Origin of the sequence: Pantoea sp. AN62, from assembly GCF_050432985.1 — a bacterium.
GTDB lineage: Bacteria > Pseudomonadota > Gammaproteobacteria > Enterobacterales > Enterobacteriaceae > Pantoea > Pantoea brenneri.
This window is the reverse complement of the sequence record NZ_JBNPYB010000011.1, coordinates 56,351-170,303: the sequence shown is the minus strand read 5'-3', so window position 1 is coordinate 170,303 and position 113,953 is coordinate 56,351. Positions and strand designations below refer to the sequence as shown.

The 113,953-nt window shown below is 57.1% G+C and carries 111 protein-coding genes and 1 tRNA gene (1 of these 112 only partly in view); 69 read left to right on the top strand and 43 right to left on the bottom strand.

The genetic code is table 11. The features are described from left to right. Positions 1-646, bottom strand: the start of a protein-coding gene (gene fadE / locus FHW04_RS14630) for an acyl-CoA dehydrogenase FadE (protein WP_089562367.1). Its footprint begins 1,808 nt before the window's first position; only the first 646 of its 2,454 coding nucleotides appear in the window; the start codon lies at positions 644-646; the stop codon falls past the left edge of the window. Positions 647-898: 252 nt separating this feature from the next. On the opposite strand from fadE, the gene lpcA reads away from it, so the two are divergent. Both lpcA and FHW04_RS14620 read left to right on the top strand, forming a co-directional pair. Next, on the top strand, positions 899-1,477 hold the full coding sequence (gene lpcA / locus FHW04_RS14625) for a D-sedoheptulose 7-phosphate isomerase (protein WP_031374980.1): 579 nt from the start codon (positions 899-901) through the stop codon (positions 1,475-1,477). Positions 1,478-1,527: 50 nt separating this feature from the next. Then, the gene (locus FHW04_RS14620) at positions 1,528-2,295 is read left to right on the top strand and encodes a class II glutamine amidotransferase (protein WP_031374981.1); all 768 of its coding nucleotides are present in this window, start codon (positions 1,528-1,530) and stop codon (positions 2,293-2,295) included. Here the strand turns inward: FHW04_RS14620 and dpaA are convergent. Continuing rightward, positions 2,266-3,006 (bottom strand): peptidoglycan meso-diaminopimelic acid protein amidase, encoded by a 741-nt coding sequence (gene dpaA / locus FHW04_RS14615; RefSeq protein WP_089562366.1) that lies wholly within the window; start codon positions 3,004-3,006, stop codon positions 2,266-2,268. The two genes, FHW04_RS14620 and dpaA, sit on opposite strands and share 30 nt — an antisense overlap. 245 nt (positions 3,007-3,251) lie before the next feature. Here dpaA and dinB point away from each other — a divergent pair, with 245 nt between their 5' ends. Beyond that, entirely contained in the window at positions 3,252-4,307 is a 1,056-nt protein-coding gene (gene dinB, locus FHW04_RS14610) for a DNA polymerase IV (RefSeq protein WP_089562365.1), read from the top strand. A 61-nt stretch (positions 4,308-4,368) separates the two neighbouring features. On the opposite strand, the gene FHW04_RS14605 is transcribed toward dinB, so the two are convergent. The 4 genes from FHW04_RS14605 to pepD all read right to left on the bottom strand — a co-directional run bounded on the left by FHW04_RS14605 (position 4,369) and on the right by pepD (position 9,688). Continuing rightward, on the bottom strand, positions 4,369-5,436 hold the full coding sequence (locus FHW04_RS14605) for a sugar ABC transporter substrate-binding protein (protein ID WP_089562364.1): 1,068 nt from the start codon (positions 5,434-5,436) through the stop codon (positions 4,369-4,371). A 25-nt stretch (positions 5,437-5,461) separates the two neighbouring features. After that, positions 5,462-6,463, bottom strand: coding sequence for an ABC transporter permease (locus FHW04_RS14600; protein ID WP_031374984.1), 1,002 nt, complete (start codon positions 6,461-6,463; stop codon positions 5,462-5,464). After that, on the bottom strand, positions 6,460-7,971 hold the full coding sequence (locus FHW04_RS14595) for a sugar ABC transporter ATP-binding protein (protein ID WP_089562379.1): 1,512 nt from the start codon (positions 7,969-7,971) through the stop codon (positions 6,460-6,462). The genes FHW04_RS14600 and FHW04_RS14595 overlap by 4 nt, the downstream gene beginning before the upstream one ends. A gap of 259 nt (positions 7,972-8,230) precedes the next feature. Then, a complete protein-coding gene (pepD, locus tag FHW04_RS14590; RefSeq protein ID WP_031374986.1) occupies positions 8,231-9,688 on the bottom strand; it encodes a beta-Ala-His dipeptidase in 1,458 nt (485 codons plus the stop codon). 253 nt (positions 9,689-9,941) lie between these two features. Between pepD and gpt the strand changes: the two genes are divergently transcribed. The 3 genes from gpt to crl all read left to right on the top strand — a co-directional run bounded on the left by gpt (position 9,942) and on the right by crl (position 12,334). Then, on the top strand, positions 9,942-10,400 hold the full coding sequence (gene gpt / locus FHW04_RS14585) for a xanthine phosphoribosyltransferase (protein ID WP_031374987.1): 459 nt from the start codon (positions 9,942-9,944) through the stop codon (positions 10,398-10,400). A gap of 117 nt (positions 10,401-10,517) precedes the next feature. Further along, a complete protein-coding gene (gene frsA, locus FHW04_RS14580) occupies positions 10,518-11,765 on the top strand; it encodes an esterase FrsA (protein WP_046288500.1) in 1,248 nt (415 codons plus the stop codon). Positions 11,766-11,932: 167 nt separating this feature from the next. Then, positions 11,933-12,334, top strand: a complete 402-nt coding sequence (crl, locus tag FHW04_RS14575; protein ID WP_031374988.1) for a sigma factor-binding protein Crl — start codon at positions 11,933-11,935, stop codon at positions 12,332-12,334. A gap of 139 nt (positions 12,335-12,473) precedes the next feature. Here crl and ompC read toward each other — a convergent pair whose 3' ends face one another. Continuing rightward, on the bottom strand, positions 12,474-13,586 hold the full coding sequence (gene ompC / locus FHW04_RS14570) for a porin OmpC (protein ID WP_069727906.1): 1,113 nt from the start codon (positions 13,584-13,586) through the stop codon (positions 12,474-12,476). A gap of 238 nt (positions 13,587-13,824) precedes the next feature. On the opposite strand from ompC, the gene proB reads away from it, so the two are divergent. From proB to FHW04_RS14515, 11 genes are all read left to right on the top strand, one after another. Beyond that, entirely contained in the window at positions 13,825-14,928 is a 1,104-nt protein-coding gene (gene proB, locus FHW04_RS14565) for a glutamate 5-kinase (protein ID WP_089562363.1), read from the top strand. 10 nt (positions 14,929-14,938) lie between these two features. Further along, entirely contained in the window at positions 14,939-16,192 is a 1,254-nt protein-coding gene (gene proA, locus FHW04_RS14560; protein WP_031374990.1) for a glutamate-5-semialdehyde dehydrogenase, read from the top strand. Positions 16,193-16,554: 362 nt separating this feature from the next. Continuing rightward, positions 16,555-17,286 (top strand): S24 family peptidase, encoded by a 732-nt coding sequence (locus FHW04_RS14555; protein ID WP_031374991.1) that lies wholly within the window; start codon positions 16,555-16,557, stop codon positions 17,284-17,286. A 422-nt stretch (positions 17,287-17,708) separates the two neighbouring features. Further along, a complete protein-coding gene (locus FHW04_RS14550; protein WP_031374992.1) occupies positions 17,709-17,987 on the top strand; it encodes a hypothetical protein in 279 nt (92 codons plus the stop codon). Between the two features lie 205 nt (positions 17,988-18,192). Then, on the top strand, positions 18,193-18,660 hold the full coding sequence (locus FHW04_RS14545; RefSeq protein ID WP_031374993.1) for a glycoside hydrolase family protein: 468 nt from the start codon (positions 18,193-18,195) through the stop codon (positions 18,658-18,660). Continuing rightward, a complete protein-coding gene (locus tag FHW04_RS14540) occupies positions 18,657-19,004 on the top strand; it encodes a hypothetical protein (protein WP_031374994.1) in 348 nt (115 codons plus the stop codon). The genes FHW04_RS14545 and FHW04_RS14540 overlap by 4 nt, the downstream gene beginning before the upstream one ends. Then, entirely contained in the window at positions 19,001-19,294 is a 294-nt protein-coding gene (locus FHW04_RS14535) for a hypothetical protein (RefSeq protein WP_031374995.1), read from the top strand. The genes FHW04_RS14540 and FHW04_RS14535 overlap by 4 nt, the downstream gene beginning before the upstream one ends. 204 nt (positions 19,295-19,498) lie before the next feature. After that, a complete protein-coding gene (locus FHW04_RS14530; RefSeq protein WP_069727908.1) occupies positions 19,499-21,244 on the top strand; it encodes a glycosyl hydrolase family 28-related protein in 1,746 nt (581 codons plus the stop codon). Positions 21,245-21,415: 171 nt separating this feature from the next. Continuing rightward, a tRNA-Thr gene (locus FHW04_RS14525) sits at positions 21,416-21,491 on the top strand. A 400-nt stretch (positions 21,492-21,891) separates the two neighbouring features. Further along, entirely contained in the window at positions 21,892-22,104 is a 213-nt protein-coding gene (cspE, locus tag FHW04_RS14520; RefSeq protein ID WP_009091867.1) for a transcription antiterminator/RNA stability regulator CspE, read from the top strand. A gap of 3 nt (positions 22,105-22,107) precedes the next feature. Beyond that, a complete protein-coding gene (locus FHW04_RS14515; protein ID WP_122983606.1) occupies positions 22,108-22,278 on the top strand; it encodes a cold-shock protein in 171 nt (56 codons plus the stop codon). A gap of 362 nt (positions 22,279-22,640) precedes the next feature. On the opposite strand, the gene FHW04_RS14510 is transcribed toward FHW04_RS14515, so the two are convergent. Beyond that, on the bottom strand, positions 22,641-24,221 hold the full coding sequence (locus FHW04_RS14510) for a methyl-accepting chemotaxis protein (RefSeq protein ID WP_089562361.1): 1,581 nt from the start codon (positions 24,219-24,221) through the stop codon (positions 22,641-22,643). 528 nt (positions 24,222-24,749) lie between these two features. Further along, positions 24,750-25,712 (bottom strand): chemotaxis protein, encoded by a 963-nt coding sequence (locus FHW04_RS14505; RefSeq protein WP_031374998.1) that lies wholly within the window; start codon positions 25,710-25,712, stop codon positions 24,750-24,752. A 167-nt stretch (positions 25,713-25,879) separates the two neighbouring features. Between FHW04_RS14505 and FHW04_RS14500 the strand changes: the two genes are divergently transcribed. Beyond that, complete coding sequence (locus FHW04_RS14500; RefSeq protein ID WP_031374999.1) at positions 25,880-26,272, top strand: YgiW/YdeI family stress tolerance OB fold protein; 393 nt, start codon at positions 25,880-25,882, stop codon at positions 26,270-26,272. Positions 26,273-26,311: 39 nt separating this feature from the next. On the opposite strand, the gene dbpA is transcribed toward FHW04_RS14500, so the two are convergent. Then, positions 26,312-27,694: an ATP-dependent RNA helicase DbpA gene (gene dbpA / locus FHW04_RS14495; protein ID WP_031375000.1), complete on the bottom strand. Its 1,383-nt coding sequence runs from the start codon at positions 27,692-27,694 to the stop codon at positions 26,312-26,314. Positions 27,695-28,107: 413 nt separating this feature from the next. On the opposite strand from dbpA, the gene FHW04_RS14490 reads away from it, so the two are divergent. Continuing rightward, positions 28,108-28,326 carry a hypothetical protein gene (locus tag FHW04_RS14490; RefSeq protein WP_031375001.1) on the top strand — a complete coding sequence of 73 codons (219 nt, stop codon included), beginning with the start codon at positions 28,108-28,110 and terminating at the stop codon, positions 28,324-28,326. Positions 28,327-28,380: 54 nt separating this feature from the next. On the opposite strand, the gene FHW04_RS14485 is transcribed toward FHW04_RS14490, so the two are convergent. Beyond that, on the bottom strand, positions 28,381-29,763 hold the full coding sequence (locus tag FHW04_RS14485; protein WP_089562360.1) for an amidohydrolase family protein: 1,383 nt from the start codon (positions 29,761-29,763) through the stop codon (positions 28,381-28,383). A 90-nt stretch (positions 29,764-29,853) separates the two neighbouring features. Then, a complete protein-coding gene (locus FHW04_RS14480) occupies positions 29,854-30,714 on the bottom strand; it encodes a LysR family transcriptional regulator (protein WP_089562359.1) in 861 nt (286 codons plus the stop codon). Between the two features lie 87 nt (positions 30,715-30,801). Between FHW04_RS14480 and FHW04_RS14475 the strand changes: the two genes are divergently transcribed. From FHW04_RS14475 to yniD, 6 genes are all read left to right on the top strand, one after another. Next, the gene (locus tag FHW04_RS14475) at positions 30,802-31,977 is read left to right on the top strand and encodes a cyanate transporter (RefSeq protein ID WP_089562358.1); all 1,176 of its coding nucleotides are present in this window, start codon (positions 30,802-30,804) and stop codon (positions 31,975-31,977) included. 217 nt (positions 31,978-32,194) lie between these two features. After that, positions 32,195-33,862 carry an L-lactate permease gene (gene lldP / locus FHW04_RS14470; protein WP_089562357.1) on the top strand — a complete coding sequence of 556 codons (1,668 nt, stop codon included), beginning with the start codon at positions 32,195-32,197 and terminating at the stop codon, positions 33,860-33,862. After that, positions 33,859-34,632 carry a transcriptional regulator LldR gene (gene lldR, locus FHW04_RS14465; protein ID WP_031377844.1) on the top strand — a complete coding sequence of 258 codons (774 nt, stop codon included), beginning with the start codon at positions 33,859-33,861 and terminating at the stop codon, positions 34,630-34,632. The genes lldP and lldR overlap by 4 nt, the downstream gene beginning before the upstream one ends. After that, positions 34,632-35,819, top strand: a complete 1,188-nt coding sequence (gene lldD / locus FHW04_RS14460; RefSeq protein WP_089562356.1) for an FMN-dependent L-lactate dehydrogenase LldD — start codon at positions 34,632-34,634, stop codon at positions 35,817-35,819. Before lldR ends, lldD begins: the two co-directional genes overlap by 1 nt. A gap of 57 nt (positions 35,820-35,876) precedes the next feature. Then, positions 35,877-36,305 carry an OsmC family protein gene (locus tag FHW04_RS14455; RefSeq protein ID WP_031377843.1) on the top strand — a complete coding sequence of 143 codons (429 nt, stop codon included), beginning with the start codon at positions 35,877-35,879 and terminating at the stop codon, positions 36,303-36,305. 122 nt (positions 36,306-36,427) lie between these two features. Then, entirely contained in the window at positions 36,428-36,535 is a 108-nt protein-coding gene (gene yniD / locus FHW04_RS14450) for a small membrane protein YniD (protein WP_236566394.1), read from the top strand. A gap of 156 nt (positions 36,536-36,691) precedes the next feature. Here the strand turns inward: yniD and FHW04_RS14445 are convergent, their stop codons facing one another. From FHW04_RS14445 to FHW04_RS14435, 3 genes are all read right to left on the bottom strand, one after another. Then, a complete protein-coding gene (locus FHW04_RS14445) occupies positions 36,692-36,922 on the bottom strand; it encodes a hypothetical protein (protein WP_031377842.1) in 231 nt (76 codons plus the stop codon). Positions 36,923-37,020: 98 nt separating this feature from the next. Further along, positions 37,021-37,191: a hypothetical protein gene (locus FHW04_RS14440; RefSeq protein ID WP_089562355.1), complete on the bottom strand. Its 171-nt coding sequence runs from the start codon at positions 37,189-37,191 to the stop codon at positions 37,021-37,023. Between the two features lie 173 nt (positions 37,192-37,364). After that, entirely contained in the window at positions 37,365-38,015 is a 651-nt protein-coding gene (locus tag FHW04_RS14435; protein ID WP_031377841.1) for a CPBP family intramembrane glutamic endopeptidase, read from the bottom strand. A 218-nt stretch (positions 38,016-38,233) separates the two neighbouring features. On the opposite strand from FHW04_RS14435, the gene FHW04_RS14430 reads away from it, so the two are divergent. From FHW04_RS14430 to FHW04_RS14420, 3 genes are all read left to right on the top strand, one after another. Further along, positions 38,234-40,837 carry a bifunctional diguanylate cyclase/phosphodiesterase gene (locus tag FHW04_RS14430; protein ID WP_089562354.1) on the top strand — a complete coding sequence of 868 codons (2,604 nt, stop codon included), beginning with the start codon at positions 38,234-38,236 and terminating at the stop codon, positions 40,835-40,837. 278 nt (positions 40,838-41,115) lie between these two features. Beyond that, the gene (locus FHW04_RS14425; protein ID WP_031377839.1) at positions 41,116-41,412 is read left to right on the top strand and encodes an I78 family peptidase inhibitor; all 297 of its coding nucleotides are present in this window, start codon (positions 41,116-41,118) and stop codon (positions 41,410-41,412) included. A gap of 162 nt (positions 41,413-41,574) precedes the next feature. After that, positions 41,575-41,895 carry a hypothetical protein gene (locus tag FHW04_RS14420; RefSeq protein ID WP_031377838.1) on the top strand — a complete coding sequence of 107 codons (321 nt, stop codon included), beginning with the start codon at positions 41,575-41,577 and terminating at the stop codon, positions 41,893-41,895. Positions 41,896-41,899: 4 nt separating this feature from the next. On the opposite strand, the gene FHW04_RS14415 is transcribed toward FHW04_RS14420, so the two are convergent. After that, positions 41,900-42,151 carry a biofilm development regulator YmgB/AriR family protein gene (locus FHW04_RS14415; protein WP_031377837.1) on the bottom strand — a complete coding sequence of 84 codons (252 nt, stop codon included), beginning with the start codon at positions 42,149-42,151 and terminating at the stop codon, positions 41,900-41,902. A gap of 422 nt (positions 42,152-42,573) precedes the next feature. On the opposite strand from FHW04_RS14415, the gene FHW04_RS14410 reads away from it, so the two are divergent. After that, the gene (locus FHW04_RS14410) at positions 42,574-43,848 is read left to right on the top strand and encodes a multidrug efflux MFS transporter (protein ID WP_072050998.1); all 1,275 of its coding nucleotides are present in this window, start codon (positions 42,574-42,576) and stop codon (positions 43,846-43,848) included. On the opposite strand, the gene FHW04_RS14405 is transcribed toward FHW04_RS14410, so the two are convergent. Then, entirely contained in the window at positions 43,730-46,861 is a 3,132-nt protein-coding gene (locus FHW04_RS14405; protein ID WP_179420091.1) for a beta-galactosidase, read from the bottom strand. The genes FHW04_RS14410 and FHW04_RS14405 overlap by 119 nt on opposite strands. 263 nt (positions 46,862-47,124) lie before the next feature. Between FHW04_RS14405 and FHW04_RS14400 the strand changes: the two genes are divergently transcribed. From FHW04_RS14400 to FHW04_RS14385, 4 genes are all read left to right on the top strand, one after another. Then, positions 47,125-47,277 (top strand): hypothetical protein, encoded by a 153-nt coding sequence (locus FHW04_RS14400; RefSeq protein WP_162836820.1) that lies wholly within the window; start codon positions 47,125-47,127, stop codon positions 47,275-47,277. Between the two features lie 206 nt (positions 47,278-47,483). Continuing rightward, positions 47,484-47,735, top strand: a complete 252-nt coding sequence (iraP, locus tag FHW04_RS14395) for an anti-adapter protein IraP (RefSeq protein ID WP_069727918.1) — start codon at positions 47,484-47,486, stop codon at positions 47,733-47,735. A 115-nt stretch (positions 47,736-47,850) separates the two neighbouring features. Continuing rightward, positions 47,851-48,153: a PsiF family protein gene (locus FHW04_RS14390; protein WP_031377832.1), complete on the top strand. Its 303-nt coding sequence runs from the start codon at positions 47,851-47,853 to the stop codon at positions 48,151-48,153. A 204-nt stretch (positions 48,154-48,357) separates the two neighbouring features. Next, entirely contained in the window at positions 48,358-49,884 is a 1,527-nt protein-coding gene (locus FHW04_RS14385; protein ID WP_089562033.1) for an FAD-dependent oxidoreductase, read from the top strand. Positions 49,885-49,963: 79 nt separating this feature from the next. On the opposite strand, the gene proC is transcribed toward FHW04_RS14385, so the two are convergent. Then, positions 49,964-50,776 carry a pyrroline-5-carboxylate reductase gene (gene proC, locus FHW04_RS14380; protein WP_031377592.1) on the bottom strand — a complete coding sequence of 271 codons (813 nt, stop codon included), beginning with the start codon at positions 50,774-50,776 and terminating at the stop codon, positions 49,964-49,966. Positions 50,777-50,944: 168 nt separating this feature from the next. Between proC and FHW04_RS14375 the strand changes: the two genes are divergently transcribed. Further along, the gene (locus tag FHW04_RS14375) at positions 50,945-51,394 is read left to right on the top strand and encodes a YaiI/YqxD family protein (protein ID WP_031377593.1); all 450 of its coding nucleotides are present in this window, start codon (positions 50,945-50,947) and stop codon (positions 51,392-51,394) included. Positions 51,395-51,396: 2 nt separating this feature from the next. On the opposite strand, the gene FHW04_RS14370 is transcribed toward FHW04_RS14375, so the two are convergent. Next, a complete protein-coding gene (locus FHW04_RS14370; protein ID WP_089562034.1) occupies positions 51,397-52,062 on the bottom strand; it encodes a DUF2076 domain-containing protein in 666 nt (221 codons plus the stop codon). 282 nt (positions 52,063-52,344) lie between these two features. On the opposite strand from FHW04_RS14370, the gene aroL reads away from it, so the two are divergent. The 7 genes from aroL (at position 52,345) to ppnP (ending at position 58,044) form a co-directional block, all read left to right on the top strand. Further along, positions 52,345-52,869 (top strand): shikimate kinase AroL, encoded by a 525-nt coding sequence (aroL, locus tag FHW04_RS14365; protein WP_089562035.1) that lies wholly within the window; start codon positions 52,345-52,347, stop codon positions 52,867-52,869. Between the two features lie 111 nt (positions 52,870-52,980). Then, positions 52,981-53,172, top strand: a complete 192-nt coding sequence (locus tag FHW04_RS14360) for a YaiA family protein (RefSeq protein WP_031377596.1) — start codon at positions 52,981-52,983, stop codon at positions 53,170-53,172. Between the two features lie 273 nt (positions 53,173-53,445). Then, positions 53,446-54,198, top strand: coding sequence for an IclR family transcriptional regulator (locus FHW04_RS14355; RefSeq protein WP_031377597.1), 753 nt, complete (start codon positions 53,446-53,448; stop codon positions 54,196-54,198). 276 nt (positions 54,199-54,474) lie between these two features. After that, a complete protein-coding gene (locus tag FHW04_RS14350; protein ID WP_069727922.1) occupies positions 54,475-56,034 on the top strand; it encodes an OPT/YSL family transporter in 1,560 nt (519 codons plus the stop codon). 13 nt (positions 56,035-56,047) lie between these two features. Further along, complete coding sequence (locus FHW04_RS14345; RefSeq protein ID WP_069727923.1) at positions 56,048-56,980, top strand: DUF1177 domain-containing protein; 933 nt, start codon at positions 56,048-56,050, stop codon at positions 56,978-56,980. Position 56,981: 1 nt separating this feature from the next. After that, entirely contained in the window at positions 56,982-57,659 is a 678-nt protein-coding gene (locus FHW04_RS14340; RefSeq protein ID WP_089562036.1) for an AroM family protein, read from the top strand. A gap of 94 nt (positions 57,660-57,753) precedes the next feature. After that, complete coding sequence (gene ppnP / locus FHW04_RS14335; protein WP_031377601.1) at positions 57,754-58,044, top strand: pyrimidine/purine nucleoside phosphorylase; 291 nt, start codon at positions 57,754-57,756, stop codon at positions 58,042-58,044. Positions 58,045-58,089: 45 nt separating this feature from the next. Here the strand turns inward: ppnP and rdgC are convergent, their stop codons facing one another. Next, a complete protein-coding gene (gene rdgC, locus FHW04_RS14330) occupies positions 58,090-59,001 on the bottom strand; it encodes a recombination-associated protein RdgC (protein WP_031377602.1) in 912 nt (303 codons plus the stop codon). Between the two features lie 146 nt (positions 59,002-59,147). On the opposite strand from rdgC, the gene mak reads away from it, so the two are divergent. Further along, complete coding sequence (gene mak / locus FHW04_RS14325) at positions 59,148-60,059, top strand: fructokinase (protein ID WP_089562037.1); 912 nt, start codon at positions 59,148-59,150, stop codon at positions 60,057-60,059. Positions 60,060-60,087: 28 nt separating this feature from the next. On the opposite strand, the gene eat is transcribed toward mak, so the two are convergent. Beyond that, positions 60,088-61,452 (bottom strand): ethanolamine permease, encoded by a 1,365-nt coding sequence (gene eat / locus FHW04_RS14320; RefSeq protein WP_031377604.1) that lies wholly within the window; start codon positions 61,450-61,452, stop codon positions 60,088-60,090. Between the two features lie 258 nt (positions 61,453-61,710). Between eat and FHW04_RS14315 the strand changes: the two genes are divergently transcribed. Then, positions 61,711-62,715 carry a phosphotransferase enzyme family protein gene (locus FHW04_RS14315; RefSeq protein WP_031377605.1) on the top strand — a complete coding sequence of 335 codons (1,005 nt, stop codon included), beginning with the start codon at positions 61,711-61,713 and terminating at the stop codon, positions 62,713-62,715. 149 nt (positions 62,716-62,864) lie between these two features. Then, the gene (qhpR, locus tag FHW04_RS14310; RefSeq protein ID WP_089562039.1) at positions 62,865-63,935 is read left to right on the top strand and encodes an AraC-like transcriptional regulator QhpR; all 1,071 of its coding nucleotides are present in this window, start codon (positions 62,865-62,867) and stop codon (positions 63,933-63,935) included. Here the strand turns inward: qhpR and FHW04_RS14305 are convergent. Further along, the gene (locus FHW04_RS14305; protein ID WP_089562040.1) at positions 63,895-64,323 is read right to left on the bottom strand and encodes a cell envelope integrity TolA C-terminal domain-containing protein; all 429 of its coding nucleotides are present in this window, start codon (positions 64,321-64,323) and stop codon (positions 63,895-63,897) included. The genes qhpR and FHW04_RS14305 overlap by 41 nt on opposite strands. 152 nt (positions 64,324-64,475) lie before the next feature. On the opposite strand from FHW04_RS14305, the gene FHW04_RS14300 reads away from it, so the two are divergent. The 3 genes from FHW04_RS14300 to FHW04_RS14290 are packed head-to-tail and all read left to right on the top strand — an operon-like array spanning position 64,476 to position 66,177. Beyond that, positions 64,476-65,153, top strand: coding sequence for a CsgG/HfaB family protein (locus tag FHW04_RS14300; RefSeq protein ID WP_046288493.1), 678 nt, complete (start codon positions 64,476-64,478; stop codon positions 65,151-65,153). Between the two features lie 11 nt (positions 65,154-65,164). Continuing rightward, positions 65,165-65,524: a DUF4810 domain-containing protein gene (locus FHW04_RS14295; RefSeq protein ID WP_031377608.1), complete on the top strand. Its 360-nt coding sequence runs from the start codon at positions 65,165-65,167 to the stop codon at positions 65,522-65,524. Next, positions 65,521-66,177: a DUF799 domain-containing protein gene (locus tag FHW04_RS14290; RefSeq protein ID WP_089562041.1), complete on the top strand. Its 657-nt coding sequence runs from the start codon at positions 65,521-65,523 to the stop codon at positions 66,175-66,177. The genes FHW04_RS14295 and FHW04_RS14290 overlap by 4 nt, the downstream gene beginning before the upstream one ends. Before the next feature lie 30 nt (positions 66,178-66,207). Here the strand turns inward: FHW04_RS14290 and FHW04_RS14285 are convergent, their stop codons facing one another. Beyond that, positions 66,208-69,882 (bottom strand): AAA family ATPase, encoded by a 3,675-nt coding sequence (locus tag FHW04_RS14285; protein WP_089562042.1) that lies wholly within the window; start codon positions 69,880-69,882, stop codon positions 66,208-66,210. Next, complete coding sequence (gene sbcD, locus FHW04_RS14280; RefSeq protein WP_031374704.1) at positions 69,879-71,078, bottom strand: exonuclease subunit SbcD; 1,200 nt, start codon at positions 71,076-71,078, stop codon at positions 69,879-69,881. The genes FHW04_RS14285 and sbcD overlap by 4 nt, the downstream gene beginning before the upstream one ends. A gap of 195 nt (positions 71,079-71,273) precedes the next feature. Here sbcD and phoB point away from each other — a divergent pair, with 195 nt between their 5' ends. From phoB to proY, 6 genes are all read left to right on the top strand, one after another. Beyond that, positions 71,274-71,963 carry a phosphate response regulator transcription factor PhoB gene (gene phoB / locus FHW04_RS14275; RefSeq protein ID WP_003852491.1) on the top strand — a complete coding sequence of 230 codons (690 nt, stop codon included), beginning with the start codon at positions 71,274-71,276 and terminating at the stop codon, positions 71,961-71,963. 14 nt (positions 71,964-71,977) lie between these two features. After that, entirely contained in the window at positions 71,978-73,291 is a 1,314-nt protein-coding gene (gene phoR, locus FHW04_RS14270; RefSeq protein WP_031374703.1) for a phosphate regulon sensor histidine kinase PhoR, read from the top strand. Positions 73,292-73,310: 19 nt separating this feature from the next. Further along, positions 73,311-74,231 carry a PstS family phosphate ABC transporter substrate-binding protein gene (locus FHW04_RS14265; protein ID WP_031374702.1) on the top strand — a complete coding sequence of 307 codons (921 nt, stop codon included), beginning with the start codon at positions 73,311-73,313 and terminating at the stop codon, positions 74,229-74,231. Positions 74,232-74,604: 373 nt separating this feature from the next. Then, on the top strand, positions 74,605-75,708 hold the full coding sequence (locus tag FHW04_RS14260; RefSeq protein WP_031374701.1) for a cobalamin-independent methionine synthase II family protein: 1,104 nt from the start codon (positions 74,605-74,607) through the stop codon (positions 75,706-75,708). Positions 75,709-76,099: 391 nt separating this feature from the next. Beyond that, positions 76,100-77,419, top strand: coding sequence for a branched-chain amino acid transporter carrier protein BrnQ (gene brnQ, locus FHW04_RS14255; RefSeq protein WP_089562043.1), 1,320 nt, complete (start codon positions 76,100-76,102; stop codon positions 77,417-77,419). A 70-nt stretch (positions 77,420-77,489) separates the two neighbouring features. Further along, positions 77,490-78,842, top strand: a complete 1,353-nt coding sequence (proY, locus tag FHW04_RS14250) for a proline-specific permease ProY (protein WP_089562044.1) — start codon at positions 77,490-77,492, stop codon at positions 78,840-78,842. 489 nt (positions 78,843-79,331) lie between these two features. Here the strand turns inward: proY and FHW04_RS14245 are convergent, their stop codons facing one another. The 3 genes from FHW04_RS14245 to FHW04_RS14235 form a co-directional block, all read right to left on the bottom strand. Then, entirely contained in the window at positions 79,332-80,597 is a 1,266-nt protein-coding gene (locus tag FHW04_RS14245) for a histidine-type phosphatase (protein WP_046288490.1), read from the bottom strand. Then, positions 80,598-81,410 carry an inositol monophosphatase family protein gene (locus FHW04_RS14240; protein ID WP_031374699.1) on the bottom strand — a complete coding sequence of 271 codons (813 nt, stop codon included), beginning with the start codon at positions 81,408-81,410 and terminating at the stop codon, positions 80,598-80,600. Between the two features lie 205 nt (positions 81,411-81,615). Beyond that, positions 81,616-82,197 (bottom strand): ACP phosphodiesterase, encoded by a 582-nt coding sequence (locus tag FHW04_RS14235; RefSeq protein WP_031374698.1) that lies wholly within the window; start codon positions 82,195-82,197, stop codon positions 81,616-81,618. Positions 82,198-82,300: 103 nt separating this feature from the next. Here FHW04_RS14235 and queA point away from each other — a divergent pair, with 103 nt between their 5' ends. The 5 genes from queA (at position 82,301) to secF (ending at position 87,779) form a co-directional block, all read left to right on the top strand. Beyond that, the gene (gene queA / locus FHW04_RS14230) at positions 82,301-83,371 is read left to right on the top strand and encodes a tRNA preQ1(34) S-adenosylmethionine ribosyltransferase-isomerase QueA (RefSeq protein ID WP_031374697.1); all 1,071 of its coding nucleotides are present in this window, start codon (positions 82,301-82,303) and stop codon (positions 83,369-83,371) included. Between the two features lie 75 nt (positions 83,372-83,446). Continuing rightward, on the top strand, positions 83,447-84,595 hold the full coding sequence (tgt, locus tag FHW04_RS14225) for a tRNA guanosine(34) transglycosylase Tgt (RefSeq protein WP_031374696.1): 1,149 nt from the start codon (positions 83,447-83,449) through the stop codon (positions 84,593-84,595). Beyond that, complete coding sequence (yajC, locus tag FHW04_RS14220) at positions 84,595-84,927, top strand: preprotein translocase subunit YajC (RefSeq protein WP_031374695.1); 333 nt, start codon at positions 84,595-84,597, stop codon at positions 84,925-84,927. The genes tgt and yajC overlap by 1 nt, the downstream gene beginning before the upstream one ends. Before the next feature lie 25 nt (positions 84,928-84,952). Continuing rightward, complete coding sequence (gene secD, locus FHW04_RS14215; protein ID WP_072050997.1) at positions 84,953-86,800, top strand: protein translocase subunit SecD; 1,848 nt, start codon at positions 84,953-84,955, stop codon at positions 86,798-86,800. A gap of 10 nt (positions 86,801-86,810) precedes the next feature. Continuing rightward, on the top strand, positions 86,811-87,779 hold the full coding sequence (gene secF / locus FHW04_RS14210; protein ID WP_069727932.1) for a protein translocase subunit SecF: 969 nt from the start codon (positions 86,811-86,813) through the stop codon (positions 87,777-87,779). Between the two features lie 59 nt (positions 87,780-87,838). Here secF and FHW04_RS14205 read toward each other — a convergent pair whose 3' ends face one another. Continuing rightward, positions 87,839-88,408 carry a DUF3251 domain-containing protein gene (locus tag FHW04_RS14205; protein ID WP_069727933.1) on the bottom strand — a complete coding sequence of 190 codons (570 nt, stop codon included), beginning with the start codon at positions 88,406-88,408 and terminating at the stop codon, positions 87,839-87,841. Between the two features lie 17 nt (positions 88,409-88,425). Then, a complete protein-coding gene (lysM, locus tag FHW04_RS14200) occupies positions 88,426-88,863 on the bottom strand; it encodes a peptidoglycan-binding protein LysM (protein ID WP_089562045.1) in 438 nt (145 codons plus the stop codon). Between the two features lie 187 nt (positions 88,864-89,050). Between lysM and nrdR the strand changes: the two genes are divergently transcribed. The 6 genes from nrdR to pgpA all read left to right on the top strand — a co-directional run bounded on the left by nrdR (position 89,051) and on the right by pgpA (position 93,125). Next, positions 89,051-89,500, top strand: coding sequence for a transcriptional regulator NrdR (nrdR, locus tag FHW04_RS14195; RefSeq protein ID WP_009091750.1), 450 nt, complete (start codon positions 89,051-89,053; stop codon positions 89,498-89,500). A gap of 3 nt (positions 89,501-89,503) precedes the next feature. Continuing rightward, on the top strand, positions 89,504-90,607 hold the full coding sequence (ribD, locus tag FHW04_RS14190; RefSeq protein ID WP_069727935.1) for a bifunctional diaminohydroxyphosphoribosylaminopyrimidine deaminase/5-amino-6-(5-phosphoribosylamino)uracil reductase RibD: 1,104 nt from the start codon (positions 89,504-89,506) through the stop codon (positions 90,605-90,607). A 91-nt stretch (positions 90,608-90,698) separates the two neighbouring features. Further along, on the top strand, positions 90,699-91,169 hold the full coding sequence (gene ribH, locus FHW04_RS14185; protein WP_031374691.1) for a 6,7-dimethyl-8-ribityllumazine synthase: 471 nt from the start codon (positions 90,699-90,701) through the stop codon (positions 91,167-91,169). Between the two features lie 19 nt (positions 91,170-91,188). After that, positions 91,189-91,608 (top strand): transcription antitermination factor NusB, encoded by a 420-nt coding sequence (gene nusB / locus FHW04_RS14180; protein WP_031374690.1) that lies wholly within the window; start codon positions 91,189-91,191, stop codon positions 91,606-91,608. A gap of 55 nt (positions 91,609-91,663) precedes the next feature. Beyond that, a complete protein-coding gene (gene thiL, locus FHW04_RS14175) occupies positions 91,664-92,641 on the top strand; it encodes a thiamine-phosphate kinase (protein ID WP_031374689.1) in 978 nt (325 codons plus the stop codon). Next, entirely contained in the window at positions 92,631-93,125 is a 495-nt protein-coding gene (pgpA, locus tag FHW04_RS14170; RefSeq protein ID WP_084227773.1) for a phosphatidylglycerophosphatase A, read from the top strand. The genes thiL and pgpA overlap by 11 nt, the downstream gene beginning before the upstream one ends. An 87-nt stretch (positions 93,126-93,212) precedes the next feature. On the opposite strand, the gene FHW04_RS14165 is transcribed toward pgpA, so the two are convergent. The 4 genes from FHW04_RS14165 to xseB all read right to left on the bottom strand — a co-directional run bounded on the left by FHW04_RS14165 (position 93,213) and on the right by xseB (position 97,304). Then, on the bottom strand, positions 93,213-94,187 hold the full coding sequence (locus tag FHW04_RS14165; protein ID WP_089562046.1) for an aldo/keto reductase: 975 nt from the start codon (positions 94,185-94,187) through the stop codon (positions 93,213-93,215). A gap of 90 nt (positions 94,188-94,277) precedes the next feature. Continuing rightward, on the bottom strand, positions 94,278-96,143 hold the full coding sequence (dxs, locus tag FHW04_RS14160) for a 1-deoxy-D-xylulose-5-phosphate synthase (RefSeq protein ID WP_046288486.1): 1,866 nt from the start codon (positions 96,141-96,143) through the stop codon (positions 94,278-94,280). Positions 96,144-96,162: 19 nt separating this feature from the next. Continuing rightward, positions 96,163-97,062 (bottom strand): (2E,6E)-farnesyl diphosphate synthase, encoded by a 900-nt coding sequence (gene ispA, locus FHW04_RS14155; protein ID WP_069727938.1) that lies wholly within the window; start codon positions 97,060-97,062, stop codon positions 96,163-96,165. Continuing rightward, positions 97,062-97,304 (bottom strand): exodeoxyribonuclease VII small subunit, encoded by a 243-nt coding sequence (gene xseB, locus FHW04_RS14150; protein ID WP_031374685.1) that lies wholly within the window; start codon positions 97,302-97,304, stop codon positions 97,062-97,064. The genes ispA and xseB overlap by 1 nt, the downstream gene beginning before the upstream one ends. A 232-nt stretch (positions 97,305-97,536) precedes the next feature. Here xseB and thiI point away from each other — a divergent pair, with 232 nt between their 5' ends. After that, positions 97,537-98,985 carry a tRNA uracil 4-sulfurtransferase ThiI gene (gene thiI, locus FHW04_RS14145; protein ID WP_089562047.1) on the top strand — a complete coding sequence of 483 codons (1,449 nt, stop codon included), beginning with the start codon at positions 97,537-97,539 and terminating at the stop codon, positions 98,983-98,985. A gap of 66 nt (positions 98,986-99,051) precedes the next feature. On the opposite strand, the gene yajL is transcribed toward thiI, so the two are convergent. Further along, entirely contained in the window at positions 99,052-99,648 is a 597-nt protein-coding gene (yajL, locus tag FHW04_RS14140) for a protein deglycase YajL (protein ID WP_089562048.1), read from the bottom strand. Beyond that, the gene (panE, locus tag FHW04_RS14135) at positions 99,602-100,522 is read right to left on the bottom strand and encodes a 2-dehydropantoate 2-reductase (RefSeq protein ID WP_069727939.1); all 921 of its coding nucleotides are present in this window, start codon (positions 100,520-100,522) and stop codon (positions 99,602-99,604) included. The genes yajL and panE overlap by 47 nt, the downstream gene beginning before the upstream one ends. Positions 100,523-100,657: 135 nt before the next feature. Here panE and FHW04_RS14130 point away from each other — a divergent pair, with 135 nt between their 5' ends. Next, positions 100,658-101,149: a YajQ family cyclic di-GMP-binding protein gene (locus FHW04_RS14130; RefSeq protein WP_003852530.1), complete on the top strand. Its 492-nt coding sequence runs from the start codon at positions 100,658-100,660 to the stop codon at positions 101,147-101,149. Between the two features lie 690 nt (positions 101,150-101,839). Here FHW04_RS14130 and FHW04_RS14125 read toward each other — a convergent pair. From FHW04_RS14125 to FHW04_RS14090, 8 genes are all read right to left on the bottom strand, one after another. Next, positions 101,840-103,204 (bottom strand): MFS transporter, encoded by a 1,365-nt coding sequence (locus FHW04_RS14125; RefSeq protein ID WP_089562049.1) that lies wholly within the window; start codon positions 103,202-103,204, stop codon positions 101,840-101,842. A 132-nt stretch (positions 103,205-103,336) separates the two neighbouring features. After that, positions 103,337-104,224 (bottom strand): heme o synthase, encoded by an 888-nt coding sequence (gene cyoE, locus FHW04_RS14120; protein ID WP_089562050.1) that lies wholly within the window; start codon positions 104,222-104,224, stop codon positions 103,337-103,339. Positions 104,225-104,237: 13 nt separating this feature from the next. Continuing rightward, complete coding sequence (locus tag FHW04_RS14115; RefSeq protein ID WP_008924889.1) at positions 104,238-104,567, bottom strand: cytochrome o ubiquinol oxidase subunit IV; 330 nt, start codon at positions 104,565-104,567, stop codon at positions 104,238-104,240. Continuing rightward, positions 104,567-105,184, bottom strand: a complete 618-nt coding sequence (locus FHW04_RS14110) for a cytochrome o ubiquinol oxidase subunit III (RefSeq protein WP_013356987.1) — start codon at positions 105,182-105,184, stop codon at positions 104,567-104,569. Before FHW04_RS14110 ends, FHW04_RS14115 begins: the two co-directional genes overlap by 1 nt. Continuing rightward, entirely contained in the window at positions 105,184-107,166 is a 1,983-nt protein-coding gene (gene cyoB / locus FHW04_RS14105) for a cytochrome o ubiquinol oxidase subunit I (RefSeq protein ID WP_089562051.1), read from the bottom strand. The genes FHW04_RS14110 and cyoB overlap by 1 nt, the downstream gene beginning before the upstream one ends. A 4-nt stretch (positions 107,167-107,170) precedes the next feature. Then, entirely contained in the window at positions 107,171-108,097 is a 927-nt protein-coding gene (gene cyoA / locus FHW04_RS14100; RefSeq protein WP_031374679.1) for a cytochrome o ubiquinol oxidase subunit II, read from the bottom strand. Positions 108,098-108,540: 443 nt separating this feature from the next. Further along, a complete protein-coding gene (gene ampG, locus FHW04_RS14095; RefSeq protein ID WP_069727941.1) occupies positions 108,541-110,031 on the bottom strand; it encodes a muropeptide MFS transporter AmpG in 1,491 nt (496 codons plus the stop codon). 57 nt (positions 110,032-110,088) lie between these two features. Beyond that, the gene (locus FHW04_RS14090) at positions 110,089-110,667 is read right to left on the bottom strand and encodes a lipoprotein (RefSeq protein WP_031374677.1); all 579 of its coding nucleotides are present in this window, start codon (positions 110,665-110,667) and stop codon (positions 110,089-110,091) included. 286 nt (positions 110,668-110,953) lie between these two features. On the opposite strand from FHW04_RS14090, the gene bolA reads away from it, so the two are divergent. The 3 genes from bolA to clpP all read left to right on the top strand — a co-directional run bounded on the left by bolA (position 110,954) and on the right by clpP (position 113,826). Continuing rightward, positions 110,954-111,268, top strand: a complete 315-nt coding sequence (gene bolA / locus FHW04_RS14085; RefSeq protein ID WP_031374676.1) for a transcriptional regulator BolA — start codon at positions 110,954-110,956, stop codon at positions 111,266-111,268. 295 nt (positions 111,269-111,563) lie between these two features. Further along, on the top strand, positions 111,564-112,868 hold the full coding sequence (tig, locus tag FHW04_RS14080) for a trigger factor (RefSeq protein ID WP_046288484.1): 1,305 nt from the start codon (positions 111,564-111,566) through the stop codon (positions 112,866-112,868). A 334-nt stretch (positions 112,869-113,202) separates the two neighbouring features. Beyond that, positions 113,203-113,826, top strand: a complete 624-nt coding sequence (gene clpP / locus FHW04_RS14075; RefSeq protein WP_031374675.1) for an ATP-dependent Clp endopeptidase proteolytic subunit ClpP — start codon at positions 113,203-113,205, stop codon at positions 113,824-113,826. Positions 113,827-113,953 lie beyond the last annotated feature (127 nt).

Genomic DNA, 113,953 nt, shown 5'->3' with positions numbered 1-113,953 from the left:
AGTGCTGCAGCAGTTCGCCCGGACCGAGCGAGTTCGGTACACCGACGGTAATCGCCAGGATGCCCGATACGCCAGCCAGTTTCTGCAACACGCGAGCCTGGGCATAAGCGGAAAACTCCAGCCCGCCATACTCTTTTTTGATGATCATCGCGAAGAAGCGATGCTGTTTCAGATAAGCCCACAGTTCCGGCGGCAGATCGGCCATTTCATGAGTAATCTGGAAATCATTCGCCAGCCGGCACGCTTCTTCAACCGGACCCTCCAGGAAGGCCTGCTCATCCGGTGTCAGGTGCGGCTGAGGATAGTTATGCAGCTTCTGCCAGTCCGGTTTGCCCTGAAACAGATCGCCTTCCCACCAGGTGGTTCCGGCATCGATCGCTTCTTTCTCGGTGCGTGACATTGGCGGCATCACCTGCTGAAAACGCTGCAGCATCGGTTTTGAAAACAGATTACGGCGCAGCGACGGCAGGTTAAACGGCAACAGAATAATAGCCAGTGGCAGCAGCAGCCACGGCGTCCAGAGGTGTGCGGCCGCCATCGCCGCGGTCCACAGCAGCAGAATCAGGCTGCTCAGCCGCAACGACAGGCGGTGGTAGAACAGGGCGCCAATCAGCACCACCGTGGCAAGTATCGAAACAACCATCATAATGAACCGCTCCGTAAGTAGTAAGAGGTCTGACCTGTTGAGTAGAGGTTTAGAGCAGTTGGCTCTTTTTATCAATTCGTTTACATCGCAATTACAACCTGACTCACAAAATCATTTTTCCGACCCGTTTCGCTGGCGGCTGTGCAGAGATAATGCCAGCGGCGATCGGGCCGGAATGGCGTGATGCTTTGCGCCGCCCAGGCATTCCGTTAAACTTGCTGCGATTAACCTCTGCTAAAAAAGGACCTCCCTATGTACCAGGACATCATCCGCTCTGAGCTCAACGAAGCCGCCGATACGCTGAATAAATTCCTCAGCGATGACGCGAATATCCATGCGATCCAGCGTGCTGCGGTGCTGCTGGCTGACAGTTTCAAGGCGGGCGGCAAGGTGCTCTCCTGCGGCAACGGTGGGTCGCACTGCGACGCGATGCATTTCGCCGAAGAGCTGACCGGTCGCTATCGTGAAAATCGTCCTGGCTATCCGGCGATTGCGATTTCAGACGTCAGCCATCTCTCCTGCGTCAGTAACGACTTTGGCTACGATTACGTCTTTTCGCGTTATGTTGAAGCGGTAGGCCGTCCGGGCGATGTGCTGCTGGGGCTCTCCACCTCCGGCAACTCGGCCAACATCATTAAGGCGATTGAGGCGGCGCGGGCGCAGGGGATGAAAGTGATCACCCTGACCGGCAAAGATGGCGGTAAGATGGCGGGCAGTGCTGACATTGAAATCCGGGTGCCGCACTTTGGTTATGCCGATCGCATTCAGGAGATCCACATTAAAGTGATCCATATTCTGATGCTGCTGATCGAAAAAGAGATGGTGAAGTAACACTCTGGCCTCTCGCCTGGCGGGAGGCGTCTTACTCTAAGGTGGTGGCTATGTGCGAATTGCTCGGGATGAGCGCCAATGTTCCCACGGATATCTGTTTCAGCTTTACCGGCCTGGTGCAGCGTGGTGGCGGAACCGGCCCACATAAAGATGGCTGGGGCATTACCTTTTACGAAGATAAAGGCTGTCGTACCTTTAAGGATCCTCTGCCGAGCTTCAATTCGCCGATAGCGCGGCTGGTGCAGGAGTACCCGATCAAATCGCATTCGGTGGTGGCGCACATCCGCCAGGCGAATCGCGGTCAGGTCTCGCTGGAAAACACCCATCCGTTTACCCGCGAACTGTGGGGCCGTAACTGGACCTACGCCCATAACGGGCAGCTAAAGGGCTACCGTCAGCTGGAGACCGGGACCTTTCGTCCGGTCGGGGAGACCGACAGCGAAAAGGCGTTCTGCTGGATTTTACATCAGCTGGCGACGCGTTATCCCCGCACGCCGGGTAACTGGCCAGCGGTGTTTCGCTTCATCGGTGAACTGGCGGGCAGCCTGCGGCAGAAAGGGGTGTTTAACATGCTGCTGTCGGACGGGCGTTATCTGATGGCCTTCTGCTCCACCAACCTGTTCTGGATCACCCGACGCGCGCCGTTTGGCCGCGCACAGCTGCTCGATCAGGATGTAGAGGTTGATTTTCAGCAGCACACCACGCCGCATGACGTGGTGACGGTGATTGCGACGCAGCCGCTGACGGCCAATGAAACCTGGCAGCGGATTGTGCCAGGTGAGTGGGCGTTATTCTGCCTTGGAGAGCGCCAGGAATGAGCGTGAAGCAGCTTCGGGATTGGTCACTACCGGGCTGCTGTTCATCACATACTTACCGCTGGCGACGTTAACCGTTGGTGGCTGGTGATACTTCGCAAAATAAGCGTAACCCGGCTGCAACTGCTGCCAGAAACTGGCGTAGGTAGAGTAACGGTGACGCTGCATATTGCTGTCGGTCATGCGGAATGGATAGATACTGATGCTGATATCCTGCTGGCCGTTACGCAGCGCCGCATTGACATAAGTAAAGATCTCATCCATATAGGCGTTCGTCATGGCATAGCAGCCAATCGACTTACAGTCGCCATGAATCATCAGGTAGTTACCGCTGTAGCCCTGATTGCGATCGTACTGGTTCGGAAAGCCGATATTGATCGCGCGATAAAACTGGCTATCCGGTTTCAGCTGGTTCAGCCTGACGTTATAAAATCCTTCCGGGCTTTTGAAATCGCCTTCACGACGTTTCGGGCCGAGACCACCAGAAAAATTACAGATGCGATAGGTATCCAGCAGGCGGTATTCGTTACCAATTTTGCCGTACAGTTCGAGGGTACGCTCTTCCTTGAAAATCTGAATATAAACCGGCGTGCCGAGTAACTGTTTCTTTAATTCTTTACTGACCGGTGCCGCTTGCTGAGCGGGTTCTGGGGTCATTGCCATGCTGAGGGCTGGCAGTAAAATCATCGCAAACAGGAGTGCGATTTTGCCCATGCTGTGTGTACCTTGAGGTGAAGAGAACAATGACGCGAATCGTGCGTCTCTGCTTGCATTATCGGAACTATCCGCTACCGCAGCGCAACATTAAACATTGTCTGTTTTTTTAGCAAGACAGCGCGCCAGAAATTCGCGATTTCCTGAACAGAATACGGCCAGAAATTTGTAAACTTTAATGCCGGCCGCGACAAATATTGCAGTTACCTTCGCCAACTGTATACTTATCCAGTGCTGGAGGGGGTATGCGTAAAATCATTCATGTCGATATGGACTGCTTCTATGCTGCGGTGGAGATGCGCGATAATCCCCTGTTGCGTGACATCCCGATTGCCATCGGCGGCAGCCGCGAACGTCGCGGTGTCATCAGTACCGCTAACTACCCGGCGCGCAAATATGGCGTGCGCAGCGCCATGCCGACCGGGATGGCGCTCAAGTTATGTCCCCATCTGCGGCTGCTGCCAGGCCGCTTTGATGCCTACAAAGAAGCCTCGGCGCAGATTCGCGAGATCTTCACCCGCTACACACCGCTGATTGAACCGCTGTCGCTGGATGAAGCCTATCTGGATGTGACAGACAGCCCGCACTGCCACGGCTCTGCCACCCTGATCGCCCAGGATATCCGCGCGACTATCCTGCGTGAAACTCAGCTGACCGCCTCGGCCGGCATCGCACCGATTAAATTTCTGGCGAAAATCGCCTCCGACATGAATAAGCCGGACGGACAGTTTGTCATCACGCCGGCGGAGATGTCCGGTTTTTTACTGACGCTGCCGCTGGCGAAGATCCAGGGCGTGGGCAAGGTGTCGGCAAAAAAGCTGGAGGAGATGGGCCTGGTGACCTGCGGAGATGTGCAGAAGGCGGATTTAGCCCAGTTGCTGAAGCGCTTTGGTAAGTTTGGCCGGGTGCTGTGGGAGCGCAGCAACGGCATTGACGAGCGTGGCGTGGTGGTTGAGCGGGAACGTAAATCACTCGGGGTTGAGCGTACGCTGGCCGAAGACATTAACGACTGGGACGCCTGCCTGGAGATCATCGATTTTCTCTATGCCGAGCTGGATCGCCGGCTGAGCCAGATTCGGCCCGATAAGCAGGTGGCGCGGCAGGGCGTGAAACTGAAGTTCAGCGACTTTCAGCAGACCACCCAGGAACACATCTGGCCGGTGCTGAATAAAGAGGACATGATCGCGATTGCCAAAAAAACCTGGGATGAGCGTCGGGTCGGGCGGGGCGTCAGGCTGGTGGGGTTGCACGTCACCCTGCTCGATCCCCAGCTGGAACGACAGCTGTTACTGGGGTTGTAGCGCGGTCTGGCGATAAGTGCGCGTCAGCCTGGCGTGCCTGCCAGTACTGACGCGCCGTCACTTACTTGTGATTTTTCGCTGCCAGAGTGGCGAACCACGGCGCGACGAAATCGTCATTACCACCCCAGCCTGGGACGATTTTATTCAGCGAGGCAACGTTTACCGCGCCGGGCTGGCTGTTGAGCTGCTGCTGAGAGATCGACGCAGCCTTAAACTGATAGGTGGCTGGCGTCGCTTCACCGGCAATCTTTTTCGCTACCAGACGCATGTTTACCGCGCCAATGGTTTTCGGGTCCACCGCCACGGTCTGAACCCACGGGCTGTTCTTCTCACGCATCAGCTGCAAATCCTGGTTCGAGACATCGATGCTGTAGAGCTTGATCTCGGTACGCCCGTTCTCCTGCAGCGCTTTATAGGCGCCCTGGCTGAAGGCGTCCCACGCGCCCCAGATGGCGTCAATCTTGCCTTTCGGGTATTTCGCCAGAATGGCCCCAATCTTGTTTGCGGTATCACCCTGTACATCGGTAGAGACGGCGCCAATCGACTCCAGCTGATGAATGCCAGGATTCTCCTTCAGCAGTTTCTCGTACACCACCTGACGGCGTTCCATTGGCGGGAAGCCCGCCACCCACAATTTGACGATGTTGGCTTTGCCGTTGAAATCGCTGATTAACTGACCCAGCGACAGCTGCGCCAGCGATGCGTCATCCTGCGCCGTCACGGTCACGCCCTCAATCGGGTTATCAACCGGGGTATCAAACACCGACAGCTTAATACCGGCGTCGGCGATGCGTTTGACCAGACCGCTGGCGTAGGGCGCTTTACCGTGCGACAGCACGATGCCGTCATACTTCTGGCTGATCGCCTGGTTAACGAAATCCTGGAAACGCGCGTCGTCGCCGTTACTGAGGAAAGTGCTGACCTTAAAGCCGAGCTGACGGCCCTGCTGAATCGCACCTGCGACAAACTGGGTGGTGTTATCGTCAGAACCGAGGTTACGGATCACCGCGATGCGGATCGGGCCGTCGTGACTGGCGATAGCCGCGGGCACCGGGGTAACGGTCTCCGCGAAAGCGGCGCTGGCGTTCAGCAGGCTCAGGGCCAGCAGCGAGAGCGTTATTTTTTGCATTATTATCAACTCCGGTCAGTGCGCCTCAGCGGCGCTGGATATAGGTGATTGCCAGTGCCAAAGCCAGCACCAGCCCTTTAATAATGTCCATGGCGTAATAGGGGACGGAGAGCATCACCAGGCCGTTCTGCAATACCCCGAGGATCACCGCGCCGACCAGCGTGCCGAGCGCATTCGGTTTGCCCGATCCCGCCAGCGAGAAGCCAATCCACGCCGCCGCCACCGCATCCATCAGGTAGCCGCCACCGGCGTTAACCTGTGATGAACCAATACGTGAGGCCAGCAGAATGCCGCCCAGTCCGGCCAGCAGCGAGGCGATCACATAGGCCAGCACGCGATAGCGGGTAGTGCGGATACCGGAGAGTCGCGCCGCTTCGGGATTGCCGCCGAGGGCATACATCCGGCGGCCATGTTTGGTCAGCGACAGCGCCAGCTGGGCCACGACCGTTACCACCAGCATAATGATCACGATGGCTGGCACCTGACCCAGCAGGCCAAACGCCGCCGGGATAGTGCCTTCCGCCATATCGCCGCTCGGCAACACCATGTTTTCCGTGATCGAGCCGCCAAAGCTGTAGGTCATCGCCACACCCTGAATCACAAACAGCGTCGCCAGCGTGGCCAGCATGTCGGGGATCCGCAGGATGACAATCAGAAAGGCGTTAAACAGCCCGACCAGGCTGCAGAGCGCCAGGGTAATCAGGATCGCTTCGGTGGTGTCGAGGCCGTGCCAGACAAACAGCGAAATCACCAGCGCGTTGGCCAGCGAAGCGGTCGAGCCGACCGAAAGATCGAAGCCGCCGACAGTCAGTGAGATCGATACGCCGACCGCGATGACCGTAACAATCGCAATCGATCGCAAAATATTGATGATGTTGTTGGGTTCGAGAAAACTGTCTGAGGCCAGGCCAAAGGCGGCGATCAGGATCACTACCGTCAGTAACATGCCCCATTTATAAAGGAAGTCGAACAGTTGATGACGCCATGAAGATGATGGCAGATTCAGGCTGGTTTCTTTGCTGCTCACGCAGGGGTTCCTCCGGTGGAATAAAGCAAAAGCGTCTCTTCAGTGACATCGCGCGCGGCCAGTTCAGCCACAATGCGTCCATCCCAGAGCACACAAATCCGGTCGCATAAGCCGACCAGTTCAGAAAATTCACCTGACGCGTAGATAATGCCTTTGCCTTCGCGCGCCAGACCGTCGATCAGAGTGAACAGTTCGGTTTTGGCTTTGATATCGACGCCTTTGGTCGGCTCATCGAAAATCAGCACGTCGGCGTTGTTACGCAGCCATTTGCCAATCGCCACTTTTTGCTGATTCCCCCCGGAGAGGCGGCGCAGTGGTTGGGCCGGACCGGTAGTCCGCACCTGAAGTCGCTGAATGATGGCCTCTGCCCAGCGCCACGCCTGGCGATGGCCGAACAGGCTCCAGCGCGAGAAACTGTCGTCCGCGCTGACGCTCAGATTCATCGCCACCGATTCATCAATAAAGATGCCCTCTTTACGCCGCTCTTCCGGCACCAGCGCCATGCGCCGGCTGACCGAATCGTGCGGGGAGCGCGGCTGCCACGGCTGGCCGTGCAGCTCTCCCCGACTGATGCGGCTTTTACTGGCACCAAACAGCGCTTTGCACAGTTCGGTCTTTCCGGCACCGGCCAGTCCGGCGATGCCGAGAATTTCGCCCTGATGCAGCCGCAGCGAGATATCCTGCAGCAGGTGTTCATCATGCAGTCCGTCGACCGCCAGCAGCAGCGGCTGCGGCTGCGGCTGTGGTTCACGCCGGGCGGGATAGATGTCGGTGAGCTGATGCCCAAGCATTTTTTCCACAATCTGCTCACCGCTTAGCGCAGCCATCGGGCCGCTCTCAATCAGCCGGCCATCGCGCAGCACCGTCAGGCGATCGCAAATCGCTTTCAGTTCGTGAATCCGGTGAGAGATAAATATCACGCCGATACCGCTGGCCTGCAGGCGACGCACCACGGTGAATAGCCGCTCGCTCTCATGCTGGTCGAGCGGGGCGGTGGGTTCATCCAGAATCAGAAAGCGGCAATGATGCGACAGCGCACGCGCCAGCAGGATCTGTTGCTTTTCAGCGAGGGTGCAGCGTTCGACCAGCCGATTGACGTCCAGCGTCACCTCGAGCTGCGCCAGTAAGGCTTGCGCCTGACGACGTATCTCACCCCAGCGGTAGCGGTGGCCTGGTTCCGCCAGCCGATCCAGCAGTATGTTTTCCGCCACGCTGAGCTGTGGCACCAGCGCCACATCAACTTCCTGCTGAACCAGATGAATCCCCAACTGCTTTGCGTCGCGCGGGCTGCGGAGGGTGACCGGAACGCCATCCAGCAGGATCTCGCCGCTGTAGTGACTGTGGGCGCCGGACAGCACCGCCATCAGGGTCGATTTTCCTGCGCCATTCGCGCCGGTCAGCGCGTGAACAGAGTGGCCTTCACTGACGAAATCTACCGATGAGAGTGCGGCAAATCCGCCAAAAGCGATGGAGATGTTACGCATCTCGAGGCGGTTTAACGCAGCCATGTCACCATTCTCCTGAAGAATCACTGGCCGCATTTTTTCCTGAAGCTTCAGGCGCGGCAACGACCGAAAGCGCATAAGCTAGCACGAAACGGTATTAGCCATCCAGACATCTGGACATAACGGCGGCTAAAACCAGCGAAGCGTGAAAGCGTGGCGTATTCAGGCGGGGAAGGGCGTTCGGGGTGGTGAATTATGCTGTTGCGGCACGGCGGGCATAAAAAAACCAGGCCGAAGCCTGGTTAAACTTTTTGCGGTGAGATTACTTTTCTGGCACCACATTCAGCAAGGTGGTCAGCAATTTCCAGTAAAGGCCGACGCTTTCAATGTGTACCTGCTCATCCGGTGAGTGCGGACCGGTAATGGTCGGACCGATCGACACCATATCCATCTGTGGATACGGTTTTTTGAACAGACCGCACTCCAGACCGGCGTGAATCACCTGAATGTTTGGCGTTTTGTCGAACAGCGCGATATAGGTCTGACGGGTCAGCGCCATGATCGGCGAGTCCGCGTCTGGCTGCCAGCCTGGGTAGCCGCCTTTCGCTTTGGTCTGCGCGCCTGCCAGCTGGCCAAGCGAGGTCAGCATCTGCACCACATAATCGCGTCCGGTGTCGATCAGTGAACGGATCAGGCAGTTGATTTCTGCTTTATCCGCTTCCATCGTCACCACGCCGATATTCAGTGACGTTTCGACCACGCCTTTGGCGACGTCTGAGTTACGGATTACGCCGTTCGGCGTGCTGTTCAGCAGATTAAGGAAGCGATCGCGGCTGTCGGCGGTTAATGCTTCACCCTGATGCGCCAGCGGTTCGGTGACCAGCGCGATGTTCGGCTCTTTAATGCCGTGCTCGTTCTGGATGGCGGTCAGGAAATGCGCCGCAGCAGATTTCAGCGCATCGGCCTGGTGGCTGTCGACTGCAACGGTTGCAAAGGCTTCACGCGGAATGGCGTTACGCAGCGTACCGCCGCTGAACGCCAGCAGACGCAGATCCAGTTCGGCAGCGTGCGCCGCCAGGAAACGCGCCAGCAGCTTGTTGGCGTTGCCGAGGCCCATATGAATGTCGGCACCGGAGTGGCCACCGCGCAGCCCTTTCAGCGTCAGCTTCAGGGTTTCAAAGCTGGCAGGCACCGCTTCACGGGTCAGTGGCAGGGTGGTAACGAAGTCGATACCTCCCGCGCATCCCATGTAGATCTCACCTTCTTCTTCCGAGTCGGTGTTGATCAGGATTTCGGCCTGCAGCCAGTTGGGTTGCAGACCAAAAGCGCCATCCATGCCGGTTTCTTCGGTCATGGTCAGCAGCACTTCCAGCGGGCCGTGGGTCAGGCTGCTGTCAGCCAGTACCGCCAGCGCCGATGCCATACCGATGCCGTTGTCAGCCCCCAGCGTGGTGCCGCGCGCTTTGACCCATTCGCCGTCAATCCACGGCTGAATCGGATCTTTGGTGAAGTCGTGTACGGTATCGTTATTCTTCTGCGGCACCATATCGAGGTGGGCCTGCAGCGCGACCGGCTTGCGGTTTTCCATCCCGGCGGTGGCGGGTTTACGAATCAGGATATTGCCGACCTGATCGCGCTCACACCAGAAGCCTTGCTCTTTGGCCCAGCCGACGATGTAACTCGCCAGCGCTTCTTCATGAAAAGAGGGATGAGGAATGGAGCAAATCTTAGCGAAAATATCCCACAGTGGCTGTGGAGAGAGTTGAGACAATTCAGACACGACAAGTCTCCTGTGTCAGTGCGCCGGACCAGCCGGACATCGCGAGTTTCCAGTGAAAGATCGCCGCCAGAGAATCTGGCGAGATGGCCTGAGAATATCACTGTTTTTCCCCGGGTGCGCACTCAGACGCGCTAAAAAGCCGCAACCGACGCGCGGGTGCTGGTTTTTAGCGCGTCAACTCCTTATAATCTCGCGCAACCTTTTCCCCGTTGCACATTTTTAAGCCACCGCGGTTGGCTGGGATTCCTATTCTATGAGCGAAAAATACGTCGTTACCTGGGACATGCTACAGATTCATGCCCGTAAACTGGCTCAGCGCCTGCTTCCTGTTGAACAGTGGAAAGGCATTATCGCGGTCAGCCGCGGCGGTCTGGTACCGGCTTCGCTGCTGGCGCGTGAACTGGGGATTCGCTATGTCGATACCGTTTGCATCTCCAGCTACGATCACGATCATCAGCGCGAAATGAAAGTGCTGAAGCGCGCCGAAGGTGATGGCGAAGGCTTCATCGTCATTGACGACCTGGTGGATACCGGCGGAACAGCGCAGGCGATCCGCGAGATGTACCCGAAAGCCCGCTTCTGCACCATTTTTGCCAAACCAGCTGGCCGCCAGCTGGTCGATGATTACATCGTCGACATTCCGCAGAACACCTGGATTGAGCAGCCGTGGGACATGGGCGTGGTCTACATCCCGCCGATTGTTAAAAACTGATTAATCTTCCCTAAACAACGCCCGGTTTTCCGGGCGTTGTGCTTTCTGCACCTCGCACCCTGATTTGGCGTACAGTACACTAAGCTATCGCCGTTTTATGCCGCAGGAGAAGTGAGTATGTCGAGCAAAAATCTCAGCGAAGAGTTGTTCAAACCACGCTTTAAACATCCTGAAACCTCTTCTTTAGTGCGTCGCCAGCATCACGCGACCCCGGACGTGCACTCCGCCCTTGATGGCGACAGCCAGCGCGGCTGGTATCGCATGCTGAATAAGCTGATGTGGACCTGGCGCGGTCTGACGCCGCAGGAGATCAGCGAAGTGCTGGCGCGCATCGCCATCAGCGACGTTGAGCATACCGACGAGACGCTGCTGGACACCGTGATCGGTTTTCGCGGCGGCAACTGGAATTTCGAATGGTGCCGCCAGGCGGGCTTCTGGCAGCAGAAAGCGCTGGAGTGCAGCGACGACAGCGAAGCGGGCGAGTACTGGCTGCATGCTGCCCATCTCTACAGCGTGGCTGCCTATCCCTATATCAAAGGCGATGAGCTGGCCGACCAGGCCCAGACGCTGGCTAACCGTGCCTACGAAGAGGCGACGCAGCGGCTGCCGGGTGAGCTGAAGCCGCTGACTTTCGCCATCAGCGGCGGCAGTCCGGTGAGCGGTTTCCTGCATATGCCGTCAGGCGTCGATGCCCCTTATCCGACCGTCCTGTTTTGTGGCGCACTCGACTCGCTACAAAGCGATCATTACCGGCTGTTCCATGACTATCTTGCGCCGCGCGGCATTGCGATGCTGACCATTGATGTACCGTCGGTCGGCAACTCGGTGAAGTGGACGCTGAATCAGGACACCAGCTTTTTACATCAGCAGGTGCTGCGTCAGCTGGAAACGGTGCCGTGGATCGATCACACCCGCGTGGCGGCGTTTGGCTATCGCTTTGGTGCCAACGTGGCGGTACGGCTGGCTTACCTTGAGTCGTCACGGCTGCGGGCGGTCGCCTGTCTCGGCCCGATTGTGCATGCGCTGCTGACCCAGACTGCGCTGCAGGATGAGATCCCGGATATGTACATGGATATGCTGGCAAGCCGGCTCGGCATGGCGTCCTCGTCTGACAGCGCGTTACGTACCGAGCTCAACCGCTATTCGCTGAAAACCCAGGGGCTGCTGGGCCGGCGTACCCCGACGCCGATGCTGTCAGGCTACTGGCAGAACGATCTGTTCAGCCCGGAAGAGGAGAGCAAACTGATCGCCAACTCCTCGGCGGAGGGCAAAGCGCTGCTGATTCCGGTGAAGCCGATGATGGCCAGTTTTGATCGGGCGCTAAATGAAATTTGCGACTGGCTGGAGAAGCGTTTAAAAAGGTAACTGGCAAAATTTACAGTATTTGCTACAACTACTACCTGAATTATTGCGGGCTGCTGCAGCGCGCTTCGCTGACCCCTGGCGATTGATGCCAGTGACGTGGCGTGAAGCGGGCGCGACAGTCCGGATGATTGAGGATCGATATCGGTCAAAACCTATGGAGAATTAGCATGACGTTACCGAGTGGTCACCCCCGCAGTCGCCTGCTTAAGCGCTTCACTGAGCTGGGACCGTATATCCGCGATGGGAAATGTGGTGAAACCCGTTTCTTTTTCGACTGCCTGGCTGCCTGCGTCAATGTGAAACCGGCACCGGAACTGCGTGAATTCTGGGGCTGGTGGATGGAGCTGGAAGCACAGGCCGATCACTTTACCTATGTCTACCATATCGGTCTGTTCGATAAAGAGGGCGACTGGTCTGTGGCGACGGTTAAAGGCAAAGAAAATACGGCGCGGGTGGAAGAGACCTTACGTAACTTTCATACCCGTCTGAAAGCGATGCTGCACGAATTTGAGCTTGATCTGATTCCGGCCAGCGATTTCGATGAGAAACCGGTGAAACTGAGTGCCTGATTACAGCGTTCAGCAATAAGAAAGGGCGAGTTGAAAAACTCGCCCTTTTTTTATCAGACACACTTCACATTGAGGGTAACGCACTGCGGGCCCGCCGCCGCCACAGCAATCAACAGGGACGGAGCCGGCCCGACAGATATCAGAACTGGTAGGTCATGCCCACGGCAACCACGTCATCATTGTTGATTGACAGCGCGTTATCGTCATCCAGCTGGTTAATTTTGTAATCAACAAAGGCGGACATGTTTTTGTTGAAGTAATAGGTGGCGCCCACGTCGATATATTTCACCAGATCCGCATCGCCGATACCGTTTTCGATATCTTTGCCTTTGGTCTGCACGTAACCGATAGAAGGACGCAGGCCGAAATCAAACTGATACTGCGCCACCAGCTCGATGTTCTGCGCTTTGTTGGCGGCACCGGCCACTGCGGCACCGGTGTTGCGGTTGGTACCACTGATTGGCGTCATGTTACGGGTGTCGGTATAGATAGCGGCCAGGTAAATGCTGTTTGCATCATATTTGACGCCTGCACCCCAGGAATCCGCACGGTCACCGCCGCCGTAAGCACGTGCCTGCTGCTGGTTGGTGCGGTCAGATGAGGTGATGGCACTCATCAGGCTCACGCCGCTATCGCCCAGCGTGTAACCGAGTGACGCACCGTAGCCATCGCCGTTCTGGCGGTTGATGTCGGTACGGCTGTTGGCGCTGCTGGCGTCATTTTTGCCCTGATACTGCAGCGCAAATTTCAGACCATCCACCAGGCCGAAGAAGTTATTGTTGCGGTAGGTTGCGACGCCGGTGGCGCGCTGAGTCATAAAGTTATCAGAACGCGCGGTGCCGTCACCGCCAAATTCCGGGAACACGTCGGTCCAGGACTCTACGTCATACAGTACGCCGTAGTTGCGACCGTAATCGACCGAGCCATACTGTGAAAATTTCAGGCCGGCAAAACCGAGGCGGGTTTTGTTGCCGTTGTTGGCATCGCTGCCTTCGGAGTTATTGACGTTGTACTGATATTCCCACTGACCGTAACCGGTCATCAGGTCGTTGATCTGCGTCTGGCCTTTGAAGCCGATACGCACGTAGGATTTGTCGCCATCTGAGCCGGCATTATCGCTGAAGTAGTGTTCAGCTTTAACTTTGCCGTAAAAGTCCAGTTTGTTGCCATCTTTGTTATAGACTTCGGCAGCCTGTGCGGTCGACGCCAGCGCCAGAGCGGAGATGATCATTGCCAGTGTGCTTTTCTTCATTTGCTATCAATCCCGATGTGTACGTCAAAAAGTTATGAAAGTTTTTGTAAAACACCGACTTTTTACCGGGCGGTGATGAACTTTTTATGACACTTTTCGTGATTTCTTGTTAATCGTGAACTTTTGGTCTACGCCCTTGTCCGCGTAAAATCGTGCTTTTCCCCCGCTGGCTGTTGGCTTCCTTATCGACTCCTGTTAAAACGTCCTTTCGTAAAAATTTTTCACTACGGCAGGAAATATGAGTGGCAGTCAGACCTTAGTGGTCAAATTGGGTACCAGCGTTCTCACCGGCGGATCACGCCGGCTGAATCGGGCGCACATGGTGGAGCTGGTTCGCCAGTGTGCGCAGCAACATGCTGCAGGCCACCGCATTGTGATTGTGACCTCTGGCGCGATGGCGGCCGGACGCGAACATCTGGGCTACCCCGAACTGCCGCCGACCATCGCCTCAAAGCAGCTGCTGGCTGCGGTGGGGCAGAGCCGTCTGATCCAGCTGTGGGAACAGTTATTCTCTATCTACGGTATCCACATCGGCCAGATGTTGCTGACCCGCGCGGATATGGAAGATCGCGAGCGTTTCCTGAATGCCCGCGACACGCTGCGGGCGCTGCTGGATAACCACATCGTACCGGTGATCAATGAGAACGACGCCGTGGCGACCGCCGAGATTAAAGTGGGCGACAATGACAACCTCTCGGCGCTGGCCGCGATGCTTGGCGGGGCCGACAAGCTGCTGCTGCTGACCGATCAGCAGGGGCTGTTCACCGCCGATCCGCGCAATAATCCCGACGCTGAGCTGATCGGCGACGTGCATGTGATTGATGATGCGTTACGCTCATTAGCCGGCGGCAGCGTTTCCGGGCTGGGCACCGGCGGCATGTCAACCAAGCTTCAGGCGGCCGATGTCGCCTGCCGTGCCGGTATTGATGTGATCATCGCCTCAGGCGGCCGCAGCGGGGTGATCGGCGATGTGATTGACGGCAAACCCGTCGGCACGCTGTTTCATGCTCAGCAGTCGCCGCTGGAAAACCGTAAACGCTGGATATTCGGCGCACCGCCGGCGGGCGAACTGACGGTGGATGATGGCGCGCTGGCCGCGATTATTGAACGTGGCAGTTCACTGCTGCCGAAAGGGATCCGCGCCATTCAGGGCAATTTCTCCCGCGGTGAAGTCATCCGTATCCGCAGCCTGCAGGGACGCGATATCGCCCACGGCGTGTCACGCTATAACAGCGATGCGATGCGAATGATTGCCGGTCACCACAGCCAGCAGATCAGTGAGATCCTCGGCTATGAATATGGCCCGGTGGCGGTTCACCGCGACGACATGATCGTCAGTTAAGGAGCAGACAATGCTTGAAGAGATGGGTAAAGCGGCCCGCGCGGCAGCATATCGCGTGGCCGATCTGTCGACCGCAGAGAAAAATCAGGTCCTGATGACCATTGCCGATCGTCTGGAAGCCGAAAGCGCCGACATTCTGGCCGCCAATGAACAGGACTTAGCCGAGGCGCGTCAGAATGGCATGAGCGCGGCACTGTTAGATCGGCTGACGCTGAATCCGCAGCGGCTGAGCGGCATCGCCAGTGACGTTCGTCAGGTTTGTCAGCTGGCCGATCCGGTTGGGCAGTTGATCGATGGCGGTCAGCTCGACAGCGGACTGCGTATCGAACGTCGCCGTGTGCCGCTCGGCGTGGTGGCGGTGATTTATGAAGCGCGTCCCAATGTGACGGTGGATGTCGCCAGCCTGTGCCTGAAAACCGGTAATGCGGCGATTCTGCGCGGCGGTAAAGAGACGTGGCGCACCAATGCCGCCACGGTGCGGGTCATCCAGAACGCCTTGCAGCAGCACGGTCTGCCGACGGCTATCATCCAGGCGATCGAAAATCCCGATCGTGAACTGGTGAATCAGCTACTGAAGCTGGATCGCTATGTCGATATGCTGATTCCGCGCGGCGGCGCGGCGCTGCATAAACTGTGCCGCGAAAACTCCACCATTCCGGTGATCACCGGCGGAATCGGGGTATGCCATATCTACATCGACGACACCATGGAGATCGAACCGGCGCTTGAGGTGATCGTCAATGCCAAGAAGCAGCGCCCCAGCGCCTGCAATTCGCTGGAGACGCTGCTGGTGGATCAGGCGATTGCCGACCGTTTCCTGCCAGCGTTCAGCGCCCGGATGGCGCAGGAAAATATTGTGCTGCATGCTGACAGTAACGTGCTGACGCAGCTGCAGGCGGGTCCGGCGCAGGTGATGCCGGTCAGTCTGCCGCAATACGATGATGAATGGCTGTCGCTCGATCTTAACGTGAAGCTGGTGGCGGATATGGATCAGGCGATTGACCATATCCGGACGCACGGCACCCAGCATTCCGATGCCATTCTGACCCGCAGCACCCGCAATGCCACGCGCTTTGTTCGTCAGGTCGACTCCTCTGCGGTCTACGTTAACGCCAGCACCCGCTTTACCGACGGCGGACAGTTTGGTCTGGGGGCAGAAGTCGCTGTCAGTACCCAGAAGCTGCACGCACGGGGTCCGATGGGATTAGAGGCGCTAACTACCTACAAATGGATTGCCTGGGGCGACGACACGCTGCGGCCATAATCCCCCCTTTTTTTTAACAAAACGGGAGTCTTTTACAGACTCCCGTTTTTTTTTAGCTGCCACTTTAGGTCCAGTTATATCTGGAGTTTCTCGCCTGTAAGATAATTTTTCGTCGCTGCCGGGTCGTTTCAGCTAAAAAAGCTGGCTGAATTTCACGCAATTCCTTACGGAAGATTCCTGAAAGCCGGGGCTGCACGCGGCCTGAGGCAATATTTTTTGTTCAGCTGCAAACGGCAGGGGATAATGATAATTAGAAATGCTTGATAAAGCGGTTAGGTAGTAAACGGACGGTAATATAAAATGAACTGGTAGCAATAATGAAAATAACATCCAGTACCTCCTCTATGGCTGATTATTAACTAATGGTTAAAAAAGAAAGTACAAGACAAGCTTTCACCGCCAGGCTGATTGCGGCCTGTGAGAGTGCCGGCATTGTCGGACATGGACGAAACAAACAGGTTGCTAAGGCCCTGCAACAGCAAGGCTGCAAGATTTCAACGCCGGGAGTGTGGAAGTGGTTCAACGCCCAGTCAGTGCCCGATGGGGGCAATCTGCTGGCCCTGAGTCAGCTGCTTGGCGTCAGAGTGGAGTGGCTGCAGTACGGGATGGATCATCCGGCTGAACCGGTGACGTTAAGCGCGCTGACCGGCCATAAAAACGTCTTTCGCGTTGATAGCCTCGACATCGGCCAGAAAAGTGCGGCGGGTCTGCCTGCGCGCGATGAGTTTGTCGAAACCATCCAGGCCATTGAGTATGGTCAGGATGAGGCGCGGGTGCTTTTCAACGGCCGGCCGGCAGAAAATATCCGTCTGATCGCCATCAACAGCGATTCGATGGCCGACACCTTTGCTCCGCGCGATCAGCTGTTTGTCGACATCAGCGTGCGGATGTTTGACGGTGATGGCATCTACATTTTCACCCTCGACGAGCAGCTCTACCTGAAGCGCCTGCAGCTACAGCATAAGAAAATTGCAGTAATATCAGATAATAAGCGCTATGAAACCTGGTATCTCAACCATGATGATGTGGCCAGCCTGAAGGTACTGGCGAAAGTCATCATGAGCCAGGCACGACACTATCAGATCCTCGGTTAAGCGCGCTGTCAGCGGGCGAGACCGCCAGCCTGCAAAAAAATAATCGACATAAATTCAAAAATTTAACCAGCGGTAAATAAAAAATTAACCAACAGTGTTTGATAAAGCATAAGAACCTGTTAATAATTTGAACATGGATGAACGAAGCAGTTCTTTCAGGGACGACCCGCTCTTAAACAATTGAGGCGCTGCACAAGCGCGAATCAAACCACCCAAAAGTCAGTGAACTTTGGGATGGGGTGGATGCGCAAAATGCAGCGTCGTCAGATGCCGTTTATTCCCCTTCGCCTACTTTCCACCTGGCTGCTCACGCAGCCGGGCGGTGAGTGTGCGAGCGTGAATCGCGACATTCGGGCCCGTTCGGTTCGCCGAAAGCTCGCGCCTGCCACCCCATCGCCAAAGACTCATTCACAGGAGGAGTTATGGCGATAATTCACTATGGCAAAAGCGTTTTTATGGGCAACGCACGTACTCGTCGCCATCGGCGGCGCCAACCTCTCAGCAGCCTGAAACAGAGCATCGACCAGGCACTAAACTTCCCACCCGAAACACCCACCCTGCGGCGTGCAGAGCAAATCTGCCAGCGTCAGGTCACCCCGCGCGTTGATCGTGCAATAACGGCGCCTCGCGCCAAAAATCAGGAAACGCCCAGCTTCGACAATTGCTGTCTGCCGCATGTGCATCTCTACGCAGTGCGCTGATTAGCGTCAGAAATCTCCCGTTCTGTCTCCCTGTTCAATTCCTGTTACCTCCATTTTTCACTGGCCGCAATCCGGTTATTTACTGTTCAGTTTCGCTGGAGGGTCATCCCTGTCTGCGGCTGAAGGTGTGAGGGGCATTGATCAGCGGACGTTATGTATTTTTTCACAGGGCTGAGTTGCTCTGACCCGTCATTGAGGAATCGTTATGAGCCAGATAATTGCAATGCTGAATTTTGAAGAGGGCTATGCCGACGTGCCTTATCTCGACACGCTGGGCTTCCCGACGGTCGCGGGAGGGATTCGTATCGGCCCGAAAGGCGCATCGCTAAGTAACTATGCGTTCCGCGTTCCGCGCCGCGTCGGGGATGTGTGGAAGCAATGCATTCTGGAAGGCAAGGTGCAGGACATGCAGAGCCGGGAGCTGCTGCGTAATGCGCTGGCGAAGTGCAATGACGCCCGCACTGATGTGCTGCTGAGCATGGCCTATCAGCTGGGGGTCGATGGTGTGATGCAGTTTAAAAACATGCTTACCGCCATTGCCAGTGAGAACTTCAACGAGGCCGCAGACGCGATGATGAACAGCCTGTGGGCTCGTCAGACACCAGGACGGGCCCGGCGCCATGCTGAAGTGATGCGTAGCGGCACCTATGCGGTGTACAGGGGGCTGCTATGAGATGGCTGATGTTCCTGATTGCCGTGCTGACCGCGATCATCATTCTGCTGCTGCTGCAGCGCTTTACCACTCTGCAGTTTGTCTCCCACGCCCGTCTGTTATTCAAAACCTGGTCGGTCTGGCTCGCCTCGCTGGGATCGATGCTCAGCGCCTGGGCGCAATCCTTTCCCTCCGCCGCCGTCGATGCCTGGAGCGTACTGCCGGAAGACGTCAAAGCGATTCTGCCGCACAACTACCTTGGGCTGGTCGGCGCTTTCATGGTGGCGATGGGGGTGATTGCCCAATTTGTTCGTCAGAAAAACCTGCTGAATGAGAAGCAGCGGGCGGAGGTAACCAAATCATGACGCTGTTAACCACGTTACTCGGCGGCGGCTGGCACTGGATCGCGGCGCTGGCCGGCATCATTGCCGCGCTGGGTGCCAGCTATTTCGGTGGGAAAAAAATCGGCAAAGTGCAGCAAAAAGCGCGTTCTGACGTCGAAAACGCACAACAACAGGCGTCCCGCGTCGAAGCGGTCGCGCAGCAGCAACAACATAACCGTGAGGAGGCCAACCGTGTGGCGACTGACAATCACAACCTTGATGACGCTGCTGCTCGCGACAAGCTGCAGCAGTCGAAATACCACCAACCCTGAACCGGTCGCGATAACCGATTCAGCCTGCGTTCTGTTTTCCCCTCTTTATACCTACGGCGATGACGCACAAAAGATGGACGTTCGCACCGTGCGCGCTATTAACACCCACAACGACATGTGGGACACCCTCTGCGGCCACCCGGCCTCTGCTAAGTAACCTGCTGATAATCAGCGACTTATCTAAGTTATCCTGAGGAGGATACTATGATCGAAGTTAACTCTTTTGCTGAACTGCGTACGACTCCCCCATCAAAATCAGGTGAAATTGCGATCCTGAAACGCTATTACGACAAAGACTCGAGCTTCCGTGGCGGCGCAGACTTTGTTGGTTTCCTCAGTACTACCCCACTGAAAGATGATGGCGGTACGGTCGCTATCGGCAACGGTTTTTACTGGAAACGCACCATCAACGATCCTACTGAAGTGAATATTCTGCACTTTGGCGCGAAAGGGGATGGGGTAACTGATGATACCGACGCGTTTAAGCGGATGCTGGCGTGGACGCAGACCTATAACACCTACGTGAAAGCGCTGCCGGTTCGTTTTCCCGGTGGCCGCTTCCTGATTTCGCCTATCGATCTCAGCGATACCGAAATCCCGTTCTTCGGCCTGTTAGGGGACGATCTGGAACTCGGCTCACTGCCGCGCACCACGATTATTTCCGATAAAAGCGCCAATACGGTGTTTAAAGTAAAGGCGCGCCGGACTGCCATCAAAGGCATCGTCTGGAACGGGCAGGCCAGCGCCGATACCACCGCCAAAGTCACTATTTTACCCGAACAGTGCAGCAACAATCAGCCGTTCTTCGAAAACACCTGTATCGAAGGGCAAACCGTCAATATCAGCTGCTTCCGGGCGCAAAGCACTGGCGGCACGGTGTTTAAGCTGCAGGATACGCTCGACAGTAAGTTCGATCAGATCTACACCACCAGCACCTTTTCACGGGTGTTTGACGTCGGCTGGTCGAACTCACCCAATGGCGTCTGGGACCACTCAACCGCGATTGAGTTAAGTAACGCGAACTTCCAGTCCGGCTACGGCGATGCCACGCTCTATATGCCGCGCATGACGCAGGGCATCCTGCGTAACGTCTGGATTGAGCATACCCGCAATCCGGGCGATCTGTCGGATGGTGGCTGGACCATTGATACGCTGAACATTGAAGATTGCGGGACGCCGCTCAACCTCAACAATGCCCGCGTCATCATGCGTCAGATTAACCTGCAGGCGGGCGCAAAAATCACTAACGACCTGGCCGCCGGGAAATGGCTATCGACCTTTGAATACGGTTATCGCCGTGATGAAAACCACGGCAGCTTCCTGACCGGTTCACTGCGGGTCGGCTATTTCAGCGGCTATAAGGTGGTGAACAACACCGATACCGATAACTGGTACCGGCTGGGGCAGCTCTATTTCCCGAACCCTAATCAGGCATGGGTGATGGAACTGATCGGGAAAGCGGATGCGACCACGCCTTCCGGCACGGCAGGGTCGCCGGTCAACCTGCCGGGGACCGGCAGAACGCTGATTAATCTGCAGCGACTGGAGACGGTATGGGCGGATGCGTATCACATGGGCCAGCCTTCGGTGATGGATATCCGTTACGGCCGGGTCGGCACCACCTATGCGGTGGTCTGGGTCAAGCTGCGGGCCAACAGTGGCGAAACCATGTTCAACCTGAAGACCACCGGTCCGACCCGTTTTGATACCGGTTCCTGCTCGCTGTTCCAGTCTGATATGTCGGTGGTGACTGACATTACCAAAGTAGGGACGCTGAAACCGGCCGCACGCTTCGGCATGCATAACGGACTGGCCGGCATTGGTGCCAATGAAAAAGGGGTGGTGACTCTCGCAACGGCGGCGGGCACCCCGGCCAATAAAACCGCGCCGACCGGTTTTGTGCTGATCAATATCAACGGCGTTGACCGCAAGGTCCCTTACTACGATTGATGATCACCACTTTTGGGCGAGGCTGCGGCCTCGCCTTTTTTTGTCTGACGCCTGCGCCGCGGGCATCGGACTGTCAGGCGAGCTGCTGCGAAAATCCGCAGTTGAACGCCGCCTCTCTTGACGCATTTCCGCTTTTTTTCTAAGGTATTTCCCCGCTAATCCCGCCCGTTTGCCGGTATAGCTCAGTTGGTAGAGCAGCGCATTCGTAATGCGAAGGTCGGAGGTTCGACTCCTCTTACCGGCACCAGTTTTTCTCTTTATCAGATCCTCTTCTTCTATTACCTCCTTATTAGGTCTGTTTGGCCGGTTAACCTCAGGCAGGATCGCGCTCGCCGATTACCGCTCAGGGCGACATCGCTAGCGCGCGTGGCACCAATCTCTTTCCAGTTCAGCAGAGAAGGGCATGCGACTCGCACCAACCAGCTTCTGACGATTAATTTCAATTGCCGCTTGCGTCACTTAAAGAAGTGTGGCCTAATGAATCGTCGGTTTGATTAACAGACACTATCAAAGTAAGTATCCAAAGCAGTTCTCATCTCTAAGTTTGTCGCGAGACATCCCTTCTTTTTGAGTCTTCTCTTACGTTCTGATTAAAATCTGTTCTCAGGCCATTATGCCGGAAGGCTCGATATATTAAGGATTTAAGCATGTCTAACAAAATTCGCGGTACCGTTAAGTGGTTTAACGCAGAGAAAGGCTTCGGTTTCATCTCTCCTCAGGACGGCAGCAAAGATGTATTCGTACACTTCTCTGCAATCCAGGGCACTGATTTCCGTTCATTAGATGAAGGTCAACAAGTTGAGTTTACAGTAGAAAATGGCGCCAAAGGCCCAGCTGCTGCGAACGTTGTTGGTCTCTAAGGACTGAAAATTACATTTAAATGTCCTCACTGTAATGGCTCACAGTTTCGTACATCACACTTTGATGTTACAAGAGCCAATCCGCATGGAGCGAAATGCATTTTCTGCAAATCTGTCGTTGTTCAGGTGAACGCGGCGAGGATTGCACTTCAGAGCCAGCCTCGCGCTCTCTGATTAAAGGCTAACTGAGCTTTATAGCGTTGTTGCATTTACTGTAATGAAAGGCTGCCAATGGCAGCCTTTTTTGTTTCTGTCATTCTGCTTCTGCTTCTGCTTCTGCTTCTGCTTCTGCTTCTGCCTCTGCCTCTGCCTCTGCCTGAGTCTCAGCTTGCTCTGATGTTCACGCTATTCTGTTGCTTATCCCTGGCTCCGCCTGTTGCTGGCGCACGGCCTGACGTCATCGCTTCCCTGTTCAACAGAAATTAACTCCAGGCGCAGACGCTGGTCTGGCTGTAACAGCTGCGGGGCAACAACGTTACGGCCCGCCGGAGCAGGCCGCTGGAACAAACAAACTTCGCTACTTCTCAGCCACGGTATCAGGCACTGTGTGCTGCGTTCAGCGAGAGCTGTCCTACTTTAAATACGCTCATCGCCTGCGCCATCCGCTCAGCCTGATCCTGCAGAGCTTGTGAAGCTGCGGACGCTTCCTGCACCAGCGCGGCGTTCTGCTGCGTCACCGCTTCCATCTGGGTAATCGCCATATTGATCTCACTGATGCCGCTGCTTTGTTCACTGCTGGCGATGGTGATTTCGCTCATGATGTTTGCCACGCTCTGCACGCTGTTGACTACTTCGCCAATGGTAGAACCGGCATGGGTAACCAGCTTGCTGCCTTCATCCACCTTAGCGACCGAATCTTCAATCAGCACTTTGATCTCTTTGGCAGCCGAGGCTGAACGCTGGGCCAGATTACGCACTTCAGAAGCGACCACTGCAAAGCCACGGCCCTGTTCACCGGCACGCGCGGCTTCAACGGCTGCGTTCAGCGACAGAATGTTGGTCTGAAAGGCAATGGAATCAATTACGCTGATAATGTCGACAATCTTCTTCGATGACAGGGCGATTGCCTCCATCTTCTCAATCACCTGTTCCATCACCACACCGCCTTCACGCGCCACGCTGGAGGTGCTGGCGACCAGCTGGTTGGCTTCACGGGCGTTGTCAGCGTTGTGCTTCACGGTTGAGGTCATCTGTTCCATGGCAGACGCCGTCTCTTCCAGTGAGCTGGCCTGCTGCTCGGTGCGGGTAGAGAGATCAAGGTTGCCGCTGGAGATCTGGTTTGATGCCACCGCAATCGTATCGGAACCGGTACGTACTTCGGTGACGATGGAGAGCAGATTATCGTTCATCCGTTGCAGCGCCTGCATCAGCACGCCGGTCTCATCGCGTGACGTCACCTGAATTTTTGAGCTCAGATCGCCGGCGGCAACGCGCTCGGCAACATCAACCGCAGCCACCAGCGGGCGCACGATCGAACGCGTCAGGAAAAGGCCCAGCATAATTGAGGCCAGAATCGCCAGCGCAGAGAAAATCAGCGTGATGGTAATTGCTGACTGACCATTGGCCACGATGCTCTGGCCTTCGCCACGCAGCTGGGCATCCTGTGAATTGGCAAATGCGACAGCATCATCAAGGAACTTGTTCTGGGTCGCGGTCATCGACTTCAGCACGTAGGCGCTGGCAGCGTCGAAGTTGCCGCTTTTCACCAGCGTAACCAACTCCGTTTTGACCTTCTCAAAGGCTTCGGCCGATGCCAGCAGACCGGCAATTTTTTTCTTACCGACTGCCGTAACCTGAATGTCGGCGATCTTTTTCATGGCGGCGTTAGTACGCTGGGTTGCTTCGTCCAGCTGGCCGTAACGTTTCACGTTCATTTCCGGCCGGTTAGTGTCGATCACGATGCCGCGCAGGTATTTGATCTGATCGTTGACACCATCGCGCACATCAAATGCCAGTCGCACTTTTACGTAACGATCGTCCACGATCGAGGCGATCGCGGTGTTGATGCTGTTAATTTTCGTTATGGATGTCACCCCAATGACTATCAGTAACGTCACAACAATACCGAAGGCTGCGGCGAGCCGCATACCCACCTTCATATTCTTGATACTGACCATGCTTTTTTCCCCGTTTTATTATTTATCACTGTGTTATCAGCAATCAGGTTCCTTGCTGCTGTGCGCGATTCACCTGCTGTGCCCGGCGTCGTGCCGCCGAAAAAAGGGTGATCTCGCGCACACTGTTATCGGAGCGTTAAGCTTTACCTTTAATGTTTTTGAAGTAACAGGCAGGGGAAAGCGCACCATTAACCGCATGGATTAATCGTGTTTAACAAAACTGCCTTGAGATAACAGAAAGGCCGGATGTGCTCGGTTGGGCTGACAGCCACAAAACTGGCAGCCTGGACCGTAAGGGATGAAAGAAATCAGAAAACTAACAAGTAGAGGCCAACCCAGAACAGGGCGCTAAGAGACAAGGCGCTAATCCAGGCAAGCTGGCGTAAACGGCCACGCAGCACGTTTTGACGGGAGGTAACAGGTAAGGTTTCGCTGTGCATGGGTAAAATTCCTGGCTAAGTAGTAAAGACGCAGTGCGAAACAGGCCAGAGCGGCAGACCGAACGGCAGCGCGTCGGTCTGCATTCGCTTAGCGGGCTGCTTCGAGAACGTTAAAAATTACGTCGGAGAGTTCGTTTAACTCGAACTTAGCGACATAACCGTCGGCACCCACTTTGCGGACGTGATCTTCATTGGCGCTGCCTGACAGTGAAGAGTGGATTACCACCGGCAGCCGTTTCAGAATTTCGTCACGCTTGATGTTGCGGGTCAGGGTAAAACCATCCATCTCCGGCATTTCCAGGTCGGTCAGCACAAAGGCAATTTTGTCGTGAATTGACTCGCCCGCCGCCTGCGCATCCTGGCTCATCAGCTTGAGTTTTTCCCACGCTTCCAGGCCGGTGTTAAACATCAGCGACGGAATTCCCATGCTCTTCAGACCCTGCTCCAGCAGCTGGCGCGCCACTTTCGAGTCTTCCGCCACAATGGCGACGGCGCCGGGACGATAGTTGAATTCACGCGCTTTGGTGGCTTCAGGTTCCACACCGCGCACCGAAGGAATGATGTCATACAGAATTTGCTCAACGTCCAGCACCATCGCCAGATCGTTGCTCTGCTTATCACTGTCCAGACAGGCGATGCTGGTAATGTTGCGGCCACCAATCCCGGCTTCAGCGGTATGCACCTGGCTCCAGTCGAGACGCACAATGTTTTCAACCGACTCCACGGCGAACGCCTGGGTGTTGCGCGCATATTCGGTCACCAGCAGCAGATTCAGGCCGGTTTCTGGCACACAGCCTGCCACCGCCGGCAGATCAATCACCGGGATGAACTGGCCACGAATGCTTGCCATACCCAGCAGCGGTGAGCGCATGCCCGCGGCTTTGGTGATGGTTGGCATCGGCACGATTTCACGCAGCTTGAACACGTTAATGCCAAACAGTTCTGACTTGCCTTTCAGCTGATCGGAACCTAAGCGAAACAGCAGCAGTTCGAATTTGTTCGATAACGCGAGATTCGCTCTCTCATCAATCTCTTTTTGAAAATTATCCATCGTTGCCTCTGCCTTAACGCAGCTGGTGAAATAGGGTGTGAACAGGTTATCGGCAGCAAATGGAAAAAGGTGAGAACAGAAGGGGGAAATAAAACAGACGCCAATTATTGTGCCAGGCTTAACGGTGAAGGTTCGACATGGACACCTTTCCAATACAGGAGTGTGAAATGAAAAAAGTAATTTTAGCGTCGCTGTTGGTGGTAATGAGTGCTGGCGTGTATGCCGATGAGGGTGGCTACAAGGGCGGTGAAGCGCCGCCGCCGCAGCACAAGGAGGATGCAGGCTATAAGGGATCGGAAGATACCGGGCAGACTCACATCGATCAGATTCGCGACTTCCGTCAGGGCGGATACGTGACGCTTGAAGGCTATATCGTGAAGAAAGAGCAGGGCGATACCTATCAGTTCCGCGATAACACCGGCACATTACCGATCATTGCGCCGAAGAAAACCTTTGATGGTAAAACCTATTCGGCTGAGGACAAAGTGCGCGTCAGCGGCAAGGTACATGGCAAAGGGCAGCAAACCACGCTGCATGTCACTCAGATTGACGAGCCGTAATAACCAGGGCGAGGCGTTGTCAGCCTCGCCCGTCCTGTTTTAATCCTTCAGCAGAATCGCCCGGCAGGCTTTGCCTTTGATTTTTCCCTGCTTCAGTTTTACCAGGGCACCTTTCGCCTGCGCGGCATCAATCGCGACGTAAGCGTGAGTCGGCGTCAGCACAATCTTGCCAATCTGGTCAGCGCGATAACCTGCTTCACCGGTCAGTGCGCCGAGAATATCGCCTGGACGGATCTTGGCTTTGCGGCCACCATCAATACACAAGGTCATCATTGCGGCAGGCAACGGTTTGCTGCTGCCTTTTTTCAGCGTGCTGGCGGAAATCCACGGCAGCTTCTGCTGCAGAAAATCTTCCAGCGCATGGGCGCGAGCCATCTCATCAGCCGCAACCAGGCTGACCGCAACGCCGTGCTCACCAGCGCGGGCGGTGCGGCCAATGCGGTGCAGATGCACTTCCGGGTCCCAGGCCAGCTGATAGTTCACCACCATCGCCAGCGATTTGATGTCGAGTCCACGGGCCGCCACGTCGGTGGCGACCAGCACCCGGCCACTGCCGTTGGCGAAGCGGATCAGCACCCGTTCACGATCGCGCTGTTCAAGATCGCCATGCAGCGGCAGCGCACTGATATCACGCGCGTTAAGCGCCGCAGCAATCTCATCGCATTCACGACGGGTATTACAGAACACCACGCATGACGCAGGCTGGCGTTCGCTCAGCAGCGCTATCAGCAGCGACAGCTTTTCACCGTGGCTGGCTTCGATGAACTGCTGCTCAATCGACGGCAGTTCGCTGACTTCTTCCGTCACTACGCTCAGCGCATCGCGCTGGAAGCGACTGCTGATGGCAGCGATGCCTTCTGGCCAGGTGGCGGAGAACAGCAGCGTCTGACGTGAAGCGGGCGTGGCCTCAATAATGGTTTCCATATCGTCGCGGAAGCCCATTTCCAGCATCCGGTCAGCTTCATCCAGCACCAGCGTACGCAGGTTTTCCAGCTTCAGGTTTTCGCGTTTGATGTGATCCAGAATACGGCCCGGGGTACCGACCACGATATGCGGTGGATGCACCAGCGAATCACGCTGGGCGCTCATCGGCTGTCCGCCACACAAGGTCAGAACTTTAATGTTGCGGGTGAAGCGTGCCAGCTGACGCAGCACGTTGCCGACCTGATCCGCCAGTTCACGAGTCGGGCAGAGAATCAGCGCCTGGGTCTGGAACCGGGCACTGTCGATATGTTGCAGTAAGCCAATACCAAAAGCGGCGGTTTTCCCGCTGCCGGTTTTTGCCTGCGCGCGCACGTCACGACCCTGCAGAATGGCGGGCAGCGTGGCGGCCTGAACTGGCGTCATGCTGGTATAGCCCATCTCGCGCAGGTTATCGAGCTGGCTATCGGGAAGCGTATTGAGGGTAGAAAAAGCGGTCACGGGCGCGGCCTCTGAGGCTGAAAGTGGAGGGCATTATTGCGCGCGCAAGTCTGGCAGAAAGCCGGCCTGACGGCAACGGGAACCTTGAGGTAAGCAGTATGAAACAATCTGGTGAAGATCGGATAAGAATTAACCGAAGTGACACCGGAATTGGTGTTTTTTTTTAATCCTTTGGCGATGGTCAAAGAAAATACTACCGTTGCGTTTATCCAGCAAGGCCAGTCATTAGTTTATAACCTGCCGTTTTTAAAAATTTATTTCATTGTTAATCAGATAACTCCTTAAAAATAACTCCAGTAAAAGAATTAATCATTAAAAAATATCACCCTTAATGCCGATAAAAATCTGGCGCTAATTGCTTTATATTTAGCGCGCCATATTCCTGGTACAACGACCGGTAGAGGGTATTTTCATTGAGTAATAGCATCCAGGGACCACATGAGAATGTGCTTAAAATAGTAGGCCGCGCCGTACTGACACTGCACGTTCATGGAGAGAGCTTATCAGCCGATAAGATCGCTTCGATGATCGGCTGTTATGCGGAAGATGAGCCCTGTGATCAGGAAGATCGTCGCTTATATGCGCTGGCAATGGAACTGATGTCGAATGATAAATGGGCTAAAACCGCCTGACAGGCGGGTCCATTCAGGTAAATGCAGAGCCTCCGAACCGGAGGCTCTGTTATTTCAGGCGGAGGCCAGTGCAAATACCGCTTTACCGCGTGAAAAAGTCGCCACCACCGGTGAAATACGGGCCACCGCTTCTGCAGAACAACTTGCCGCCACCAGCATCATACTGGCTTCATCGCCCGATTTCGGCCACTGACGCTCGCCTGTTGCCGACAGCGGCAGCTGATTACCGGTAGCAATCGCCAGCGCCCGTGACAGCGAAAACTCATCCGATCCCCGATAGAGCTGCGCATACAAATTGGCTTTTTCCAGCATGCTGCCGGTGCCAAACGGCGACCAGTGATCGATAACGCTATCGGTGCCGGTCATTACGTTAATGCCGGCCGCCTGTAACTGCGGAATCGGCATGGTGAGTTTGCCGATCGGCAGAGTCGAGGCGACGCTGAACTGCTGCTCAGCCAGCCCTTCAATCATCCTTGCCAGCGCGCTGCCTTCCAGTGTTGCCAGCGCAAAGCCGTGGCTCAGGGTCACTTTGCCCTTCAGGGCAGGGTTACGGGCCACGGTATCGATCATGTACTGAATCGCCGCCACGCCTGCCGCTGAAGTTTCGTGCAGATGAATATCGACGCCACGCTGATAATCGAGCGCAATCCGGAACATCGTATCCAGCGATTTTTCCATCGCGCCATCAACGTTAGTGGGATCGAGTCCGCCAACGTACTGGACGCCGCGCTGCATTGCTTCGCGCATCAGGCCATCAACCTGAGAATGCAGCAGGCCGTGCTGCGGAAAGGCTACGATTTCACAGGAAAACGCGGGATGATTGGCCAGCGCTGCCTGCAGGTGATCAAGGCTTTGCAGGCCGCTGACCGGATCGATATTGCAATGGCTACGGGCGCGGGTGGTGCCTTTGGCGTTCAGCAGCGCAATCAATCCTTCGGCTCGCGCCTGAGAATGCGGCAGCAGCTGTGGGATCAGCACCTGCTCCCGGGCGATCATATCCATAATCGTTTTGCCCTGACGCGGACGTGGTGCCTGCCATGGGCCACCATAAAAGGTCTTATCAAGGTGGATATGCATATCCTGAGTGGCGGGCAGCAGCAGCGCGCCATGCGCATCCCACGCCGGCAGCGAAGCGTCGCCCTGGCCTGCCGGTTGCAGCCGATCAATTTTGCCGTCACGCACGCTGATGTCGTAAAGCGCGGTGCGGGTGGCAATAATCTCGTCGCCCTCGCGTTCAAATCCCTCTTCCAGCCGCACGTTGCGCAGCAGATAGCGATCCTGATGCGGCAGGGCGGTCGACTGCTTCGTGGCTGTTGATGGGCCACTGGCTGTCACGCTGGCCTGGCTAAAGCCGGCGGCCAGCAGACCGCCTGCCGCGGTCCAGCGCACGCTCTGGCTGAGAAAGTCACGGCGGCCTGGCGAAGGGGAAGTGGGCATCAGAGGCTCCTGCAATGTGGGTAAGCGGTTAATCTGACAAATGGCCGGCCGCTTTGCTGCGTTATTTTCCACTGCTGGCTAGTGGAAATTTCACTGCCAGCGTAACTGACCAAATGCCACCAGCGCTTCAGCCAGCTCACGCTGCAACGGTTCCTGTGGCTGACGACAGAACAGCGCCAGCTCGAAGCTATCGATCACCGGTAGTCCCTGTTCGCTGCCGAGCACCCGATGTTGCGGCAGGCGGCAACTGGCGGGCAGCAAGGTCAGGCCCAGCCCTTCGGCACTGGCGGCAGCAAGCGCCACCAGACTGGCGCTGCTGTAGCTGATACGCCAACTGCGCCCCAGCGCATCAAGCGTCTGGCAGACCTCATCGCGGTACAATCCCAGCTGCGGAAACAGTACCAGCGGCACTGGCGTCTGTTCAAAACAGGGTGACGCCGCGCTGTCGAGCCACAGCAGCGGTTCCGGACGCGACGCCAGCGGACGCTCGCCATAGGTCTGCTTGATCAGCATGATATCGAGTTCTTCACGTTGCCAGGCCCGGCGCAGCTCGACCTGCATACCGCTCATCACATCCAGTCGCAGCTGGGGATGATCGCGACTGAAATCGGCCAGCAGGCCCGCCGTCGGTGCGGCGAAATCTTCCGGTACGCCAAGACGCAGCACGCCATCGCGCCATTGATCGCTCAGCACGTCGTGCGCCTCACCGTTCAGGGCGATAATCCGGCGGGCATAGCCCAGCAATTTTTCGCCCTCTTCGGTGATCTGAACCTGATGTGACGAGCGCACCAGCAAATCTTTACCGACCATCTCTTCCAGCCGCCGTACCTGCTGACTGACGGTTGATTGCGACAGATGCACCCGATCAGCGGCGCGGGTAAAGCTGGCAGTTTCACACACCGCCACAAAGCTAAGCAGTTGCTGCGGCGTAAACATCGGCTGACGATTCATTTTCCCACTACCTGGCAGAGTAATATTTTATTTCCAAATAGTACCGTCTGCTGTCAGGCTGACAACTTTTAACGCTGCGGATGTGTGATGAACAGAGAAAATAAGCTGCTGCTGGCGGCGCTGGTGCTGGCCGGGCTGAATATGCGGCCCCTGATGACTTCGGTCAGTCCGCTGCTCGAACAGTTACGACAGAGTATTGGGCTGTCGCCGCTGGCGGCGTCGCTGCTGCCCGCCGTGCCGATGATGATGATGGGGATGATCGCCCTGACCAGCGCCCGGCTGATGCAGCGCTTTTCGGTGCGTAAGCTCCTGCTGGGCGGCCTGTTTCTGCTGCTGCTGGCGCTGGTGAGCCGGCTATTTATCAGCGATGGTCGCTGGCTGGTGCTGAGCACGATACCGGGCGGCGCGGGAATTGGCGTGGTGCAGATGGCGATGCCAGGGCTGATTCGTCAGCGCTTTAGCCGTCGCAGTGCGCCGGTGACTGGCCTGTGGGCCGGCGCGCTGATGGGCGGCGGTGGAATTGGCGCGGCGCTGACGCCGTGGCTGAATGCGCATGTCGGCTGGCAGGGCGCGCTGAGCAGCTGGACGCTGCCGGTGGTGCTGGCGCTGTTGCTGTGGCTGTGGCTGTTTATTCCGACCGCTGCGCCAGCAAAAGCGGCGGCGGTCGCGCTGCCCGCCTTGTGGCGCAAAACCCGCGCCTGGACGCTGGCGTTAAGTTTCGGGCTGGTAAACGGCGGTTATGCGATCTGCGTTGCCTGGCTGCCCGATTTCTATCATCAGCTGGGCTGGAGCGCCCAGGCCGGTGGCTCGCTGCTGGGCATGATGATTGGTTGTCAGGTGACAGGTGCGCTGCTGCTGCCGCTGCTGGCACGCGGTAACGATCGCCGGCCGCTGCTGCTGTTGACCCTGACGCTGCAGCTTTGCGGCATGCTCGGTTTTCTGCTGGCACCGCAGGCGGCACCGTGGCTCTGGGCCGGGATCGCGGGTGTCGGGCTCGGCGGCGCGTTCCCGCTGGCGCTGGTTCTGGCGCTGGATCATCTGGCACAACCGCAGGCAGGTGCGCGGCTGGTGGCGTTTATGCAGGGTATCGGTTTTATAATCGCTGGCAGCATGCCGTTTATCGCCGGACAGCTGCGTACGCTGACCGATCATTTCACCAGCGTCTGGCTGCTACAGGCGACAGTCACGCTGGTGCTGATCGTGCTTAACCTGCGGTTTCATCCGCGCAGCTATCCGCAGGCCTTTCCCGAGCAGCATCATTGATTTTGGTCCTACCAATTGCGGAAAAATTTTTCTGTGGTTCACACATCGGGAAAATTTACGCCGCTTTTGTTGCCTTGCATTAACAATGCATTAACTATCTGTTGCCATAAAGCCCGAGGATGTGATTTTTGGTCAGACCAAATATCGCATCGGGCTGATGGTGCGCGGCAGGCGGCTGTACGCGTACCACGTTTCCTCTTCCTCTGGAGATAGCGGCATGCAGCTGTGGCAACAAAATTACGATCCGTTGGGCAATATCTGGCTTTCAAGCCTGGTGGCGCTGATTCCGATTCTGTTTTTCTTTTTTGCGCTGATCAAGCTCAGGCTGAAAGGTTATCTGGCGGCCAGCATCACTGTGGGACTGGCGCTGCTGGTGGCACTGTTTCTCTATCAGATGCCGGTGGCGCAGGCACTGGCGTCGGTGGTTTATGGCTTTCTCTATGGCCTGTGGCCAATCGCCTGGATCATTGTCGCGGCGGTCTTCGTCTACAAAATTTCGGTTAAAACCGGTCAGTTCGATATTATCCGCGCCTCAATCCTGTCGATTACGCCCGATCAGCGCCTGCAGATGCTGATTGTCGGCTTCTCGTTTGGTGCCTTCCTTGAAGGGGCCGCCGGCTTTGGCGCGCCAGTGGCGATCACCGCCGCGCTGCTGGTCGGGCTGGGTTTTAATCCGCTGTATGCTGCCGGGCTGTGCCTGATCGTGAATACCGCGCCGGTCGCCTTTGGCGCGATGGGCATTCCGATTATTGTGGCGGGGCAGGTGACCGGACTCGACAGCTTCGCCATCGGGCAGATGGCCGGGCGGCAGTTACCGCTGCTGACGCTGATCGTGCTGTTCTGGATTATGGCGATCATGGATGGCTGGCGCGGCGTCAAAGAGACCTGGCCGGCGGTGCTGGTGGCCGGCGGATCGTTTGCTATCGCCCAGTTCCTTAGCTCCAACTTTCTCGGGCCGGAACTGCCGGATATCATCTCGTCTCTGGCCTCGCTGATTTCGCTGACGCTGTTTCTGCGCGTCTGGAAGCCGGTGCGTATTTTCCGCTTTGAGAATGGCGGCGCAGCGCCAGGCGAGCAGCCCGCCGTTCAGCCGGTGGTACAGCAAAAATACCGGCTCGGGCAGGTGGTACGCGCCTGGATGCCGTTCCTGTTTCTGACTGCGACCGTCACATTGTGGAGCATCCCGCCGTTTAAAGCGCTGTTCGCCAAAGGCGGCGCGCTGGCTGACTGGGTGCTGAACGTACCGGTGCCGCTGCTCAACGAAGGGGTAGCGCGTATGCCGCCGGTCGTAGGCAGCGCCACGCCTTATCCGGCTATCTTTAAGTTCGATCTCTTTTCCGCCACCGGCACCGCGATCCTGATTGCGGCGATCGTCGCGGTACTCTACCTGAAGATGAAACCCAGGGCTGCGCTGCAAACTTTTGGTGAAACGCTGAAAGAGCTGGCGCTGCCGATCTACTCGATTGGCATGGTGCTGGCCTTCGCCTTTATCTCTAACTACTCCGGCCTGTCAGCCACCCTGGCGTTAGCGCTGGCGCACACCGGCCACGCCTTTACCTTTTTCTCGCCGTTCCTCGGCTGGCTCGGGGTGTTCCTGACCGGCTCGGATACCTCGTCGAACGCCCTGTTCGCCGCGCTGCAGGCCACTACCGCGCAGCAGATTGGCGTATCGGACGTGCTGCTGGTGGCGGCCAACACCACCGGCGGCGTCACCGGCAAGATGATCTCGCCGCAGTCGATCGCCATCGCCTGTGCGGCGGTCGGACTGGTTGGCAAAGAGTCTGACCTGTTCCGCTTTACCGTTAAACACAGCCTGATTTTTACCTGTATGGTCGGCGTGATTACCACGCTGCAGGCATATGTCTTCCCCTGGATGATTCCATGAATACCGTTTCCGATCCGCTGGTGACGCGCCTCCGGGCGTATATCACTGAACATCAACTGACACCGGGCATGCGGCTGCCTGCTGAGCGGCAGCTCTCGGCCGAACTCGGGGTGTCGCGCTCGTCGCTGCGTGAAGCGTTACAGCAGCTGATCAGCGGCGGCATGCTGGTCAGCCGTCGCGGCGGCGGCACCTGGGTCCGGCAACAGCTGGAACCCTGGTCGGAACAGCGCATCGTTGAACCGATTCGCCAGTTGTTACGCGACGATCCTGACTATCGCTACGACATTCTCGAGGCACGACATGCGATTGAAGCCAGCACCGCCTGGCACGCAGCGCTGCGTGCCACCGAGGCGGATCGCGAGCGGCTGCAGTACGCCTTCGACGCTACGCTGAAGCTGAAAGAGAGTGACGATCCTGACCTTGCCGCTCAGGCTGACGTGCGCTTTCACCTGGCGATTGCCGAGGCCTCTCACAATCTGGTGCTGCTGCAAACCATGCGCGGTTTCTTCGAACTGCTGCAATCCTCGGTGATGCAAAGCCGCCAGCGGATGTATACCCAGCCGGCGATATTCGCCCGGCTGACGGAGCAACATCAGGCGCTGCTGGACGCCATTCTCGCCGGGGATGCCGAGGGCGCACGCCAGGCGGCGATGCAGCATCTCGGGTTTGTTCACACCACGATGAAAAATCTGCATGAGGATGAAGCGCGCCAGGCGCGCATCACCCGCTTACCGGACACTGAATCACGTAACCGTAAGGAATCTGATTGATGATTATCTCTGCTGCCAGTGACTATCGCGCCGCCGCGCAACGCATCCTGCCACCTTTCCTGTTCCACTATCTCGATGGCGGGGCGTATGCCGAGCACACCCTGCGCCGTAATGTGGAGGATCTCTCTGACGTGGCGCTGCGCCAGCGCATTCTGAAGAACATGTCAGAGCTGAGCCTGGAAACGAAATTATTCAATGAGACGCTGTCAATGCCGGTGGCGCTGGCACCGGTCGGCCTGTGTGGCATGTATGCCCGTCGTGGTGAAGTGCAGGCGGCGCGGGCGGCGGCGCTGAAAGGGATTCCGTTTACTCTGTCGACGGTTTCCGTCTGCCCGATTGAAGAGGTCGCACCGCAGATTAATCGCCCGATGTGGTTCCAGCTCTACGTGCTGCGCGACCGGGGGTTTATGCGCAATGCGCTGGAGCGCGCCAAAGCCGCCGGCTGCTCGACGCTGGTGTTTACCGTCGATATGCCGACGCCAGGGGCGCGTTACCGTGACGCGCACTCCGGCATGAGCGGTAACCATGCGCCGCTGCGCCGCTACTGGCAGGCGGTCACCCATCCGCAGTGGGCGCTGGATGTCGGATTGCAGGGACGGCCACACGATCTGGGCAATATTTCAACCTATCTGGGTAAACCGACCGGGCTGGAAGATTACATCGGCTGGCTGGCGAACAACTTTGATCCTTCGATCAGCTGGAAAGACCTGGAGTGGATCCGTGAATTCTGGGATGGCCCGATGGTGATCAAAGGGATCCTCGATCCGGAGGATGCGCGTGATGCGGTGCGTTTTGGCGCTGACGGTATCGTGGTCTCCAACCATGGCGGACGGCAGCTGGATGGCGTGCTGTCGTCCGCGCGTGCGCTGCCGGCTATTGCTGATGCGGTGAAAGGCGATATCACCATTCTGGCCGATAGCGGTATCCGCAACGGTCTGGATGTGGTGCGGATGATTGCGCTCGGCGCAGACAGCGTCCTGCTGGGACGGGCCTTTATCTATGCGCTGGCGACCCACGGCCAGCGTGGCGTCGAGAACCTGCTCAATCTGATCGAGAAAGAGATGCGGGTTGCGATGACCCTGACCGGGGCGAAGTCAATCAGCGAGATCACCCGTGAATCACTGGTGCAGGCCGAGGCGGTGCTGAACCCGCAGAGCACCCCGCCACGGCCGCGCGCAGTAAGTTAACCGGCGAAAACGCAGACGTTGTCTATACTTAGCTTCTTTACCAACAGGAGGAATAACATGACCATTCATAAGAAAGGTTCGGCGCACTGGGAAGGCGATATCAAGGGCAAAGGCACCGTCAGCACCGAAAGTGGCGTGCTGAGCCAGCAACCTTATGGTTTCAACACCCGCTTTGAAGGCGAGAAGGGCACCAACCCGGAAGAGCTGATTGGTGCGGCGCATGCAGCCTGTTTCTCCATGGCGTTATCGCTGATGCTGGGCCAGGCGGGTCATCCGCCAGAAAGTATCGACACCACTGCGGACGTCTCGCTGGATAAGAAAGGTGACGGCTTCGCCATTACCAAAATAGCGCTGACCAGCACCATTTCGCTGCCAGGCATTGATGAATCGACCTTCGATGAGATCATCAATAAAGCCAAAGCGGGTTGCCCGGTTTCTCAGGTGCTGAATGCGGAAATCACGCTGGACTACACCCTGAATAACTGATGCCGTCCACCGGTCGCCTTTTTGCGGCCGGGGCGTTATGCTACGCAGTACCGGTCCTGCAGCTGACCGAATCAGATGCGCCTTGTGGCGCATCTTCGCTTTCTGACAGGGAGGAAACCGATGTGACGAAGTATCGGGCGGCAAAAAAGCACTGGAAAATGGTGCTGGTTCTGTTTTGCATCTGTGGCGCGCTGCTGCTGATACGCTGGGCTGCGATGATTTGGGCCTGACCGGATGAACAGGATCTGCCGCCATAAGCTGGGCATATTATTGATGGTGATACTGGTACTTGAAGCGATTCACTTCCTGCTGACCGCCTCCTGGCTGCCGTGGCAATAGCGTCGCCCGGACGTCAACTTTTCACGCCGCCGTGACAATAATGCCGATCAGACGTACGCGTCTTCCCGCCGCCGGGCACGCACGTCGCTGCGCGCAATGCGATACGCCTTGCGTGGGTCACCGACCACAAACTCAAAGGTCGGCGTATAGTAAAACGGCAACCAGCCGCCGAAGCCGCTTTCCCATTCCCAGCGAACCGGGCAGGGCCACAGAATGCCATCATACAAAATGTAATAAACCCAGCGTCCGTTTGGACGACGGGGACGTGATGTTTTCATGGGATTCACAACGGTAGTAGTCAACAACAGCTCATATTTTGTACGCTAAAGCGTCAGCTTGCAACGTTACAGTCGGGTTTATTGTAGTTGGCCCTGTTTTAACGATGCACTTCACCGCACAGCAGGACCACATTGGGCCTGACTTTATGAATACGGTTCGCCATGGTTTCACAGGCGCTTTTGGTCGGAAAGATGTGCTCCGAAACCGGTAAAGCCTCACAGGCATCGTAGCCGCACGCGCTCACTAATAACACAAATCCAATTAACATAGATCGACTCCTTTGCACGGTCTGGTGGTCCGGACTGTGGTGCTTTTTATCCCTTTTTTTGATCCAGTATAGTCAAACGCGTCGGGGGCAGCATTACCCGCCCGAGCTATAGCCACCCGCAGACCGGAAGGCCGACAGCGATACGGGACTGCAGGCGAGAGAACCGGGCACCCTCAGCCCGCGAAATACCAGGCAGGCAGCAGGGCGATCAGGTTATTGAGGGTGTGGAGGAAAATCGGCAACGCCAGGCTATTACTGCGTAAGCGCGCGTAGCACAGCAGCAGCGAAAACAGCGTCAGTGCGATAATCGTCTGCCAGTGAACGTATTGGGTATGCATCACCGCGAACAGCAGCGAGGTGAGCAACATACAGGCGAAGCGGCTGCGGGGCGCCCACAACAGGAAAGCCTGCAACAGAAAACCGCGAAACAGCACCTCTTCAAACACCGGTGCCAGCAGCACCGCCGTCAGCAGCAGGATCAGCAACGAGTTACGTCCCTGCTGCGCCTGCATCACCAGCCAGCCTTCCGGCTGCATAAACTGCATCTGCGCCGCCATCAGCACAAACAGCGCGCCGGTAAACAGCAGCGTCTGCAGCGTACGCAGTTCACCCAGCGGTAAATCGGTGCGGCGCTGACAGTAAAAGCGATAGAGCGGATAGATCACCGCAAATTCAAACAAACAGAGCACCGGCACCAGCAGACCGTCATTACGCAGCACGCCGTAATTAGGGAACAGCGTGATCAGCATGGTGACAAGGTAATAGACCACAAAGCTGCCGACGTAGAACAGCGTCAGTGTCACTCTGTCGGAATTGGTATTCATAGGCGACCCAGCCAGCGAAGGTTAGCGCATAGTAGCAATGCGCCTGATCGCTGTCGAGTCAGCCAATGACACAATATTTAAGCGCTAAATTTTAACCGCAGACTAAACACCCGACGGCACGGGCCGATAACTGAGGAAACAAATCGGGTCAGCTCGGCGCTTCACCGGGCGGGCCTGTTATCCCAAACGGACTTTATGTCGTGTAGTGAGTACTTTTAATGACTTTTGACCCTCCGGCACCGCCGTCACCCTCTTTTGCGCATGCAGCGGAAGATCGCACTGTCCGCTTTACGCGGCGCAGCCTGCGCACGCTTTCGCTGCTGCTGTTCGGTGTGCTGATACTGTCGATGCTGATGGTGCTGACCATCGCTCAGCGACAGAATAGCGAGTCGATGGCGCACGACCAGTTGCTGATGCAGCAAACGTGGAAAAGTCGCCAGGACGCGATGGTCACCGATATCCGTGACTATGCCTTCTGGGGTGAGGCCTGGCGTAACCTGCACCTGACGGTGAATAAAGTCTGGGCCTACGACGAAGAGAACTTTGGACCGGGCCTGTATGAGGAGTATCACTACGAGGGCGTGTTCGTCGTCGACGGTCACGGACGCACCAGCTACGCGGTGATTAACGGCCAGCTCTCCGATACGCCGCTGGAAGCCTGGCTTGGCAGTCAGAGCCGCGAAATGATTGCAGCCGCGCGTCAGCTCAACAACGCTGCTCTGGTGCGTAACGCCATCATTAATCGTCAGGCAGCCATTGTGGTCGCCGCGCCGATCAGCCGCGGCAAAGTCGCTGCGCTGCCGCTGAAATCGGGGCCGCCGTCGATCATGGTGTTCGTGAATCTGTTTACCCCCGCCAAGCTGAAAGAGCTGGGTGCGGCGCTGGACGTGCGCGGACCGCGGCTGGCCAGCAGCGCGCTGGATGCCGAACGCGAACCGCGGATGCTGCAGCCGATTACCGGCAGTACGCCGATGGTGCTGCGCTGGACGCCGAAAATGCCGGGCATGGGGCTGATCTGGTTCCTGCTGCCGCTGCTGGTGATGATGGCGATTATTATCGGGATGATCACCCGCCGCGTCAGCCGTCACGCGCTGTACAACGCCATTCTCTCCGATCGACGCTTTGCCATGCTGGCGATCAGTCAGCAGGAGCTGGCAAACAGCGAGGCCCGTTTCCGCGATCTGGCTGAAGCCGCGTCGGACTGGATCTGGGAGACCGATGAAGAGGGCCGCCTGATCTACCTGTCGGCGCGTTTTCACACCGTAACCGGCCATGAAATCTCCCAGTGGCTGGGGCGTCATATCGATCACTTGCTGACTCACCCCAGCCATTCACTGGTCACCTGGCTACTTCGCCAGGAGCAGGAGCCGCAACAGATGCCGCTGCGCTGCCAGTTTATGTCGGCGCACGGAGACCGGCGGATTGGTCAGCTGGTGGCGAAAACCGTCTGGCACGATCGGCGCTGCATCGGTTTCCGCGGCACGGTGTCAGACATTACCCAGGGAATGGAGGCCGAAGCGCGTATTCAGTTCCTGTCGCGTCACGATGTATTAACCGGCTTGCCCAACCGCGTCCATTTGCAGGAGTTCCTGACGCACCATCTTGAGCTGGCCGACGAAAGCAATCCGCTGATGATTATCAGCCTCGATCTCGATCAATTCCGGCCGATCAACGAAACCTGGGGCCATGCGGCAGGCGATGGCGTACTGAATCAGATGGCCCAGCGCCTGAAAAGCGCTATCGGGCCGCATGAGCTGGCGGCGCGGCTGGGCGGCGATGAGTTTGTACTGGTGCTGCGTGAAGGCAGCCGTGACAAGGTCGATGAACGTTGCGCCCAACTGGTACACGACGTCCAGCAGCCGATCACCACTGGCCAGCACGTTCACTACCTCACCGCCAGCCTCGGCATCGCCTGTGCGCCACAGGATGCCAGCCACCCGGAAGCGCTACTGCGGATGTCCGACATTGCGCTGAATGAAGCGCGTGAAGCCGGACGTAATCAGTGGGTCTGGTACGCCAACGAGATGGCGAACCAGCGCAACAGTAAGCGCGACATGGCGCAGCGTATTGAGAAAGCGCTAAAGAACAACGAATTCCGGCTGCACTATCAGCCGCGCTATCAGCTGCTGAGCGGACAACTGGCCGGCGCAGAAGCATTGATCCGCTGGCAGATCGCGCCTGATCAGTGGATCACGCCGGATCGCTTTATACCGCTGGCGGAAGAGAGCGGGCTGATCGCTACCATCAGCGACTGGGTACTGATGCGCGCCTGTGAAGATGCGCTGGCCTGGGGAGGCGATCGTTATGTGTCGGTTAATATTTCCCCGATGGAGTTTCGCACCACCGACCTGGTTCAGCGGGTGGCGAATACGCTGGCGCGCAGCGGCCTGCCAGCGACGCGGCTGGAGCTGGAAATTACCGAAAATGTCACCTTTGAACATCCCCAGCACGCGCTGGAAGTGATGCAGGGTTTGCGCTCGCTGGGCGTGCGTCTGACGGTTGACGATTTTGGCACCGGCTATGCTGCGCTCGGCTACCTGAAAACTTTCCCGTTCAACGGTCTGAAGATCGATCGTTCATGGATGAAAGATTTTCCGGAGTCACAACAGGCGCAGTCGGTAGTGGCAGGGATTATTGCGCTGGCGCGCGCGTTTGCGTTGACTATTACCGCAGAGGGGATTGAGACAGAAGCGCAACTGAATCAGCTCAAGCTGCTATCGTGCGAAGAGGGGCAAGGCTACTTCCTCGGTCGACCGATGCCGCTGGCCGCATTCAGCACGCTTCTGGAAAGAACTACGCAAAGTCCGCCTGAGCAGAGTTAGCGGACTTTAACGGCCACGGCGGTCATCAGCATGGCACAGACGATAAAAATGATAAGTTCCATGATTTCACCTCTCTGGACCTCAGAATATTCTTAAGTATTTTAGCCGCTGACTGTCGTATTTTTAGGCAGCAAGTGCGATTAATCTTAAAAAATGACGCTGATAGCGCAGCGAATTGGCGGTCAGTGGGGATAACTTTACTTTTTTAGGGTTCAGCTCAGCGGGCGCGCTTTGCTACTCTTGGGGCAGGGTTTTACACGTCCAACAGGAGATCACACGTGAAACATTATGGAAAAGCGCTGCTGGTGCTGGGTCTGTTTACATTAACGGCCTGTCAATCTGCCAGCAAACCCGACACCACCACCGCGCCGCAGGACCCGGAAGCGGACCGCTGCGGTGCCTCGCAGTATCAGCATTATGTCGGCAAACCATTAACCTCACTGCAGGGTCAGCATTTTGACCAGAAGGTGCGGGCTATCCCGTATAACTCCGCCGTCACCATGGACTTCAACCTCAGCCGGCTGAACTTCCTGGCTGACAAGAGCGGCAATATCAGCCAGGTTTATTGCGGTTAACCCTGAATCAGGCGGTTTGTCATAGCATTGTCATAACGGCAGGCGAGGATAGAGCGGCGTTTAAGAGACTTCCTCGTCACTCTCCATAGACAATGCTCGTCTTGTTTATTCCCGCTCCGGCGGGAATTTTTTTATCGCCTTCAGTGCGATAAGGGAGCACAAATGCAGCGGATCATCGGGGCGTTCCTGCCCGTCCTACTTCTCAGTTCGTCACTGGCGTACGCCTCAACCGACACTGCCTGGCAGCAGAGCCGTCAGGTGATGACGCAGGCCTGTATCAACGCCAGCACCCTGAGCAAGGTCAGAGTCCTCGGCGAGATTATCGATTATGACGATAGCGTGGGTTACAGCGCGCTGCTGCTGGAAGGCCGCTATCCGCAGCCACAGATGCGGAATAAGCGTGGACGGGAGCTTTGTCTGTTTCAGCGCAGCAGCGGACGCGCCAGCGTCAGCGAAGCCGATCAGCTGCGCTGGGTGAAATAAGCGACTACTCTTCCGGCCGCGTTTCCATCAGCTGCGCCAGCAGGGTGCGGTAATTCTGTAGCCGCGTCTCATCGCCTTCGACCTCGAGTTTGTCGATCACCCGTGCGACGATGGTCTTATTGGTGGCGGGCTGTCCCGCCTCCATCAGTTCACGCAGTATGACCGCCAGCAGGTCAGACTCAGGCGGTATCCGCCAGTCCGGGCTATTGAAATAGTCGGTGATAGCTCGGCTGGCGCTGTTAGGTTGCACTCTCATTCCCTACCTCCGCTAAAACAACAACGCCCCTTACGCCGTGGCATAAGGGCTGGGTTTCTCTCCATTGAGTCAGCTCACCTCGCATCTTACTGACGGCGGGCACCGTCATTGTGAGGCTACTGCGTCTGTCAGAATGATCGACGCACCGCACGAGACTGGCGGTTTTTTAAACATAGAACCGGGGGGGATAATTGTCAGTAACAGGCTGAAATATTTTTTCATAGTGATAATTGCCCGATGCGCTACAGGCCGGTTTTGACACCGGAAGCTGCTGTAAACGTTGGCGTAAGGAAAATTTGTGCCAGGCCGTATGCTGAATCAAAGCGGAAAACAGCGTTTTACCGTCTGTGCCATGTTTTGTCAGTCGACAAAGTCAGGGGCGCGGTAAACTTAAGCTTCTCTTTCCTGCAAACCTTCTGCTGATGCCACGCGTAATTGAACCCTGGAAAATTAACCTGATTTCGGTCTGGTTTGGCTGCTTTTTTACCGGCCTGGCGATCAGCCAGATCATTCCGTTTCTGCCGCTCTACCTTGAACAGCTTGGCGTTAGCGGTGGCGAATCGCTCAGCCTGTGGTCTGGGCTGACCTTCAGCATCACCTTTGTCATTTCGGCGGCGGTCGCGCCGCTGTGGGGCAGCCTGGCGGATCGAAAAGGGCGCAAACTGATGTTGCTGCGTGCCGCTTTTGGCATGGGCGTGGTGATTCTGCTGCAGGCGTTTGTCACCGAGGCGTGGCAACTGCTACTGCTGCGCGCGCTGATGGGGCTGACCTCCGGCTATATTCCTAATGCCATGGCGCTGGTGGCGGCGCAGGTGCCGCGTGAACGCAGCGGCTGGGCGCTGAGCTGCGTCTCCACCGGTCAGATTGGCGGGGTGATCCTCGGGCCGATGCTGGGCGGCCTGCTGGCAGACTGGGTCGGATTACGCACCGTGTTTATTGTCACCGCGGTGCTGCTGATGGTCAGCTTCCTGGTCACCTTGTTTTTGATTAAAGAGACCGGATACACCCCGGTCAGCAAAAAAGATAAGCTCAGCGGGCGCGAGGTGTTCCGTTCGCTGGATAACCCGAAGCTGATGGTCTGTCTGTTTTTCACCACCATGGTGATTCAGATGTGCAACGGATCGGTGAACCCGATCCTGACGCTGTTTGTGCGCGAACTGGCACCTGCCGCAGAGAACATCGCCTTTCTCAGCGGCGTTATCGCTGCGTTACCGGGCGTGTCAGCACTGCTCGCCGCGCCCCGACTGGGGCGGTTAGGCGATCGCATCGGCACCCAGCGGATTCTGCTGGCCACTATGGTGATCTCGCTGCTGCTGTTTGTCGCCATGTCGTTTGTCACCAGCGCCACCCAGCTTGGGGTACTGCGTTTTCTGCTGGGATTTGCCGATGGCGCCATGATGCCGGCGGTGCAGACGCTGCTGGTGCGCCATTCACGCGACAACATCACCGGCCGTATCTTTGGCTATAACCAGTCGTTCATGTACCTGGGCAACGTTGCCGGTCCGCTGCTCGGTGCAGCGGTGTCGGCGGTGGCGGGCTTCCGTTGGGTCTTCTTCGCCACCGCCGTGGTGGTGCTGATTAACGTGGTGTTTCTGAAGCGCTTCTATCGCCGTCCGAAAACCCCTCTGCCGGCGTCGGCTGGCAAATCGTCAGCTCCGCCTGCCAGCGCTGCTGAGTCAGCAAAAACTCAGGACTGACGCTCGGACTCCAGGAATCATCGCCGCCCACGCCCATATGATGCAGATCCAGATGCAGCCAGCAGCCCGCTTCGGGCTGTAGCAGATGGCGATGTGAGGTGTCGCGTAATTGCTCCAGACTGAAGCGGCTGAGCGAAAAGGCAAAATCGCCTCTGACCTGCCAGCTGCCGCTGTCGAGCTGGCGGGTGCCTCCACGCAACCCGTTTTCACTCGGGAAAACATAGGGTGTTGTCAGCTGCTGCAACGGCAGTTGCCAGCGCGAGAAGCGGGCAGCTAACTGGCGATCGGGATAGTTTTCATGCGGCCCCAGTCCGAGCCAGCTGACCTGCTGCGGCAGGGTGGCCAGCTGGCAGCGCAGACCGATTCGCGCTGGCGGCGGCAGGCCGGGTGACTGCTCAACGAACAGGTTTATCTGCATCTCGCCCTGGGCACTGATCTGGTAGCGTTTGCGGCTGATAAAGGCCAGCTGGTCATTGGCGTACCAGCCGTGCAGCGTGTCGATTTGTACCGTCTGCGGCAGGCTGCTGGCTTCGATGGATATCAGGCTGCGGGTCATCTGGTCATAACCGGCGGCTTTCCAGCGCTCGGCCCAGGCATTGGGATCGACCCGTTCAGCTTCGCTGGTGCCGATGTCATTATCCAGCGGCGCCCGGATAAAGCAGTCACGCAACGGTGAGAGCAGCGTGGGTTGCTGATTAACGTACCACTGCGCCAGTTCGCCGCTGTGGCGTGAAAAGCACCAGCGCTGCTGCTGATGGGTGACGTGAATTTCGCCCTCCTCCTCATGCAGTACCGGCGCACTGCCCGACGCCGGCGGCGAGGGCAGCACCAGCGTCGACGGCAGCGGCCATTGATGCCAGGCAACGCACCAGTCTGCGGGACTCCACTCGGTGGCTTCAACCTGATGTACCGCCAGATTGAGCCAGCATTCTCCCTGCAGCCCGGCGGGCGGCGGCAGCGTAATGCGTTGCCGTCCCTGCGCAGCGAGGTCCAGCCGCACTTCACCTTCAGCCACCCGTTCCCCCGCCTGCTCGATACTCCAGCGCAGCACTTCATTGTCGCTACGCCGGAACAGGTATTCACTGCTGACGGTCACGCTGAACGGATCGGCCGCATCGGCCTCGAACTGATAAAACTGCTGAGCGCGCTGCGCTTCAAACAGTGCCGGGTGCGGGCTGCGATCGGCAAACACCAGCCCGTTCATACAGAACTGGCGGTCGTTAGGCTTATCGCCGAAATCGCCGCCGTAAGCCTGCCACGGCTGGCCCTGCTGGTCATAGCGGGTCAGGCTTTGATCGACCCAGTCCCAGACAAAGCCGCCCTGTAAGCGGGGAAACTGACGAAAGGCCTGCCAGTATTTAGCGAAACCGCCAAAGCTGTTGCCCATCGCATGCGCGTATTCACACAGGATCAGCGGACGGGTTTCACCCGGCAGGCTAATCCACTTCTTCAGCGACCATTTCGGCACGGCGGGGAAGGGTTGATCCTGATCGACCCGGGCGTACATCGGACAAATAATGTCGGTGGCCGCGGTGTCGGCACCGCCGCCTTCATACTGGACCGGGCGGGTCGGGTCGGCGCTTTTAACCCAGCGATAGAGCGCATCATGAGTGCTGCCGTGCCCCGACTCGTTGCCCAGCGACCAGATAATGATGCTGCAGTGGTTACGATCGCGCTGCACCATGCGGGTTACGCGTTCGCTGTAAGCAGCAAACCAGCGCGGATCGTCTGAAAGCCGGTTCATCGGCTGCATGCCGTGGGTTTCAATATTGGCTTCATCCACCACATACAAACCGTAGCGATCGCACAGCCGGTACCACAACGGATGATTCGGGTAGTGCGAGCAGCGCACGGCATTAAAATTGTGCTGTTTCATCAGTGTAATATCGCGGCGCATCGTCTCCTCATCCATCACCTGACCGCGCTCAGGATGGTGCTCATGACGGTTGGTGCCGCGGATTAACAACGGTTTGCCGTTCAGGCACAGCAGGCCATTATCAATCGTGACCTGACGGAAGCCGACGTCATAGGCTTCCACTTCGATGACCTGCTGATTCTTATCCAGCAGCGCCAGCGTGGCGCGATAAAGATGCGGCGTTTCGGCGCTCCACAACTGGGGCTGTTCCACCCGCAGACGCAGCAGGGCGCGTTCCGGATAGTGGCCGCGCTCGTCAATAATCTCGCTGCCGGGCGTCTGCTGGCACTGCGCTATCTGCCGATCTCCCTGCCACAGCGTCAGGCGCAGCTTAACATCGGCGCAGGCCGCGGCGGGCCAGGCTATCTTCACCTCGGCCCGCAGCTCGGCACTGGAAAATTCCGGACTGAGCCGGGTTTCAAGCTGAACGTCGGCCAGCTGGACCGTCGGTTTATGCAGCAGGGTGACATCGCGGAAGATGCCGCTCATCCGCCACATATCCTGATCTTCCAGATAGCTGCCATCGCTCCAGCGCAGCACCATCACCCCCAGCCGGTTATTGCCGGGCCGCAGACAGGCGGTTAAATCGAATTCGGCCGGCAGACGGCTATCCTGCGAGTAGCCGATCCACTGGCCGTTACACCAAAGATGAAAGGCCGAGTTGACTCCGTCGAAGATGATGCGGGTCTGGCCGCTGGCCTGCCACTGCGCGTCGCTAGTGAATGTGAGCGAGTAACAACCGGTCGGGTTTTGCTGCGGCACATAAGGCGGATTGACCGGAATCGGGTATTGCACGTTGGTATAGACCGGCGCGTCGTAGCCGTGCATCTGCCAGTTTGCCGGTACCGGAAGAGTGGCGGCATCGGGCAGATCCTGCAGCAGCCAGCTGGCAGGAACCGCTTCAGGCTGCGTGAAATAGCTAAAATTCCACTGACCGTTGAGGATCTTTAACGAGGAGGAGGGGCGATCGTCGCGCGCGGCAGTCTCGTCGCGCCAGCTGGCGAACGGCGGATGGGCATCCAGTCGGTGCAGCCCGGTGATTACCGGATTTTCCCAGTCGCGTCGGGAAATAATGTCATGAAAAGCAGCCTGAGACATGATGAGCTCCTTGAATTGTAATGCGCTCACAATGCGCAAAAATGTTCAGACTGTAAAGCGTCTGCCTTAACGTTTTGAACAAAATAAGCGGATCGCCGTGGGCCGGATTAGCCGACAGATGTTGAGATTGTGGCGTCTTACTGGCTGTAAAGTGTTAAGCCTGGTCAGCAAAGATGAATAGCCGCCCGATACGGAGGATTCTCACTTGTCGGCCTGCAGGCGTCTCCCTACACTCAGCCCGATTTCTTTATCCTGAGGTTGATATGGTACGACTGATTAAGCTGACTGCCGTTGTGGCATTGGTTACCGCGCTGAGCGGATGTATTTTCCCTCCTCCGGGCGGCGGCGGCGGTTGGGGTGGACATGGCGGCGGACATGGCGGCGGGCCGGGTCGCGGCTTTGTCGATCCTCGTTAACGCTTAACGGGCGGTTTCAGGCGGGCGAAACGTTACGCGGCGGCACTTTTCGCTGGCAAAACGTTTCGCCAGCATCAACAGCCCGCATCGGTGCAGGCGCACGCCAGGCGCCATAGGTTAACTGCCTGACAAAAGAGGGATTGCCCTCTGTTTTTTTTATTTCACCAGTGCTAATTTCTGCTTTTCTTCTCTGCTGAGATCACAGCATGAAAAACCTGATAGCTGAACTACTGGTTAAACTGGCTGAAAAAGAAGAGGCGTCAAAAGAACAGGTCGCCCAGATTGAGGCGCTGGAAATCGTGGTCACCGCGCTGGTGCGTAAGCTGGATCCGCAACAGCACCAGGCCATTACCTCCAGCATTGAAACGGCAATGGACAATGCGGCCGACGCCAGTGATGAAAACGCCGTGCTGCTGCGTAATTACATCGACAGGCTGCTCAGGCATCCGCGTGTCTGACCGTGCGTGGCGCGGGCCTGATTTGCGATCCTGGCAGCAGTTCCGCCTGAAATTCCCCCGCTTTGCTTAATCACTGCCAGAATCAGAATGGCTAACACACAATGGAGAAGATACGATGAAAATCGGTTTAACGGCGATGATGATGGCAGGGCTGCTGGTCAGCGGTATAGCCAGCGCGGCGGATAAAACGCCGCAGCAGGAGAAGATGTCGATGTGTAATCAGCATGCCAGCTCACAAAACCTCAAAGGCGATGCCCGTAAAAGCTTTATGAGTGACTGTCTGAAGAAGGACAGCAAGCTGTCGGGCATGTCGCCTCAGCAGATGAAAATGAAAACCTGCAACAGCGAAGCCGGAAATAAACAGCTCGCGGGCGATGCCCGTAAAACCTTTATGAGTCAGTGCCTGAAAAAAAGCTGACGCCTGCCGGCCACCCGGGTGGCCGCTTTTTCCTTCCCGCCTCCGCTGATTAAATTTCCTGATAAAACAGCCCGCTACCCGCCTCGTTAACATTCCGACATGAGCCGTGTGATTCCTTTGCCACACTTACTGTTTGTAGGGGTTTGCGCAGCAGCGGATATTTTGCTGCGCATCCGATAACCAGAACGCAAAAGGAGCCATGTCGTGAACTATCAATTTACCGTTGCCCTGAATGAGTTGCCGCAGCGTCAGCCGGTTAAAAAGAAGCTGGGTGAGGTGGAGGTATTGCTGATCCGGGACGGAGAGAGTGTGCGTGCTTACCAGGCGAAATGTCCCCATGCTGGCGCACCGCTTGAGCAGGGCGCTATCTGCGGCGATCGGCTGGTCTGCCCGTGGCATAAAGCGGCGTTTGATCTGGCGGATGGCAGAATGTGTGAACCACTGGCGCTGGCCGATCTGAAACAGTATCCGCTGCGGATCGAAAATGGCAAGGTCCTGGTGAACCCTAAAGCGATGTCGCCTGCTGCGCCGATTGGCAGTGGGGCAAGTGCGCCGGTTTTCGTGGTGCTGGGCGGCGGGGCGGCCGGCAGTGCCGCGCTGTGGCGGCTGCGTCATGAGGGCTTTAAGGGCCGGCTGGTACTGGTCGAACGCGAGCAGGATGCCCCTTACGACCGTACGGCGCTGACCAAATTTGTGCCCTCCGGCAAGATGGATATCAGCGAAGTGCCACAGCTGCTGAAAGAGGATGTGATGGATCACGTTGAGCGCATCACGGCCACCGTTACCCGGCTCGACAGCCAGCAGCAGCGGCTGATTTTCGATAACGGTGAGTCACTGTCGTTCGACAAATTATTGATCGCCAGCGGGGCGACGCCGGTGCTTCCTGACCTGCCAGGCAGCGATCTGGCCGGCGTACATCTGCTGCGCAGTAAAGATCAGACCGACGCATTACTGAAAGCGGTGGATGCCAGCCAGCAAATTGTGATCATCGGCAACAGCTTCATCGGCACCGAAATGGCCTCGGCGCTGCGTAATCGTAACATTGACGTCACGGTGATTGCCCGCCAGCCGCTGCCGTTTGTGAAACAGTTCGGTGAACAGATTGGCCGCTATTTTTTGCAGCTACATCAGGAAAATGGCGTCAAATGGGTTCACGGCCAGATCGAGGCGTTGCAGGGCGACAAACATGTCACCGCGGTGCGGCTGAAAGGGGGACAACAACTGGCGGCTGATGTGGTGCTGTTTGCCACCGGGGTAAAACCGGCGACGCCGTTTATCCACGATTTACCGCTCGCCGGGGATGGCAGCCTGCAGGCAGATGCTCAGCTGCGGGTGGCAGAAAACATCTGGGTTGCCGGTGATATCGCCACCTGGCCAGCCGCGCAGGGACCGTTGCGCATTGAGCACTACCGCGTGGCGCACCAGCAGGGACAGACGGTGGCCCGCAATATGCTGGATCAGGCGGTGCACTACGATCGTGTGCCGTTTTTCTGGACCACCCAATATGGCACGCGCTATGAATATCTGGGCCATGCCGCTGAATGGGATGAGTACCAGCTGCTTGGCTCGCCGGCCGATAAAACGTTTATCGCGTTTTATGGACAGCAGGGGCAACTGGCTGCGGTCTGCTCATGCGGCCTCTACACCCTGACTGCGGAACTGATCGAACGTATGCAGCAGCCGATGACGGTGGCGCAGGCGGTGGCGCTTTATCAGGCGCGGCAGAGCTAATCTGACTGGCACAAAACAACAGAGCAGGTGCTGGCCTGCTCTGTTTCTGTGGCGTTAACGGCGGCCTTAACGTGTGGTTTTAACTGCGGCTTAGCTTTTCCGATTTCGCCATGCACTGCTGCATCGCTTCGATAACCGCCGAGCGCAGTCCTTTCTCTTCCAGCACTTTGACCGCTTCAATCGTGGTCCCGCCAGGCGAGCAGACCATATCTTTCAGCTCAGCCGGATGCTTACCGGTGGTCAGCACCATCTGTGCGGCGCCTTTCACCGCCTGAGCCGCAAACTGGTACGCCTGGGCACGCGGCATCCCGCCAGCCACGGCGGCATCGGCCATCGCTTCAATAAACATAAACACGTAGGCAGGGGCAGAACCGCTGACGCCGACCACCGAATGGATCAGATATTCTTCCACCACCGCAGCTTTGCCGAAGCTTTCAAAAATGGCCACCACCTCATCGGTTTCACTCTGCTCAACCAGCGCGTTAGGCGTGACAGACGTCATGCCTTCACTCACCAGCGACGGGGTATTTGGCATCGCCCGGATAATTTTGCGATCGTAACCCAGCACCGATGAGAGCGAATCCAGCGTCACTCCGGCAGCAATGGAGACCACCAGCGCTTCTTTTTTCAGGCTGCCGGTCAGATCCTTGAGAATTTTGAGGATGACGTTGGGTTTAACCGCGCCAAACAGGATATCGACCTCGCGTGCCAGCGCCTCTGCGCTCTCTGCGGCGTTAATGCCGTACTGCTCAGCCAGCGCCTGGTTGGTCTCGGGTTTACGATCGAAAACCGAGATATCAGACGGCGCGATGTTACCACTGCTGATCAGTCCGCCAATAATGGCCTTTGCCATGTTGCCACCGCCGATAAATCCAATTTTCTTTGCCAGCATCGCCGTCTCCTTAATCATTGTTCGCTGTTCTGAGCGGGTTAGCTTACTTCAGCCAGCCTGAATAACAAGTCAGCCGCGCTCAGGCCGGTCACCGCACTGCAAATAAAATTTGCCATTGCGCAGGAGTCCGGCAAGATCGGGGCCTGTCTCTGATAAGAAGGAATCCTGATGGCTATCTGGGTCGATGCTGACGCCTGTCCGAATGTCATCAAAGAGGTGCTGTACCGTGCTGCGGACCGCACGGCGACCACCGTCACCTTTGTCGCTAACCAGTTTCTGCGCGTGCCGTCTTCGCCTTATCTGCGTACGCTGCAGGTGCCGGCGGGGTTTGACGTGGCGGATAATGAAATTGTCCGACGGGCGCAGCCGGGCGATCTGGTGATCACGGCGGATATCCCGCTGGCAGCAGAGGTGATTGAAAAGGGGGCGGCGGCGCTTAATCCACGCGGCGAACGCTACTCACCGGCCACCATTCGTGAACGGCTGACGATGCGCGATTTTATGGATACCCTGCGGGCAAGTGGGGTGCAGACTGGCGGCCCCGCGGCGATGAATCCGCGTGACCGCCAGCAATTTGCTAACGAGCTGGACAGCTGGCTCAGGCAGCAGAAACGCTGAACTCAGACGAAGCTGTCGTCGTCGAAATCGTTGCCACCAAAATCGTTGAGATCGCTGTTGTCGGCGAAGCCGTTATCCCAGCCGGCGTTCTGATCGAGGAAACTGCTCTCATCACCGCCGTTAAAGGTGTTGAGGTTGTCATTCACCTCCGGCAGCGGTGGCTCGTTAATGATGTTTACAATCTCTTCCGGCTGGGAATGATGAAACATGCTGGTCAGCATATCCGCCATCACCACGCCGCCTGCGACGCCCACTGCGGTTTGCAGCGCACCGCCAAGGAAGCCCGTGCCGCGTGGGGCCGGGGCATTGGCATACTGCGGCGGCTGGGCTGGTTGCTGTGGCGCACTGTTCCACACCGGCTGCTGCTGAGCAGGCGGCTGCTGGCGCGATCCGCTGCCAAATAAACCCGACAGAAATCCACCGCGGCTCTGCGCTGGCTGCTGTTGCGCCAGGCGGCTCTCCAGCTCGCTCACCCGCTCATTCAGTTTCTTCAGTGCGGCTTCCTGAATCAGAATCGCCTGCGCCATGTAATAGGGCGCGCCCGGCTGTGCCTGCAGGTGCTGGTTAATCAGTTGTTCGGCGGCGGCATCGCGTGCCGCAGTCTGGCTTTCAGCCTGTTTCAGACGGCTGAACAGCCCTTCAATCAGTTGTTGTTCTTCGCGTTGCATGATGACTCTCCTGTTGCGACTGTTATCAGTATATGGGGGCGGCAAGCTGCAAAGTAAAATTGGGGCGGTAAGCAAATGTTGCGACGGTAACCGGGTGCCCGCCATGCACAAAACGTGCATGGGTTTCACCTTGAAAATAAAAGAATTATCCGAAGTTGAGCGAGGGCGATGCGCAAATCATGCTTGATGGGTAGAGGCAAAAAAGATTTCCAGTTATCATGCGTCGCATTATTGAGCTAAACATGCAGCCGCAGCACGCGGCCAGGCGGAGGAACGGCCCTGATGTCTCTACCCATCTTTTTGATTGGCGCACGCGGTTGCGGCAAAACCACCGTCGGCAAAGCGTTGTCGCAGGCGTTGGGCTACGCCTTTTGCGATACCGATCACCACCTGCAACTGACAACGCAACGCAGCGTGGCGGAAATCGTTGCGGCTGAAGGCTGGGAAGGCTTCCGCGCCCGTGAAACCGAATCGCTGCAGGCGGTCACTGCGCCGTTGACGGTGATTGCGACCGGCGGCGGCATGGTGCTGGCGGAACACAACTGCCGCTTTATGCAGGAGCAGGGCCGCGTCATCTGGCTCAGCGCCTCGCCTGAAGTGCTGGCGGAGCGGCTGGAGAGCCAGCCGGAAACAGCACAGCGGCCAACGCTAACCGGACGCCCGATCGCTGACGAGATGGAAGAGGTGCTGCGTGAGCGCGCCCATTTATACCGCGCGGCGGCTCATCATCAGGTTAACGCCATGCAGTCGCCCGACGGCGTGGTCGATGAAATCCTGCATTCTCTGTCACTGGCGCGCGCCAGCTAACCCTCAGATTTTTCCCGCTTTGATCCCGCTTCGGGCGGGGTTGTCTATACTTACTGTCTGGCAGGCATCAGCCTGTCTCACAGAGAGTTATTCAGCCCGGAGGGAGACCGTATGCCGACAAGACCACCCTATCCACGCGAAGCGCGCATTGTGCCGGTTGAAAAGGGCACCGAAGCCAACAAAGTGACGTCGTACGAATTACGTGCTGACCATCCTAAACCGAATTCGTTAATCAGCGAGCATGAAACGGAAGAGGAAGCGCGCGACGCCAAACTGCGTTATGAAGACGTCGAAAAAGAGTAAAACGTTGCCGCTGGCAGGGACGCCAGCCTGTAAGCCCGCCGACCCGATCTTCAATTCTGTGCAAATTTTCTGCTGAACCCGGTTTTGCACTGTTTTCTGTCCTGCCCGATCTCTCCGTCACCAGATAAAGCCCCGCTAATCATTTCTCTGCCCGTATTTTGTCCGTCTGCCAATCGACCGTGCTAAAAATTGTCACTTGACCGATTCAGCTCAACGCTTTATTTTCGACTTACCCGATTCAGGAACTCAGTTCCATATAGTGAAACTAGCAGCATGACCACACTCGAAAACGCCGCCGCGGTACTCAGATTGTTCCAGCATAAAGGCGTGACGCAGGGCCATGTCGGCCTGACGTTTAGCGAGGTGGTTGAGGCATTAACGCTGCCAAAGAGCACCGTTTCGCGTCTGCTTGCGACGATGGAGAGTCAGGGATTGCTGGAGCGGGATGCCGAAACGCGCGGCTATCACATTGGTCGCGTACTGCTGGCCGTCGCCGGGCATTATCTCTCGGCACCGCTGGTCGATAGCGTTTCCGCCGCGATGATCAGACTGGCTGAAAGCACCGGCTGCATGGGATACGTCTCTAAGCTGGCCGGACGCGAAATATTAGTTATGCGTATGTATCACGGTCGCCATTTTACCCAGATGGTGACACCGCCAGGCAGCCGGATGCCCGCTGCCGCAACCTCTACCGGCCGGGCGCTGTTAGCCCAGTTGAGCGATGAAGAGGTACAGGCGCGCTACCGTGATGACTGGCAGGTCGTTTCAGCTAATTCGCCGCAAACGCCCGACGCGCTGTGTGCCAGACTGGCTGAAGTGCGTCAGCACGGCTGGTCACTGGCACGCAATGAAACCTTGCCTGGCATCAGTTCGCTGTCAGTCATCGTGCACAACAAACATCATGGCGAAACGGTAGCGCTCTGCCTGTCGTTTCTGTCGCAGGAGACTGAACCGGGCTACCCGCCAGCACTGCTTGACGCCTTACGCGCAACCGCCGCACAGATGGCTGAGAAATTTGGCGCGTAACGTCACAACGATTTTATCGGCGTAATATTTCGCCACACCAGGGAAAAACAAAGGCCTTCGGGCCTTTTTCTTTTAATCTGACCGCCACTCTTTACGCAGCGCTTCGGTTGTCTGTGCGGGCCTCCCCACGTCTCAGGTGCGTCGCCGGGACGGTACGCACACGCGTCCTGCTGCCGCAACGATCAGCGTGTCAGATCAGTGAAATATAAAAACGACGTAAGCCAGCGGGCTGGCAAAACGTTATTTCATTTCGTCTGGGAAGGGAGAGGGGAATAGATGGAACGGGTAAATCCGATTAAGCACGTTGGCGTTGCGCTGGTTTTAATTTTTCTGTCGATTGCGGGTGCCATTATTGGTATTCAGTTAATCACCACCATTGGGGTGACGCCCAATACCTCAATTATCGGCGCGCTGTTTGCGATGTTACTGGCGCGCATTCCACTGCAGGCATTTCGCCGCTATCGCTCAATAGAGATTCAGAACCTGGCGCAGACCGCCATCTCCTCGGCTACTTTCGGTGCTGCTAACAGCTTACTGATGCCAATTGCCGTCCCGTGGGCGCTGGGCGAGCCACAGCTGGTGCTGCCGCTGTTCTGTGGCGTCAGTGCCGCCATGCTGCTGGATGCCTGGCTGCTCTATCGGCTGTTTGATACCCGCGTCTTCCCGGCCAGCAACGCCTGGCCGCCGGGCGTCGCGGCCGCAGAAGCGATTAAGGCGGGCGATAGAGGCGGACGTCAGGCCTGGCTGCTGGTGATGGGCATTGTGGGCGGCATCGTCGGCGCGATGCTGAAGATTCCAATGTCCGCCTTTGGTACCGCGTTTATCGGCAACATCTGGGCGCTGTCGATGCTGGGCATTGGCTTCCTGCTGCGCGCCTATGCCCAGCCGGTGGCCGGCATTGATATTAACGCGCTCTATATTCCTCATGGCGTTATGGTCGGGGCCGGACTGGTGGCGCTGATTCAGGTGGTAATGGTGATCCGCAGCCGCAAAAATGACGCGCTGGTGGTCAGCCGTAACGGCAATGAAGTGCAGCGGGCGCTGGGACTGGGCAGTGCGGGCTATATCATTATTTCAGCGCTGCTGGCGCTGGCCGGCGGTTTGTGGAGTGAAATGGGGCTGGCCATGCTGCTGCTGTTTATTCTCTACGCCGCCTTTGCCGCCTTCGTTCACGAACTGATTGTCGGTATTGCCGCCATGCACTCTGGCTGGTTTCCGGCGTTTGCGGTGGCGCTGATCACCCTGATTATCGGTATTCTGATCGGCTTCCCGCCGCTGGCGCTTTGCCTGCTGTGCGGCTTTACCGCCGCGACCGGGCCAGCCTTTGCCGATATGGGTTACGACCTCAAGGCGGGCTTTATCCTGCGCGGTAACGGCGCGGATATGCAGCAGGAGCTGTGGGGCCGTCGTATTCAGCTGATCGCCGCAATGATCGCCTTTGTGGTCTCGATTCCGTTGGTCTGGTATGCCCACACGCTGTTCTTCACCGATAACCTGCTGCCGCCGGTCGCGCGGGTCTATGCCAAAACCATTCAGGCTGGCGCAGAGCCAGGCATCGCCGGCAACCTGCTGATCTGGGCCATCCCAGGCGCGATTATTCAGCTGATTGGTGGACCAAAACGCCAGCTGGGCGTGCTGTTAGCCACCGGTTTATTGATCAACAACGCCATGGCCGGTTGGGCGGTGGTGGTGGGTATTGCGCTGCGTATCGTGATCATTCGTGTCTGGGGTGAGCGCGGCCGATCGCCGATGGAAGTGATGGCGGCAGGCTTTATTGCTGGCGATGCCCTGTACAGCTTCTTTAATTCGTTGTTTGCCAGCAGCAGTAAGAAATAGCTAAGGATTAACCATGAGTTTACAGCAGACCTTACAGGTTTTTGAGTTACTGGATAGTGCTCTGATTGATGGGCAGCAGGTGGTGGATCTGTTCGCCGCGTATCCGCAGGTGGAAGCCAGTTTTACCCGGGTTACCGGCCCTAAAGGCCGTACCGATTTTATCCGCATCGATATTCCCGGCACCCAGGGCAAAGCCAGCGGCGGCACTGCACCGACGCTGGGCATTATCGGGCGTCTTGGCGGTATTGGCGCGCGTCCAGGCCGTATCGGCATGGTGTCAGATGCGGACGGTGCCGTGGCGGCGATCGCCAGTGCGCTGAAGCTGGCCCAGATGCAGCTCAAAGGCGATCGCCTGAGCGGAGATGTGATTGTCACCACCCACATCTGCCCGGATGCACCAACCCGTCCGCATCAGCCGGTCGACTTTATGGATTCGCCAATTGACGATGTCACCATGAATGATAATGAGGTGATGGCGGGAGTGGATGCGATTCTGTCAATCGACACCACCAAAGGTAACCGTATCATCAACCACAAGGGCTTTGCGCTGTCGCCCACGGTGAAAGAGGGTTACATCCTGCGGGTGTCTGAGGATCTGCTGCGCATCATGGAGATGACTACCGGTCGTCCGGCCGTCACCTTTCCGATTACCACTCAGGACATCACCCCCTACGGCAACGGCATCTACCATCTGAACAGCATTCTGCAACCGTCGACCGCCACCGATGTGCCGGTGGTCGGGGTCGCGATCACTGCGGAATCGGTGGTGCCGGGCTGCGGTACCGGAGCCAGTCATGAGGTGGATATCGCCGCCGCGGCAAAATTTGCGGTTGAAGTGGCGAAAGAGTTTGGTCGCGAGACCTGCCACTTTTATGACGCTGAAGAGTATGCGCGGCTGCTGGCGCTGTACGGCAGCCTGGGGCACTTGCGCCAGCGGAATCACTGATATGGCTAAATCTCTGGTCACCCTGACTATCGGTCAGTCACCGCGCAGCGATATTCTGCCACTGCTGCGCCAGCATCTGCCGGACGCCGTTACCGACCATGCTGGTTTGCTGGATGGATTAAGCGCGGCCGACATCGCGGTGCAGTATGCTCCGGCGGCGGGTGAGGCGGTCCTGGTTTCCCGGCTGCAGAGCGGTGAGCAGGTACGGCTGGCGGCACCAAAGGTGGAGCAGGGATTACAGCGCAAAATCAGCGCGCTGGAGCAGGCCGGTTACGACATCATTCTGCTGCTGTGTACCGGCGAGTTCGGTACTTTAAGTACCCGGCGCGCACTGCTGCTGGAGCCGGATCGTATTATCCCTCCGCTGATCCGCGCACTGGTGCAGCAGCAACGGGTGGGCATCGTGGTGCCGGTAGAGGAGCAGATCGTTGAACAGGCCGGTAAATGGCGGCAGTTACCATCGCCGCCCTGTTTCGCCGTCGCCAGCCCTTATCTGGCTGATGAGCAGACGTTCGCAGCAGCAGCCCGCACCTTGCAGGCTGCTGATGTCGGGCTGGTGGTGCTGGACTGTATTGGCTATCACCAGCAGCATCGGGCCGCGTTGCAGTCGCGGCTTGGCGTACCGGTACTGCTCTCTAACCAGCTGGTGGCCAGACTGGCGGCGGAACTGCTGGGCTGACGTGAGAGATCACAAACGACCATCATTTCGCGTGACAGATCAGCGAGTTCCCTTCTACACTGCCAGACACCTTAATGTGCTGTGAGGAAGTATTATGCTCAACATTAGTGAGTATTTTGACGGAAAAGTTAAATCCATTGGTTTTGACAGTGCGAGCACCGGCCGTGCCAGCGTGGGCGTGATGGCTGAAGGCGAATATACCTTTGGTACCGCTCAGCCGGAAGAGATGACCGTGGTAAGCGGGTCGCTGAAGGTGCTGCTGCCGGGTGAAACCGAGTGGCAATGGTTTGAAGCGGGTTCGGTGTTCAACGTGCCGGGCCACAGCGAATTTCATTTGCAGGTTGGCGAACCCAGTTCCTATCTCTGTCGCTACCTGAAAGGATAAAAAAATGGCCGCAATGCGGCCATTTTCTTTCAGGGCAGCACCGGCTTAACGCTGGGCTTCGCCGCCTAATGCTTCCACCAGGTTGCTGGTCAGCGCAGCCAGTTCGCTGGTCATCAGAATAAAGTCGGCGTCAAAACGCTGAGCAAAATCTTCACGATCAATATCGTCATTCTGGTCACGCAGCGTGTCGCTGAACTTCAGGCGTTTGACTGAACCGTCGTCGGCCAGCATAAACTGAATGCGCTCCTGCCAGTCCAGCGCCAGTTTGGTCACCAGCTTGCCCGCTTCGATGTGATTAGCGATCTCATCGCACACCAGATCCTGCTTCTTGCAGCGGATCACGCCGCCATCCTCCAGAATTGCTTTCAGCTCCGCCTCATCCATCAGGGCGAAACCGGCCGGCACGTCGCCGGAGCGTACCCATTCGGTCAGGGTCAGTTCAATCGGGCTTTCCAGCGTCAGCGGCACCACCGGCAGTGAGCCGAGGCTTTTGCGCAGCAGCGCCAGAGTATCTTCCGCTTTTTTGGCACTGGCGCAGTCAACCATAATCAGGTTGTTCACCGTGTCGATCCACAGGTAAGTCTGGCTGAAGCGGCTGAAGGCACGCGGCAGCAGGCTGTGCAGTACTTCATCTTTCAGCGAATCTTTTTCGGTCTTCTTCAGCTTGCGGCTCTGCTCCGCTTCCAGCTTGTCGATTTTCGCTTCCAGCGCCTGTTTCACTACCGGAGACGGCAGGATTTTCTCTTCTTTACGGGCGCAGATGACAATCTGGCCGTTGTTTTCATGCGTCAGTGCATCGCTGCGGTTGCCCATCGGCGGTACCCAGCCGGTTTTGCTCATATCCTGACTGCCACACGGCGAAAAAGTGAAGGCGTCGAGCTGTTTTTCCATCTCGTCTGCGGACAACGGAATGTCACGATTCAGACGATAAACCATCATATTTTTAAACCACAACATCGGGATTCCTTACCGTGGCGCGATCGGGCGCACAAGTCTAACAGAGTCAGCGCGCATGATAGCGAAACATCGGAGTGGTTTCATTGCCTTTCCGGCTGGCGCCTTCTACTGTATCTTCCACCTGAACGAATAATGAGGAATAAACCGTGCGCATAGGCATTGATTTGGGTGGCACCAAGACAGAAGTGATTGCGTTATCGAACGCCGGACAGGAGCTGTTTCGTCACCGGGTCAACACCCCGCGTGATGACTATCAGGCAACGGTACAGGCGATTGTCGATCTGGTCCGCCTGGCGGAGCAGAAAACCGGGCAGACCGGCACCGTCGGCCTCGGTATTCCCGGCACGATTTCGCCCTACAGCAAGCGGGTAAAAAACGCCAACTCCACCTGGCTCAACGGCCAGCCGCTGGATAAAGATCTGGCGCAGGCGCTGAATCGTGACGTGCGCATCGCCAACGACGCGAATTGTCTCGCCGTTTCTGAGGCGGTCGACGGGGCAGGTGCCGGTCAGCCGCTGGTGTTTGCGGTGATTATTGGCACCGGCTCGGGTGCCGGGGTGGCGATCAATGGTCAGTCACGCATCGGCGGTAACGGCAATGCCGGCGAGTGGGGCCACAATCCACTGCCGTGGATGGATGAGGATGAGCTACGTTATCGGCAGGAAGTGCTCTGTTATTGTGGGCAGCAGGGCTGCATTGAAACCTTCGTCTCGGGTACCGGTTTCGCTATTGATTATCAGCGGCTGAGCGGGGTGTCACGTAAAGGCGCGGAGATCGTATCGCTGCTGGCGCAGCAGGATCCGATCGCCGAACTGGCGATGAGCCGTTACGAACTGCGGCTGGCAAAATCGCTGGCACAGGTGGTGAATCTGATCGATCCGGACGTGATCGTGCTGGGCGGTGGGATGAGCAATGTCGATCGTCTCTATCAGACCGTGCCGACGCTGATGAAAAAATGGGTATTTGGCGGCGAATGCGAAACGCCGGTGCTGAAGGCTCACCATGGCGATTCCAGCGGCGTGCGTGGAGCGGCCTGGCTCTGGCCGCTCAACGACTGATCAGCACCGAATAGCAGGGCGCGCCCTGCTATTCACCCACCAGCATGCTGTCCTGTGGCGCCCGATCGCGCTGGGCTTTGGTCGCAAGGAAGTAGAGATAGCCCACCAGCATAAAGGCGAAGAACAGCGCGCCAATGATCGGGTTAAACCACAGCATCGCCAGCAGACAGACCACCGATAACAGCAGGGCGATGCCCGGCACTATCGGGTAGCCTGGTGCACGGAAACTGCGAGCCAGCTGCGGCGCACTGCGGCGCAGCCGGAACAGGCTCAGCATACTCATGATATACATCACAATCGCCCCAAACACCGCCATGGTGATCATCGCTGCCGTCAGCGTCATTCCCTGCAAATTAATAATGCCATCGCTGTAAATCGCTGCGATCCCCAGTACGCCGCCGGTAATGATGGCGCGGTGCGGGGTCCGGAAGCGTGACAGTTTCGCCAGCCCGGGCGGCAGATAACCAGCGCGTGCCAGCGCAAAGAACTGACGTGAATAGCCGAGAATGATGCCGTGGAAGCTGGCTACCAGCCCAAACAGGCCGATCCACACCAGCATGTGCATCCAGTTAGAGTGTTCGCCGACAATCATTTTCATCGCCTGCGGCAGCGGATCGTTAATGTCTGACAGCTTGCGCCAGTCGCCCGCGCCGCCTGCCATCAGCATCACGCCGATCGCCAGCACCACCAGCGTCAGAATGCCGCTGATGTAGGCGCGAGGAATGGTGCGGGTCGGATCCTTTGCCTCTTCCGCCGCCATCGCAGCTCCCTCAATGGCAAGGAAAAACCAGATGGCGAACGGAATAGCGGCAAAAATACCGGAAAAGGCGGGCATGCCGAAGCTGTCGCTGCCGGCCCAGCCGTGCGCGGCAAAGTTGGCCAGGCTGAAACCCGGTGACACCACGCCCATAAACACCAGCAGCTCAATCACCGCCAGAACCGTGACCACCAGTTCGAACATCGCCGCCAGTTTCACGCCAAGAATGTTGAGCGTCATAAACAGCAGGTAAGCGCCGACCGCGGCGGTTTTCGGGTTAAGCGCCGGATACTGCACGTTGAGGTAGGCTCCAATTGCCATCGCAATCGCCGGCGGCGCAAAGACGAACTCAATCAGCGTGGCCAGACCGGCAATCAGCCCGCCGGTTTCACCAAAAGCGCGGCGGCTGTAGGCAAACGGCCCTCCGGCATGTGGAATCGCGGTGGTCAGCTCGGTGAAGCTGAAAATAAAGCAGGTGTAGAGCGTGGCAATCAACGCGGTGGTGACCAGAAAGCCCAGCGTGCCCGCCACCGCCCAGCCGTAACTCCAGCCAAAGTATTCACCTGAGATAACCAGGCCTACCGCGATCCCCCACAGATGCAGGGTGCCCAGAGTGGGCTTGAGTCTGTTTGTCATACTGTTATCCCCGTCGTTGTTGGTGCAGCGCGGCAGTGATACCGCACATCATGGTTTACGCTACAGTGAAGGGATAATGCCGTTGCCTTGCGGGCCGCGACTTGACGTCGGCGCGGTCAATGCTGTCCTCCACGGTCAACTCACAGGCAACAACCGGGCCAGATGCACGCTGCGGTCAACTTTGACTGCTCTGCGGTCAAGCAGCACAGGTTCTGGCAACGCATGCTGAGGTGACGCAAGTGACCAGGAGCCGGACTGATGAGCGCTAAACAATATGACAACCTGACTGATTCCCAACTCACCGCACTGGCGCAGCAGGCGCTGGGCCATTATCCCGCCGCGCTGCAGGGCACGCTGCGCCTGCTCTGTCGCTCAGAAAATGCCACCTTCCTGCTCCAGGCGGGCGGCAGACGCTATGCGCTGCGGCTGCATCGCGGCGACTACCATCAAAAAGCGGATATTCTCAGCGAACTGCTGTGGCTGGATGCGCTGCGTGAAACCGGCATTGTGGTGCCGCAGGCGGTAGCCGATAGCCAGGGCGAGCGCGTGCTGACGCTGCGTTTGCCCGACGGCGGCGAGCGTTATGTGGTGCTGTTCCACTGGATTGACGGCGAGATGCCGACCACCGAGGTGGACCCGCGTGCCTTTCAGCAGCTGGGGCAGATTACGGCCCGGCTGCATCAGCACAGCAAACAGTGGCAGCCGCCGGCAGGCTTCCAGCGCATCATCTGGGATCACCACACCATGACCAGCGCGCAGAGTCACTGGGGACGCTGGCAGGATGCGCCGCATCTGCATCCAGCCGATCACGCGATCGTCGAACAGGCGATCGCTCAGGCGGGCGAGGCGCTGGCGCAGTTTGGTAAAGGATCGGATCGTTATGGCCTGATCCACGCCGATCTGCGGCTGACCAATCTGCTGCTGCACAACGGCGAAACCCGGGTGATCGACTTTGATGACTGCGGGATGGGCTGGTATCTGCACGATCTGGCGGCCGCGATCAGTTTTGTTGAGCATCATCCGCGCGCGGCAGAATGGATCGATCACTGGATCCGCGGTTACGAGCAGGTCTCGCACATCAGCGATCGGGAGATGGCGCTGCTGCCGACGCTGCTGATCCAGCGCCGGATCCAGCTCACCGCCTGGGTAGGATCGCACGCTGAAACCGAGATGGCGCAGAGCCTGGGCACCGAATGGGCCAGCCACTCGGTACGTCTCTGTCGTCGTTATCTGGAGAGCGAGCAGTTGCCGGTGGGTGCCTGATGCACCAGAGGCGGGCGTCAGTGCGCTGCCGCAGTGCTGCCTGCCCGATGCCGGCTGGCTAACTGGCTGAAACCCGGAACAATTAAGCTGGTACGGAATTTGCTCAGTCTGACAGTGGGTGATCCCCCTGAATTCTGACTGAGGCGACCATGAATCCGATGATGATGAAACAGCCCGATGCGTTTGCTGCCTGCTCCGCTGCTGCGGGTGCCGGCAATCACGGCGTGCTGGCCGCTGCGGCCACTGGCCTGAGCGATTTTATTCATACCCGTGGCGGCGACGTTGACCGCATCTTTGGCATCAGCGGCATCGATCCGGAGCGGCTGGCCAGCCCGACGCTTAGCCTCGGGCTGGTCAACTACTGTCGGGTGTTGGAAGAGGCGGCACGACACTCCGGTTTTGATAACTTCGGTTTGCACTACGGCAGGCAGTTTAAACCGCAGTCATTAGGCCTGATTGGCTATATCGGACTCTGCTCGGCCACGCTGGAGCAGGCGCTGCACAACGTAGTTAATGCCTTTCCGTGGCATCAGCACGACACGCTGACCCGGCTGGTGGACAAAGGCGAGTGCTGGCGGCTCGACTATCAGGTCCGTCACGGCGCTATTCTGTCGCGCCGTCAGGATGCGGAGCTAACGCTGGGCATGTTGATGAATCTGATTCGCCATGCGGCAGGCAAAAACTGGGCGCCGCGTGAAGTTCACTTTGAACATCCGCGCCCGGAACAGTGGCACGATCACGGTAAAGTGTTCGATGCCCCAATCTGGTTCGATCAACCGTTTAACTCGCTGGTGATCCCGAAGCGCGATCTGCTGCGCAGCATGCCGGACAGCGATCCGATGTTGCTGATGGTGATGCAGGATGCGATTCGCCGGCTTAACCGGGCCGCCTCGCAGCAGAGCCTGGCAGAGCAGGCGCGCTCACAGGTTAATCTGTCGCTGATGCAGGGCGAACCGGTGCTGGAAGAGGTGGCCGATAAACTGGGGCTATCGAGCTGGTCGCTGCAGCGGCGGCTGCGTGAAGAGGGCTGCAGCTTTACTGCGCTGGTGGATCAGGTTCGCTGCGAAATGGCCACTCACTATCTGCAGCAGAAGCAGCTGCCGATCTCTGAAATGGCGCTGCTGCTGGGTTATTCAGAAGTCAGCGCCTTCTTGCGCGCCTTTCGTCGCTGGTTTGGCATCAGCCCGCGTCAGTGGCGGCAGCATGGGCTGGCAAGCTAGTCTGGCGCGGCGCAAAGCCAAACCACGCCGGTTGGGTACGCACCGGTGGTGGCGGCAATCCCTGCGTCTGTGCTGCCAGCTGCCACGCCCGTAAGCACAACGCTTCATCTCCCTGAGTCTGCGTCACCGCATAGCGTCCACTCTGTTGCCACTCCAGCCGGACCAGGCATTGCTGGCCCGCATAGCGCGCCGCATCGCTGAATTGCTGATTCAGTCGGTGCTGCATTTGATTAGTCCACTGACAGGATGCACTGTCGGGATCCTTCATCGGCTGACACAGGTTGGCGACGCTATCCCGTTGCTGTGGTTCAGAATGCTGACAGCCACTGAGCAGGGCGGCGATAATAACGCCCGGCAATATTTTCGAAATTACATTAATTAAATTCATTGAACTGACCAATTCTGATTAAAGTTCTGTTCTGCTGTTGCCGACAGTCTACAGACCGGACTGGCGAATGCTATGGCATTACTCCGACTGTCGGCAGAACCAGAATTTACCGCCCCGAGCGCGGTTTCTTATTATTTATTCATGGATTAGAAATGCAGAGAAAATATGCCGTTGCGGCACTCACCTTATTAAGTGCTTCACTGATCAGCGGTTGCGCCACCGAATCATCCCGAGCCATTGAGGCACCTCAGGTCCGCGCGGCCAGCCAGCCCGCTTACCAGGGCGTGCGCAGTCCGATTGCCGTCGGTCAGTTTGATAACCGCTCTTCGTATATGAACGGCATCTTCTCCGATGGCGTTGACCGGCTGGGCAATCAGTCAAAAACCATTCTGATCACCCACCTGCAGCAGACTAACCGCTTCAGCGTGCTCGACCGCAGCAACCTGAAAGAGTTAGAGCAGGAAGCGGACTTCAGGCGCAGCCAGCAAAATATCAAAGGCGCGAACTACATCATCACCGGTGATATCACTGAGTTTGGCCGCAAAGAAGTCGGCGATCAGCAGCTGTGGGGCATTCTCGGTCGGGGTAAGAGCCAGATCGCCTACGCCAAAGTTAATCTCAACGTGGTGGACGTCACCACCTCCGAAGTAGTGTTCAGCGCGCAGGGCGCAGGCGAATACCAGCTTTCTGCCCGGGAAATCATCGGCTTTGGCGGTACCAGCAGCTACGACTCGACGCTGAACGGCAAAGTCATGGATCTGGCGATTCGTGAAGCGGTCGATCATTTAGTGGATGGAATCAACAGCGGCGCCTGGCGTCCGGCTAAATAAGGAAGCAGTAAATGAAAATGATCACACTGGGCGGCCTGCTGATGGCGGCTGCGCTGCTGGCTGGCTGTGCGCCGAAAACGCCGAAAACCCTCTACTACTGGGGCGATTATCAGCAGCAGATTTACAGCTACTACCAGAAAGATAGCGATCCGCAGAAGCAGATCGACGCGCTGAATCTGGATGTTGAAAAAGCCCGTGCGGTAAACCAGCCGGTCGCGCCAGGGCTGCACGCTCAGCTCGGCCTGCTGTACGCCAAAACCGGTGATACCAATAAAGCCTTTAGCCAGTTCGCCATGGAAAAGCAGCTGTTTCCGGAAGCCGGCCCTTACATGGATTTTCTGATGAGTGACAAACAAGGAGTGACCCGGTGAAAAAACTGATTGCCCTGGGCGGCGCACTGGCCGTGCTGCTGCTGACCGGCTGTGCGCAGCACAAAAAACCGTATGACTACAGCGCGTTTCGCGCCAGCAAACCTGCGTCGATTCTGGTGTTACCGGCCGAAAACAAAGCTCCGGATATTAATGCCGCTCACAGCCTGACCTCGCTGGTGACCCAGCCGCTGGCCGAAGCGGGTTACTACGTGTTTCCGGTGGCGGTAGTGGAAGAGACTTTCCAGCAGAATGGCCTGACCAGCGGCAGTGAAATCCAGGCAGTCAGTCCGGCTCGCCTGAATAAGATCTTTCACGCCGACAGCGCGCTCTATATCTCGATCACCGATTACGGCAGCAGCTACCGGGTGATCGACAGCGTGACCACCGTGTCAGCAACCGCGCGGCTGGTTGATCTGCGTAGCGGCAAAGAGATCTGGCAGGGTTATGCCACCGCCAGCGACAGTGAACAGGGCAGCAATAACAATGGCGGACTGGTCGGCATGCTGGTCAATGCGGCGATTAAACAGATCGCCAACAACGTCAGCGATAAAGCTCACTCGATTGCCGGCCTGACCAGCAATCGCCTGCTGGCGCAGAATGAGCAGGGCGGTTTGCTGACCGGTCCGCGCTACAGGCCGATCAGCGTCCGCTGATCGGCAACAAAGCGGGCGCTGCGGCGCCCGTTATCCCTGCGGCAACTCCAGCTGGCTGTAGCCCAGCCCGTTCATTTTCCGCACCTTGATCTGCACCGGAATCCGCTCTTTCATCGCTTCAACGTGACTGATCACACCGATGGTTTTTCCGCTGGCGTTGAGCGCATCCAGCGCGTCCAGCGCGGTATCGAGCGTTTGCGCATCCAGCGTGCCGAAGCCTTCGTCCAGAAACAGCGATTCGATACGGGTTTTGTGGCTGACCAGATCGGATAACGCCAGCGCCAGCGCCAGGCTGACGAGGAAGCTCTCGCCACCGGAGAGGGTGCGGGTATCGCGCGCCGTGTCAGCCTGCCAGGTATCCACCACGTCCAGCTCCAGCAGATCCTGCGCCCGACGCTGCAGCAGATAACGGCCATGCAGCCGGTCGAGCTGACGGTTGGCGAGCGCCACCAGGTGATCCAGCGTTAAGCCCTGGGCAAAGCGCCGGAACTTGTCGCCGCTGGCGGAGCCAATCAGATCGTTGAGCAGTCCCCACTGCGCCAGCACCGTTTCATCCTCTGCAATCTGTGTCATCAGGCTCTGCTGCTGCTGGCGCAGGCTGGCATCGCTCTGTAGCTGTTGCTGTATCTGGCCCTGCTGGCTGGCATTGTCACGAAGCGCCAGCCGCAACTGTTCCAGCTGCTGCGCCAGCGCCTCAGCCGAGGCTGGCATCGCAGCGGGCTGCGCCTGCTGGTGCGCCGCCTGCCGCTGATGCAGATCCGCCAGCCGCGTCTGTTGCTGCTGATGGTGCTGATCGATCTGCTGTAGCTGTTGACGCAGCTGCTGGGCGGTCTGCTCATCCAGCAGCGCGGCGCGCAACGTGGCTTCATCACGGAAACCGGCGGCCGTCAGCGCCTGCAGCAGTGTCTGTTCCGCCTCAGCCAGACGGGTGACGAGCTGCTGCTGCTGGCTCTCCAGCACCGCCAGCTGGCCCTGCAGGCTGCTGACTCCGCTTTGCGCCCGCTGTAACCCCTCCTGCTGCTGTGCGAGCTGCGCCTCATGCTGGCGGATGCTGGCCTGCATCTGCTGGCGGGCCACGGTGACCTCGCGATCGCCAAACAGGGCCTGACGCTGCTGGCGCATCTCGTCGAGCCGGGTTTGATGATGGTGAAGTTGCTGCTGCTGAGTAGTCAGCTGCTGCTGTTCACGTTCAGCCTGTTGTTGCAGCGCGGTCAGCTGAGTTTCGCCGCGCAGCAGCTGCGGCTGCAGGTTAGCGAGTAATTGCTCACTTTCCTGCCAGCGCTGCCAGCGGGACTGCTGAACAGCCAGCCAGGATTCTCGTTCAGCGGCGGCAGGCAGGCTCAGGCCATGCTGGCTGAACTGCTGCTGTACCGCGTCCTGCAACTGCTGCCAGCTCGCCTGTTCCTGCTGCTGGCGCTGTTGCAGCGCGCTCAGCGCCTGCTGCAGGTTATCCAGCGACTGCTGTGCCAGCTGTTCGGCCTGCAGATGCTGCTGCCAGGCCTGCGACTGCTGAAGATGGTGATCTTTTGCCGCCTGACGGGCCTGCTCAGCCGCCTCCAGCGCCTGCCGCTGCTGCTCAAGCTGCTGTTCGCGTTGATTTTGCTGCTGCTGCCACTGGGTCAGTGCGTCGCGATCTGACAGGGTGAAGGTAAGTGCCAGCTCACCGCTGAGCGCCTGCCATTGCTGCTCCAGACCAACAAGCTGCCGCTGGGTTTCGGCAATGTCGTCGCGCAGCGTCTGCTGCTGGATCGCCGACTGCTTTAACTGTTCGTTTTTGGCGGTACCCGCCTCGCGTAGCGCATCGACCTGCTGTTGCAGGGCAGCGCGTCGCTGTTGATTGGCGCTGATTTCCAGCGTGCTGTAGCTGGCGACTGCCGGATGCGTGCAGGAGCCGCACAGCGGACAGGGCTGGTCTGGTGTGAGCCGGGCGCGATACTGCGAAAGATCGGCAATCTGCTGCTCCAGCGCGCAGATTTTATCGACATCATCCAGCTGCTGTTTCTCGCGTTTCCATCTTTCGCGCAGGCTGTGTAATTCCGCCTCCGCCTGCTGGTGAGCTTTTTCCAGCCCGGCCAGCTGCTGCTGGCGCTGACCAAGCTGCTGATGCAGCGGGTGCCACTGGGTAGAAAGCAGTAACAGCTGCTGCCGCGCCGCGCGGCGACTGTGCAGCTGGCTCAGCGCCTCTCGCAGCGCGGCTGGCGGATGCTGCTTCTGCAGCGAAGTTAGTACTTGCTCCGCTTGCAGCAGCGCCTGAGCGGCGGCCTGCTCAGCCTGCTGGCGTGGTAATGCCTGCTTAGCCTGCTGTTCCCGTTCTGCTTGCTGCGCCGCGATTTTCTGCTGTTGTTGCTGCTGCTGTTGCGCCAGTCCGGCGAGGGTCGCCTCGCGCTGCGCCAGCTGGGCAAATCGTTCCTGCCACAGCGGCAGCGATGCGCCCCATTGCGCCATATCGGCTAACTGCTGACGCAGGGTTTGCTGCTCCGCGATCGCCTGTTGTAAGACGGTAAGCTGGTGAGTCTGATCGGTCAGCATACGTTGAGTCTGATCGCACTGCTGCTGCTGGCGATCTTTTTCCTGCTGCTGCTGCGTCAGCTGCTGTTGCAGCGCCTGCAGTGACTGATCCAGCGGCATCACCTGTTCGGTCAGCAGGCTCTCCTGTTGCTGCTGTTGCTGGCGTGCCTGTTCCGCCGCGGCCTGGGCGGTGGCATAGTGCTGCTGCTGGCGTTGCTGTTCAGCCAGCGCCTGCTGGTGTGCGTCGGACAGCTGCTGCTGCTGACTGCGTACCTCACGCAGCGCATTCGCCCGTTCGTCACGCTGCTGCAGGGTAGCCCGCAGCTTTTCAGCCGGTTCGCTGCGCGCCAGCCGCTGTCGGTCCGCTTCAGCGGCCTGCGCCGCCGCCTCCGCCTGTTGCAGCGCCTGGCGGGTCTGCGCGATATCCTGCTGGAGCTGCTGCGCCTGTTGCTGCCACTGCTGCTGCTGCTGGGCGTGCTGATAGTCACGGCTCAGCGTCTGTTCCGCCGCGCTCAGTTGCAGCATCTGCTGTTGCAGCGCGGTGCGCGTGTCGTCATCCAGCAGCGCCATGGCTCCCGCCCGGCTGCGCAGCAGGTCGAGCGCGGTTTTTGCCTCTTTGTGACGTTCATAGATTGCGGCGGAAATCTGGCCGTAAATTTCGGTGCCGGTCAGCTCTTCCAGCAGTTCGGCCCGTTCGCTGGCTTTGGCGTTGAGGAAGGCGGCAAACTGCCCCTGGGACAGCATCATTGAGCGGGTAAAACGCTCAAAGTCGAGGCCGGAAAGGGTCTCAATCAGCCTCAGTTTGTCACCGACCTTGTCGGCGACGATGGTATCGTCGGCACAGCGCGCCAGCTCAACCCGCGGCGCCTGCAGTTTGCCGTCGGCGGTGCCGCGTGCGCGGTTCTGGCTCCAGAAGGCGCGCCAGGCTTCGCCTTTGATCTCAAATTCCACTTCAGCCAGACACTCGGCGCAGTCGCGGGTCATCAGCGCATTCTGGCTCTGGGAGATGGCGCCGAGACGCGGCGTCTGGTGATAGAGCGCCAGGCAGATGGCATCCAGCAGCGTGGTTTTGCCTGCGCCAGTGGCACCGGTAATCGCGAACAGCCCGTTACTGGCGAAGGGTTCAGCGCGGAAATCGATAAACCATTCACCGCGCAGTGCGTTAAGGTTTTTAAACCGTAGCGTGAGGATCTTCATTGTGGTTCCTCAATGTCGGCCAGCGTCTGGCGGAACAGGGTGGTCATCTGATCGATCTGCTGCGGTTGCAGTTCACTATCCAGCGCCAGGCGACGGGCAAACACCTCTTCCACTTTCAGTTCGCTCAGGGTTTCGTTATCGAGTCGCGCCAGGCTGTGCTGACGCTGCTCGCGGCTGCGGCGTAACAGCAAAACCTCAACCGGCAGTTCTGCGGTCAGGGTTTCCACCTGACGCTGCAGATCGCTGAGGTACTCCTGAGTGGTGACTTCAATATCCAGCCAGGTCGGTTTTTCCTGCTGCATGTCGCTGAAATCGCTGAGCTGCTGCGCGATCTGCGCCAGTGAACCTTTCAGCACCTGCATCGGCTGCACCTGCGGCACCACCAGCGGCGTCACCGCTTGCAAACCGCGCGGGGTGAAGTCCAGCAGGAAGACGCTTTTTTCACTGCCCAGTTCATCAAAACTGAGTGGAATCGGCGAGCCGCTGTAACGAATGTGCTCAGTGCCCGCCACCCGCTGAGCGCGGTGAATGTGGCCGAGCGCGATGTAATCCACGTCCGGGAACGCGGAGGCCGGGAAGGCGTCCAGCGTGCCGATATAGATGTCACGCACCGAGTCGCTCTGGCTGACGCCGACGGTGGTGAGGTGACCGGTAGCCACGATTGGCAGAGCCGGCTCCAGCGCCCGCGCAGCAGCCACGCGCTGCTGATAATGGTGAGCAATCGCCTCCAGCAGCGAGGTCTGCTTGTCGCGTCCGGACTGTCCGGCGCGGCTGCGCAGAATATCGCGCGGTCGCAGATAAGGAATGGCGCACAGCAGCACGCCCGGCTCGCCCTGACGGGTGGTGAGCAGCAGCACATCGCTGTTGGTCTGAGGCGTGGCGATCACCCGGGTATTCAGGCAGGCGAGCAGTTCGCGTGACTCATTGAGCGTCGCCACCGAGTCGTGATTGCCCGCCAGCACAATCAGCTGACAGCCGCTGGGCTGCAGCGCCACCACAAAGCGGTTGAACATTTCGCGCGCGTAGCTGGGCGGGGTGCCGGTATCGAACAGATCGCCCGCAACGATTAACGCATCCACCTGATGCTGTTCAATCTGGATCAACAACCAGTCAAGAAACGCCTGATGTTCCGCCGCCCGACTCTTGTTGTAAAAGAACTGCCCCAGATGCCAGTCCGCAGTATGAATGATGCGCATAAAACTCCCTGCCGTTGTAATTCGCCCGACGATTATACTGGCTCTGCGGCCAAAGCGAAAAATTGTCGCTGCGCTGTCATAATTGATTACCACTGGCCTGAATGAGCGGTTATGTTTTTCATAAAAGTGTCACAAATCTGACGCATAATGGCGCCGCGAATCTCAGTGACAGCCGTCATATCAGCAGGAGTAATAATGGCTAAGCGCATTTTGGTTGTGGAAGATGAAGCCCCAATCCGTGAAATGTTGTGCTTTGTTCTGGAGCAGAACGACTATCAGCCAATTGAGGCGGAAGATTATGACAGCGCAGTGGGTAAGCTGATTGAACCCTGGCCCGATCTGATTCTGCTGGACTGGATGTTACCCGGCGGCAGCGGCATTCAGTTTATTAAGCATCTGAAACGCGAAGCGATGACCCGCGATATTCCGGTGATGATGCTCACCGCACGTGGTGAAGAAGAGGACCGGGTGCGTGGGCTGGAAGTCGGCGCTGACGATTACATCACCAAGCCCTTCTCGCCAAAAGAGCTGATGGCGCGCATCAAAGCCGTCATGCGCCGTATTTCACCGATGGCGGTGGAAGAGGTGATTGAGATGCAGGGACTGAGTCTGGATCCCTCCTCGCATCGGGTGATGTCCGAAACCACGCCGCTGGAAATGGGCCCTACCGAATATAAACTACTGCACTTCTTTATGACGCACCCGGAGCGGGTTTACAGCCGCGAGCAGCTGCTGAACCATGTCTGGGGCACCAACGTGTATGTCGAAGATCGCACCGTCGATGTTCACATTCGCCGTTTACGTAAAGCGCTGGAAGTCTCCGGCCACGATCGCATGGTACAAACCGTCCGTGGAACAGGGTATCGTTTCTCTGCCCGCTACTAAACGGAGTTTTCACCGTGCTGGAACGCCTCTCCTGGAAGAGATTACTGTCAGAACTGCTGCTGGCGTGTCTGCCTGCGCTGCTGCTTGGCCTGCTGTTCGGTTATCTGCCGTGGCTGCTGTTGCTGAGCGTCCTGGCGGTGCTGCTGTGGCATTTCCATAACCTGATGCGCCTGTCGCACTGGTTGTGGCTCGATCGCACTATGACGCCGCCGGCTGGGCGGGCCAGCTGGGAACCGCTGTTTTACGGGCTCTACCAGATGCAGTTACGCAACCGGCGGCGGCGGCGTGAACTCGGCAACCTGATTAAACGCTTTCGCAGCGGCGCTGAGTCGCTGCCAGATGCGGTGATCCTCACCACCGAAGAGGGCACCATTTTCTGGTGCAACGGGCTGGCGCAACAGCATCTCGGGCTACGCTGGCCGGAAGATAATGGCCAGAACATCCTCAACCTGCTGCGTTATCCAGAATTCTCGCGCTATATCCGCCAGCGTGACTTCGACAAACCCCTGACGCTGGTGCTGAATAACCAGTACCACATGGAATTTCGCGTCATGCCCTACAGTGAAGGGCAGTGGCTGCTGGTGGCGCGTGACGTCACCCAGATGCACCAGCTGGAAGGGGCGCGCCGTAACTTCTTTGCCAACGTTAGCCATGAACTGCGTACTCCGCTGACGGTGCTGCAGGGCTATCTGGAGATGATGAATGACTCGGTGATGAACGAGCGTTCACGCGGCAAGGCGCTGCATACCATGTCGGAGCAGACGCGCCGCATGGACAGCCTGGTCAAGCAGTTGCTGACGCTGTCGCGGATTGAAGCTGCGCCCGCGATCGATCTGAAAGAGAAGGTCGATGTGCCGGTGATGCTCCGGCTGCTGCAACACGAGGCCGCCACCCTGAGCGGCGGACGTCACGACATCCATTTCCATACCGATCCGCATCTGAAAGTCTTTGGCAACGATGAACAGCTGCGCAGCGCCATCTCCAACCTGGTCTACAACGCGGTAAACCACACGCCGGAGGGCACGCGCATTGATATCAGCTGGCTGCGCAGTAAGCAGGGTGCAACGTTTCGGGTGTGCGATAACGGACCGGGCATTGCGGCTGAACATATTCCCCGTCTCACCGAGCGTTTCTACCGGGTCGATAAGGCGCGATCGCGGGCGACCGGCGGCAGCGGACTGGGGCTGGCGATCGTGAAACATGCCCTGAGCCACCATAATGCGCGGCTGGATATCACCAGCGTGCCGCATCAGGAGACCTGTTTTACCTTTACCTTGCCGGCAAGGTTGATTGTCAGCAGTGGGATGCAGGAGAATGCCCTCCATTAATGGCTGACGGATCTGCTTGATGCGCGCACTTGTTTTGTTGATGGTCATTTTATTGCCGGGCATGGCGCTGGCACAGCCCGGCGCGCTGTCGGGCAACCTTAGCAGCGTCGGGTCTGATACCCTGGGCTACCTGATGACGCTGTGGGGCGAGGACTTCAGTCGGCAGGCTCCGGGCGTCAATGTGCAGGTGCAGGCATCCGGATCGTCGACCGCGCCGACTGCGCTGGCTGCCGGTGCGGCGCAGCTCGGACCAATGAGCCGCCCGATGCAGGCGGATGAACGGCAGGCGTTTGAAGCGCGCTATGGTTATCCTCCGCTGGCGGTACCGGTAGCGATGGATGCGCTGGTGGTGGTGGTCAATCAGCGCAATCCGCTGCAGCAGATAACGCCGCGTCAGCTTGACGCCATTTTCTCGATTACCCGCCTGTGCGGGGCCACCTCGGTGCCGCAACGCTGGGGCGATCTCGGCGCGCGGGCGGCTGAGTGGGCTCACCGGCCGATCCAGCGCTACGGACGCAACTCGGCGTCCGGTACCTGGGGATTCTTCAAGCAGCAGGCGCTCTGTCAGGGTGATTTTCGCAATGACGTAGCCGAATTTCCCGGTTCGGCAGCGGTGGTGCAGGCGGTGGCAGGCAATCCACGCAGCATCGGTTACGCCAGTTTTGGCTTCCACCTCAGCGGCGTAAAGATGCTGGCGGTGGTGAACGATCGGGGTGAGGCTGTGGCACCCGACGCGGACGCAATCCGCAGTGGTCGCTATCCGTGGGCCCGTCCGCTCTATCTGTATGTCAACAAGGCGCCGGGTAAGCCGTTGCCACCGCTGGTCGCAGCCTTCCTGCAGCAGGTGCTCTCGGTGCAGGGACAGCGACGGGTCAGCGAAGCGGGTTATCTGCCACTCTCTGATAGCCAGATGGCGCAGGCGCGCGCGGCGCTTAACTGATCCTCTTCAGACGCGCATTCTGCTCTGCTTGTGTGCTGCGCGCGATGTTTAAGCGAGGGTCTCCAGGCGCGTAGGGCTTTCGCTGTCCGGAACCTGGAAGGTTCACCTTCAGGCGCGCATTCTCTCCTTAACCGCTATGGATGTGCTCCTCTCCCGGCGCGCGCATGTCGCTGCTTATCTGCTGCAAAACCGCGCGGTAGCCCGTCTTATCTGCCAACATGAATTTTCTTCATGGCCGGTGAATTTTCTTCTATTGCAGCGGGCGGCGGCACATGTCATTCTGCGTTCAGACGTATAGCCATCCAGATGGCTACAAATAACAGAGCGCAATTATTTCCTGCTGAAACCATCGGCAGGCGAGACAGGAGTGATCATGCAAAGAAATACCGCCCCGTTCCGTGCTGATACCGTAGGCAGTTTTCTGCGTCCCGCCGCGATTAAGCAGGCGCGTGAGCAGTTCGCCGCTGGCGAAATTGATGCGGCAGCGCTGCGCCAGGTTGAAGATGACGCCATCCGCGATGTGGTCGCCAGACAGCGCGAAAATGGCCTGCAGGTGGTGACCGATGGCGAATTTCGTCGCGGCTGGTGGCACTTCGATTTTTTCTACGGCCTGGATGGTGTGGAAGCTTATGAAGCTGAGCAGGGGATCCAGTTCAACGGCGTGCAGACCAAAGCGCATGGCGTAAAAGTAGTGAGCAAGCTCGGTTTTTCCAGCCATCCGATGCTGGAACACTTTCGCTTCCTGCAAAGCATTGCCGGTGATGCGGTGGCAAAAATGACCATTCCCAGCCCCAGCGTGCTGCACTTCCGCGGCGGTCGCAAAGTGATCGACGCTGAGGTCTATCCGGACCTGGCAGATTATTTTGACGACCTGGCACAGACCTATAAAGACGCCATTAAGGCGTTTTACGCCGCGGGTTGCCGTTATCTACAGCTGGATGACACCGTCTGGGCCTACCTTTGCTCTGAGGATCAGAAACGCGATATCCGGGCACGCGGCGACGATCCGGAAGCGCTGGCGCGGACCTATGCTCAGGTGCTGAACAAGGCGCTGGAAGACAAGCCAGCCGATCTGACCGTTGGTCTGCATGTCTGCCGTGGCAATTTCCGCTCAACCTGGATTTCAGAAGGTGGTTACGAGCCGGTGGCGGAAATCCTGTTTGGCAGCGTCAATGTCGATGCCTTCTTCCTCGAATATGACAATGCCCGTTCAGGCGGTTTCGAGCCGCTGCGCTTCATTAAGCCAGGCCATCAGCAGGTGGTGCTGGGCCTGATCACCACCAAATCCGGTGAGCTGGAAGATCCGGCGCAGGTGAAAGCCCGACTGCAGGAAGCGGCGCAGTATGTCAGCCTCGACCAGATCTGTCTCAGCCCGCAGTGCGGCTTTGCCTCTACCGAAGAGGGCAACAGCCTGAGCGAAGAGCAGCAGTGGCAGAAGATTCGCCTGGTGGTCGATATCGCAAAACAGGTGTGGTAATGCTGTAAACTTGTGCAAACAGGCGCGTAAAACGCGCCTTTTGTGCATTTGTCAGCGGCGTTATGCGGGGAATTCTCGCGGTCTGTTTATTATTTAGGCACATCATCTTGTGTGCCTGGGTTAAAAATTAACGCTATCCACTGGTTGTTACGTAAATAACGGGATAACCTTCTGGTTTTCCGATCCCGTATTGCCTTTCCCCGCTATAAACGTTTTACTTAGCCCCGTTGTCGATCCATCCCTCCGTGAACAGAAAAAAAGCAGCTTAAATCACCTGCGCTTCACCTCACGACGAGCATAATGCGCTGACATTGGCTGGCTGGTCGTGGTTTTAACGCAGCGAGGGGACAACACAAACCCAACTTCCACCGCAACATCAGTGACAGGCCGTATGACACATCGTTTAACCTCGAAAGACATTCTCGCGCTGGGCTTCATGACATTTGCCCTGTTCGTTGGCGCGGGCAACATCATTTTCCCGCCGATGGTTGGCATTCAGTCTGGCGAACACGTCTGGACCGCCGCTATTGGCTTTCTGATCACTGCCGTGGGTCTGCCGGTGATGACCGTGGTAGCGCTGGCGCGCGTCGGCGGCGGCGTGGATGCACTCAGTACCCCAATCGGTAAGGTTGCCGGTCTGGTGCTGGCCACCGTCTGCTATCTGGCGGTCGGGCCACTCTTTGCGACGCCGCGGACGGCCACCGTCTCCTTTGAGATGGGGATTGCCCCGCTGACCGGTGATGGCGCGATGCCGCTATTTATCTACAGCCTGGTCTATTTTGCGCTGGTGATTGGCGTGTCGCTCTATCCGGGTAAACTGCTCGATACCGTCGGCCATTTCCTTGCGCCGCTAAAAATTGTGGCGCTGACCGTGCTGGGCATTGCTGCGCTGGTGTGGCCAGCGGGCGGCACTATTCCGGCGACGGAAAATTATCAGCGTGCGGCGTTCTCCAGCGGTTTTGTGAACGGCTATCTGACCATGGATACGCTGGGCGCACTGGTGTTCGGCATCGTGATCGTGAACGCGGCCCGTTCACGCGGGGTTGATAATGCCGCGCTGCTGACGCGTTACACCGTTCTGGCCGGCCTGATTGCTGGCGTGGGCCTGACGCTGGTCTACCTGTGCCTGTTTAAACTGGGCTCCGGCAGCGGCGCGCTGGTCGATCAGAATGCGAACGGCGCAGCGATTCTGCACGCTTACGTTCAGCAGACATTTGGCGGTATGGGCAGCTTCTTCCTGGCGGCGCTGATCTTTGTTGCCTGTATGGTAACGGCGGTCGGTCTGACCTGTGCCTGTGCGGAATTTTTTGCGCAATACCTGCCATTGTCGTATAAAACGCTGGTGTTTATCCTTGGTCTGTTCTCGATGGTGGTGTCGAACCTCGGCCTGAGCCACCTGATTCAGATCTCCATCCCGGTCCTGACGGCGATTTATCCGCCTTGTATCGTGCTGGTGGTGCTGAGCTTCACCCTGAACTGGTGGAACAAGAGCAGCCGGATTATTGCGCCAGCAATGCTGATTAGCCTGCTGTTCGGCATTATTGATGCGATTAAAACTACCGGGTTTAAAGCGTTGCTGCCTGCATTCAGTCAGCACCTGCCGCTGGCCGATCAGGGACTTGCCTGGTTGCCGCCATCGCTGGTGATGCTGCTGATTGCCGCCGTGGTGGATCGGGTTAAAGGACGCGAACAGGTTTCCGTTCACTCGTAGCAGATGGCACTGATTTTTCTTTAACCACGGGCTTGCCCGTGGTTTTTTCATTTCACAGGTACAGGTTGTTATGCAAGAAATCAATAAGCTCAAACGCGGACTGAGCACGCGCCACATCCGCTTTATGGCGCTGGGATCGGCGATTGGCACCGGGCTGTTTTACGGTTCCGCCGATGCGATCAAAATGGCCGGACCCAGCGTGCTGCTCGCCTATATTATCGGCGGGGCCGTGGCCTACATCATCATGCGTGCGCTGGGTGAGATGTCCGTCAACAATCCCCAGGCCAGCTCATTCTCCCGTTACGCCCAGGATTATCTCGGTCCGATGGCGGGCTACATTACCGGCTGGACCTACTGCTTCGAAATCCTGATCGTGGCGATCGCCGATGTGACGGCGTTCGGCATCTATATGGGCGTCTGGTTTCCGGAGGTGCCGCACTGGATTTGGGTACTGAGCGTGGTGCTGATCATCGGCGCGGTCAACCTGATGAGCGTGAAGGTGTTTGGCGAAGTGGAGTTCTGGTTCTCTTTCTTCAAAGTCGCCACCATCATTGTGATGATTCTGGCCGGTTTCGGCATGATTATCTGGGGCATCGGCAACGGCGGCCAGCCGACCGGCATCCATAACCTGTGGACCAACGGCGGCTTCTTTGCCCACGGCGTGGTCGGAATGTTGCTGTCGCTGCAGATGGTGATGTTCGCCTACGGCGGTATCGAAATCATCGGTATCACGGCCGGTGAAGCGAAGGATCCGGAGAAGTCGATCCCGCGCGCCATTAACTCGGTACCCTGGCGTATTCTGGTGTTTTATGTCGGCACGCTGTTTGTGATTATGTCGATCTATCCGTGGAACCAGGTAGGCACCTCGGGCAGCCCGTTTGTGCTGACCTTCCAGCATCTGGGCATCGCGGCGGCCGCCTCGATTCTTAATTTTGTGGTCCTGACCGCCTCACTGTCAGCGATCAACAGCGACGTGTTTGGCGTAGGGCGCATGCTGCACGGTATGGCCCAGCAGGGACACGCGCCGAAGATGTTTATGAAAGTCTCTTCACGCGGTATTCCGTGGGTGACGGTGGTGGTGATGATGTTCGCCATGTTGATTGCGGTCTATCTCAACTACCTGATGCCGGAAAAAGTGTTCCTGGTCATCGCCTCGCTGGCCACCTTTGCGACGGTCTGGGTGTGGATCATGATTCTGCTGTCGCAGATCGCCTTCCGCCGCAAAATCGGCAAACAGGCTGCCAGCGAACTGAAGTTCGCGCTGCCAGGCGGCAGCTGGACCGCGGGTGTCGGTGTCGCATTCCTCTGCTTCATCATTGCGCTGATCGGCTATTTCCCGGATACCCGGGTATCGCTCTATGTCGGCGTGGTGTGGATAGTGGTGCTGCTGCTGGGCTATAAGCTGGTACGTAAACCGCGCTGATTGTCGGCTGCTCCCCCTGGCGGGGGAGCAGATGCGCTTTGCCATCTCTTCCATCTTCTCTCTTCCCCCGACTGACTTCTCTGACGCTGCGCTGGCTATTTATGTCAGTCACAACACCGTAACGAAATAACCCGGGCGGATGGCGCTTTCAGACGGTGGAATAACCTATCCGCCTGCGCGGTTAATTATCTGCGGTGAAGGGGATTGCCAGCTAAACATCGGCGTTAAGCGCATCAGGGCGGCTGTGGCGGGGCGAAGAGAACAGCAAATAAATAAAAAAACGGCGAAACCAGTCGCCGAAATATTCAAGAGAATCAGAGAAATAAAAAGGGATGATTGACCCGGTTATCGTAAAACAAAATTAACGCCGCTGATAGCTGGGTTATTTAAATAAGAAAAGTACCAGGCGACAGCAATACAACCAATTAAGCCTGATAAAGCATATTTACGCCGCGCAGCGAGCGCGGCATGGATTTGATTAGCGGCAGCTCAGGGCAGCCGGATGGAAACCGGCTGCGTGGCGCGCTTGTCCAGCCGTTGTTGCCAGCCGGTCAGGGTCGATTGATAAGGACACAGCAGCCCGACGTCGGTCATTCTGCAGTCTGGCTGATGCCACTCCTGACGCAATAAACCCTGTGCGTCTTCAATCGGCTGTAACTGACGCAGGCCATCAAGGCTCTGTGCCTGGAAGTAGAGCCGCAGAAAACGCTCGCCGCTCTGGCTGTCACGCCAGCGCTCCAGCACCAGACTGCCGCCGGGCGGAATATTGCCGCGCGCGTAGCCCGGCAGCTGCCAGTCAAACCCCATCAGGGTACGCACCATCGCAATATTGGTGTCATGCGCCACCAGGATCAGCCAGCGGGCAGTGGAGGCATTGCTGGCGATTTCGGTCAGCATCGCCTGCAGTAAAATCGATCCCCGCCGCTGTGCCTGATAGAGCAGATCATTACTCAAATCGTAATTAGCGGTCAGCAACGGCAGCAGGCGGGTAATTTGCGCCGCGGTGGTGATATGCCCCCACGCCAGCTGATCGACGGGCAGATTTTCGCTGTAACCCAGCCGCAGGGTCTCAACCATACTGGCCATCACGCTCAGTCCTTCGACGTAGGTGTGGCCGCTGCGGGTCTGTTTGAATTGCCATGGGCGATCAAAGAAATCACATTTCGCCGTGGGCGGGCAAACCGCGGCTTTAAGCTGCTGAATAGCCGGTTGCAGTTGCTGCTGTAACTGCGCCAGATCGCCCGCTTTCTGCTGCTTAGCCGCAAGTTCTTGCTGCGGATCGGTTTGTGCAAACGCCAGCTTATCGCTCTGAAACAGTGGATCAACCTCACCGGTCACCTGATGGATCGGTACGCCACAGCCCGGAAACGCACCGTCGGCTATCGCCTGGGCGGTGGCTCGGGTGCGCTGGAGCGGGCTGGCGCGCAGATAGACGTCGTCTGCCGTCGGGCAGCCAGCAGGCAGTAAACCAAGCTGGCGGTAATGTTCGCCCTGCCAGCGTCCTTTGTTGACCACTGCGCTGTAGCCGTGACCGGTCAGCTCGCCATCCGCCGTGGTCCATACCGTCCACGGCTGCTGGCTGGCGGCTTCGATCTCTTTACGGTTGCCGGGCGTCGGTGGCCGCACGCCGTGCCGGCTCAGTTCGACCACTTTTTCCAACTGATAATGGGGCAGCGGGGCCGCCTGCATCGGCAGGCTCAGTAGCCAGAGTGCACTCAGGGCTAACGTGCATTGGCACCATCGGGTAGCGCGCATTTATTCGTCCAGCGCGCGATTGCCGGTCAGCGCTTTTATCTTTGGATAGAGCGTGGCATTCGCCAGCAGCACCGGATTGCCATTTTTCAGTCCGTCGTTACTGAGGTAATCGTTAGTGACGCCACCGGCTTCTCGCATCAGCACAATGCCCGGCAGGCTATCCCACGGATGCATATGCGCTTCGTAGTAGCCGATTAACCGGCCCGCTGCCGCCCAGGCGCTGGTCAGCGCGCCGGAACCGATGCGGATAAACATGCCGCCCTGTTGAGTCAGTCCGGCAATCAGGCGGGTAACGCTCTCGCCCGGCGTGCGGCTGGAGTGACTGATGCCGAGCAGACCTTCGTTGAGATGTTGCGCTGCATGTACCTGCAACCGGGTCTCGTTGACCCACGCGCCCTGGCCCAGTCGGGCGTGGAACAGCTCCTGATGATTAGGATCGCACACCACGCCAATCACCGGTTCACCGTCGCACACCACTGCCAGCGAGACGCACCAGTTAGGCAGGCCGTTGACGAAGCAGGCGGTGCCATCAATTGGATCGACGACCCAGATAAAGCTGGCGTTGCCTGTTTCGCCGCCGCTCTCTTCACCGTAGACGGCATCGTCCGGGAAGCGCTCCTCAATCAACGTCTTGATTAATGCTTCGACGTTGCGATCGGCTTCGCTGACCACGTCCTGCAGATCCCTCTTGTGTTCCACCACCAGGTTTTGACGCTGCTGATACCACGAATAAGCCCGGCTGGCCGCCGCACGGGCGATGTCGCAGGCGTAACGGTAACGCGCGTCAATTTCAGAATGCGAAGCGGATGACATCTTTCCCTCTTATGTTTTTTTGCCATAGCGAACGGAAGGCGCGCCTGAACAGGCGGTCTGGCTGTGTGTTTTGCTTAACTATTGTTAAGAAAGGCTTCATTAAGCCGCAGATAAGACGCGATGGCAAGATGGGGAGGGGGCGGGCAGGCGGCTTTTTTGTGCGGTATTGGCCGGCATCTGCCAGCCAACAGAAGAGGATCGGGTTTTACAGCGTTCTGGCCGTCGCCTGCGCCATTAAACGCGGATAAAAAATGAAAAACAGGGCTTCAAGCTGCTCATAGTGTTCAGTGAAGTCGTGATAAGAATCGCGCAGTGCCGCCAGGCGTGGGCGGCGGCTGGCCATGCCGTGCAGCACCCGTTCCAGCCGGGCGGGCTGGGCGTAGTGCTCGAACCAGCGTTCATGCCACATCACTGCGTTCAGCCGCTGAAATTCCTCCGGGGTCGCCGCCAGCTGCGGCACGATTTCGCGCTCGGCAGCGGCAGAAAACTGCGCCAGCGTCAGATCAGAGGTGAAATGCGTCCAGTGACGGGCCAGAAAATGGTCCCAGATGACATCAAGGGTAATCGGGGCCACGCGATAGGTTTCCGGACGGAACAGCTGACGGGCGCGACGGACTTCCGGCAACGCATCGGTCATGACGTCGAGCCGACGATGCATCAGAATGCCGTCAGCCACCGGCGTGGGCCAGTGCTGGTGCGGGTTACCGCGCACAAAATCAGCCATTAAATTGCCGAGTAGCGAGCTGTCAGCCAGTTGGGCCAGATGGAGATGAGCAAGAAAGTTCATGGCTCATTATAGGCTGAACTGCCTTTGCGCAGCCAGTTGTTCAGAATTGGTCGTTTTTCCGCTAAACTGTGCCGCCTGTTTTTGCCTGAGAAAGAACTCTTTCATGCGTGTCGCCGATTTTGCTTTTGAATTGCCCGAATCCCTGATTGCCCACTATCCCCAGGCGCAGCGCAGCGGCTGTCGTCTGCTGTCGCTCGATGGTCCCAGCGGCGCACTGACGCACGGTGTATTCACCGACGTGCTGGATAAGCTCAATCCAGGCGATCTGCTGGTGTTCAACAACACCCGCGTGATCCCGGCGCGCGTCTATGGCCGTAAAGCCAGCGGCGGCAAAATCGAAATGCTGGTGGAGCGGATGCTCGACGACAAGCGCGTGCTGGCCCATGTGCGCGCCTCAAAAGCACCCAAGCCGGGTGCAGCCCTGTTGCTGGGTGAAGATGAGAGCGTTAAAGCGACGATGGTGGCGCGCCACGACGCCCTGTTCGAGATCGCCTTTGACGATGATCGGGCAGTACTCGACATCCTGAACAGCGTCGGCCATATGCCGCTGCCACCGTACATCGATCGCCCTGATGAAGAGGCCGACCGCGAACTCTATCAGACCGTTTACAGTGCCCGTCCCGGTGCCGTCGCTGCGCCTACCGCCGGATTGCACTTCGATGAGCCGCTGTTGCAGGCGCTGAAAGAGAAGGGCGTTGAGATGGCATTTGTCACGCTGCATGTCGGGGCGGGCACCTTCCAGCCGGTGCGCGTCGACAACATCGAAGAACATCACATGCATGCCGAATATGCGGAAGTGCCGCAGGAGGTCGTGGATGCGGTGCTGGCCTGTAAAGCGCGCGGCAACAAGGTGGTCGCGGTTGGCACCACCTCAGTACGCTCGCTGGAGAGCGCGGCCAAAGCGAGTCAGGATGCGCTGATTGCGCCGTTCTTCGACGATACCCAGATTTTTATCTATCCGGGCTACCACTATCAGGTGATCGATGCGCTGATCACCAATTTCCACCTGCCCGAATCTACCCTGATTATGCTGGTCTCGGCGTTTGCCGGTTACCAGCACACCATGGCGGCCTACCGCGCTGCCGTGGCTGAGCAATATCGTTTCTTCAGTTATGGTGACGCGATGTTTATCAGCAAAAATCCGCAGGCGCCGATGGAAAAGATTGGCGACTGATTTATTAACCCACGACCTGACGCGCCTTCTGGCGCAGGGTTGTAGACATCGGACTGTTTCTCCGGTGGAGGCTTTGTGAAATTTGAACTTGATACCACAGACGGGCGCGCGCGCCGTGGCCGTCTGATTTTTGATCGCGGCGTGGTCGAAACCCCGGCGTTTATGCCGGTCGGCACCTACGGCACGGTAAAAGGCATGACGCCGGAAGAAGTGCAGGAGACCGGGGCGCAGATTATTCTGGGCAACACCTTCCACCTCTGGCTGCGTCCGGGCCAGGAGATCATGAAACTGCACGGCGACCTGCATGATTTTATGCAGTGGAAAGGGCCGATCCTCACCGATTCCGGTGGTTTCCAGGTCTTCAGCCTGGGCGACATCCGCAAAATTACCGAAGCCGGGGTGCACTTCCGTAACCCCATCAATGGCGACGCGATTTTCCTCGATCCTGAAAAGTCGATGGAGATTCAGTATGACCTCGGCTCCGACATCGTAATGATCTTCGACGAATGTACGCCGTACCCGGCGGACTGGGACTATGCCAAACGCTCGATGGAGATGTCGCTGCGCTGGGCGAAACGCAGCCGTGACCGTTTTGACAGCCTCGGTAACAAAAATGCGCTGTTCGGCATCATCCAGGGCTCGGTTTACGAAGATTTACGAGATGTGTCGGTGAAAGGTCTGGTAGAGATTGGCTTTGATGGGTACGCTGTGGGCGGCCTGGCGGTGGGTGAGCCTAAACAGGACATGCACCGTATTCTTGAGCACGTCTGCCCGCAGCTTCCGCAGGATAAACCGCGCTATCTGATGGGTGTCGGCAAACCTGAAGATCTGGTGGAAGGGGTCCGTCGCGGCGTCGATATGTTCGATTGCGTGATGCCAACCCGTAACGCGCGTAACGGCCATCTGTTTGTGACTGACGGTGTGGTTAAAATCCGCAACGCCAAATATAAAGATGACACTGCGCCACTGGATGCCGAATGTGATTGCTACACCTGTCGTAATTACAGCCGCGCCTACCTGTATCATCTGGACCGCTGTAACGAAATACTGGGCGCGCGTCTGAACACGATTCACAATCTGCGCTATTACCAGCGCCTGATGGCAGGTTTACGCCAGGCCATCGAAGAGGGTAAATTAGAGCGCTTTGTAAACGAGTTCTACCAACGGACGGGCAAAGAAGTTCCGCCTTTAACGTCTGATAATTCATCAATGAGGGAAATTTAATGAGCTTTTTCATTTCTGACGCCGTGGCCGCAGCAGGCGCACCGTCGCAGGGAAGTCCGTATTCTCTGGTGATCATGCTGGTGGTGTTTGGTCTGATTTTCTATTTCATGATCCTGCGTCCGCAGCAGAAACGTGCGAAAGAGCACAAGAAGCTGATGGATTCCATCTCAAAGGGCGATGAAGTGCTGACCAGCGGTGGCCTGGTAGGTCGCGTAACAAAAGTGTCTGACACTGGCTACGTTTCTATCGCGCTGAATGAGACCAATGAAGTGGTCATTAAACGTGATTTCGTCGCTGCCGTCCTGCCGAAAGGTACTATGAAGGCGCTGTAATTCTATCTTCCCTAAGGGAACTGCCGTGTTAAATCGTTATCCTTTGTGGAAGTATGTGATGCTGGTCGTCGTGATTCTCGTCGGCCTGCTGTATGCGCTTCCCAACCTGTATGGTGAGGATCCGGCCGTTCAAATCACTGGCGCGCGCGGAAGCGCCGCCAGTGAGCAGACGTTGGATCACATTCAGTCCGCATTAAAACAAGACAATATCCAGAGCAAATCCGTTGCGCTGGAAAATGGCGCCATTACCGCGCGCTTCGCTAACACCGATGTGCAGTTACGCGCCCGTGAAGCGATCATGAAGGCGCTGGGCGAAGACTACGTTGTGGCGCTGAACCTGGCCCCGGCCACGCCACGCTGGCTGACCATGCTGTCAGCGGAACCGATGAAACTCGGTCTCGATCTGCGTGGCGGCGTGCACTTCCTGATGGAAGTGGACATGGACACCGCCTTAGGCAAGCTGCAGGAGCAGAATGCCGATACGCTGCGTAGCGACCTGCGCACCAAAAATATTCCTTATACCAACGTCAACAAAATCGCGAACTACGGGGTGGAAATTCGTTTCCGTGACGCCGCCAGCCGCGATGCTGCTGTCTCCTGGCTGACCTCACGTCATCAGGATCTGGTGATCAAAAGCAGCGGCAATGATGCGCTGCGTGCCACCATGAGCGATGCGCGCCTGAGCGAAGCGCGTGAATATGCGGTCCAGCAGAACATCACGATTCTGCGTAACCGTGTGAACCAGCTGGGCGTGGCCGAACCACTGGTACAGCGTCAGGGTTCCGATCGCATTGTGGTTGAGCTGCCAGGTATTCAGGACACTGCACGCGCCAAAGAGATTCTGGGTGCGACCGCGACGCTGGAATTCCGTCTGGTTAATACCAGCGTTGATCCTACCGCGGCGGCCAGTGGCCGGGTGCCGGGCGACTCTGAAGTCAAAGATATGCGTGACGGCCAGCCGGTGGTGCTCTACAAGCGGGTGATCCTGACCGGTGACCACATCACCGACTCGACCTCCAGCATGGATGAATACAACCAGCCACAGGTGAACATTTCACTGGATGGCGCGGGCGGTAACATCATGTCGAACTTCACCAAGGACAACATCGGCAAGCCGATGGCGACCCTGTTTGTGGAGTACAAAGACAGCGGTAAAAAAGATGCCAATGGCCGTTCAATTCTGGTGAAACAGGAAGAGGTGATTAACGTCGCCAACATCCAGTCTCGTCTGGGGAACAGCTTCCGCATCACCGGTATCAACAACCCGAACGAAGCACGTCAGCTGTCGCTGCTGCTGCGTGCCGGTGCGTTGATTGCGCCTATCCAGATTGTGGAAGAGCGCACTATCGGTCCGACCATGGGTCAGCAGAACATTACTCAGGGTCTGGAAGCCTGCCTGTGGGGCCTGCTTGCGTCGATCCTGTTTATGGTGGTGTTCTACAAGAAGTTTGGTCTGATTGCGACCAGTGCGCTGCTGGTGAACCTGGTGCTGATCGTCGGCGTCATGTCCCTGCTGCCTGGTGCAACCCTGACCATGCCGGGTATTGCCGGTATTGTGTTAACGCTGGCGGTAGCAGTTGATGCTAACGTACTGATTAACGAACGTATTAAAGAAGAACTGCGTAACGGGCGATCGGTTCAGCAGGCAATTCATGAGGGCTATAAAGGCGCCTTCTCCAGTATTGTCGATGCGAACGTGACCACCCTGATCAAAGTCATCATTCTTTATGCGGTCGGCACCGGTTCGATCAAAGGCTTTGCGATTACCACCGCAATTGGTATCGCGACCTCAATGTTCACCGCGATCGTAGGTACCCGTGCCATTGTTAACCTGGTTTACGGTGGCAAACGCATCAACAAGCTGTCTATCTGAGGAGTGCGTTGTGGCACAGGAATATAACATTGAGCAGTTGAACCACGGGCGTAAAGTCGTCGACTTTATGCGCTGGGATAAGCTGGCCTTCATCATTTCGGGGCTGCTGATCGTAGCCGCGATTGCGATTGTCGGCATTCGTGGCTTCAACTGGGGTCTCGATTTCACCGGCGGTACGGTGATTGAGATCGCGCTGGAAAAACCGGCCGACCTTGATACGCTGCGTGGCGATTTGGTGAAAGCGGGCTTCGACGAGCCGCTGGTGCAGAACTTCGGCAGCAGCCGTGACGTGATGGTGCGCATGGCGCCCGTCACCGGCCCGGCAGGCACCGAGTTAGGCAACAAAGTGGTGTCGGTAATCAACCAGACCACCCAGCAGAACGCGACCGTTAAGCGCATTGAGTTCGTCGGCCCGAGCGTCGGCAGCGATCTGGCGCAGGCGGGGGCGATGGCGCTGCTGTCAGCGCTGATTGCGATTCTGATCTATATCGGTTTCCGCTTTGAGTGGCGTCTGGCGCTGGGCACCGTGCTGGCGCTGGCGCACGACGTGATCATCACCTGCGGTCTGCTGGCGCTGTTCCGGATTGAGATCGACCTGACGATTGTCGCCTCGCTGATGTCGGTGATTGGTTACTCGCTTAACGATAAAATCGTGGTTTCCGACCGTATTCGTGAGAACTTCCGCAAGATTCGCCGCGGCAGCTCTTACGACATTACCAACGTGTCGCTGACCCAGACGTTAAGCCGTACCCTGATTACGTCACTGACCACGCTGGCGATGATCCTGATCCTGTTCATCTTTGGTGGCGCGTTGCTGAAAGGCTTCTCACTGACCATGTTGATTGGTGTGACCATCGGTACGATTTCATCAATTTATGTCTCTTCGGCGCTGGCGCTGAAGCTGGGCATGAAGCGTGAACATATGCTGGTGCAGAAAGTTGAGAAAGAGGGCGCCGATCAGCCTTCTATCCTGCCGTAAGCGCGGTGGGATGATAAAAACGGGCTGCCAGTGATGGCGGCCCGTTTTTTTTGCGCCAGTTAAGGCGCAGCAGGAACGGTTTGAGCCGGTGCGTCAGCGGTAACCTGGTGCACCCGGATAAAGCCGAGCTGATCCGGCGTCAGGCCACTCAGCCGCAGCGGAACCTCAACGGTATGTTGCGGTAACAGTGAGGCGGGCACGGCGATGTTCTGACTCAGACTATCGCTGTTGAGCGGTTTGCCGGTTGCCGGGTCCAGTTCGCCCCAGATTACCGTGGCATGCAGCGCAGGCAACGGTTGATCGCCCATTGCGCGGATCGACAATGTGGTCCGCGATCCACTGGCTTCGGCTACCACCGGCGACAATGTCAGTCGCAAGGTGCCGAGCTGAGTCTGCAGCGCGACCGGGGTATTCGCCTGCGGTACCAGCCATGCACCGTTGCTGGAATGGCTGTTGAGCTGCCCCTGTATCTCCAGCGCACTGGCCTGGGTGGTTAAGTGTTGCATCTGCTGATTGAGCTGGCTCACTTCCTGATGCAACTGCTTAACCTGCGGGTTGGTCGCGGGAGTACTGCAACCGCTCAGTAACGCCAGTGAAAGTGCTGCTGGCGCCCAAACCGTCCTGATCATAAGTTTATCCTTGTCGGTTATTTTGGAATGCGTAAAACCTGGCCAGGGTAGATCTTATCAGGATGCGACAGCATTGGCTTGTTAGCTTCGAAAATCTTGTTGTATTCGTTAGCATTTCCATAAACCTGCTTTGCAATAGCGCTCAGCGTGTCGCCTTTTTTCACGGTGTAAAGTTCAGACTCAGTAGCGCTGTCGCTGGTTGTCACCTTGTCTTCGACTTTGGTGATGCCGGCAACGTTACCGGCGGCGATCAGAATTTTCTCTTTCAGCTCCTGTGACAGGCCGTCACCGCTTACCGTGACGGTATCGCCATTCACTTTCACATCGACCTTGTCGCTGTCCGGCAAGCCCAGCTTGTTGATGTGGTCCTGCAGTTTTTTATTTTGATCGTCGCCACCGTTCACGGCATCCCAAAGCTTTTCACCCGCTTCTTTGACGAAATTAAACAGTCCCATACAACCTCCAGTGTGTTAGTAGATATACGCCGTCTTGCGGCTCTATAAGCGTAGACCCTTTTGCCGCAGCCGCGATTTAACACCGTTTATGCTGGGCGCTGGCCAACGGAATGGCACGGAAGAGATTTTGTTGACCGGCAGTTCGCGCTACACTGTCAGGCCCATCTATCTCGCGTCAGGAAACGTCATGCATTGCCCATTCTGCTCCGCTGTGGACACCAAAGTGATTGATTCTCGTCTGGTTAGTGAAGGATCGTCGGTGCGACGCCGGCGCCAGTGTCTGATGTGCCATGAACGCTTTACCACCTTTGAGGTGGCGGAACTGGTGATGCCGCGCGTGGTAAAAAGTAATGACGTGCGTGAGCCTTTCAATGAAGACAAAATGGCCAGCGGGATGATGAAAGCGCTTGAGAAACGTCCGGTCAGTGCTGATGCGGTCGAGAGCGCGGTGAACCACATTAAAACCCAGCTGCGCGCCACTGGCGAACGCGAAATTCCCAGTAAACTGATTGGTAATCTGGTGATGGACGAGCTGAAAAAGCTCGATAAAGTCGCCTATATTCGGTTTGCCTCGGTTTACCGCAGCTTCGAAGATATTCGTGATTTTGGCGAAGAGATCGCCCGGTTACAGGATTAAGCCATGACCGATGAAATCTACATGGCGCGCGCGCTGGAACTGGCGCGCCGCGGCCGCTTTACCACCATGCCCAATCCGAATGTGGGCTGTGTGATTGTCCGTGACGGTCAGGTGGTGGGCGAGGGCTGGCATCAGCGCGCCGGCGAGCCTCATGCAGAAGTGCATGCTCTGCGGATGGCCGGTGATAAAGCACGCGGTGCCACCGCCTATGTAACGCTGGAGCCGTGCAGCCATCATGGTCGCACGCCACCCTGCAGCGACGCGCTGATTGCCGCTGGCGTGAGCCGGGTGGTCGCCGCGATGCAGGACCCCAACCCGCAGGTTGCCGGTCGCGGATTGCACCGGCTGCATCAGGCCGGGATTGCGGTCAGCCACGGGCTAATGATGGAAGAGGCGGAAGCGCTGAATCGCGGTTTCCTGAAGCGGATGCGTACCGGTTTTCCGTGGATCCAGCTTAAGCTGGGTGCCTCGCTGGATGGCCGCACCGCGATGGCGAATGGCGAAAGCCAGTGGATCACCTCGGCGGCCGCCCGTCGCGATGTGCAGCGCTTGCGGGCGCAAAGTGCCGCGATCCTCAGCAGCAGCGCCACGGTGCTGGCTGACGATCCGTCGCTGACGGTGCGCTGGTCCGAACTCAACCAGGACACCCAGGCGTTACTTGATCAACAGCAACTGCGGCAGCCGCTGCGGGTGATTGTCGACAGCCAGAACCGCGTGACGCCGCAGCATCGGCTCATTGACCAGCCGGGTGAAACCTGGCTGATGCGCCATCAACCCGATCAGCAGCATTGGCCAGAGCGCGTCAGTCAGATCGCCGTGCCGCTGCGCGAACAGCAGCTGGATCTGGTGGCGATGATGATGCTGCTGGGTCAGCGTCAGGTGAACAGCGTCTGGGTCGAAGCGGGTGCCAGCCTGGCGGGCGCGCTGCTGCAGGCCGGACTGGTCGATGAACTGATTGTCTATCTGGCACCGAAATTACTCGGCGACCAGGGACGCGGCCTGTGCCAGTTACCGGGCCTTGATCGTCTGGCTGATGCGCCAGGCCTGATTTTCCGCGACGTTCGCCAGGTCGGTGAGGATTTACGCCTGACCCTGACGCCGCAATAACACGGACGGAAAAGCGAGAGCACGCCGCCGAAGAGTATGATAGAATCCGCCCCCCTGCGCGGGGCCAAACAAACCCCCTGAAAGGATAAGTATGAAAGTTATCGAAGCTGCTGTTGCAACGCCTGAGGCCAATGTTGCCATCGTTATTGCGCGTTTTAACAACTTCATTAATGACAGCCTGCTGGATGGTGCAGTTGATGCCCTGAAACGTATTGGCCAGGTCAAAGATGACAATATCACCGTAGTCTGGGTTCCGGGTGCGTATGAACTGCCGCTGGCAGCGCGCGCACTGGCAAACACCAGCAAATATGACGCCGTTATTGCTCTGGGCACGGTAATTCGTGGTGGCACTGCTCACTTCGAATATGTGGCCGGTGAAGCCAGCTCCGGTATCGCCAGCGTTGCCATGAACAGCGAGATTCCTGTCGCGTTCGGCGTGCTGACCACCGAAAATATCGAGCAGGCCATTGAGCGTGCTGGCACCAAAGCCGGTAATAAAGGTGCCGAAGCGGCCCTGACCGCGCTCGAAATGATCAACGTATTGAAAGCCATCAAAGCCTGATTTTTGTAAGGGGAATTTTGTGAAACCTGCTGCTCGTCGTCGCGCCCGTGAGTGCGCTGTTCAGGCGCTTTACTCCTGGCAGTTGTCCAACAACGACATTGCCGATGTGGAATACCAGTTTCTGGCGGAACAAGACGTCAAAGACGTCGATATTAGCTATTTCCGCGAACTGCTGTCCGGTGTGGCGACCAACAGTGCGTATCTGGATGGACTGATGAAGCCTTACCTGTCGCGTCAGCTCGAAGAGCTGGGCCAGGTCGAAAAAGCTATCCTGCGTATCTCGCTGTATGAGCTGAGCAAACGCGCTGATGTGCCCTATAAAGTGGCCATCAACGAAGGGATTGAGCTGGCGAAAGTGTTCGGCGCTGAAGACAGTCATAAATTTGTTAACGGCGTACTGGATAAAGCCGGTCCACAGATTCGACCCCATCGCAAATAAACAAAAAGGCCGGCTTGCCGGCCTTTTTTCATAAAGGGTTAAGCGGAACGTAATTATGTCTTGTGGTGAATTCGAACTCATCGCACGCTACTTCAACCGCAGAACGCGCAGCCGTCGTGATGTCGAACTCGGTATCGGCGACGATTGTGCGTTACTTAGCGTGCCGGAAAAACAGACGCTGGCGATCAGTACCGATACCCTGGTCGCGGGCGTGCATTTCTTACGGGATATTCATCCTGCCGACTTAGGCTACAAAGCGCTGGCGGTTAACCTCAGCGACCTTGCCGCTATGGGCGCCGATCCGGCGTGGCTGACGCTGGCCTTGACCCTGCCGCAGGTCGATGAGAGCTGGCTCGCTGCCTTCAGCGCCAGCCTGTTCGAGCTGCTGGAATATTACGATATGCAGCTGGTGGGCGGCGATACCACTCGTGGCCCTCTGAGCCTGACGCTGGCGATTCACGGCCTGGTGCCGCAGGGCCGCGCCCTGAAACGTTCGGGCGCAAAACCGGGTGACTGGATCTACGTCACCGGCACGCTGGGTGACAGTGCGGCCGGCCTGGCGCTGCTGCAACATCACTGCCGCATCAGCGATCCGGCGGTTCATGAAGCGCTGATTAAACGCCATCTGCGGCCGATGCCGCGCATTCTGCAGGGGCAGGCGCTGCGTTCTCTGGCCACCTCAGCGGTCGATCTTTCGGACGGTTTGATCTCTGATCTCGGCCATGTGCTGAAAGCCAGCGGCTGTGGCGCGCGCCTTAATCTCGACGCGTTACCGCTTTCCGCCGCGCTACGCGATCACTTCGAACCCGAGCAGGTTTTACGCTGGGCGCTGAGCGGTGGCGAAGATTATGAACTCTGCTTCACCGTACCCGAGGTGAACCGCGGCGCGCTGGATGTGGCGCTCGGCCACCTTGGCGTGCCCTATACCTGCATTGGTCAGATGGCACCGGAGTCGGAAGGGCTGATGCTGCTGGAAAACGGCAAGCCAGCGACGTTCCGCCATAAAGGGTTTGATCACTTTGATACTAAATAACGACGTGGCAAAAGGCCGCCTGCGGATGAGCAATCCGTGGCATCTGCTGGCAACCGGTTTTGGCAGCGGACTCAGCCCGGTGGTACCGGGCACCATGGGCTCGCTGGCGGCGATCCCCTTCTGGTGGCTGATGACGCATCTGCCGCAGGATCTCTATTCGCTGGTGGTGCTGGTGGGGATCTGCGTCGGCGTCTACCTCTGCCATCGCACCGCCAAAGATATGGGCGTTCACGATCACGGCAGCATTGTCTGGGATGAGTTTATCGGCATGTGGATCACCCTGATGGCGATCCCGATCAACAGCTGGCAGTGGGTGCTGGGCGGCTTTGTGCTGTTCCGCATTCTGGATATGTGGAAACCCTGGCCGATACGCTGGTTCGATCGCAACGTGCATGGCGGCATGGGCATCATGGTTGACGATATTATTGCTGGCGTGATTGCCGCCGCGATGCTGTACGGCATCGGTATCTGGCTGGCCGGCTAAAACGGTGGTCGGCATCCCGCATGGGATGCCGTTATCGCCGCGCACCTTAACTCCGCGAACTCTGCGGTCAGGTGCGGGCGTCAGCGTTTATTCGAATCCGACCGCCTGATGCGGTTGATAGACCTCTTCCAGCGTAGCAATCTCAGCCTCACTCAGCGTCACATCCACCGCCTTAACCAAATCATCGAACTGCTCAGCCCGCGAGGCACCGATAATCGGGGCCGTCACGGCGGGTTTACTCAGCAGCCACGCCAGTGCGACCTGCGCCCGGGTGACGCCTTTATCCTCAGCCACCTGCGCCAGCCGCTGCGCAATCGCCGCATCGTTCTCTTCGGTATTGGCATACAGCGAGGCCATCACCTTATCCGAGGTCGATCGCGCCGTGGTTTCGCCCCACGGACGGGTCAGCTTGCCGCGTGCCAGCGGGCTCCACGGCAGCACCGCGATCTGTTCCTGCAGGCAGAGCGGGTGCATTTCGCGCTCCTCTTCACGCTGAATCAGGTTGTACTGATCCTGCATGCTGACGAAGCGATGCCAGCCCTGCTGCTTCTGCAGGCTTAGTGCCTGGGCAAACTGGCTGGCATGCATTGATGAGGCGCCGATATAGCGCGCTTTACCGGCCTGCACCACATCGTGCAGCGCTTCCAGCGTCTCTTCCAGCGGCGTGTCGTAATCCCAGCGGTGGATCTGCAGCAGGTCGACATATTCCATGCCAAGGCGTTGCAGGCTGTCATCAATCGATTGCAGGATATTATGGCGTGACAGGCCCTGCGACAGATTAGTCAGCGGGAAGTAGACTTTGGTGGCGACCACGACCTCATCGCGGCGGGCAAAATCTTTCAGCGCCCGGCCGAGGATCTCTTCACTGCTGCCATCGGAGTAACTGTTGGCGGTGTCAAAAAAGTTGATGCCGGCATTCAGCGCCTGCTGAATCAGCGGGCGACTGCTGGCTTCCGGCAGCGTCCAGGCGTGATTCCCGCGCGTCGGCTCACCATAGGTCATACAGCCGAGACAGAGACGTGAAACCTGCAGATCGGTATTACCCAGTTGAATGGTTTTCATAATGACTCCCGCGGCATAGCGCATGATTTTTAGCAGTGAATAAGCATAGCAGGGGCTGCGCTCCCCAAAGGGAAGCGCAGGGAAGGGAGGTTACTGTGCCAGCCAGGCGGCGATCTGTTGCTGAATGCCTTCGGCGTCCAGCAAATAGTCATGACGGATTTCGTCCTGCGTACCCTGCGGGATAAACTCGTCGGGCAGACCGATGTTCAGCACCGGAATGCGCAGACGTTTTGCCATCACCAGTTCGTTGACGCCGCTACCCGCGCCGCCTTTGATCGCGCCTTCTTCCAGCGTGATTAACGCCTCGTGACGGGTCGAAAGCTCAGCAATCAGCGCCTCATCCAGCGGCTTAACGAAGCGCATATCCACCAGCGTGGCATTGAGCGCTTCCGCCGCCGCAGCGGCCTCGGGTAACAGAGTACCGAAGTTAAGGATCGCCAGTTTTTCGCCCTGGCGCTTCACCACGCCTTTACCCAGCGGCAGACTTTGCAGCGGTGCCAGCGGCGTGCCGATGCCGGTGCCGCGCGGATAACGTACAGCACTCGGGCCATCCTGATAGTGGTAGCCGGTGTAGAGCATCTGCCGGCATTCGTTCTCATCACTTGGCGTCATGATCACCATATCCGGCACGCAGCGCAGATACGCCAGATCAAACGCGCCCTGATGGGTCTGGCCATCCGCGCCAACAATGCCGCCGCGATCGATAGCAAACAGGACCGGCAGTTTCTGGATAGCCACGTCATGGATCAGCTGATCGTAGGCGCGCTGCAGGAAGGTGGAGTAGATGGCGACGATCGGCTTGTAGCCGCCAATTGCCATCCCGGCCGCGAAGGTCACCGCATGCTGCTCGGCGATCGCCACATCAAAATACTGGTTGGGATATTCGCGAGAGAAGCCGACCATGCCGGAGCCTTCCCGCATCGCTGGGGTAATCGCCATCAGTTTCGGATCGTCGGCTGCCATCTCGCACAGCCAGTTGCCGAAGATTTTTGAGTAGCTCGGCAGGCCTTCTGCGCTTTTAGGCAGTTCACCGCTGGCGGGATCGAATTTTGGCACCGCATGCCAGGCGATCGGATCTTCTTCCGCCGGGGCGTAGCCTTTGCCTTTTTTGGTCATGATGTGCAGGAACTGCGGCCCTTTCAGGCTACGCATGTTGCTCAGGGTATTGACCAGCGTCAGCACGTCATGGCCGTCGACCGGACCAATATAGTTGAAACCCAGCTCCTCAAACAGCGTACCCGGCACCACCATGCCTTTCAGATGCTCTTCGGTGCGGCGCACCAGCTCTTTAATCGGCGGCAGGCCAGTCAGCACCCGCTTACCGCCTTCGCGCAGGCGCGCATAGGTTTTGCCCGACAGGATCTGCGCCAGCCGGTTGTTTAACGCGCCGACGTTCTCTGAAATCGACATCTCGTTATCATTCAGGATCACCAGCATGTCAGGTTTGATATCGCCCGCGTGGTTCATCGCTTCAAACGCCATACCGGCGGTGATCGCGCCATCGCCGATAATACAGGCGGTGCGACGACCGAGGCCTTCACGCTCTGCCGCCGCCGCCATGCCGAGACCGGCGCTGATCGAGGTCGATGAGTGGCCAACGCTCAGTACGTCATATTCGCTTTCGCCGCGCCACGGAAACGGGTGCACGCCATTTTTCTGGCGAATGGTGCCGATGCGATCGCGACGACCGGTCAGAATTTTATGCGGATAAGCCTGATGGCCGACATCCCACACCAGATGATCGAACGGGGTGTTATAGACATAATGAAGCGCAACCGTCAGTTCGACCACGCCCAAACCCGATGCAAAGTGGCCACTTGAGCGACTCACACTGTCTAACAGGTACTGACGCAGTTCATCACAGAGCGCCGGCAGCTTCTCTTTCGGCAGGGCGCGCAGCTCCTGAACCGTATTTGCCAGCGCCAGTGTCGGGTATTTCGCAATATCAAAACTCATCAGAGACTCATTATGGAAGTTATTTGTCGCGTTCAATTATGAAGCTCGCCAGCGCCTGCAATGCTGTGGTGTTATAAGATTGCGCTGCGAGAATTTCTAATGCATCAAGGGCTTCCTGATACAAATCCCGCGCTTTGGCACGGGCCTGTTCTAATCCTAACAGTGAAGGATAGGTGCTTTTACCGAGATGCTGGTCGGCACCCTGACGTTTTCCGATAACCGCGGTATCGCCCACCACATCCAGAATATCGTCCTGCACCTGAAAGGCGAGCCCGATAGCATCAGCATAGCGGTCAAGTGCCGGTAATGCTGCACGACCTGCTTCGCCCGCCGCCAGCGCACCCAGCCGCACCGCAGCCCGAATCAGTGCGCCGGTTTTATGGCGATGAATCTGCTCCAGCTGCACCAGATCGACCGACTGACCTTCTGCCGCCAGATCCAGCGCCTGGCCGCCACACATGCCTGCCACGCCGCTGGCCCGCGCCAGTTCTGACAGCATCATCAGCCGATACTCCGCGTTGACGCCGGGCATCGGCTCATCCGTCAGAATCGAGAAGGCCAGCGTCTGTAATGCATCGCCAGCCAGTATCGCGGTATCTTCGCCATATTTAATGTGGCAGGTCGGCTGCCCGCGACGCAGTGCGTCGTCGTCCATTGCAGGGAGATCGTCATGAATCAGGGAGTACGCGTGGATGCATTCAACCGCCGCAGCGGGCGCATCCAGACTCGCCGGGTCGGCATGGAGCATTTCGCCGGTGGCATAAACCAGAAAAGGGCGCAGACGTTTACCGCCTAATAATGCCCCATAATGCATGGCATTAACCAGAGGAGAACTCTGAAAAGGGAGTGGCTCTATAAAGCGCGTCAACGCGGCATTCACCTGCTGGTGATACCCGTTGAGCATCTGGGCAAAATCCATTAGTCGTTTTCCGGGGTAAAAGAGGTGAGGTCGGCATCTTTATCATCGCTCAGCAAAATGCGCACACGCTGTTCAGCCTGTTGCAACGTTTGCTGACCGGTACGCGCCAGCTGCACGCCCCGTTCAAACTCATTCAACGCCTCTTCCAACGGCAGTTCACCACTTTCCAGACGGCTGACTATCTGTTCCAGCTGCTGCAATGACGTTTCAAAGCTGGCTGGCTGTTCGGCTTTTTTCGGCATATTTCGGGTCGACTCACGGTTGGGACATTATCCTGCAATCGGTCATGGTAGCTGAGACCAAATGATTAGCAAAATAATCAATGCGGCGGCTGTTGAAGAAGCAGTCACCTGACAAAGGTGATATACTCCTGCGCCTCGGATGCGGTTGCGCCATGCAGCCCGCAATTTTGTGATTTTACCAGCTAAGTGCTGCCTGTTTTAGCACTTATTTGCCCAACGAAGCTGTGTCGCCATGAAGTTTATCATCAAGTTATTTCCTGAAATCACCATCAAGAGTCCGTCGGTGCGTTTGCGCTTTATTAAGATTCTTGCCAGCAATATCCGCAATGTCCTGAAGACGGTCAGTGATGAGATCGCGGTAGTGCGTTACTGGGATCACATTGAAGTGCGTTCGAAAAATCCGGCGCTCGGGGAAATTATTCCTGATGAGCTGACGCGCATTCCAGGGATCCATCACGTTCTGGCGGTTGAAGATCTTGAGTACACCGATATTCATCACATCTTTGAACAGACCTTAGCCCAGTATCGCGACAGCCTGGAAGGAAAAAGCTTCTGCGTCCGCGTTAAACGTCGTGGTAAGCATAGCTTCAGTTCGCAGGACGTGGAACGTTATGTCGGCGGCGGGCTGAACCAGCACATCGAGAGCGCCCGGGTACAGCTTAAAAATCCGGACGTGACGGTGAACCTTGAAGTGGAAGAGAACCGTCTGACGCTGGTGACAGCGCGTTACGAAGGGCTGGGCGGATTCCCGATCGGTACTCAGGAAGATGTGCTGTCGCTGATCTCCGGCGGCTTCGACTCCGGCGTCTCCAGCTACATGCTGCTGCGTCGCGGTAGTCGTGTGCACTATTGCTTCTTTAATCTGGGTGGCGCAGCGCATGAAATTGGCGTCCGTCAGGTCGCGCACTATCTGTGGAATCGCTTCGGCCGTTCGCACCGCGTTCGCTTCGTGGCGATTAACTTCGAGCCGGTAGTAGGTGAAATCCTCGAAAAAGTGGATGACGGCCAGATGGGCGTGGTGCTGAAACGCATGATGGTGCGTGCCGCGTCGATGATTGCTGAGCGCTACGGCGTACAGGCGCTGGTGACCGGTGAAGCGGTCGGCCAGGTTTCCAGCCAGACGCTGACTAACCTGCGCCTGATTGATAACGCCTCGGACACCCTGATTCTGCGTCCGCTGATCTCGCATGATAAAGAACACATCATCAAGATAGCGCGTGAAATCGGCACCGAAGATTTTGCCAGCACTATGCCGGAATATTGCGGCGTGATCTCAAAAAGCCCGACGGTGAAAGCGGTTAAGGCGAAGATTGAGGCAGAAGAGCAGAATTTCGACTTCGATATCCTCAATCGGGTAGTGGAAGAAGCGACCAACGTCGATATCCGGACCATCGCCGAACAGACCGAAGAAGAGGTGGTGGAAGTCGAAACCGTGGCCTCGCTGGGCGATAATGATATCGTGCTGGATATCCGGGCGATCGACGAGCAGGAAGAGAATCCATTAAAGCTCAACGCCACCGAAGTGAAATCGCTGCCGTTTTATAAACTCAGCAGCCAGTTTGGCGATCTCGACCAGAACCGTACCTGGTTGCTTTACTGCGATCGCGGCGTGATGAGTCGTCTGCAGGCTCTTTACCTGCACGAGCAGGGCTATAAGAACGTCAAAGTTTACCGTCCATAGTCGATCTACGCCGGTAACACGGCCAGTCGGGACCAGCACGGTCCTGACTGGCCGCCTTCAATCTTATCAGGCCTGATAATCGTAAATGCCCGGTGCCAGCACCAGCTGTGCGGCCACCTCGCGCGCTTTCTCTTTTCCCACCAGCAGATCGATCAGCTTCAGGGCAAAATCCATTGCCGTACCGGGACCCTGACTGGTCAGCAGTTTCACCCGCGGATCCCAGACCACCCGTCGTTCCATCCATTTCTCTTCAGGTATCGTCTGTTTCAATCCGGGAAAGCCCGTCATGTTGCCGACCGGGAACAGGTCGTGCGGCACCAGTACCGTACCGGCCGCGGCACAGATGGCCGCCACGATTTTGTCGTTGAGGTGATACTGGCGCACCGTTTCAACCAGCAGCGGACTGTCACGAAACGTCTCGGCACCTTTCAGTCCGCCGGGCAACACAATCGCGGCATAATCGTTGTCGGCTACTTCAACCAGCGGGGCATCGGCCAGCAAACGCACGCCGCGCGAGCAGCGGATTTCAAGGCTGCCATCACTCTCAACGCTGGCGGTAACCACCTTTAATCCACCCCGCACCAGCAGATCGATGATGGTGACGGCTTCGGTCTCTTCACTGCCATGTGCCAGGCAAACCAGTACCGATGCGTTCGCGGACATAATAGGACTCCTTACGTTTAACAATGTCGTACAGCCGGCTGTTTTCCGTCAGCACCAGGCCGTGAGTTCGGGCGCGGCGCAGCAGAAAGCCGCTGATATAATCAATTTCGGTCAGTCGCTGGGCGCGAACGTCCTGCAGCATCGAAGAGGTATTGGCCGCGGTGCTTTCAATTACATCGAAAATAATATCCTGCAGGCTTTCGCTGGCGACGTTCTGACCTTCACGCTCCATCACCCAACTGATCTCATCGCACAGCCGCGCGATCTGATCGGCATAGGCGCGTAAGGCACCGTTCTGGCAATCATATTCCACCGTCATCGGGTTGATGACGCAGTTAACCGCCAGCTTACGCCAGCAGGCGGCGCGGATATTGTCGTGCCAGGCGACGTCGGGCAGGGCATGATGCAGGATGTCGGCGATATCGCTGTAAGCGGCGCTTTTACGGTTGCCCGGCCCGATGTGGGTGATACCGCTGGCGATGTGTTTTATTACCGTTCCGTCGCGCATTGCCGCATGGGTAGTAACACCGCGCAGCAGCGGCTGGGTCAGCCCTTTTAGCTCCTCCAGCGTACCCATACCGTTATGCAGCAGCAGCACCGGGCAGTTTTCCGCCAGCACGCTTTCCAGGTTTTTAACCGCCGGCGAGACCTGCGGCGCTTTCAGTGTCACCAGCAGTAACTGGCTCTCAGCCAGAAACAGCGGATCGTTAGCTATAAAGGTGCGGTTTGAAATGTTGCCTTGCGGATCGACGACATTGGCTGAGCAATAGGGCTGTGGTACCCGCAACCACCCCTGAACCTCGTGTCCCTGGCGAGCCAGCGCTGTGAGCCACACCTGACCCAGAGCACCGCAACCTAACACGGTAATTTTCATACTGCCTCCCGCTGGCGGGCTATCTATTTATTCTTCACTGTCACAGAACAAGTATAGCGTTGTGTGCAGCCTGATTTTATTTAGCACCGTAAGACGCGTATTATGCATGTCACTTTAGCGTCAGGAGAAGAAGAGATGCCATCTTTCGATATCGTTTCAGAAGTCGATCTGCAGGAAATTCGCAATGCGGTGGAAAATGCCAACCGTGAAGTGTCTACCCGCTTTGATTTCCGCAACGTGAGCGCCGAATTTGAGCTCAACGAAAAGAATGAAACCATCAAAATCACCAGCGAGTCCGATTTTCAGGTCAAACAGCTGGTCGATATTTTGCGTGAGAAACTGCTGAAGCGCGGAATTGAAGGCGGTGCCTTAGAGGTGCCGGAAGAGATTGAGCACAGCGGTAAAAGCTGGGCAGTCGATGCCAAACTGAAAAAAGGCATTGAAAGCGACGTGGCGAAAAAGCTGGTGAAGCTGATCAAAGACAGCAAGCTGAAAGTACAGACCCAGATTCAGGGTGAAGCGTTACGCGTTACCGGCAAAGCGCGTGATGACTTGCAGGGTGCTATGGCGATTGTGCGCGGCAGCAACCTTGGACAGCCGTTCCAGTTTAAAAACTTCCGCGACTAAGCGGGACAGGCTGCGTTTCCTCAGCCTGAAGGTAGTGAAAAAAACCGGCTAAGGCCGGGTTTTTTGTTATCTGGCAGGAGCAGCCCTGCATCGATCTGAATTTGTTAGCCGTCTGAATAGCGGAGTCAGAGACATCGGTGGGATCGCACGCTGGCTTGCATCTCTTTGAACAAGTCAAACGTCTGGAGCGGGTTGGGAGCTGTAGGGCGTCTGTGCGATCGCGCTTGCTCAGGGAACCTGTGCCTTTCGCAAAGACGCAATAGCGCCATCCATGACGGCTCAGCGCGCGCGATTACGCACCTTATCCCTGAGGTGCGCCCGTAGCCGGGCCAACGCGTTGCGTTGTTCAAAAACGCTCCCGGCGTTTTTGTCCCTGGCCCGCGATGCTTTGCTACAGGCACAGGCATCCATCGCCCTGGATTTATGAGTCGTCTGTAAGAAGGCTTGTGCCGGGTTTAAGATTAAGCACCAAATCAAATTCGGGGGATTCAGCAGCAACGTAAAAGCTAAAGGGGCGCAGAGAACACGGGCAGAAGAGGAAAGCGTCCCGCGCCAGGGACGGCGCGGGACGAGCGTGCCATAGATGGCGGCTTTTGCGACTTTCCGATCTGACCGTGTTCCCTGAGTCAGTTCGATCCTGAAGCGAAACGGGCTAATCGGTCAGATTTAACCGGCAGAACCCATTTTAAACTAGCAACTGCCTAACAGAGCTTCCAGCTCAGGGCGGCTGGTAACTTTGCTGTCAATTTTGATGTAGGCGCTTTTCTCTTCCGGCACGATAAACACAGAGTTAACGCCCGGCTGCGCTTTCAGACGCTGTTCCAGGTTGGGCGCTGCCAGTGCCGCATCGCTCAGCACCAGCCGCAGGCTGCTAACATACGGCGGCTCCTGCATCGTCATACTGACAAACAGCCAGGCGGCGGCGACTATAGCACCGACCAGGAATACTGTTTGCGCATCGAAGTGACCAAAGACCCAGCCACCCATGCTGCCGCCCACCGCCACGCCGAGGAACTGGCTGGTGGAGTAGAGGCCCATCGCCGTGCCTTTATAACCGGCAGGGGACTCTTTACTCACCAGCGACGGCAGAATCGCTTCCATCAGATTGAAGGCGAAGAAGAACAGCTGCACGCCGACGACCAGCGTCCAGAAGTGGCCCGCCGCGCCCCACAGCACAATTTCTGCCACCACGATCATCCCGACGCAGCCGACAAATACCCGCTTCATACGACGCTTCACTTCGGCGTAGATGATAAACGGCACCACGCCAGCAAACGCGATCAGCATCGTGGCGAGATAGACTTTCCAGTGCTCAGGTGCCGGGAAGCCCGCCTGTTCAAACTGGCCGGGCAGGGCGACAAAGCTCGACATCAACAGGACGTGCAGGCAGAAAATACCGATATTCAGCTTAACCAGTCGGGAGTTGGCCAGCACTTTACGGAAGCTGCCTTTCACCATCCCGGATTCGCGGTTCAGCACGTGGTGTGAGGCGGACGGCACCACCAGCAGGGTAATCACGATGCCGAGCGACGCCAGGATCGCAATCATCCAGAACAGCGCATGCAGACCCAGCGCGTGGGTGACGATGGGACCGACCACCATTGCAATCGCAAAGGTAATGCCGAAACTGATGCCGATAAAGGCCATCGCTTTGGTGCGGTTCTGTTCGCGCGTCAGATCCGACAGCAGCGCCATCACGGCGGCGGCAATGGCACCGGACCCCTGTAAGGCGCGGCCCAGAATAATTCCCCAGATCGATTCGGTGCAGGCCGCGATCACGCTGCCCAGCACAAACAGCAGCAGTCCGCCGACGATCAGCGGCTTACGACCAATACGATCGGAAAGCAGACCAAAAGGAATCTGAAATATGGCCTGAGCAAGGCCGTAAATACCAATGGCCAGGCCGATTAAGGTTTCACTCGCGTCCTGTAACGCCATGCCATACGTGGTCAATACCGGCAGGACCATGAACATTCCCAACATGCGCAGGGAAAAGACCGTACCGAGGCCCCATGTGGCGCGCAGCTCCACCGGAGTCATTTTATTATCGTTCATTCCAACCTCTGTTAATGTGCTGCGTTTATTCTAGGGGGCGGGGCAGGGCGGGTAAAATAATAGTTTTTAAGCAGTGGTAACAAAAAGAAAGGGCGCGAAAATCGCGCCCTTATCATGCTGTTGCGGTATCGGTTACCAGACGTAGGTCAGCAGGTCTTTCGAGGCCGGAGCCATCGAATCTACCGACATCATCACGCTGAGAGCGGTGATGGCGACGATGGAGAAGACGAACAGCTTACGTGCCCAGACCCGATCGTTAGCGGTCTTGTAGCCCGATAACGCCATGCCCAGCCACCAGACGCTGACGGCAGCAGCCACCACCAGATATTTGTAGCCGGCGTATCCGCCCAGCGTCAGCATCAGCGTGGCAATCATAAACGCCAGAATGTAGAGCGTAATATGATTCTTCGCTACCGAGATGCCTTTCACCACCGGCAGAACCGGGATGTTCGCTGCCTGGTAATCTTTAAAACGGAAGATGGCAATCGCGTACGAATGCGGCATCTGCCACAGGCTAAAGATCGCCAGCAGGATTAACGCGCCTGCATCAAACTCGTTGGAGACCGCACAATAACCGATCACCGGTGGCGCGGCGCCAGACAGACTACCGATCAGCGTTCCGTAGACTGAATTACGCTTCATATAGAGGCTGTAAATGCCGACGTACACCACGAAGCCCATCACCGCCAGCCACATGGCCAGCGGGTTAGCGCCGAAATAGAGCAACGCAAAGCCAGCAATACCCAATACAGTGGCATAAACCAGGCTTACTTTCGCGGAGATGAGGCCTTTTACCAGCACCCGATTCCTGGTTCTCTCCATTTTGATGTCGATGTCGCGGTCAATCACGTTGTTGAAGACACAACCTGATGCGACTACCAATGACACGCCAACCAGTGCGGTGAGAAACAGGGCGTAATCAATGCTGCCTTTAGAGGCCAGCAGAAATCCGCCGATCACAGAAATTAAATTCCCGAAAATAATTCCTGGTTTTGTAACTTGCAGGTATTGCTTAAACATTACGCGCGACTCTTTAGTGAGGCATCATGTTGTAGTTGAGGTTCCACATGATCCACAGTGAGCCTACTACGACAATCAGGATGATAATTGCCGAGAAGACAATGGCCACCATGTTCCAGCCACCCTCAGACTTGCTGTCTAAATGCAGGAAGTAGACCAGGTGCACCAGCACCTGAATTACTGCACAGACCAGCACAACACCGAGAATGGTACCGTGAGATGCACTGCCATCCATTACCATCCAGAACGGGATTGCCGTCAGGATGATAGAGAGGATGAAGCCGATCATGTAAGACTTCACGCTACCGTGAGAAGCGCCATGTTCGTTAACAGAATGACTCATTACATGGCTCCCATCAGGTAAACAACGGTGAAGACGCAAATCCAGACCACGTCCAGGAAGTGCCAGAACAGGCTCAGACACATGATACGAGTACGGTTAGTGGCATTCAGGCCGCGTTTAGACACCTGGAACATCAGTACCAGCATCCAAATCAGACCGGAGGTCACGTGCAGACCGTGGGTACCGACCAGCGTAAAGAAGCCAGACAGGAAGCCACTGCGATCCGGACCGAAGCCTTCAGCAATCAGGTGATGGAATTCATAGATTTCCATGCCGATGAAGCCCAGACCAAACAGGAAGGTCAGCGCCAGCCAGCCGATAACGGCACCTTTTTGCTCCTTGTTCATCGAGATAACAGCCATGCCGTAAGTGATCGAACTCAACAGCAGCAGGGCGGTTTCTACCAGAACAAACGGCAGTTCAAAGATATCTTTACCTGCCGGGCCACCGGCAGTGTTGTTGACCATAACTGCATAGGTCGCAAACAGGGTTGCGAAGATAATGCAGTCACTCATCAGGTAGATCCAGAAGCCAAAGACTTTATTGGCTCCTGCATCGTGATGCCCATGCTCCGCATGGGCGTCGTGGTGATGCTTAATCAGAGTTTCAGTTGACATTATTTCAGACCTGCTTTGCTGATTTCGTCAAAGTGCTGCTTCTCAATCTTCTCAACTTCGGCAACCGGTACGTAGTAATCCACGTCTTCGTCGAAGCTCTTCACAATCCAGGTAACGATCATGCCGAGGAATGAGAGGCCAGCCAGCCACCAGATATGCCAGATCAGCGCGAAGCCCATAACCGTGGCGAATGCACAGATGATCAGTGCAGCACCGCTGTTTTTCGGCATATGAATTTCTTCATATTTTTCCGGCTGTTTGTACGCTTCGCCTTTCTCTTTCATTTCCCAGAAAGCGTCACGCTCATGGACATGCGGGATGACAGCAAAGTTGTAGAACGGTGGTGGTGAAGAGGTTGCCCACTCCAGCGTACGGCCGCCCCACGGGTCACCGGTCACATCGCGGTTCTGGTCACGGTCACGTACCGAAACGTAGAACATGGTCAGCTGACACAGGATACCCATTGCAATCAGACCCGCACCGACCGCAGCAACCACCAGTAAGGAGTGGAACTGTGGATCGATATCCTGGCTCAGACGACGGGTCATACCCATGAAGCCCAGTGCGTACAGCGGCATAAAGGCAACGAAGAAGCCAATGATCCAGAACCAGAATGCGCGCTTACCCCAGGTTTCGTTCAGGGTGAAGCCAAAGGCTTTCGGGAACCAGTAGGTCACGCCCGCCATACAACCGAACACCACACCACCGATAATCACGTTATGGAAGTGTGCAATCAGGAACAGGCTGTTGTGCAGAATGAAGTCAGCGCCCGGAACGGCCAGCAGTACGCCGGTCATACCCCCTACGGAGAAGGTTACCAGGAAGCCAACGGTCCACAGCATGGCAGAGTGCATCTGAATGCGGCCCTGATACATGGTGAACAGCCAGTTAAAGATTTTAACCCCGGTCGGAATCGCGATGATCATCGTCATGATACCGAAGAAGGCGTTAACGTTGGCTCCCGCACCCATGGTGAAGAAGTGGTGCAGCCAGACGATGAACGACAGTACGGTAATGGCGATGGTCGCCCACACCAGCGAGGTGTAACCAAACAGACGTTTTTTGGAGAAGGTCGCCGTAATTTCTGCGAACACACCAAACACCGGCAGAACCAGAATGTAAACTTCCGGATGACCCCAGACCCAGATCAGGTTGACGTACATCATCATGTTCCCGCCCATTTCATTGGTGAAGAAATGGAAGCCGAGATAACGATCAAGGGTCAACAGTGCCAGCGTAACGGTAAGAACCGGGAACGCAGCGATGATCAGGACGTTGGTGCAGAGCGCGGTCCAGGTAAATACCGGCATTTTGAACAGGCTCATGCCCGGTGCGCGCATCTTCAGAATGGTCACGAAGAAGTTAATACCGGTTAAGGTCGTACCAATACCGGAAAGCTGGAGACTCCAGATCCAGTAATCGACCCCGACGCCGGGACTGTACTCCGCGCCGGAGAGCGGCGGATATGCCAGCCAGCCGGTCTGTGCGAACTCGCCCACACCCAGCGACAGGTTAACCAGGATCACACCGACCGCAGTAAACCAGAAGCTCAGGTTGTTCAGGAACGGGAACGCCACGTCGCGTGCGCCAATCTGCAGCGGTACGGCGATGTTCATCAGGCCAACCACGAACGGCATCGCCACGAAGAAGATCATAATCACGCCATGCGCGGTAAAGATCTGGTCGTAGTGGTGCGGTGGTAATATGCCCGCTTCCCCGGCCGAAGCCAGTACCTGTTGGGTACGCATCATGATCGCATCAGCAAAGCCACGCAGCAGCATGACAAAGGCCATGATGATATACATGATACCCAGTTTTTTGTGGTCAACAGACGTTAGCCATTCTGACCACAGATATTGCCATTTACCAAAATAGGTGATGGCAGCAATGACCGCCAGACCACCTAAGATGATACCGGCGACCGTAACCATGATAATCGGCTCATGATACGGCACTGCATCCAGTGTTAATTTTCCGAACATCGTATTATTCCTCGGCTCCCGCGGAAGCGGCGTGACTCATGTCCATACCTTCGTGCTCAGGCATGTCCATTTTCCCGTGGCTCATCTTGAACTTGTTAATGACTTGCAAGAACAGTTTCGGATCAGCTGAAGAGAAATATTCCACCGGATGATTTTCGCTTGGCACAGCCACTTTCTCGAAATCTTCCATAGTGTTCAGCGTGTTAGGGGCTGCTTTAACTTTAGCCACCCACTGCTGGAATTCCGCATCGTCTTTGGTTGCAATGGCTTTGAACTTCATGCCAGAGAAACCGCGACCACTGAAGTTCGCAGAGATACCGTCGAAAGTCCCTGGCTCATTCGCAATCAGATGCAGCTTGGTCTGCATACCAGCCATTGCATAAATCTGGCTGCCGAGTGTCGGGATGAAGAAAGAGTTCATGACGGAGTTGGACGTGATTTTGAAGTTCACTGGCGTATTTGCCGGGAAGGCAATCTGGTTGACGGTCGCAATACCCTGTTCCGGGTAAATGAACAACCATTTCCAGTCCAGTGCAACCACATCGATTTCAACCGGTTTCACATCGGATTGCAGCGGTTTGCTGGGCTCCAGTGCGTGGGTTGATTTCCAGGTCAGCACGCTGAGGAAGAGAATGATCAGGATCGGAATGGTCCAGACCACGGCTTCCACTTTGTTAGAGTGTGACCAGTTCGGGCTGTACTTCGCATTCGTGTTGGACGCCCGATATTTCCAGGCAAACACCACGGCCATCAAGACTGCGGGAATCACGACGATCAACATCAGGCCAAAGGCAGTCAGTATCAGCGAACGTTGCTCCAGTGCAATCTGTCCTTTGGGATTTAACAATGCACTATCGCAGCCACTCATTAATAAAGTGCCTGCAATTAATGACAAAATCCCCAAACTTTTATTGTATTTACTGAGTCTCATTTAACGACCTCAATGACAAAGGGCTCTATTGTCGTTTAAGTGTGCGCGCATTTTACGGGAAGGTTTATGCAGTGTAAACCAGCTTAAGGATGTGTCAGAGGCGTGTTGACACCTTTTGCTAAGGGTGTCACAGATGTTGCTTCAGGTGACAAATTATTAACGCAGACAAGCAGTTGGGGCCAATATAACAAAAACCAATGGAAGTAACCGCTAAAAAATCAGGGAAAGGAATAACCCTTACTTTTATCTCCAGATTATTTAACAAATTCGCATCATTTGATCGATGAAATTTAACCAAACTAATTGCTCACCGGTTTTTAGTATTTCAGAGGATCCTATTTTCGCAAGAATGTTTTTTTTAAAAATAACACGCGATGATAAAACCAGCTGCCCGCCGCGCTTCGGTAAAACAATAAGCAATCAGCGGTGAAACATTGATTCTGCTAATGACTGGTGGCAGGCGATGCGCCGCTGTTTTTTAGCGCCCGGTAGTCCAGCACCACACCAGACAGCACCGCCAGCAAGGTCAGCGCCATCCCGATTTCAAACAGCCGCGGCAGCCACAGCGTCAGCGTCAGCACGCCGAGCGCGTCGATCGCCAGCGCCAGCAACCACAGTGCCAGCAGGCTGCATCCGGCAGCAAACAGACGATTGGTCCAGCGATAACCCTGCGGGTAGCAGCTGCGGACCAGGAAAGTGCCGCTTTGCTGTACCTGATCCAGCGTCTGGCGGCAGAACGCCAGCAGCAGCAAGCCCGGCAGACCGGCGACTACGGTAAAGGCATAGAACGTCGGCCATCCCCACAGCTCAACCAGCCAGCCAGCTGCCGGACCGACATAGACCCGGCCAACGGCGGAGAGCGCCGACAGCAGCGCAAACTGGGTGGCGGAAAAGGATTTGTTACACAGCGTCATAAGCAGCGCCACAAATGCCGCTGTCCCCATGCCGCCGCACAGATTTTCAACAAATACCGCGCTCGCCATGCTCCACAACTGCTTGTCGGTTACCGCCAGCAGCCAGTAGCCAAAATTCGATATCGCCTGCAGCAGGCCAAAAATCATCAACGCCCGGAACAGGCTCAGGCGCTGCATCAGCACCCCGCCATATAACGCACCGATAATCGTCGCCAGCAGGCCAAGCGTTTTGTTGACCAGTCCGACGTCACCGGCATTGAAGCCCACGCCACGAATCAGGAAGGTAGTCGTCAGCGAGGCGGCAAACGCATCGCCCAGCTTATAAAGGATGATCAGGGTGATCAGCAGCCAGGCATTGTTGCGCTGGAAAAAATCTTTTAACGGATCGACCACCGCCTGACGCAGCGTATGTGGCGTGGTGATGTGAGTGTCCGGTTCGCTGGCCAGCAGGGTGGCGATAATGCCGGGCACCAGCATCAGCGCCATCAGCCAGTAGGTCGCCTGCCAGCCCAGATAGCGATCGGCCAGCCACAGCGCGAGTCCGCCCGAAATCAACATCGCCAGCCGGTAGCCCAGCACGGTGATTGCCGCACCGCTACCGCGCTCTTCCGGCGGCAGGATGTCAGTTTTCCAGGCGTCAAAAACGATATCCTGCGAAGCAGAGCAGAAGGCGATCACGACCGCCAGTGCGGCCATCAGGGTCAGATCCCGGCTGGGTTGCAGAAAACCCATCGCCACAATGCCGCCAATCAGCGCCAGCTGACTGAGCAGTAACCAGCCACGACGCCGTCCGAGAAACGGCGGAGTATAGCGGTCCATCATGGGCGACCAGAGAAACTTAAACACGTAAGCCTGACCCACCAGCGAAAAAAAGCCGATGGTTTTCAGGTCAACATTTTCTACCGTCATCCACGCCTGCAGCGTCCCGGCAGTCAGCGCGAGCGGCAGCCCGGAAGCAAAACCGAGTAACAGTAATACGGCGGCGTTTTTTTGACTGAAGAGACGAAGATAGTGGTTCATGCTGACCCTGAATGTAGCGATGTGCCCGGCACAGAGCCGGGCAGGCGTGAAGCGGAATTAACGGGCGTTTTGCTTGATGAAGTCATTGACGCTGGTGTCCTGCGCCATATCAGCGATGACATCGCTCATGGTGGAGTTCACTGCGTTAGTAATCTTCTGGTTACTGGCGCTGAACGCACCTTCTACGCTGTAGGTCTGGCGGTAGTTTTTAACCTGCTTGTTGCCGTTTTTGGCGGTGGCGATGATCGAGATATCCGCTTTGGTGGTGATGCTGTAGCGCACATTGCCCTGCGTCACGTCGGCATACAGATTGTTCACCACAATCTGCAAATCAACTGCGCCATTCGGACCCACCATATAACCGCGTGCGGTCATTTGCTTCTCCAGCACTTCCTGCAGCAGGAAACGCAGATCGCGCGATGGCGTCAGGGTCACTAACTGACCATCACGGTTCACTTTCGCCAGCGCCTGATCGCTACGCTGATCGGCACCGTTAATGCTGACGGTAACGCCCATCAGGCCGGGATCCTGCTGCGGCAACTGAATTTTTGGCTGGATAGTGAGGGTATTATTGCTGGTTGCACAGCCGGCCAAAATGAACGCAGCCAGCAGCGGGAATAACAGTTTTTTCAACATACTTTTTCTCGTTGGTGTCGGGGGTTGGTTTGCAAAAACTGCCGCCATCATAGCATTGCCCGGCAGTGAAAAAAGCCCCGTCAAAGTGGAAAATGCGTATCAGGCGGATTTTAGATTGGATCGTTCAGCGCCGGGTTTGCTGATGCTTTCCTCTGCGTTATCATGCGCGCCGACGAAGCGCGGGCCGCAAATCGAATATTTACCGTCCGGCTACGGGAAAGCGCGGTAAAAGCGACTAATATTGAAAGAGATGGGGCACAGCGCTCGCCATTGAGGAGTAATACCCATGATTCGCGAACAAATAGAAGAAAAGCTGCGCCTGGCTTTTGAGCCGGCTCATCTGGAAGTGCATGACGAAAGTTATCGACACAATGTTCCTGCCGGGTCTGAGAGCCATTTCAAAGTGGTCATTGTCAGTGATTGCTTTGCGGGCCAACGTTTCCTGGCGCGTCATCGCTCCATCTACGGTGAACTCGCGGCCGAATTAGCCGGCAGCGTGCACGCCTTAGCACTTCATACCTATACCCTGAAAGAGTGGGAAGGACTGCAGGATACGGTACTGGCGTCGCCGAACTGTCGCGGTGCCGGAACGCTCGCCTGATCACCCCTCACGAAAACGGCCTGCGGGCCGTTTTTTTTTGCTTATTTAGCCAGAAACGCGATCTCCGGCTCAAAAAAGCAGCAAAGCTGCTGAAAAGTGGTGAGTTAGCGTCCTCGACTCATTCCGGCGATGTCGCTATAATGCTGCGTCTATTTTTCCGGAATGTCTTCGGGACGCTTCTGGTAACAGGGATCAGGTTCTCTTCACGGAAGCCGTCCCGGTTGTTGGATACGGCGCATTTCACTATGTGTGGTGTCTGAAGTTGACCGAGCACGTGATTTTTTGAGGTAACAAGATGCAAGTTTCTGTAGAAACCACTCAGGGCCTGGGCCGTCGCATTACGATTACTGTCGCTGCTGACAGCATCGAAAGCGCTGTAAAAAAAGAACTGGTTGACGTTGCCAGGAAAGTCCGTATCGATGGTTTCCGTAAAGGCAAAGTGCCGATGAACATCGTTGCGCAGCGTTACGGCGCTTCTGTCCGTCAGGACGTGCTGGGCGATCTGATGACGCGTAACTTCGTTGACGCCATCATCAAAGAGAAGATCAATCCGGCTGGCGCACCAAACTATGTGCCGGGCGAATATAAAGAAGGTCAGGATTTCACCTACTCGGTTGAATTCGAAGTTTATCCAGAAGTTGAACTGAAAGGCCTGGAAAACATCGAAGTCGAAAAACCACTGGTTGAAGTGACTGATGCTGATGTTGACACCATGCTGGACACCCTGCGTAAGCAGCAGGCTAACTGGATCGAAAGCGATGCAGCAGCCGGTCCGGAAGATCGTGCCACTATCGATTTCAACGGTTCTGTTGACGGTGAAGAATTCGAAGGCGGAAAAGCCTCTGATTTCGTACTGGCAATGGGCCAGGGCCGCATGATCCCAGGCTTTGAAGAAGGCGTTGTGGGTCACAAAGCGGGCGAGACTTTCACTATCGACGTGAAATTCCCGGACGACTACCACGCGGAAAACCTGAAAGGCAAAGACGCGAAGTTCGAGATCGTGCTGAAGAAAGTTGAGACGCGCGAACTGCCAGAACTGACCGAAGAGTTCATCAAGCGTTTCGGCGTTGAAGATGGTTCCGTTGCCGGTCTGCGCGCTGAAGTGCGTAAGAACATGGATCGTGAGCTGAAAGGTGCAATCCGTAACCGCGTGAAAACGCAGGCGATTGATGGCCTGGTCGCGGCGAACGACATCGACGTGCCCGCCGCTCTGATCGACAGCGAAATCGACGTTCTGCGTCGCCAGGCTGCACAGCGTTTCGGTGGCAACGAGCAGCAAGCGCTGGAACTGCCACGCGAACTGTTTGAAGAGCAGGCGAAACGCCGTGTGGTAGTTGGCCTGCTGCTGGGCGAAGTGATTCGTACCCACGAGCTGAAAGCTGACGAAGCCCGCGTTAACGCGCTGATTGAAGAGATGGCGTCTGCGTATGAAGATCCGCAGGAAGTGATCGAGTTCTACAGCAAGAATAACGAGCTGATGAACAACATGCGCAACGTCGCACTGGAAGAGCAAGCGGTTGAAGCGGTTCTGGCGAAAGCCAAAGTGACCGAGAAAGAGACCAACTTCCAGGATCTGATGAATCAGACCGCACAGGCCTGATCACCGATTTAACCGTCTGTGCTAAGCCCGTGACTGAAAAGTCGCGGGCTTTTTTGTGTTTCGCGTTTGAGCGCACACTCTTTGGCGCTATTTGCCTAATTATTCGGCAAATTATTCACGCATCGCTTTTTCCGGGTTAGCGATTGAAGAAAAGGTTGTTATGCTTGAAACAACTGGGCAGCATCCCCAGATACAGGGAGTATGCAAGAAAACAGTTATGCTGACTGATTAGCCGTCCTGAGGTGTCGGAAACAGGCTGAGCGTGGTTTTTTCCGCTCGTCTTACGTAGAATCGGTACAGAATGTTGCCAATGAAATTTATCCAGGAGACGGTAATGTCATACAGTGGCGATCGTGAATATACTGCACCGCACAATGCGCTGGTGCCAATGGTGGTCGAACAAACTTCGCGCGGTGAGCGTTCTTACGACATTTACTCCCGTCTGCTCAAAGAGCGCGTCATCTTTCTGACCGGCCAGGTTGAAGATCACATGGCCAATCTGATCGTGGCGCAGATGCTGTTTCTGGAAGCAGAGAACCCGGAAAAAGATATCTATCTCTACATCAACTCGCCAGGCGGGGTGATTACCGCCGGGATGTCGATCTACGACACCATGAAATTTATCAAACCAGATGTCAGCACCATCTGTATGGGACAGGCCTGCTCTATGGGCGCCTTCCTGCTGACTGCGGGCACCAAAGGTAAGCGTTTCTGCCTGCCAAATTCCCGCGTGATGATCCACCAGCCACTGGGTGGCTACCAGGGTCAGGCGTCAGACATTGAAATCCATGCGCGTGAAATCCTGAAAGTTAAGCAGCGTATGAACGAACTGATGGCTGAGCATACCGGTAAAACGCTGGAAGAAATTGAGCGTGATACCGAGCGTGACCGTTTCCTCTCGGCGAGTGAAGCGGTAGAGTATGGATTAGTCGATTCAATTCTGACGCATCGAGAATAAGACCCGACTTACCCTTGTCCTTACGCTATAGTTAACGGGATAAGGGTACCAGTTTGGGTTGAATGAATTTCGGCCGTCTCCGCACGGCCAGCGCCGTACGCCGGTATGGCCTGAGAACAAGAAGAGG

Coding starts and splice junctions, on each gene's coding strand:
- lpcA (WP_031374980.1), top strand. CDS start 899: ATGTACCAGGACATCATCCGCTCTGAGCTCAACGAAGCCGCCGATACG.
- FHW04_RS14620 (WP_031374981.1), top strand. CDS start 1,528: ATGTGCGAATTGCTCGGGATGAGCGCCAATGTTCCCACGGATATCTGT.
- dpaA (WP_089562366.1), bottom strand. CDS start 3,006: ATGGGCAAAATCGCACTCCTGTTTGCGATGATTTTACTGCCAGCCCTC.
- dinB (WP_089562365.1), top strand. CDS start 3,252: ATGCGTAAAATCATTCATGTCGATATGGACTGCTTCTATGCTGCGGTG.
- FHW04_RS14605 (WP_089562364.1), bottom strand. CDS start 5,436: ATGCAAAAAATAACGCTCTCGCTGCTGGCCCTGAGCCTGCTGAACGCC.
- FHW04_RS14595 (WP_089562379.1), bottom strand. CDS start 7,971: ATGGCTGCGTTAAACCGCCTCGAGATGCGTAACATCTCCATCGCTTTT.
- gpt (WP_031374987.1), top strand. CDS start 9,942: ATGAGCGAAAAATACGTCGTTACCTGGGACATGCTACAGATTCATGCC.
- frsA (WP_046288500.1), top strand. CDS start 10,518: ATGTCGAGCAAAAATCTCAGCGAAGAGTTGTTCAAACCACGCTTTAAA.
- crl (WP_031374988.1), top strand. CDS start 11,933: ATGACGTTACCGAGTGGTCACCCCCGCAGTCGCCTGCTTAAGCGCTTC.
- ompC (WP_069727906.1), bottom strand. CDS start 13,586: ATGAAGAAAAGCACACTGGCAATGATCATCTCCGCTCTGGCGCTGGCG.
- proB (WP_089562363.1), top strand. CDS start 13,825: ATGAGTGGCAGTCAGACCTTAGTGGTCAAATTGGGTACCAGCGTTCTC.
- proA (WP_031374990.1), top strand. CDS start 14,939: ATGCTTGAAGAGATGGGTAAAGCGGCCCGCGCGGCAGCATATCGCGTG.
- FHW04_RS14555 (WP_031374991.1), top strand. CDS start 16,555: ATGGTTAAAAAAGAAAGTACAAGACAAGCTTTCACCGCCAGGCTGATT.
- FHW04_RS14550 (WP_031374992.1), top strand. CDS start 17,709: ATGGCGATAATTCACTATGGCAAAAGCGTTTTTATGGGCAACGCACGT.
- FHW04_RS14545 (WP_031374993.1), top strand. CDS start 18,193: ATGAGCCAGATAATTGCAATGCTGAATTTTGAAGAGGGCTATGCCGAC.
- FHW04_RS14540 (WP_031374994.1), top strand. CDS start 18,657: ATGAGATGGCTGATGTTCCTGATTGCCGTGCTGACCGCGATCATCATT.
- FHW04_RS14535 (WP_031374995.1), top strand. CDS start 19,001: ATGACGCTGTTAACCACGTTACTCGGCGGCGGCTGGCACTGGATCGCG.
- FHW04_RS14530 (WP_069727908.1), top strand. CDS start 19,499: ATGATCGAAGTTAACTCTTTTGCTGAACTGCGTACGACTCCCCCATCA.
- cspE (WP_009091867.1), top strand. CDS start 21,892: ATGTCTAACAAAATTCGCGGTACCGTTAAGTGGTTTAACGCAGAGAAA.
- FHW04_RS14510 (WP_089562361.1), bottom strand. CDS start 24,221: ATGGTCAGTATCAAGAATATGAAGGTGGGTATGCGGCTCGCCGCAGCC.
- FHW04_RS14505 (WP_031374998.1), bottom strand. CDS start 25,712: ATGGATAATTTTCAAAAAGAGATTGATGAGAGAGCGAATCTCGCGTTA.
- FHW04_RS14500 (WP_031374999.1), top strand. CDS start 25,880: ATGAAAAAAGTAATTTTAGCGTCGCTGTTGGTGGTAATGAGTGCTGGC.
- FHW04_RS14485 (WP_089562360.1), bottom strand. CDS start 29,763: ATGCCCACTTCCCCTTCGCCAGGCCGCCGTGACTTTCTCAGCCAGAGC.
- FHW04_RS14480 (WP_089562359.1), bottom strand. CDS start 30,714: ATGAATCGTCAGCCGATGTTTACGCCGCAGCAACTGCTTAGCTTTGTG.
- FHW04_RS14475 (WP_089562358.1), top strand. CDS start 30,802: ATGAACAGAGAAAATAAGCTGCTGCTGGCGGCGCTGGTGCTGGCCGGG.
- lldP (WP_089562357.1), top strand. CDS start 32,195: ATGCAGCTGTGGCAACAAAATTACGATCCGTTGGGCAATATCTGGCTT.
- lldR (WP_031377844.1), top strand. CDS start 33,859: ATGAATACCGTTTCCGATCCGCTGGTGACGCGCCTCCGGGCGTATATC.
- lldD (WP_089562356.1), top strand. CDS start 34,632: ATGATTATCTCTGCTGCCAGTGACTATCGCGCCGCCGCGCAACGCATC.
- FHW04_RS14455 (WP_031377843.1), top strand. CDS start 35,877: ATGACCATTCATAAGAAAGGTTCGGCGCACTGGGAAGGCGATATCAAG.
- FHW04_RS14445 (WP_031377842.1), bottom strand. CDS start 36,922: ATGAAAACATCACGTCCCCGTCGTCCAAACGGACGCTGGGTTTATTAC.
- FHW04_RS14440 (WP_089562355.1), bottom strand. CDS start 37,191: ATGTTAATTGGATTTGTGTTATTAGTGAGCGCGTGCGGCTACGATGCC.
- FHW04_RS14435 (WP_031377841.1), bottom strand. CDS start 38,015: ATGAATACCAATTCCGACAGAGTGACACTGACGCTGTTCTACGTCGGC.
- FHW04_RS14430 (WP_089562354.1), top strand. CDS start 38,234: ATGACTTTTGACCCTCCGGCACCGCCGTCACCCTCTTTTGCGCATGCA.
- FHW04_RS14420 (WP_031377838.1), top strand. CDS start 41,575: ATGCAGCGGATCATCGGGGCGTTCCTGCCCGTCCTACTTCTCAGTTCG.
- FHW04_RS14415 (WP_031377837.1), bottom strand. CDS start 42,151: ATGAGAGTGCAACCTAACAGCGCCAGCCGAGCTATCACCGACTATTTC.
- FHW04_RS14410 (WP_072050998.1), top strand. CDS start 42,574: ATGCCACGCGTAATTGAACCCTGGAAAATTAACCTGATTTCGGTCTGG.
- FHW04_RS14405 (WP_179420091.1), bottom strand. CDS start 46,861: ATGTCTCAGGCTGCTTTTCATGACATTATTTCCCGACGCGACTGGGAA.
- FHW04_RS14400 (WP_162836820.1), top strand. CDS start 47,125: ATGGTACGACTGATTAAGCTGACTGCCGTTGTGGCATTGGTTACCGCG.
- iraP (WP_069727918.1), top strand. CDS start 47,484: ATGAAAAACCTGATAGCTGAACTACTGGTTAAACTGGCTGAAAAAGAA.
- FHW04_RS14390 (WP_031377832.1), top strand. CDS start 47,851: ATGAAAATCGGTTTAACGGCGATGATGATGGCAGGGCTGCTGGTCAGC.
- proC (WP_031377592.1), bottom strand. CDS start 50,776: ATGCTGGCAAAGAAAATTGGATTTATCGGCGGTGGCAACATGGCAAAG.
- FHW04_RS14375 (WP_031377593.1), top strand. CDS start 50,945: ATGGCTATCTGGGTCGATGCTGACGCCTGTCCGAATGTCATCAAAGAG.
- FHW04_RS14370 (WP_089562034.1), bottom strand. CDS start 52,062: ATGCAACGCGAAGAACAACAACTGATTGAAGGGCTGTTCAGCCGTCTG.
- aroL (WP_089562035.1), top strand. CDS start 52,345: ATGTCTCTACCCATCTTTTTGATTGGCGCACGCGGTTGCGGCAAAACC.
- FHW04_RS14360 (WP_031377596.1), top strand. CDS start 52,981: ATGCCGACAAGACCACCCTATCCACGCGAAGCGCGCATTGTGCCGGTT.
- FHW04_RS14355 (WP_031377597.1), top strand. CDS start 53,446: ATGACCACACTCGAAAACGCCGCCGCGGTACTCAGATTGTTCCAGCAT.
- FHW04_RS14350 (WP_069727922.1), top strand. CDS start 54,475: ATGGAACGGGTAAATCCGATTAAGCACGTTGGCGTTGCGCTGGTTTTA.
- FHW04_RS14345 (WP_069727923.1), top strand. CDS start 56,048: ATGAGTTTACAGCAGACCTTACAGGTTTTTGAGTTACTGGATAGTGCT.
- FHW04_RS14340 (WP_089562036.1), top strand. CDS start 56,982: ATGGCTAAATCTCTGGTCACCCTGACTATCGGTCAGTCACCGCGCAGC.
- ppnP (WP_031377601.1), top strand. CDS start 57,754: ATGCTCAACATTAGTGAGTATTTTGACGGAAAAGTTAAATCCATTGGT.
- rdgC (WP_031377602.1), bottom strand. CDS start 59,001: ATGTTGTGGTTTAAAAATATGATGGTTTATCGTCTGAATCGTGACATT.
- eat (WP_031377604.1), bottom strand. CDS start 61,452: ATGACAAACAGACTCAAGCCCACTCTGGGCACCCTGCATCTGTGGGGG.
- FHW04_RS14315 (WP_031377605.1), top strand. CDS start 61,711: ATGAGCGCTAAACAATATGACAACCTGACTGATTCCCAACTCACCGCA.
- qhpR (WP_089562039.1), top strand. CDS start 62,865: ATGAATCCGATGATGATGAAACAGCCCGATGCGTTTGCTGCCTGCTCC.
- FHW04_RS14305 (WP_089562040.1), bottom strand. CDS start 64,323: ATGAATTTAATTAATGTAATTTCGAAAATATTGCCGGGCGTTATTATC.
- FHW04_RS14300 (WP_046288493.1), top strand. CDS start 64,476: ATGCAGAGAAAATATGCCGTTGCGGCACTCACCTTATTAAGTGCTTCA.
- FHW04_RS14295 (WP_031377608.1), top strand. CDS start 65,165: ATGAAAATGATCACACTGGGCGGCCTGCTGATGGCGGCTGCGCTGCTG.
- FHW04_RS14285 (WP_089562042.1), bottom strand. CDS start 69,882: ATGAAGATCCTCACGCTACGGTTTAAAAACCTTAACGCACTGCGCGGT.
- sbcD (WP_031374704.1), bottom strand. CDS start 71,078: ATGCGCATCATTCATACTGCGGACTGGCATCTGGGGCAGTTCTTTTAC.
- phoB (WP_003852491.1), top strand. CDS start 71,274: ATGGCTAAGCGCATTTTGGTTGTGGAAGATGAAGCCCCAATCCGTGAA.
- FHW04_RS14265 (WP_031374702.1), top strand. CDS start 73,311: ATGCGCGCACTTGTTTTGTTGATGGTCATTTTATTGCCGGGCATGGCG.
- FHW04_RS14260 (WP_031374701.1), top strand. CDS start 74,605: ATGCAAAGAAATACCGCCCCGTTCCGTGCTGATACCGTAGGCAGTTTT.
- brnQ (WP_089562043.1), top strand. CDS start 76,100: ATGACACATCGTTTAACCTCGAAAGACATTCTCGCGCTGGGCTTCATG.
- proY (WP_089562044.1), top strand. CDS start 77,490: ATGCAAGAAATCAATAAGCTCAAACGCGGACTGAGCACGCGCCACATC.
- FHW04_RS14245 (WP_046288490.1), bottom strand. CDS start 80,597: ATGCGCGCTACCCGATGGTGCCAATGCACGTTAGCCCTGAGTGCACTC.
- FHW04_RS14240 (WP_031374699.1), bottom strand. CDS start 81,410: ATGTCATCCGCTTCGCATTCTGAAATTGACGCGCGTTACCGTTACGCC.
- FHW04_RS14235 (WP_031374698.1), bottom strand. CDS start 82,197: ATGAACTTTCTTGCTCATCTCCATCTGGCCCAACTGGCTGACAGCTCG.
- queA (WP_031374697.1), top strand. CDS start 82,301: ATGCGTGTCGCCGATTTTGCTTTTGAATTGCCCGAATCCCTGATTGCC.
- yajC (WP_031374695.1), top strand. CDS start 84,595: ATGAGCTTTTTCATTTCTGACGCCGTGGCCGCAGCAGGCGCACCGTCG.
- FHW04_RS14205 (WP_069727933.1), bottom strand. CDS start 88,408: ATGATCAGGACGGTTTGGGCGCCAGCAGCACTTTCACTGGCGTTACTG.
- lysM (WP_089562045.1), bottom strand. CDS start 88,863: ATGGGACTGTTTAATTTCGTCAAAGAAGCGGGTGAAAAGCTTTGGGAT.
- nrdR (WP_009091750.1), top strand. CDS start 89,051: ATGCATTGCCCATTCTGCTCCGCTGTGGACACCAAAGTGATTGATTCT.
- ribD (WP_069727935.1), top strand. CDS start 89,504: ATGACCGATGAAATCTACATGGCGCGCGCGCTGGAACTGGCGCGCCGC.
- ribH (WP_031374691.1), top strand. CDS start 90,699: ATGAAAGTTATCGAAGCTGCTGTTGCAACGCCTGAGGCCAATGTTGCC.
- thiL (WP_031374689.1), top strand. CDS start 91,664: ATGTCTTGTGGTGAATTCGAACTCATCGCACGCTACTTCAACCGCAGA.
- FHW04_RS14165 (WP_089562046.1), bottom strand. CDS start 94,187: ATGAAAACCATTCAACTGGGTAATACCGATCTGCAGGTTTCACGTCTC.
- dxs (WP_046288486.1), bottom strand. CDS start 96,143: ATGAGTTTTGATATTGCGAAATACCCGACACTGGCGCTGGCAAATACG.
- ispA (WP_069727938.1), bottom strand. CDS start 97,062: ATGGATTTTGCCCAGATGCTCAACGGGTATCACCAGCAGGTGAATGCC.
- xseB (WP_031374685.1), bottom strand. CDS start 97,304: ATGCCGAAAAAAGCCGAACAGCCAGCCAGCTTTGAAACGTCATTGCAG.
- thiI (WP_089562047.1), top strand. CDS start 97,537: ATGAAGTTTATCATCAAGTTATTTCCTGAAATCACCATCAAGAGTCCG.
- yajL (WP_089562048.1), bottom strand. CDS start 99,648: ATGTCCGCGAACGCATCGGTACTGGTTTGCCTGGCACATGGCAGTGAA.
- panE (WP_069727939.1), bottom strand. CDS start 100,522: ATGAAAATTACCGTGTTAGGTTGCGGTGCTCTGGGTCAGGTGTGGCTC.
- FHW04_RS14130 (WP_003852530.1), top strand. CDS start 100,658: ATGCCATCTTTCGATATCGTTTCAGAAGTCGATCTGCAGGAAATTCGC.
- FHW04_RS14125 (WP_089562049.1), bottom strand. CDS start 103,204: ATGAACGATAATAAAATGACTCCGGTGGAGCTGCGCGCCACATGGGGC.
- cyoE (WP_089562050.1), bottom strand. CDS start 104,224: ATGTTTAAGCAATACCTGCAAGTTACAAAACCAGGAATTATTTTCGGG.
- FHW04_RS14115 (WP_008924889.1), bottom strand. CDS start 104,567: ATGAGTCATTCTGTTAACGAACATGGCGCTTCTCACGGTAGCGTGAAG.
- FHW04_RS14110 (WP_013356987.1), bottom strand. CDS start 105,184: ATGTCAACTGAAACTCTGATTAAGCATCACCACGACGCCCATGCGGAG.
- cyoB (WP_089562051.1), bottom strand. CDS start 107,166: ATGTTCGGAAAATTAACACTGGATGCAGTGCCGTATCATGAGCCGATT.
- cyoA (WP_031374679.1), bottom strand. CDS start 108,097: ATGAGACTCAGTAAATACAATAAAAGTTTGGGGATTTTGTCATTAATT.
- ampG (WP_069727941.1), bottom strand. CDS start 110,031: ATGAACCACTATCTTCGTCTCTTCAGTCAAAAAAACGCCGCCGTATTA.
- FHW04_RS14090 (WP_031374677.1), bottom strand. CDS start 110,667: ATGTTGAAAAAACTGTTATTCCCGCTGCTGGCTGCGTTCATTTTGGCC.
- bolA (WP_031374676.1), top strand. CDS start 110,954: ATGATTCGCGAACAAATAGAAGAAAAGCTGCGCCTGGCTTTTGAGCCG.
- tig (WP_046288484.1), top strand. CDS start 111,564: ATGCAAGTTTCTGTAGAAACCACTCAGGGCCTGGGCCGTCGCATTACG.
- clpP (WP_031374675.1), top strand. CDS start 113,203: ATGTCATACAGTGGCGATCGTGAATATACTGCACCGCACAATGCGCTG.